At 53.0% G+C, this 115,343-nt stretch carries 97 protein-coding genes and 3 tRNA genes (2 of these 100 cut by a window edge); 32 read left to right on the forward strand and 68 right to left on the reverse strand.

The features are described 5' to 3' along the window. From E6072_RS02055 to E6072_RS02080, 6 genes are all read left to right on the forward strand, one after another. On the forward strand, positions 1-2,274 hold the 3' portion of the coding sequence (locus E6072_RS02055) for a DMSO/selenate family reductase complex A subunit (RefSeq protein WP_278605939.1). It extends 297 nt beyond the left edge of the window; 2,274 of the gene's 2,571 nt are visible here — the last part of the coding sequence; the start codon falls outside the window, past its left edge; it ends in the stop codon at positions 2,272-2,274. A gap of 36 nt (positions 2,275-2,310) precedes the next feature. Continuing rightward, positions 2,311-2,661 carry a hypothetical protein gene (locus E6072_RS02060; RefSeq protein ID WP_278605938.1) on the forward strand — a complete coding sequence of 117 codons (351 nt, stop codon included), beginning with the start codon at positions 2,311-2,313 and terminating at the stop codon, positions 2,659-2,661. Between the two features lie 179 nt (positions 2,662-2,840). Further along, on the forward strand, positions 2,841-3,527 hold the full coding sequence (locus tag E6072_RS02065; protein ID WP_278605937.1) for a DMSO/selenate family reductase complex B subunit: 687 nt from the start codon (positions 2,841-2,843) through the stop codon (positions 3,525-3,527). A 40-nt stretch (positions 3,528-3,567) separates the two neighbouring features. Beyond that, on the forward strand, positions 3,568-4,575 hold the full coding sequence (locus tag E6072_RS02070) for a DmsC/YnfH family molybdoenzyme membrane anchor subunit (protein ID WP_316693400.1): 1,008 nt from the start codon (positions 3,568-3,570) through the stop codon (positions 4,573-4,575). 10 nt (positions 4,576-4,585) lie between these two features. Further along, positions 4,586-5,329, forward strand: a complete 744-nt coding sequence (locus tag E6072_RS02075; RefSeq protein ID WP_316693401.1) for a molecular chaperone TorD family protein — start codon at positions 4,586-4,588, stop codon at positions 5,327-5,329. Positions 5,330-5,430: 101 nt separating this feature from the next. Further along, entirely contained in the window at positions 5,431-6,297 is an 867-nt protein-coding gene (locus E6072_RS02080) for a hypothetical protein (RefSeq protein WP_316693402.1), read from the forward strand. Between the two features lie 50 nt (positions 6,298-6,347). Here the strand turns inward: E6072_RS02080 and E6072_RS02085 are convergent. The 3 genes from E6072_RS02085 to E6072_RS02095 all read right to left on the reverse strand — a co-directional run bounded on the left by E6072_RS02085 (position 6,348) and on the right by E6072_RS02095 (position 6,610). After that, a tRNA-Val gene (locus E6072_RS02085) sits at positions 6,348-6,424 on the reverse strand. Position 6,425: 1 nt separating this feature from the next. Then, positions 6,426-6,496, reverse strand: a tRNA-Cys gene (locus E6072_RS02090). Positions 6,497-6,537: 41 nt separating this feature from the next. Beyond that, a tRNA-Gly gene (locus E6072_RS02095) sits at positions 6,538-6,610 on the reverse strand. A gap of 222 nt (positions 6,611-6,832) precedes the next feature. Between E6072_RS02095 and E6072_RS02100 the strand changes: the two genes are divergently transcribed. Together E6072_RS02100 and E6072_RS02105 are read left to right on the forward strand one after the other, a co-directional pair. Continuing rightward, on the forward strand, positions 6,833-7,747 hold the full coding sequence (locus tag E6072_RS02100; RefSeq protein WP_316693403.1) for an SPFH domain-containing protein: 915 nt from the start codon (positions 6,833-6,835) through the stop codon (positions 7,745-7,747). A gap of 67 nt (positions 7,748-7,814) precedes the next feature. After that, positions 7,815-10,145: a BCCT family transporter gene (locus E6072_RS02105; protein ID WP_316693405.1), complete on the forward strand. Its 2,331-nt coding sequence runs from the start codon at positions 7,815-7,817 to the stop codon at positions 10,143-10,145. Positions 10,146-10,281: 136 nt separating this feature from the next. Here E6072_RS02105 and E6072_RS02110 read toward each other — a convergent pair whose 3' ends face one another. Then, positions 10,282-11,172: a hypothetical protein gene (locus tag E6072_RS02110; RefSeq protein WP_316693406.1), complete on the reverse strand. Its 891-nt coding sequence runs from the start codon at positions 11,170-11,172 to the stop codon at positions 10,282-10,284. Between the two features lie 135 nt (positions 11,173-11,307). Between E6072_RS02110 and E6072_RS02115 the strand changes: the two genes are divergently transcribed. Next, on the forward strand, positions 11,308-12,012 hold the full coding sequence (locus tag E6072_RS02115) for a DUF4191 domain-containing protein (protein WP_316693407.1): 705 nt from the start codon (positions 11,308-11,310) through the stop codon (positions 12,010-12,012). 74 nt (positions 12,013-12,086) lie between these two features. Here the strand turns inward: E6072_RS02115 and E6072_RS02120 are convergent, their stop codons facing one another. The 5 genes from E6072_RS02120 to glgA form a co-directional block, all read right to left on the reverse strand. Then, entirely contained in the window at positions 12,087-12,788 is a 702-nt protein-coding gene (locus E6072_RS02120) for a histidine phosphatase family protein (RefSeq protein ID WP_316693408.1), read from the reverse strand. Positions 12,789-12,817: 29 nt separating this feature from the next. Beyond that, the gene (locus tag E6072_RS02125) at positions 12,818-15,952 is read right to left on the reverse strand and encodes a bifunctional [glutamine synthetase] adenylyltransferase/[glutamine synthetase]-adenylyl-L-tyrosine phosphorylase (protein WP_316693409.1); all 3,135 of its coding nucleotides are present in this window, start codon (positions 15,950-15,952) and stop codon (positions 12,818-12,820) included. Between the two features lie 2 nt (positions 15,953-15,954). Further along, positions 15,955-17,292, reverse strand: coding sequence for a glutamine synthetase family protein (locus E6072_RS02130; RefSeq protein WP_316693410.1), 1,338 nt, complete (start codon positions 17,290-17,292; stop codon positions 15,955-15,957). Positions 17,293-17,362: 70 nt separating this feature from the next. Further along, on the reverse strand, positions 17,363-18,151 hold the full coding sequence (locus E6072_RS02135) for an ATP-binding cassette domain-containing protein (RefSeq protein ID WP_316693411.1): 789 nt from the start codon (positions 18,149-18,151) through the stop codon (positions 17,363-17,365). Positions 18,152-18,258: 107 nt separating this feature from the next. Then, positions 18,259-19,464, reverse strand: coding sequence for a glycogen synthase (gene glgA, locus E6072_RS02140; RefSeq protein WP_316693412.1), 1,206 nt, complete (start codon positions 19,462-19,464; stop codon positions 18,259-18,261). A 262-nt stretch (positions 19,465-19,726) separates the two neighbouring features. Between glgA and E6072_RS02145 the strand changes: the two genes are divergently transcribed. Next, on the forward strand, positions 19,727-20,962 hold the full coding sequence (locus E6072_RS02145) for a glucose-1-phosphate adenylyltransferase (RefSeq protein ID WP_288335604.1): 1,236 nt from the start codon (positions 19,727-19,729) through the stop codon (positions 20,960-20,962). A 124-nt stretch (positions 20,963-21,086) separates the two neighbouring features. On the opposite strand, the gene E6072_RS02150 is transcribed toward E6072_RS02145, so the two are convergent. After that, positions 21,087-21,575, reverse strand: a complete 489-nt coding sequence (locus E6072_RS02150) for a histidine phosphatase family protein (protein WP_316693413.1) — start codon at positions 21,573-21,575, stop codon at positions 21,087-21,089. A gap of 51 nt (positions 21,576-21,626) precedes the next feature. Here E6072_RS02150 and E6072_RS02155 point away from each other — a divergent pair, with 51 nt between their 5' ends. Then, complete coding sequence (locus E6072_RS02155; protein WP_316693414.1) at positions 21,627-21,854, forward strand: hypothetical protein; 228 nt, start codon at positions 21,627-21,629, stop codon at positions 21,852-21,854. Positions 21,855-21,907: 53 nt separating this feature from the next. Here the strand turns inward: E6072_RS02155 and E6072_RS02160 are convergent, their stop codons facing one another. Then, entirely contained in the window at positions 21,908-23,572 is a 1,665-nt protein-coding gene (locus E6072_RS02160; protein ID WP_316693415.1) for an ABC-F family ATP-binding cassette domain-containing protein, read from the reverse strand. A gap of 431 nt (positions 23,573-24,003) precedes the next feature. Here E6072_RS02160 and E6072_RS02165 point away from each other — a divergent pair, with 431 nt between their 5' ends. After that, a complete protein-coding gene (locus tag E6072_RS02165) occupies positions 24,004-24,957 on the forward strand; it encodes a sugar-binding transcriptional regulator (RefSeq protein ID WP_316693416.1) in 954 nt (317 codons plus the stop codon). Between the two features lie 205 nt (positions 24,958-25,162). Further along, a complete protein-coding gene (locus tag E6072_RS02170) occupies positions 25,163-25,954 on the forward strand; it encodes an HAD-IIA family hydrolase (protein WP_316693417.1) in 792 nt (263 codons plus the stop codon). A gap of 89 nt (positions 25,955-26,043) precedes the next feature. On the opposite strand, the gene argF is transcribed toward E6072_RS02170, so the two are convergent. The 23 genes from argF to dxs all read right to left on the reverse strand — a co-directional run bounded on the left by argF (position 26,044) and on the right by dxs (position 51,255). Beyond that, positions 26,044-27,048, reverse strand: coding sequence for an ornithine carbamoyltransferase (gene argF / locus E6072_RS02175; protein ID WP_316693418.1), 1,005 nt, complete (start codon positions 27,046-27,048; stop codon positions 26,044-26,046). A 51-nt stretch (positions 27,049-27,099) separates the two neighbouring features. Beyond that, positions 27,100-28,329 (reverse strand): arginine deiminase, encoded by a 1,230-nt coding sequence (locus E6072_RS02180; RefSeq protein ID WP_316693419.1) that lies wholly within the window; start codon positions 28,327-28,329, stop codon positions 27,100-27,102. Positions 28,330-28,372: 43 nt separating this feature from the next. Further along, a complete protein-coding gene (locus tag E6072_RS08845; protein ID WP_399335065.1) occupies positions 28,373-28,690 on the reverse strand; it encodes a metal-sulfur cluster assembly factor in 318 nt (105 codons plus the stop codon). Between the two features lie 235 nt (positions 28,691-28,925). Beyond that, positions 28,926-29,387, reverse strand: coding sequence for a Fe-S cluster assembly sulfur transfer protein SufU (gene sufU / locus E6072_RS02190; protein WP_316693421.1), 462 nt, complete (start codon positions 29,385-29,387; stop codon positions 28,926-28,928). Continuing rightward, entirely contained in the window at positions 29,387-30,655 is a 1,269-nt protein-coding gene (locus tag E6072_RS02195) for a SufS family cysteine desulfurase (RefSeq protein ID WP_316693422.1), read from the reverse strand. Before E6072_RS02195 ends, sufU begins: the two co-directional genes overlap by 1 nt. 49 nt (positions 30,656-30,704) lie before the next feature. Beyond that, positions 30,705-31,451: a Fe-S cluster assembly ATPase SufC gene (sufC, locus tag E6072_RS02200; RefSeq protein WP_024059091.1), complete on the reverse strand. Its 747-nt coding sequence runs from the start codon at positions 31,449-31,451 to the stop codon at positions 30,705-30,707. Continuing rightward, positions 31,452-31,796, reverse strand: coding sequence for a non-heme iron oxygenase ferredoxin subunit (locus E6072_RS02205; RefSeq protein ID WP_316693423.1), 345 nt, complete (start codon positions 31,794-31,796; stop codon positions 31,452-31,454). It lies immediately after the preceding gene. After that, positions 31,793-32,974 carry a Fe-S cluster assembly protein SufD gene (gene sufD / locus E6072_RS02210; RefSeq protein ID WP_316693424.1) on the reverse strand — a complete coding sequence of 394 codons (1,182 nt, stop codon included), beginning with the start codon at positions 32,972-32,974 and terminating at the stop codon, positions 31,793-31,795. Before sufD ends, E6072_RS02205 begins: the two co-directional genes overlap by 4 nt. Next, complete coding sequence (gene sufB / locus E6072_RS02215; protein WP_024059094.1) at positions 32,974-34,428, reverse strand: Fe-S cluster assembly protein SufB; 1,455 nt, start codon at positions 34,426-34,428, stop codon at positions 32,974-32,976. The genes sufD and sufB overlap by 1 nt, the downstream gene beginning before the upstream one ends. Positions 34,429-34,464: 36 nt before the next feature. Then, the gene (locus E6072_RS02220; protein ID WP_316693425.1) at positions 34,465-35,157 is read right to left on the reverse strand and encodes an HTH domain-containing protein; all 693 of its coding nucleotides are present in this window, start codon (positions 35,155-35,157) and stop codon (positions 34,465-34,467) included. 189 nt (positions 35,158-35,346) lie between these two features. Next, positions 35,347-36,015, reverse strand: a complete 669-nt coding sequence (locus E6072_RS02225; RefSeq protein WP_316693426.1) for an NUDIX hydrolase — start codon at positions 36,013-36,015, stop codon at positions 35,347-35,349. A gap of 32 nt (positions 36,016-36,047) precedes the next feature. After that, positions 36,048-37,712 (reverse strand): lipid II flippase MurJ, encoded by a 1,665-nt coding sequence (murJ, locus tag E6072_RS02230; protein WP_316693427.1) that lies wholly within the window; start codon positions 37,710-37,712, stop codon positions 36,048-36,050. Next, positions 37,709-38,623 carry a hypothetical protein gene (locus tag E6072_RS02235; RefSeq protein ID WP_316693428.1) on the reverse strand — a complete coding sequence of 305 codons (915 nt, stop codon included), beginning with the start codon at positions 38,621-38,623 and terminating at the stop codon, positions 37,709-37,711. The genes murJ and E6072_RS02235 overlap by 4 nt, the downstream gene beginning before the upstream one ends. After that, positions 38,623-39,549 (reverse strand): copper transporter, encoded by a 927-nt coding sequence (locus tag E6072_RS02240; RefSeq protein WP_316693429.1) that lies wholly within the window; start codon positions 39,547-39,549, stop codon positions 38,623-38,625. The genes E6072_RS02235 and E6072_RS02240 overlap by 1 nt, the downstream gene beginning before the upstream one ends. A gap of 16 nt (positions 39,550-39,565) precedes the next feature. Further along, positions 39,566-40,762: a putative cytokinetic ring protein SteA gene (gene steA, locus E6072_RS02245; protein ID WP_316693430.1), complete on the reverse strand. Its 1,197-nt coding sequence runs from the start codon at positions 40,760-40,762 to the stop codon at positions 39,566-39,568. A gap of 9 nt (positions 40,763-40,771) precedes the next feature. Further along, positions 40,772-42,454: a DNA repair protein RecN gene (recN, locus tag E6072_RS02250; RefSeq protein WP_316693431.1), complete on the reverse strand. Its 1,683-nt coding sequence runs from the start codon at positions 42,452-42,454 to the stop codon at positions 40,772-40,774. A gap of 3 nt (positions 42,455-42,457) precedes the next feature. Continuing rightward, entirely contained in the window at positions 42,458-43,291 is an 834-nt protein-coding gene (locus E6072_RS02255; protein WP_316693432.1) for an NAD kinase, read from the reverse strand. A 25-nt stretch (positions 43,292-43,316) separates the two neighbouring features. Beyond that, positions 43,317-44,150: a TlyA family RNA methyltransferase gene (locus tag E6072_RS02260; RefSeq protein ID WP_316693433.1), complete on the reverse strand. Its 834-nt coding sequence runs from the start codon at positions 44,148-44,150 to the stop codon at positions 43,317-43,319. A gap of 2 nt (positions 44,151-44,152) precedes the next feature. Then, a complete protein-coding gene (locus tag E6072_RS02265) occupies positions 44,153-44,356 on the reverse strand; it encodes a hypothetical protein (RefSeq protein WP_316693434.1) in 204 nt (67 codons plus the stop codon). Next, positions 44,340-46,934 (reverse strand): HAD-IIA family hydrolase, encoded by a 2,595-nt coding sequence (locus tag E6072_RS02270; protein ID WP_316693435.1) that lies wholly within the window; start codon positions 46,932-46,934, stop codon positions 44,340-44,342. The genes E6072_RS02265 and E6072_RS02270 overlap by 17 nt, the downstream gene beginning before the upstream one ends. A 235-nt stretch (positions 46,935-47,169) precedes the next feature. Next, positions 47,170-48,231 (reverse strand): glycerol-3-phosphate dehydrogenase, encoded by a 1,062-nt coding sequence (locus E6072_RS02275; protein ID WP_316693436.1) that lies wholly within the window; start codon positions 48,229-48,231, stop codon positions 47,170-47,172. Between the two features lie 42 nt (positions 48,232-48,273). Further along, positions 48,274-49,236 (reverse strand): sugar-binding domain-containing protein, encoded by a 963-nt coding sequence (locus E6072_RS02280; RefSeq protein ID WP_316693437.1) that lies wholly within the window; start codon positions 49,234-49,236, stop codon positions 48,274-48,276. Positions 49,237-49,383: 147 nt separating this feature from the next. Further along, complete coding sequence (gene dxs, locus E6072_RS02285) at positions 49,384-51,255, reverse strand: 1-deoxy-D-xylulose-5-phosphate synthase (RefSeq protein ID WP_316693438.1); 1,872 nt, start codon at positions 51,253-51,255, stop codon at positions 49,384-49,386. 96 nt (positions 51,256-51,351) lie between these two features. On the opposite strand from dxs, the gene E6072_RS02290 reads away from it, so the two are divergent. Beyond that, a complete protein-coding gene (locus E6072_RS02290) occupies positions 51,352-53,148 on the forward strand; it encodes a chloride channel protein (RefSeq protein ID WP_316693439.1) in 1,797 nt (598 codons plus the stop codon). 307 nt (positions 53,149-53,455) lie between these two features. Here E6072_RS02290 and acnA read toward each other — a convergent pair whose 3' ends face one another. From acnA to E6072_RS02335, 9 genes are all read right to left on the reverse strand, one after another. Then, positions 53,456-56,158, reverse strand: coding sequence for an aconitate hydratase AcnA (gene acnA / locus E6072_RS02295; RefSeq protein ID WP_316693440.1), 2,703 nt, complete (start codon positions 56,156-56,158; stop codon positions 53,456-53,458). Between the two features lie 291 nt (positions 56,159-56,449). Continuing rightward, positions 56,450-57,892, reverse strand: a complete 1,443-nt coding sequence (locus tag E6072_RS02300; RefSeq protein ID WP_316693441.1) for a hypothetical protein — start codon at positions 57,890-57,892, stop codon at positions 56,450-56,452. Positions 57,893-57,901: 9 nt separating this feature from the next. After that, positions 57,902-58,693 carry a metal ABC transporter permease gene (locus tag E6072_RS02305; protein ID WP_316693442.1) on the reverse strand — a complete coding sequence of 264 codons (792 nt, stop codon included), beginning with the start codon at positions 58,691-58,693 and terminating at the stop codon, positions 57,902-57,904. After that, positions 58,690-59,355, reverse strand: a complete 666-nt coding sequence (locus tag E6072_RS02310) for an ATP-binding cassette domain-containing protein (RefSeq protein WP_316693443.1) — start codon at positions 59,353-59,355, stop codon at positions 58,690-58,692. Before E6072_RS02310 ends, E6072_RS02305 begins: the two co-directional genes overlap by 4 nt. After that, positions 59,348-60,298 (reverse strand): metal ABC transporter substrate-binding protein, encoded by a 951-nt coding sequence (locus tag E6072_RS02315; RefSeq protein ID WP_316693444.1) that lies wholly within the window; start codon positions 60,296-60,298, stop codon positions 59,348-59,350. Before E6072_RS02315 ends, E6072_RS02310 begins: the two co-directional genes overlap by 8 nt. A 181-nt stretch (positions 60,299-60,479) precedes the next feature. Further along, positions 60,480-60,896, reverse strand: a complete 417-nt coding sequence (locus E6072_RS02320; RefSeq protein ID WP_316693445.1) for a DUF2871 domain-containing protein — start codon at positions 60,894-60,896, stop codon at positions 60,480-60,482. Between the two features lie 81 nt (positions 60,897-60,977). Further along, the gene (locus tag E6072_RS02325) at positions 60,978-61,523 is read right to left on the reverse strand and encodes a TetR/AcrR family transcriptional regulator (protein ID WP_316693446.1); all 546 of its coding nucleotides are present in this window, start codon (positions 61,521-61,523) and stop codon (positions 60,978-60,980) included. Between the two features lie 285 nt (positions 61,524-61,808). Continuing rightward, positions 61,809-63,293 carry a hypothetical protein gene (locus tag E6072_RS02330; protein ID WP_316693447.1) on the reverse strand — a complete coding sequence of 495 codons (1,485 nt, stop codon included), beginning with the start codon at positions 63,291-63,293 and terminating at the stop codon, positions 61,809-61,811. A gap of 17 nt (positions 63,294-63,310) precedes the next feature. Beyond that, positions 63,311-65,479 carry an APC family permease gene (locus E6072_RS02335; protein WP_316693448.1) on the reverse strand — a complete coding sequence of 723 codons (2,169 nt, stop codon included), beginning with the start codon at positions 65,477-65,479 and terminating at the stop codon, positions 63,311-63,313. 89 nt (positions 65,480-65,568) lie between these two features. Between E6072_RS02335 and E6072_RS02340 the strand changes: the two genes are divergently transcribed. Both E6072_RS02340 and E6072_RS02345 read left to right on the forward strand, forming a co-directional pair. Next, on the forward strand, positions 65,569-66,234 hold the full coding sequence (locus E6072_RS02340) for a TrkA family potassium uptake protein (protein ID WP_316086280.1): 666 nt from the start codon (positions 65,569-65,571) through the stop codon (positions 66,232-66,234). 1 nt (position 66,235) lies between these two features. After that, positions 66,236-66,937 carry a TrkA family potassium uptake protein gene (locus tag E6072_RS02345; protein WP_316693449.1) on the forward strand — a complete coding sequence of 234 codons (702 nt, stop codon included), beginning with the start codon at positions 66,236-66,238 and terminating at the stop codon, positions 66,935-66,937. On the opposite strand, the gene E6072_RS02350 is transcribed toward E6072_RS02345, so the two are convergent. Genes E6072_RS02350 through E6072_RS02365 form a run of 4 tightly spaced genes read right to left on the reverse strand, consistent with a single transcriptional unit; the run spans position 66,934 to position 69,048 of the window. Further along, positions 66,934-67,680: a DUF3159 domain-containing protein gene (locus E6072_RS02350; protein WP_316693450.1), complete on the reverse strand. Its 747-nt coding sequence runs from the start codon at positions 67,678-67,680 to the stop codon at positions 66,934-66,936. The genes E6072_RS02345 and E6072_RS02350 overlap by 4 nt on opposite strands. Continuing rightward, positions 67,670-68,005 (reverse strand): hypothetical protein, encoded by a 336-nt coding sequence (locus E6072_RS02355; RefSeq protein WP_316086284.1) that lies wholly within the window; start codon positions 68,003-68,005, stop codon positions 67,670-67,672. The genes E6072_RS02350 and E6072_RS02355 overlap by 11 nt, the downstream gene beginning before the upstream one ends. After that, positions 68,005-68,736, reverse strand: a complete 732-nt coding sequence (locus tag E6072_RS02360; RefSeq protein ID WP_316693451.1) for a DUF3710 domain-containing protein — start codon at positions 68,734-68,736, stop codon at positions 68,005-68,007. Before E6072_RS02360 ends, E6072_RS02355 begins: the two co-directional genes overlap by 1 nt. Before the next feature lie 9 nt (positions 68,737-68,745). Next, positions 68,746-69,048 carry a DUF4193 domain-containing protein gene (locus E6072_RS02365; protein ID WP_316693453.1) on the reverse strand — a complete coding sequence of 101 codons (303 nt, stop codon included), beginning with the start codon at positions 69,046-69,048 and terminating at the stop codon, positions 68,746-68,748. A 168-nt stretch (positions 69,049-69,216) separates the two neighbouring features. Here E6072_RS02365 and sepH point away from each other — a divergent pair, with 168 nt between their 5' ends. Beyond that, on the forward strand, positions 69,217-70,518 hold the full coding sequence (gene sepH / locus E6072_RS02370; protein ID WP_316693455.1) for a septation protein SepH: 1,302 nt from the start codon (positions 69,217-69,219) through the stop codon (positions 70,516-70,518). Between the two features lie 39 nt (positions 70,519-70,557). Here sepH and E6072_RS02375 read toward each other — a convergent pair whose 3' ends face one another. Next, positions 70,558-71,727: an alkaline phosphatase family protein gene (locus E6072_RS02375; RefSeq protein WP_316693456.1), complete on the reverse strand. Its 1,170-nt coding sequence runs from the start codon at positions 71,725-71,727 to the stop codon at positions 70,558-70,560. 280 nt (positions 71,728-72,007) lie between these two features. Here E6072_RS02375 and E6072_RS02380 point away from each other — a divergent pair, with 280 nt between their 5' ends. Beyond that, positions 72,008-74,377: a DNA topoisomerase IV subunit A gene (locus E6072_RS02380; protein ID WP_316693658.1), complete on the forward strand. Its 2,370-nt coding sequence runs from the start codon at positions 72,008-72,010 to the stop codon at positions 74,375-74,377. A 41-nt stretch (positions 74,378-74,418) separates the two neighbouring features. On the opposite strand, the gene E6072_RS02385 is transcribed toward E6072_RS02380, so the two are convergent. Genes E6072_RS02385 through E6072_RS02395 form a run of 3 tightly spaced genes read right to left on the reverse strand, consistent with a single transcriptional unit; the run spans position 74,419 to position 78,678 of the window. Further along, a complete protein-coding gene (locus E6072_RS02385; RefSeq protein WP_316693457.1) occupies positions 74,419-75,423 on the reverse strand; it encodes a GNAT family N-acetyltransferase in 1,005 nt (334 codons plus the stop codon). Beyond that, the gene (locus E6072_RS02390) at positions 75,423-76,511 is read right to left on the reverse strand and encodes a GNAT family N-acetyltransferase (RefSeq protein WP_316693458.1); all 1,089 of its coding nucleotides are present in this window, start codon (positions 76,509-76,511) and stop codon (positions 75,423-75,425) included. Before E6072_RS02390 ends, E6072_RS02385 begins: the two co-directional genes overlap by 1 nt. Before the next feature lie 40 nt (positions 76,512-76,551). Next, positions 76,552-78,678: a DNA topoisomerase IV subunit B gene (locus E6072_RS02395; protein ID WP_316693459.1), complete on the reverse strand. Its 2,127-nt coding sequence runs from the start codon at positions 78,676-78,678 to the stop codon at positions 76,552-76,554. A gap of 205 nt (positions 78,679-78,883) precedes the next feature. Between E6072_RS02395 and E6072_RS02400 the strand changes: the two genes are divergently transcribed. Then, complete coding sequence (locus E6072_RS02400) at positions 78,884-80,284, forward strand: hypothetical protein (RefSeq protein WP_316693460.1); 1,401 nt, start codon at positions 78,884-78,886, stop codon at positions 80,282-80,284. 138 nt (positions 80,285-80,422) lie between these two features. Next, a complete protein-coding gene (locus tag E6072_RS02405; RefSeq protein WP_316693462.1) occupies positions 80,423-81,220 on the forward strand; it encodes a hypothetical protein in 798 nt (265 codons plus the stop codon). 279 nt (positions 81,221-81,499) lie between these two features. Here E6072_RS02405 and E6072_RS02410 read toward each other — a convergent pair whose 3' ends face one another. Together E6072_RS02410 and E6072_RS02415 are read right to left on the reverse strand one after the other, a co-directional pair. Further along, on the reverse strand, positions 81,500-81,733 hold the full coding sequence (locus E6072_RS02410) for a hypothetical protein (protein WP_316693464.1): 234 nt from the start codon (positions 81,731-81,733) through the stop codon (positions 81,500-81,502). A gap of 126 nt (positions 81,734-81,859) precedes the next feature. Beyond that, the gene (locus E6072_RS02415) at positions 81,860-83,752 is read right to left on the reverse strand and encodes an RNA polymerase sigma factor (RefSeq protein WP_316693466.1); all 1,893 of its coding nucleotides are present in this window, start codon (positions 83,750-83,752) and stop codon (positions 81,860-81,862) included. Positions 83,753-83,890: 138 nt separating this feature from the next. Here E6072_RS02415 and E6072_RS02420 point away from each other — a divergent pair, with 138 nt between their 5' ends. Next, positions 83,891-84,961, forward strand: coding sequence for a polyprenyl synthetase family protein (locus E6072_RS02420; RefSeq protein WP_316693467.1), 1,071 nt, complete (start codon positions 83,891-83,893; stop codon positions 84,959-84,961). Positions 84,962-84,971: 10 nt separating this feature from the next. Here the strand turns inward: E6072_RS02420 and E6072_RS02425 are convergent, their stop codons facing one another. After that, entirely contained in the window at positions 84,972-85,313 is a 342-nt protein-coding gene (locus tag E6072_RS02425; RefSeq protein WP_316693469.1) for an Rv2175c family DNA-binding protein, read from the reverse strand. A gap of 84 nt (positions 85,314-85,397) precedes the next feature. Here E6072_RS02425 and pknB point away from each other — a divergent pair, with 84 nt between their 5' ends. Next, positions 85,398-87,509: a Stk1 family PASTA domain-containing Ser/Thr kinase gene (pknB, locus tag E6072_RS02430; protein WP_316693470.1), complete on the forward strand. Its 2,112-nt coding sequence runs from the start codon at positions 85,398-85,400 to the stop codon at positions 87,507-87,509. A 75-nt stretch (positions 87,510-87,584) separates the two neighbouring features. Here the strand turns inward: pknB and E6072_RS02435 are convergent, their stop codons facing one another. The 3 genes from E6072_RS02435 to E6072_RS02445 all read right to left on the reverse strand — a co-directional run bounded on the left by E6072_RS02435 (position 87,585) and on the right by E6072_RS02445 (position 91,523). Continuing rightward, a complete protein-coding gene (locus E6072_RS02435) occupies positions 87,585-88,982 on the reverse strand; it encodes a class II 3-deoxy-7-phosphoheptulonate synthase (RefSeq protein ID WP_316693472.1) in 1,398 nt (465 codons plus the stop codon). Positions 88,983-89,258: 276 nt separating this feature from the next. Continuing rightward, complete coding sequence (locus E6072_RS02440) at positions 89,259-90,470, reverse strand: pyrophosphate--fructose-6-phosphate 1-phosphotransferase (protein WP_316693474.1); 1,212 nt, start codon at positions 90,468-90,470, stop codon at positions 89,259-89,261. A gap of 225 nt (positions 90,471-90,695) precedes the next feature. Next, a complete protein-coding gene (locus E6072_RS02445) occupies positions 90,696-91,523 on the reverse strand; it encodes a lysophospholipid acyltransferase family protein (RefSeq protein ID WP_316693476.1) in 828 nt (275 codons plus the stop codon). A 53-nt stretch (positions 91,524-91,576) separates the two neighbouring features. Between E6072_RS02445 and E6072_RS02450 the strand changes: the two genes are divergently transcribed. Further along, positions 91,577-91,987: a hypothetical protein gene (locus E6072_RS02450; protein ID WP_316693478.1), complete on the forward strand. Its 411-nt coding sequence runs from the start codon at positions 91,577-91,579 to the stop codon at positions 91,985-91,987. Next, on the forward strand, positions 91,984-93,795 hold the full coding sequence (locus E6072_RS02455; RefSeq protein WP_316693480.1) for a DEDD exonuclease domain-containing protein: 1,812 nt from the start codon (positions 91,984-91,986) through the stop codon (positions 93,793-93,795). Before E6072_RS02450 ends, E6072_RS02455 begins: the two co-directional genes overlap by 4 nt. Positions 93,796-93,854: 59 nt before the next feature. On the opposite strand, the gene E6072_RS02460 is transcribed toward E6072_RS02455, so the two are convergent. Continuing rightward, on the reverse strand, positions 93,855-94,241 hold the full coding sequence (locus E6072_RS02460) for a response regulator (protein ID WP_316087134.1): 387 nt from the start codon (positions 94,239-94,241) through the stop codon (positions 93,855-93,857). A 261-nt stretch (positions 94,242-94,502) separates the two neighbouring features. On the opposite strand from E6072_RS02460, the gene E6072_RS02465 reads away from it, so the two are divergent. Next, positions 94,503-95,129, forward strand: coding sequence for a superoxide dismutase (locus E6072_RS02465; protein ID WP_316693484.1), 627 nt, complete (start codon positions 94,503-94,505; stop codon positions 95,127-95,129). 215 nt (positions 95,130-95,344) lie between these two features. Beyond that, a complete protein-coding gene (locus E6072_RS02470) occupies positions 95,345-95,602 on the forward strand; it encodes a hypothetical protein (protein ID WP_316693485.1) in 258 nt (85 codons plus the stop codon). 320 nt (positions 95,603-95,922) lie between these two features. On the opposite strand, the gene E6072_RS02475 is transcribed toward E6072_RS02470, so the two are convergent. The 5 genes from E6072_RS02475 to E6072_RS02495 form a co-directional block, all read right to left on the reverse strand. Beyond that, the gene (locus E6072_RS02475; protein ID WP_316693487.1) at positions 95,923-96,909 is read right to left on the reverse strand and encodes an FKBP-type peptidyl-prolyl cis-trans isomerase; all 987 of its coding nucleotides are present in this window, start codon (positions 96,907-96,909) and stop codon (positions 95,923-95,925) included. A gap of 18 nt (positions 96,910-96,927) precedes the next feature. Continuing rightward, on the reverse strand, positions 96,928-97,824 hold the full coding sequence (locus E6072_RS02480; protein ID WP_316693489.1) for an FKBP-type peptidyl-prolyl cis-trans isomerase: 897 nt from the start codon (positions 97,822-97,824) through the stop codon (positions 96,928-96,930). 19 nt (positions 97,825-97,843) lie between these two features. Further along, entirely contained in the window at positions 97,844-98,203 is a 360-nt protein-coding gene (gene erpA, locus E6072_RS02485; protein ID WP_307737624.1) for an iron-sulfur cluster insertion protein ErpA, read from the reverse strand. Between the two features lie 68 nt (positions 98,204-98,271). Then, positions 98,272-99,273, reverse strand: a complete 1,002-nt coding sequence (locus E6072_RS02490; RefSeq protein WP_316693491.1) for a hypothetical protein — start codon at positions 99,271-99,273, stop codon at positions 98,272-98,274. Further along, a complete protein-coding gene (locus E6072_RS02495; RefSeq protein WP_316693492.1) occupies positions 99,274-100,623 on the reverse strand; it encodes a M20/M25/M40 family metallo-hydrolase in 1,350 nt (449 codons plus the stop codon). 117 nt (positions 100,624-100,740) lie between these two features. Here E6072_RS02495 and E6072_RS02500 point away from each other — a divergent pair, with 117 nt between their 5' ends. After that, the gene (locus tag E6072_RS02500) at positions 100,741-101,370 is read left to right on the forward strand and encodes a DUF3043 domain-containing protein (RefSeq protein ID WP_316693493.1); all 630 of its coding nucleotides are present in this window, start codon (positions 100,741-100,743) and stop codon (positions 101,368-101,370) included. Here E6072_RS02500 and E6072_RS02505 read toward each other — a convergent pair. Both E6072_RS02505 and E6072_RS02510 read right to left on the reverse strand, forming a co-directional pair. Beyond that, a complete protein-coding gene (locus E6072_RS02505) occupies positions 101,367-102,443 on the reverse strand; it encodes a quinone-dependent dihydroorotate dehydrogenase (protein WP_316693495.1) in 1,077 nt (358 codons plus the stop codon). The two genes, E6072_RS02500 and E6072_RS02505, sit on opposite strands and share 4 nt — an antisense overlap. 89 nt (positions 102,444-102,532) lie before the next feature. After that, positions 102,533-103,165 (reverse strand): hypothetical protein, encoded by a 633-nt coding sequence (locus E6072_RS02510; RefSeq protein ID WP_316693496.1) that lies wholly within the window; start codon positions 103,163-103,165, stop codon positions 102,533-102,535. A gap of 148 nt (positions 103,166-103,313) precedes the next feature. Between E6072_RS02510 and E6072_RS02515 the strand changes: the two genes are divergently transcribed. Continuing rightward, complete coding sequence (locus tag E6072_RS02515) at positions 103,314-104,165, forward strand: RNA methyltransferase (RefSeq protein ID WP_316693499.1); 852 nt, start codon at positions 103,314-103,316, stop codon at positions 104,163-104,165. Between the two features lie 94 nt (positions 104,166-104,259). On the opposite strand, the gene E6072_RS02520 is transcribed toward E6072_RS02515, so the two are convergent. The 3 genes from E6072_RS02520 to E6072_RS02530 form a co-directional block, all read right to left on the reverse strand. Next, on the reverse strand, positions 104,260-104,481 hold the full coding sequence (locus E6072_RS02520) for a methionine/alanine import family NSS transporter small subunit (RefSeq protein WP_316693501.1): 222 nt from the start codon (positions 104,479-104,481) through the stop codon (positions 104,260-104,262). A gap of 2 nt (positions 104,482-104,483) precedes the next feature. Next, positions 104,484-106,055: a sodium-dependent transporter gene (locus E6072_RS02525; RefSeq protein WP_316693503.1), complete on the reverse strand. Its 1,572-nt coding sequence runs from the start codon at positions 106,053-106,055 to the stop codon at positions 104,484-104,486. Positions 106,056-106,250: 195 nt separating this feature from the next. Further along, on the reverse strand, positions 106,251-108,581 hold the full coding sequence (locus E6072_RS02530; RefSeq protein ID WP_316693659.1) for an Rne/Rng family ribonuclease: 2,331 nt from the start codon (positions 108,579-108,581) through the stop codon (positions 106,251-106,253). A gap of 513 nt (positions 108,582-109,094) precedes the next feature. On the opposite strand from E6072_RS02530, the gene E6072_RS02535 reads away from it, so the two are divergent. The 4 genes from E6072_RS02535 to cydC form a co-directional block, all read left to right on the forward strand. Continuing rightward, positions 109,095-110,630: a cytochrome ubiquinol oxidase subunit I gene (locus E6072_RS02535; RefSeq protein WP_316693504.1), complete on the forward strand. Its 1,536-nt coding sequence runs from the start codon at positions 109,095-109,097 to the stop codon at positions 110,628-110,630. A 21-nt stretch (positions 110,631-110,651) separates the two neighbouring features. Then, positions 110,652-111,788, forward strand: a complete 1,137-nt coding sequence (cydB, locus tag E6072_RS02540) for a cytochrome d ubiquinol oxidase subunit II (protein ID WP_316693505.1) — start codon at positions 110,652-110,654, stop codon at positions 111,786-111,788. Positions 111,789-112,256: 468 nt separating this feature from the next. Continuing rightward, complete coding sequence (gene cydD / locus E6072_RS02545; protein ID WP_316693506.1) at positions 112,257-114,038, forward strand: thiol reductant ABC exporter subunit CydD; 1,782 nt, start codon at positions 112,257-112,259, stop codon at positions 114,036-114,038. After that, positions 114,039-115,343 carry the 5' portion of a thiol reductant ABC exporter subunit CydC gene (cydC, locus tag E6072_RS02550; protein ID WP_316693507.1) on the forward strand. 507 nt of this gene lie beyond the right edge of the window, so 1,305 of the gene's 1,812 nt are visible here — the first part of the coding sequence; it begins with the start codon at positions 114,039-114,041; its stop codon lies off the right edge, out of view.

The following is a 115,343-nucleotide window of genomic DNA, read 5'->3' on the forward strand; positions in this document are numbered from 1 at the left end:
CAGGTACGCGCCTGCCCACGCGGACGCGCTATTAGGCAGCGGATTTACAATCCCGACCGGCTAAAGAAACCCATGAAGCGCAAGCCAGGCACTAAACGTGGCGAAGGGCAATGGGTGGAAATCTCCTGGGAACAAGCCCTCGACGAGATTGCCGAAAAGATGAAGACGCTGAAATCCAAATACGGCAATGAGTGCTTCTACATTCAATACGGAACCGGGGCTTTGGGCTCTACTATGGCTTGCTCCTGGCCGCCAGAAACCACTCCCATGGCGCGGATGCTCTCCCTATACGGGGGGTACTTAGATCACTACTCTGATTATTCCACGACTAACATCACCCAGGCGTATCCCTACTTCTACGGCGAATGGGTAGCCGGTAACAGCTTTGACGATGCCGCAAACTCCAAGCTGCAGGTAATGTTTGGCAACAACCCCTTAGAGACCCGGATGTCAGGAGGGGGACAAACTTTCGTAACTCAGGCTACTAAACGCAAATCGGGCGTTAAAACCATCGTGATCGATCCGCGATATTCAGAAACCTCAGTAGCTTTGGGTGACGAGTGGGTGGCGCTGCGCCCCGGTACCGATGCCGCCCTCATCGCGGGCATGATTTACGTAATGGTCGAAGAAAATCTCCACGATCAAGCCTTCTTAGATAAATACTGCGTAGGTTTTGATGAAGCTCATATGCCCGAGGGCGCCCCTAAGAATGCCTCCTACCTTTCGTACCTGCAGGGCAAAGGTAAAGATAAGACGGTTAAAACTCCAGAGTGGGCCGCTAAGATTACCGGCGTCCCCGCCTCTGATATTCGCCGTCTTGCCCGTGAAATCGCGACTGCCAAACCCTGCACTATTAACCAAGGCTGGGGACCGCAGCGTCACGCCAATGGGGAAGGTATCGCCCGCGCGATTTTCCTGCTGGCTTGCGTAACCGGCAATATCGGCATTAAAGGCGGAGGCACCGGCGGGCGTGAAGGCGGACCATCCCTCCCCATCACCCAGACTTTTATTACCGAAGTCGCCAATCCTTCAGAGAAAATTATCTCCGTTTTCAGCTGGTTAGACGCTATTGATCACGGCCCCAAGATGGACACTTTCAATGCCGGCGTAGGCGTCAAACCAGAACCGGGAGTTCGCGCCCTGAAAGTACCGGTAGATGAGGCCGGAAATCCGACCAATACCAAGTTAGAAGTTCCCATCAAGGCAGTATTTGCCTATGGCTCAAATTCAACCGTGAACCAAACCGGGGACAACAATAAATCAGTAGAGATCCTGCAGGATGACAAGAAATGCGAACTGATCGTAACCTGCGACATTATGCATACGGTCAGCGCTCGGTACTCAGACTATCTACTTCCAGGCACTTCTACCTCGGAAGAATCTGATTACCATCACGGTGAAAACGCTAGCCCGATGGCTTACGGGATTGTTTCCCAGCAAGCTATCAAGCCGCTTTACGAATGCAAATCTATTTTCGATATTTGCACCGAGCTAGCTGACCGTCTGGGAATTAAAGACAAGTTCACCGGGGGCAAGACCCGCGAACAATGGCTTAAAGAAATTGTCGAGACCGGTCGTGCGGAAGATCCTTCTCTGCCTACCTACGAAGAATGGAAGAAAGTCGGGATTGTCCGCCGTAACGCGGGACCGAGTATCCCCTTGGAAGATTTCCGTAAAGATCCGGCAGCGAATCCGCTCAGCACCCCCAGTGGCAAGATCGAAATTTATTCCCAACGCCTAGAAAACATGTCAAAGAAGTGGACCTTCGGAGACTTCCGTCCTCGTCTAGACGGAGACGAACTCTGCCCGATTCCTGCTCACCTATCCACCTGGGAAGGAGCCGAGGAAGCCGCCACGAATAAGAAGTATCCCCTGCAGGTCATTGGCCACCACTTCAAGGCTCGTACTCACTCCAGTTACGGAAACGTGGAATGGCTCAAGGAAGCCCATATCCAAACCGTGTGGATGAATCCGAAAGATGCCGAAGAGCGGGGAATCAAGAATGACGATTTGGTGTTCGTCTATAACGAACGCGGCACCCTGCGGCTGCCGGCCAAAGTCACGACCCGGATTGTTCCGGGAACCATTTCGGTCCCCCAAGGCGCCTGGTATGACCCCAAGCCGGCCTCGGAAGTTACTCCCCCTGCGGGAGCAAACCCGAAAAAACCGGTCGATGTAGCTGGTTCAGTTAACACCTTAACTTCCCTGCACCCGACGCCGATTGCGAAAGGCATGGGGGTTCACACCATTTTGGCACAGGTAGTAAAGGCATAACTACTGGGAATAGTTATAGGTAAGAGGTAAGAGATAATGTTCGGAATCAGCGGCAGCGAATTCTTGGTGCTGGCGGTGATCGCTGCCCTGGTTTTAGGGCCGAAGAACGTGGCGCAGGGGCTAACGGCACTGCGTAGAGTCCTAACCAGTTTCCGGGATTGGTCAGCGAAGTTGCGGCAAGAAACCTCTGGGGATTTTGCGGGGCTTACCCCCGAAGATCTAGAAAACTTAAAGGTTTTGCGCAATCTCAACCTTTCTAGCTATAGCCCTAAACAGATGATTCGCGAGACGATTCAAGAAGAAATTGAGGCGTGGGCACAGTCAGCTACCCAATCCGGGGAGGTGCTAAAAAATGCCGGCTCCCTAAATGCAGAATATATAAAATAAATATCTGAACGTTAAATAGAAAAATAGTTTTGTATTAACAGGAATAATAGTAATAGGTAGTTCCTAGAGGTTATTAAACCTGTTTATATAGCCCACAAAAAGTCACAATCACATAGCAATAAATGGCAGCAAACCGAGCTGCCTGACGTATTTACCACAGTCTTTGCAAGGAGGACGCGATGGCCGACGATGCGATTCCTACTCCCAGCAGGAACAACACTTTAACTGAGCCTTTAACCAAAAAAGGCGCCAAATATGGGTTTGTTTTTAATCAGAACCTTTGTAACGGTTGTAAGGCCTGCCAAATCGCTTGTAAAGATAAGCATGATTTGCCAGTAGGTATGACCTGGAGACGGGTAATTGAATATACCGGCGGTTCTTGGAAAGTAAATGAAACTGACGGTACTTTCCGTCACAATGTTTTTAGTTACTACACTTCGGTAGCGTGCAACCACTGCGAGAACCCAGTTTGTGTGCAGGTATGCCCGACTACCGCTATGACCCAGCGTGAAGATGGCACCGTCTATGTAGACCAATCTAAATGCGTAGGTTGTCGCTACTGTCAGTGGGCTTGTCCCTACGGCGCACCCCAATTGGATGCCCGCAGCGGACACATGTCTAAATGCGACTTGTGCTATGACTATCGCAGCCAGGGACAGAATCCGGCCTGTGTAGATGCTTGTCCTACTCGTGCTCTTGGTTGGGGGCCTATTGAGGAACTGCGCAAGGAATTCGGAGATGAGGCTGGAATCGCCCCGTTGCCGGATCCATCCATCACTCAGCCACACCTGGTAATCAAACCGCACCGTGATGCCCAAGACTGGGATAAAGGCAGCGGCATCATCCAAAGTCCTAAAGAGATTTAAAATCTGAACATCTTATTCACCCGCTAGGTTAAGGAGCATCATGCATATCGGCGAACTGCCCATGATTATCTTTACTACTGTCGCTCAAATGTCAGTAGGGGCATTTTGGATCCTGGGAATTATCCAGCTGATTGGTCGGCGGGCAGGCGTTAAACAGTCTGCAATCGACAGCCTGACCAACGCGGGGTTGTACGCAGCTGGACCGCTGCTAATTCTGGGATTCTTTGCCGCGTTTTTCCATCTGAACGATCCCTTCCATGCACCCTATACCCTGTTACACTTGGGATCATCTTGGCTCTCACGCGAACTAATCTCCGGAGTGCTCTATGCGCTGTTCGGACTGATCTTTGCACTCACTCAATGGTTCAACCGTTTTAGCCGTACCGTCAGAGACGTATTCGCTGCCTTAACCGCTATATCTGGTCTTTGCTTAATCATTTCCATGTGCGGGGTTTACTACTTTACCGGTACCGTTCCCGCCTGGAACACCTGGTTTGTTTGGGTCAGCTTCTTCTGTTCCGCTTTATTTACCGGCTCCTTAGCGGTGGCGATTGCCCTGCTAACCACTTGGCGAATGAAACAACGCGGAACCAGTGATAAGAATTCGGATGCGGCCAGCAAAGGCTTTAAAGCTGCTTTGCGGCGCGGCCTCTTCCCTGCCGGAAAACTTCCAGAAGGCTTGATCGAACTAACCAAGCGCGCTATGCGGCTTACCACTGGGATCGCCGCGGCGGCCGGCCTAATTATCTTGATGTCCTACGCGTTCTTTATGACTCAGTTGGGACTAGGCAGCCCCATCGAACGACAAGTTGCGCAAAATATGACCGCGCATGGGTATCTTTTGATCCGGTTATTGTTACTGGTGGTCACGGTCTTGCTGATAGCGCTGGTATTGCGCAGCTATATTTCTGATACAGCTTACCCCAAGCGTTCCCTGGTGATCACGCTGTGGGTAACCTTCCTCCTTGCCTTTGTGACTGAGTTGATAGGGCGAGGGCTACACTACGAAGGCTTGGTTCGCGCAGGCATCAATACCTTATTGGGATAGCATTAAATCTATGGATCCAAAGGTACTAGATTCTTACGCGGCTGCTTTTTGTATCCTGGGTGCCCTGCACCTAAATCCTCCCGATGAGGGCGTGGTCAAAGACTTTCTATCAATGACTGATCAGTGGCCACTCCCCCTGACCTCGAAGGGCACTCAGGCTCTAGCAGACCTGGGCAGCGAGCTAGCTTCTAACCCCAGTGAAGAGGATATTTATACGCTCTGGTCAGATCAGAATAATCTCTATGGAATCACCGGCAGCGCCCAGCTACCTCCGTTTGAATCGGTACATCGTTGTGATGATGGTTTAGTCTTTGACGACGAGACCGTGCAGGTTCGCCGTTATTATGGCGCCATGGGTTTCCAGGCTCCTCATCTAGGCCAAGAACCTGATGACCATATTGGGCTGGAGATGGACTTTGTAAGCAAATGTCTGTTAAAAGCTGCAGATTGTTTCGCAGGCGGAGATCAAGAACAAGGAAAACAGACAATGGGGGTGCTCTGTGGCTTTAGCGGTGAGCATTTGCTAACTTGGGCACCCGATTTCTGTATCGAGGGCGAAAAACTTGCAAAAACCCAGTGGCTCCGCACCATCCTGATTCTTACTGGACAGACACTTTCGCAATGGAAACAGGAGCTCCTTACTGCCGGGTATGAGCTAAGAATCGCCCCCAAGGTGCGTCCTCCCCAAAAAGAGGATTTTTCTGGCCCTGTTCCCGTACCCCTAACTCGTCGTCCGCAAGTTGAGGAAAGTTAGTTTTGCTTCCTCGTAGTTTTTCGGCCTTGCTCCGTTGGGTTAGCGCGCAAGACCCTATAAACACCCTAGTTATTAGGTGTGAGTCTCTCCCGGACGTCAAAGTGAGTAAGAAGGACGCCCTCCTTACCTGGCAGGGATGCTTAGGTGAAAGCTTCAATGCCGATTTGGCGGCGCAACTGCTAGCTAGTGAGATTCAGACCCTGCAGATTATAGGGTGCGCTCAGTGCGCTGGCAGCCTAGATAAAAAATTAGCAGCTGCCAGAGCGCGCCTCGGTGCCTTAATTGCTGTCTATCACCCGCCCCAAAAAGCTGCCCGCCATCCCCGGACAGTCAGTTTAGATTCAGTACCGCTGCCCCGCCGCCTCTTGCTGCCGGTCTCAAATGGCTCCCCTTTAGATCTCGGCGCCTCTCACGCAGTTCGTATCTTCCAGGCTTACCATCTGCTAGCTAGGGAAAAACGGATCGAAAACCGAGTAGCCACCGCAATCCCTTCCCCAGATGATCATGGCCGTTGCCTATCAACGGAATCTCCAGCGGACAACGACGCTTCCGAAAACTTTCTACCATTACTGGAACGGATAGATGCCATCCACGTCCTACGCTGCGACGCCTGTCGCTCACAAATTCGTTTGTGTCCCGATAATAAAGATTTTGACTTGTCGGCAGCCGGCGGTAATTGGCATCAACTTTGTCCAAATTGCCGTTTGGCAGTCCGCTACTGCCCACAGCATTCTGAATCCGAGATTGCCAGCCAGCGTTCCCTCGAGATTTTCACCGCTTTAAAAACCCGGGAAGCGACTCAGGAACTAAGTGAATGCAAACGCTGCCGCAACCCACATCCGTACAACGAGGGCGAGCTGTGCACGCTTTGCAGCTACGAGGAAAAAAATCCGTTTTCGGCGGCAATGCCAAAAGAGGTCTTAAAAACCCTGCCCCCACAGCTACAGGAAAAATTGCGAGGGGTCTAAGACTGAGGATCTGAAATAAAAAATAAAGCGTCCGCATGTGGGGACGAACCTGGTGGGCGATACTGGACTCGAACCAGCGACCTCTTCCGTGTCAAGGAAACGCGCTAACCAGCTGCGCCAATCGCCCGAGGTGGGTACGGGATTCGAACCCGTGTACACGGCTTTGCAGGCCGCTGCCTAACCACTCGACCAACCCACCATAATCAAAGAGCGCCGCGCTTGGCGACGCCCTCTAAATCGAGCGGATGACGAGACTCGAACTCGCGACCCTCACCTTGGCAAGGTGATGCTCTACCAACTGAGCTACATCCGCGTTGCGTATGAAAGTATATCTATAAAGACCTATGGATTACCAAACTGACTTTGCGTGGGTCTGCTCACAGCTGCTTTAAACTGGGATTATAGGCTTTGGAAACTTTCCGGCAATAAAAATCCTGGCTGGATAGCTTTTATTTTTTCAAAGCGCGCACCCGAAAAGGGGTTGATATTCTCTAAATGTCTATATAGCCAGGACTATTTCTAGGAGGAGTCACCCATGACCGAGATTTTAGGTGGCAGCATGCTGATCCCAATACTACTATTAGTACTGATCGGGTACCTGTTATACTCCGCGATTTTTATCGTAAAACAGCAGACCGAAGCGATTATCGAACGTTTTGGAAAGTATAGGCGTGTTTGTACCCCCGGTCTAAACATTAAGATTCCTATTATCGACCGGATTGCCAAAATTGTAGAACGCCGGATCCAGCAACTGGATCTGGTGGTAGAAACCAAAACTAAAGACAACGTGTTCGTAGCGATCCCGGTTTCGGTACAGTTCCAGGTACAAGATTCGGCGGCCTCGTTCTATTCCCTGTCTAACCCCGCCCAGCAGATAACTTCCTATGTATTCGACCGAGTACGTTCTTCCCTGTCCCAGTTGAACCTGGATGAAGCCTTCTCTTCAAAAGACACGATTGCCCAAGAGATTGAGATTTCTTTGGGCGAACAAATGGCACGCTACGGTTTTCGGATCGTCAACTCGCTGGTTACCGACATTAACCCCGATAAGCGAGTGAGAGATTCTATGAATTCCATTAATGCTGCTCAGCGCGAGCGGGAAGCTGCTATCCAACTAGCAGAAGCCGATAAGATTAAGCTAGTTAAACAGGCAGAAGCGGACGCTGAATCCAAACGTCTTCAGGGTGAAGGCATCGCTCTACAAAGGCGTGCTATTGTGCAAGGACTAGTAGAACAATACGAATCTTTGCGGGACGCCGGTATTGGTGACCAGGCACAACAGATTCTCTTGATGACCCAATACTTTGATACCCTGGCTGAGGTGGCAAAGTATTCAAACACCCAGACCCTGATGTTGCCGTCTAATCCCAGCGGGGTCACTAATACAATGGAGGAAATCCGCACATCTTTAGTGGCGGGCATAAAAGCAGCTGGCCAGGAAATAAAATAAGGCAGCTAGCCGCGCAATGCGGTGGCAATAGTGGCAGTTTAAGAATAGAAAACGAATATAACTGAGTATGACTAAGAATAATAAAGACAATCGCAAACAGTCCACAGAAAACCGACCGCACAGCTCTAGACATCCACGGGGAAAGCACCCCGGACGAGGGGAAGAACTACGTCAGCTTCTGGAGAAATATGATCGCCGGATTTCCCAGTTAGAACGATCCGATCGCGACCGTGTCCACCGGTTGGCATCGCGCAGCGAACACTTGCGCAACACGCTTTCCCATCATCCTGTCTCCAAGAAAGCAGCTACTGCTCCCCCAGCGGAACCCGAAAGCAAAGCTATGGCACATACCTCCAGCGATTTGCACCCCAGTGCCTGGAAACGTGGAACCCGGATCGCCAAGGAGCAGACCCAAAATCTGTTGCATAAGGTTCCCTATCCTCATGGCATGCATCCGGGATTAGTTCGCGGTATTGCAATTGATGAGCAGATCATCAAGTACCGGACTGACAAGGTGGTGTTCTTATGCACCGGCACCTTAGTTCTCGGGTTTATTCTGTGGGGACTTATCTCTACCGATTCTCTGCGCAGCGTATCCGAAGTGGTCTTGCAATGGGTGGTAGATAATACTGGCTGGTTATTCTCTATTTTGGCTGCCATTATTTTGCTGTTTATGATTTTCATAGGGCTTTCGCGCTATGGAAATATTCCTTTGGGTCGCGATAACGAAGAACCCGAATATTCCTATGGTTCTTGGATAGCCATGATGTTCAGCGCCGGCATGGGGATCGGGCTGCTGTTCTTCGGCCCCTATGAGCCGATGATCTATTTTACCAATCCTGCCCCCCATTCCAACGCTAAACCGGGAACCTATCAGGCACTCAATGACGCCATGTCACAAACGATGCTGCATTGGGGGCTCAATGCCTGGGCGATTTATGCCCTAGTAGGTTGCGCGATCGCTTACGGAACCTACCGACGCGGACGGGTACCTTTAATTTCTTCCATTTTTGAGCCCCTGCTCGGACACAAATTTGCCCAGGGTGGGATTGGAAAAATAATCGATATGTTGGCGATTACCACCACCCTCTTTGGTACCTGTGCCTCCTTGGGGATGGGAGCCTTGCAGATTGCCCGCGGCGCCGAGCTGGTTACCGGCATCGGGAAAATCGGTAATGCCGGCCTGTTCCTGATTATTTCGGTGCTAACCGCAGCCTTCATTGCTTCAGCGGTCTCGGGAATTTCGCGCGGAATCCGCTTGCTTTCCAATATCAACATGGGGCTAGCCTTGTGCCTCATGGCGTTCATCTTTTTTGCTGGCCCGACCGTGTTCATCTTGAACCTGGTGCCTTCCACTTTGATGAACTACCTATCCGATTTATTTGGTTTGCTATCTACCTCTCCTTCGTTCGGACCGGAGGCCGGGCAGTTCGTTTCTGCCTGGACAGTGTTCTACTGGGCGTGGTGGATTTCTTGGTCTCCTTTCGTAGGACTATTCATTGCCCGCATCTCGCGCGGCAGGACTTTACGTCAGTTTGTAACCGGAGTGTTACTTGCCCCCACCCTGGTGTGTTTGATTTCCTTCTGCATCTACGGCGGAACCACTATGTACATGCAGATTCAAGGTACAGATATGCCTTTAGAAGAAGGGGCAGAAGTGATGTTATTTGCCCTACTCGGAAATTTGCCACTCAGTAAAATAACTTCAGTAATCGCGATGATCTGCTTGGCTATTTTCTTTATTACCTCAGCCGATTCTGCTTCGGTGGTAATGGGTTCACTTTCTCAGCAGGGCAAACCGGTTCCGGATCGTAAAATAACCGTTTTCTGGGGGCTTTGCCTGGCCGGTATCGCAGTAGTCGGCATGCTAGTTGGCGGCCAAGACGCCCTACAGGGAATGCAAAATTTGATTATCGTGACCTCCTTGCCGTTTGCGATTATTGTGGCCGCCATGATCATCGCTCTCTTGCGAGATCTATCGCGGGATCCTTTCACCATTAGACGCAACTTTGAACGTTCCGCGCTTTCTAAAGCAGTAGTAGGTGGCCTAAAGAGCTATGGAGATGACTTCAAGATCGTCGTGGTTCCCACTAAAGAAGGCGAGGGAGCGGGCGCAGAATTTGATTCCACTGCCCCCGAACTAACTGACTGGTATCGGCGCACCGATACCGAAGGTAATCCTATTGACTATGACTATTCCTCCCAAACTTATCTAGATAAGTTTGGCAACCCGGTCTATTGGGACGAAGAGGAAGAAACCTATAAAGATGCCGAGGGACATCCGGTTCCCTCAGACAGCGTGGAGGATACCTCAGTCGATCCAGAAAGCGGAACCGAGGAAACTAGCTCAGCACCGGCTGATTCTGCTACCGAGACTGCCAGAAATAGCAAAAAGTAGCCAGTTTGTTTCTTTTCTGGCGATGCACTGGCCAAAGCGGTGTACCGCTTTGGCCAGACGCCACCGTTACCCTGGAGATGACTAGGGCGCGGGTGGCGCGCTGCTAGCTGAAACAATGACTCAACGACCGGATTTATTAGCCGACCGCGAGCTGCCAAGAGCCGAGGGCGAGTAAGGCCACAGAAACTGGCGGTATCACGCGACGCAACCACAGTTTCCAGGCGGCGACAGGCTCGGTGAGAATCTCAATATCCCCCAAGTTAGTCTGCTCAGTTACCGCTGTCCCCCGGTTAGCCTTGGCTTTTAGTCTCTGCCACAGGGGTTTAACCAGATAGGTTTCATTGGCCGAGGCGGGCGCACTTTCGGGAGCCGGAGCGCAGCCAACCGCTCTGGCCGGCAAGCCTGTTATTTCTGACTCCATTTTTGGGGCAAATACCGAGGTGGGAGTGGCCAAGCGTTTTCCTGCCACCACAGGTTTCCCGGGTAAAGCAGGCCTGCCAGCTAGGGCAACTGCTGGGGGTTTACCTGCCGGCTTAAGCACAGGGCTTTTTACATTTGAGTCGGTTGCGGGGCTGCGCACTGCAGTCAGATCTAGGCTAGAGTTTACGGTTTTTTGTGCTGACCGAACGGATACAGCAAACTTCTCGACGCTATTATCACTGGCAATACCCGGTTTTCTAGGTACTGTCCCGATCCTAAGTCCCGTTGTTTTTACCAGCTTTCCGCCAGGCATTACCGCACCCGGTCCCCTACCGCTTTTTATTTTTGCGGATTGGCTATTTTTATTACCAGTTAGCAAATTCTGGGGATAATCGGGACGCAGGAGCCAGTTTTTTCCCTGGTCATCAGCTATCAAATGCGGACAGGGAAAAATAGTTCTCCCCTGCGGTACTATCAGTTTTAATAACGCAGCTTGCTCAGCGTCTACCGCCAGTGCTATCCAATTACTACCTGCGGCGTCCACGATATTTTTTTGCTTACCTCGCTGAGGACAAGCCGGATTGTTTAAGGCATGTTTAGTTTCCATGTCTCCACTAAAGTGCTTCCGTCCTCATTTGTCACTGCTTTATCCACGATCGCCAGTAACGCTTCTGCCAACTTTGCTTTGGGGATACCCGCGCAATATACGGTTTACACATTTTTTCGATAGGCTTAGATCATCATGGCTACACAAAATAACCCGCAAAAAAAGAAGCACTGGTGGAACAACTTCGCGGACGTTTACCGCGTAACCAAACGTACCTATTCGTGGATCGGTTGGGCAATGCTTGCCATCCTGTTAGCGGTTCCTTTGCTTGTGCTAATAATCTGTCTACTCACCTCGGTGAGCGTAGGACGCACCATCTTCTACATCATAATTGCAGCCTCGGTAGGAATGCTGCTGGCGACTACCCTGCTTACCCGTCTGGCTAATAACGCTATGTATAAGCAGCTAGAGGGAGTTAAAGGAAATGTGTACGCAATTTTGCGTTCTATTAAACGCGGTTGGATAGTCGAAGAAGAACCAGTAGCTTTTAACCGTAAACAAGACCTGGTATATCGCCTGGTAGGCCGGCCAGGGATTGTTCTTATCTCCGAAGGCCCCTCCTCACGGGCAGCCGAGCTCCTAAATGAGCAAGAACGCAAGTGTCACCGAGTGGCTCCTTCGGTACCTATCCATAAGATCCAGGCAGGACAAGGGAAAAATCAGGTTCCGATCTCCAAGCTCCTTAAAACCATTAATCGCTTAAAGAAGGAAATCAGCAAGGACGAGGTTCCGATTGTGGGACAACGGCTGCAATCTTTACAAAATAAAGCCTATCGTCTCCCCGGCGGAGTAGACCCCAACAAAGCAAAGATTAACCGCCGGATGCTGCGCGGAAAGTAAGCGAGATAACCGCTCCAGATAGTTGTTCCCACAGAATTCTAGTAAAGCTAGTTCGGTAGGTTATCAGTTGCTACCTAAGCTTTTTTAGGAGTGCCAAGTACTTTATCGAGGAGGGCTTTCGAGGGGCGTAGTTCAGTTACGCTTTCGTCGACTTCCCAATCTGCTACCGGACGCGAAGACCAGATCTGAGCAGAAAAGTTCCCGGGCTCGCCCTCGAAAACCGTTAGCGAAGCATTGGAAACTGGTTTCGTCGCTGCCAGCGCAAAAGTAATCTCCGGGCTATTCATATACGACCAGTAGCGGATAATCGCGCCATGAGCCACAATCACCGCGCAGCCATCGGGGTCTATTTCCTCGGCGGCCTGGGCAACCACGCGGTTAAAGCGCGCCAAGGTTTCCGCTCCGGACTCCCCGCCTTCCATCCTCACCTGGGTATCGCCCTGCATCCAGGATCCGATAGTGCGCACATATTGCTCTACCGAGTCCAGGTCACTGGCCATTTCTAGCTTTCCCGCTTGTACTTCATTGGCGTCCCCGTTTTGTATCCGGGTAAGGGAGAATCGTTCTTCCAAAGGCCGGGCGGTTTGGTGGGTACGAATCAGATTCGAGGTCACGATAAGTTGGGGGGCAGGCAGACCGAGTTCTTCCCAAGTCTTTACCGCCGCTTGTGCCTGCCGCTCCCCCTCGGCATTAAGAGGCGAACCCGGCTCGGCGGTATCCAGGGCTCCAGTAAGATTTGCGCTAGTTTGCCCATGTCGCATCAAAACCAGTTTCATCTGTTCCTCTTTCTTCCTATTCCTGCTTTTTAAGAATTGTAAAATACCCTCTCCGTGACCGCACGAGCGCGGCGAGCCTGCCGTAAATAGTCTTCTCGCAAATCATTTTCTTTGCCGGGAGCATATCCCAGCAGTCGCGCCAGGGCATAGCTAGGAGCGGCAGCCGTAGGTAGGTAATCCAATTTATTGCCACTCATTCGATTCGTAACCAAGACATTTCCGCACCGGATTCGGCAGGCTAACTTCCAGGCCTGCGTCAAAACCTTTAGATCGGCATCCGATAGCATTCGTTGTTCACCGGCTACCTTTAAGGCTTCCAAAGTTGACGTTACCCGCAGCTGTGGGCAAGAATCTGCTCCCTGTAACTGCAATAACTGGGCAACCCACTCCACGTCACTTAGTCCTCCCGGCCCCAGTTTTACATGCAAAGAAGCGTCCTGTCCGCCAGGAATCCGCTCATTTTCCATACGGGCTTTAAGTAGACGTATTTGCCGGATGCCCCCTTCACCAATGGGACGTTCATAGCGAATCGGATCAATAGCATTGACGAACTGTTCCCTTAAATCTGGATCACCACAAAAAGCACGCGCGCGCAGGAGCGCCTGTATTTCCCAAGGCTCAGCCCAACGTTCATAATAGTCACTCAGAGCCGTTAAGGAACGAGAAAGCACTCCATCCTCGCCCTCGGGGCGCAGCCCGTAATCTATTCTCAAAATGGGCGCAGTAGCTGGCCGGTTCATTTCTTCTTGCAGCCGCGTAGCGAATAGAACCGCAATCCGGGAAGCTTCCGGGGCGGATAGTTTAGCGTGGGACCGCAAAGTAGCACCAGTCGGAGTATTTTCTGTCCACGGTGCCGGTATTGTGGCTACTGCCCCGGGCTCGCTCCAACGCGGATCAATTAACGGAGAATGCACCACTATCAGATCAGCATCGGAAGCATAGGCTGATTCGCGTCCTCCTCCGCGCCCCATCGCCACTAGCGCAATTCGGGGAATAGTCTTCTCTTTAGCCGACAATTCGCGCAGGATTACTTGGCTGGCGGCAGCAATGGTGGCATCGTTGATATCGGTGATGGCCGCCTGGGTAGAAATGGGATCTAAATGGTTAACCACATCTCGTAAGGCACAACGTAGTAATTCCCGCCCCCGGGTTTGGCGAATCAAATCGATCGCTGCCGAGCTGTCCTGGTGACGCCGCGATAGTGCCTTCATTTCGGCATAAAGTTGAGCGTAACTGCGGGTAGCGAGCTTTTCATCATCGTCTAGCCACTGTACCGCTTCCGGTACATGTTCAAGACGCTGGGCGATATAAGGGCTGAGCGACAAAATGGTACACAAGCGGTGGGCAACCCGGGATGAGTCCCGCAACAGTCCCATATACCAATGGGATTTCCCGATTGCTTCCGAGAGGCGACGAAAACGCAGCAAACCAGCATCTGGGGAAGGCCCCTCAGCCAGCCAGCCGAGCAGCACCGGCAGAATATGGCTCTGGATTTGGCTGCGCCGAGAAACCCCGGCGGTCAGAGCAGTAATATGTCCTAAGGCTCCGCGAGTGTCCCGGTATCCGGCCAACCGGAGGCGATCGGCTGCTGCCTGGGGGTTGAGGGCGGCCTCGGCTTTGGATAGCCCCGCGGTTGCCGGCAGCAAGGGGCGGTAGAAAATATCTTGTTGCAGGGCGCGGATTAGTGGTTTCAACTTTTCCCAATAGCTGGTGAGCTCTCCGCTCTTCCCAAAACTCTCTTGATGCAAAGATCTGCCGACCCGGCGCTCGTCTTCGCGGTTTTGCGGGAATAAATGGGTACGCGACATCCGCTGCATTTGCATCCGGTGTTCGACAACCCGCAAGAACCGGTAGGCGTCTGCCAGCTGACGGGCAGGATCTCGGCCGATATACCCGCCCTGGGCGAGCGCGTCGAGCGCTTGCAGCGTGGGACGCACTCGCAAGCTTTCATCGGTACGTCCATGCACCATTTGTAGCAGTTGTACCGAGAACTCGATATCGCGCAGCCCGCCGGGTCCCAGTTTAAGTTCTCGACCCGCTGTAGGGCTAGGGATAGATTCTTCTACTCGAATCCGCATTGCTCGCGTGTCACTAAAGAAGCCTTCCCGCTCGACTGCTGTCCACACTAGCGGCCATACTGCCTGCATATAGGCATCCGCTACCCGAGGAGACCCGGCTGCGGGACGCGCCTTTAACAGCGCCTGAAACTCCCAAGTTTTCGCCCATTTTTGATAGTACTTGGCGTGAGCAGCAACAGTGCGACAAGTGGCTCCATCTTGACCCTCTGGGCGCAGAGCTAAGTCTATAGGCCACAGCGGCATCTCGATTCCCGGTCCACAACAGACAGCCGAAATCCCGATCGCTAAGCGGGAAGCCACTTCCAGAGCCTCGTCCTCGCTGAGTCTGCTATTTTCGGCGGGCTCGGCCACGTAGATCAGGTCGATGTCACTATGATAGTTAAGCTCTCCAGCTCCCGTTTTACCCAGGGCAATCACCGCGAAATCTACCTCGCCTGCGGGATCATATTTTCCGCGTGCCAGGGCGAGGGCGCCTTCTAAAGTAGCATCTGTTAGGGCACTGAGTTTTCCGGCTACTACGGAAAAGAAAGCTAAAGGATCGGGATGCGAGGCGTCCTCCGCAATTATTTGCAATAGCTGGGCGCGGTAAGCGCGGCGCAGATCATTGAGATTGCCTTCCTGAGCTATCCAGGTATCACTGCGGATTTCCTGGGCACTAACAGCCTGTAAAATTTCTAGGCGAACCTGGGCGCGATAGCGCTCAATGAAATCTAGCTCTTGACTGACTTGATAGCGTTTTCCATCCCAATACGCCTCTGACTGGGAGACTTCTAGCTGCGACAGGAGCTGCGGATGGCTATTCAGGTAATCGCCGGCAAAACGAGAAACCCCGCAAATAGCTATCACCAGGGCGCGCTGACGAGGGTTCTCAGCCAGGTATTCTCCCGTCCCCTCTATTGCTTCTAACAGATTGATTAAGCACACTAGCACTTGGTCTGGGTGGGCAGACGCTGACAGTTCCCGCCAAAAGTCTTCATTTTGTACTAGCGGGGCAAAGACCGGGCTACTTACCCAGCTTTCGGCGCGAGCAACTTCCGTAACCCCGCTAGAGCGCAGGCGCGAAGCGAGACTAACTTTCCTAGCCATAGCTATACTCGCAAGAACTTTGCTAGCTCTCCCCGGGTTATCTGCGCCGAGTATTCACGCCATTCCCGTTCTTTATTGCGCAGCACATAGGCAAAAACTTCCTCCCCCAATACCTTGGCCATGAACTCTGATTGGCGCAGTTCTGAAACGGCTTCTTCTAAAGTTAGCGGTAGGGCAGGGATTCCTTGGGCGCGGCGTTCCTTATCAGATAGGCGCCAGACATCGTCCTCGGTTTCTAGAGGCAGTTTCATTTCTTTTTCAATCCCATCTAGCCCCGCAGCCAGCAGCGAAGCATAGGCCAAATAGGGATTCGCGGCCGGATCTGTTCCGCGATATTCGATGCGGGCATCGCCGGCTTTTTCTGGTTTATACAGCGGCACCCGCACCAGCGCCGAGCGGTTATTGTGTCCCCAACAAATATAGGAGGGCGCCTCCGAGCCTCCCCAAAGGCGTTTGTAGGAGTTAACATGCTGGTTTACCACCGCCGAGTATTCACGTGCGTGAGAGAGCAGCCCGGCGGTAAAAGCCTGTCCGGTGGCAGAGAGCTGATAAATATCGCTGGCGCCATCGTAAAAAGCGTTATGCTCGCCCTCGAAAAGGGACATATGGGTGTGCATTCCACTGCCGGCCTGCCCCGCCATGGGCTTTGGCATAAAGGTGGCCACCATCCGGTCTTGCATCGCGATCTCTTCAATCAGTATCCGGAATGTCATGATGTTATCGGATCCGGTTAGAGCGTCGGAGGCTCGCAGATCGATTTCGTTTTGACCCGGCCCGTTTTCGTGATGCGAGAACTCTACGGAAATTCCCATTTCTTCCAGCATTGCCACTGCTCGGCGGCGAAAAGAGTTGTCTCCCCCGTTAGGCACATGATCAAAATAGGAAGCATTGTCGATAGGACGCAGCGGCTCATCCAAGGAAGTTGGCGGCTCTAGCAGATAGAACTCAATCTCGGGGTGAATATTGAAAGTAAAACCAAGATCGGCGGCGCGCTCTAATTGCCGCTCGAGTACGCGGCGAGGATCGGATCGGGCAGGCTGCAGATCCGGGGTATATACATCGCAAAACATCCGCCCGACTTCGGCGTCCTCGCCTCGCCACGGCAAGATTTGAAAAGTAGAGGCATCGGGACGCAGCAACATGTCAGATTCGTAGACGCGAGTGAAGCCTTCTATGGCGGAACCATCGAATCCGATCCCCTCGTTAAAGGCGTCCTCAAGTTCTGCGGGGTCAATCGCCACTGATTTTAGGGAGCCGGATACATCTGTAAACCACAGGCGGATGAATTTTACTCCCAGTTCCGCAATCTTTTGTAGTACATCCTCTTGCGCTGAGTCCACGATATTCCTTACTGTTTACCGATATTTGGGGTGTAAAGTTACTTATTCCAACTGGGATGGTTGCCGGATACTACCGGGCGTGTGCCCACCAACGCCCGTCTCCGCTGCGCCCACATTTGAGCGGCAAGCTGAACGCCTCTGAGAGGTTTTCGCTGGTCAGAACCTGGTCGATATCGCCGCTAGCCATGATTTTGCCTTCCTTCATCAAAGCTGCGCGATTGAAGGATGCCGGTATTTCTTCTAAATGGTGGGTGACCATCACGATCTGTGGTGACTTTGGATCCGAACTGAGCTCATCGAGAGCGGAAAGTAAAAGTTCGCGAGCCTGCAGATCCACCCCCGCTACCGGTTCATCCAAAAGCAGGATCTCCGGATCAGCCATTAGAGCCCGGGCAATCAAGACCCGTTGGCGTTCCCCATCGGAGATCGTAGCTAAACTGCGATCTTGTAGAGCTGCTACCCCGAATAATTCCATGAGGTTTTCGCGGCGTTGATAGTCGATATCTTCAAAATCTTGATCCCGTCCGCGCACCATAGTGCCATAAGCGGCCGAAAGGATTAGTGCCTTCACGGTTTGCGAGCGCGGGATTACCCGCAGCGCCGCAGTTGAACACAACCCTACCCGTTCATGTAATTCTTGTACCGGTACTGTCCCTAGACGTTCCCCTAGAACTTTGGCTTTCCCACTGGAGGGATAGCTACGCGCAGCCAGGATTGATACTAGAGTGGTCTTCCCCGCCCCATTAGGGCCGAGAATTACCCAGTTCTCTCCCAGCTTGGTTTTGAAGGAAACATCCTGAAGGATCGGGTTTCCTCCACGCATAAAACTGACGTGTTTTAATCGGAGCAGAGTATCCATATGTCCCATCTTAACCAGTGTGCTTGCCGATACGTGGCGGGGGCGAGCATCTTCCCCAAAGTGCTCGCCCCCGCCACAGCTATCAGACTTCTAGCTGCGTATTACTCCTACAAGAGGGAGCGGTATAGTTCCACAGTTTTATCGGCAACACTCTGCCAAGAAAATTTTTCTTCCACCCGTTTACGTCCAGCTTTACCCATTTTCTTGGCCAGATCGGGATCTTCAACCAGCTTAGTGATCCGCTCGGCCATATCCCGGTGGAATTTCTCGGGATTCGTGGGGGTACCGCTGCCGTCAGTTAACTGTTCGATCGGCACTAGATAACCGGTCTGGCCCTCGGCAATGCAATCCGGAATTCCACCGGTAGCGGTTCCCACTACCGGAAGTTCCATGGCGGCGGCCTCGAGGTTCACAATCCCCATCGGTTCATAAATCGAGGGGGTAACAAATACTTGCGCTGCCGACAAGATGTTGACCAGCTGGTCGTGCGGGAGCATCTGTTCAATCCAGATGATTCCGCTGCGCTCCGCTGATAATTCGTCGACTAACTTGCGTACTTCTTTTTCAATCTCCGGGGTGTCGGGTGCTCCGGCGCACAGTACTACCTGAGAATCTGCCGGAATTTGTTTGATCGCCTGCAAGAAGTGCGGCAGACCTTTTTGGCGGGTTATCCGGCCTACGAAAACCACTGTCGGCACATCCGGGTCGATGCCGTATTTAGATAGGGTTTGGGCAACCGCTTCCTGGTCGGTAGGTAGCGCCCAATCGCGTAGATCCAAACCATTATGGATAACGTGAACCTTATCCGGGTCTATCTGCGGGTAGGCACGTAAAATATCTTCCTTCATCCCGTGGGAGACCCCCACCACCGCATCGGCTGCTAAGTAGGCAGTTTCTTCGGCCCAGGATGACAGGTTATAACCGCCTCCTAATTGTTCCCGTTTCCAAGGACGGAGCGGCTCTAAAGAGTGAGCCGTCACCACATGTGGAACCTCGTACAGTTTCTTTGCCCAGTGACCAGCCATATTGGCATACCAGGTGTGGGAGTGCACCAAGTCGGCGTGGTCGCAGCGCTGCGCCATCTGTAAATCGATTCCCAAGGTACGCAGCGCGGCATTATCCCCATCCTGCTTGCGACAATAGTCATATCCCTGTACCCGGATTTTTCCGCCATCATCGGGACGTGCCCCATCAAAGCAATGTACCCCCACCTCAATTCTTTCTGCTAACACTTTCGCCAGCTCAGTAACGTGGACGCCAGCGCCACCGTAGACATGAGGGGGATATTCTCGGCTCAACAAATCGACACGCATTTTGGGGATCCTTTCCTAGGTGACCTTTAATTTTGCCGTTATCTACTAGATTAATGGAATCATGAAGGCGCGGGGCAGAAACGGGAAATCCTTCGCTCCTGCCCCCGCCAATAACGCTTACTCCAAGGAAAGGATCTGCGCTGCATTCTGGGGCAAGGCAAAAACTAATATTTTTTAAATTCTCCGTAAGCAGACTATTACCATTTAATTAATCAACCTCAAATCCCCGCGCAAGCCCTGCAGCTTGGCATAAGCTGACGTCATGGGAAAAAATAATGTGTTAGCAATGATTCTGGCTGGCGGCGAAGGCAAGCGCCTGATGCCCCTTACTTTAGATAGAGCGAAACCGGCGGTTCCCTTTGGTGGAACCTACCGCTTGATCGATTTCGCGCTTTCCAATGTGGTGAACTCCGGTTATCTCCGCTCGGTGGTACTCACCCAATACAAATCGCACTCGCTAGACCGCCACTTAGCTACCACCTGGCGGATGTCCGATTTACTGAGCAACTATGTAGCCCCAGTTCCCGCCCAGCAGCGGCGCGGAAAGCACTGGTATTTGGGCAGCGCAGATGCGGTCTACCAGTCGCTAAACATTGTGCGTGACGAGGATCCTGACTACGTCCTGATTATTGGGGCGGACAATATCTATCGGATGGACTTTTCACAAATGGTCGATAACCACATTAAATCCGGCCTGCCTTGTACGGTTGCCGGGATTCGGCAACCTGTTGAATTGTCCAGCGCTTTTGGGGTCATTGACCAAACCGACGGAACGATTAATCGCTTCATCGAAAAACCTGATACCTGTGAGGGTCTGCCTGATGATCCCACCAAGTTCTTAGCGTCGATGGGTAACTACGTTTTCACCACTAAAGACTTGGTGGCTGCTTTGGAAGAAGACGCTAAGAATGAAGACTCGAAGCATGATATGGGTGGGGATTTGGTTCCCTATTTTGTAAAGCATGGCGGGGTAAACTGCTATGACTTCATTGAGAACGAAGTTCCGGGCGCTACCGACCGTGACCGCGATTACTGGCGTGATGTGGGTACTATCGATGCCTTCTACGAAGCGCACCTGGATCTGCTCTCAGTATCCCCGGTATTCAACCTCTACAACTTTGACTGGCCAACCTACACAAAGCTAGACGCCTGGCTGCCCCCCGCGAAGAGTACTTTCAGTGACGAGAACCGCCGAGGCATGGCTCTGGATTCAATCGTGTCTCCCGGGGTTATTATTTCTGGGTCACGCGTGGAACGTTCCATGCTCTCTCCCCGAGTGCATTTGCATTCTTACTCTTCTGTGGACGGCTCAGTGTTAATGAATGGTGTAGATGTGGAACGCTCCGCCGTGATCCACAATGCGATCTTGGATAAGAATGTGCGGGTCGCGGAAGGGGTACAAATCGGTGTCGATCACGATAAAGACCGCGAACGCGGCTTTACAATTTCCGAGGGCGGCATCACGGTAGTCCCCAAGGGAACTATTGTGGATCATTAAGCTAAAACTCTCTAAATTGCCGGGGAGCACTTCTTGTGAAGTGCTCCCCGTGCTATCTCTAACAGCGTGTTAGGCAACAAAACAAAGGTAAGTCACAATGAAAATGTCTGGGTATCCCTCATGCCTAGGCGCGCAGCGGGGCGTGAAAAACTCCAGTCAGTTCCCCGTCACCTGGGACAAGATGAGTAAAATCGGCAACTCTAAAAGTAATAGCGGTAGCGGTGGACACTCCGTAAGGTACGCCGGCGTTTTCCGGTGCTAAAAGCTGGGCAGTCATGGAAATAATGGGCTCATGCCCTACTACCAAAATGGCTTTACCCCCTGCCGGTGCGTACTCGCTTACTAGCCGCAGCAGCCGCTCCGGAGAGCAATGATATAGCTCGTCCTCTGCCAGTAGCTGTGCGCTCGGGTAAGCCCGCCCAAGCTGCTGGGCCGTTTGGGTGGCGCGAGCCGCCGTAGAATGCAAAATCAGCTCGACCTCGACCCCCTCTTTAACCAGAAGCGCCCCTAATTCCCGCGCCTGCCGCACCCCGGCTGGGGTCAAAGGACGGCCGTGGTCGCCCCGGCCATAACCAGCCTGAGCATGCCGTACCAGCGTTAATTCGTAGCTCATAGCTCTATCCTAGCTAAGCCTCTAGAATGAAAACTAAGGACAAGGAGAGGTATGGCTTTAGCTAAGGGACCAGAAGACAATATCTGTTCAGCCCGCCGGTGTGAAAACCCGGCAACCAAAGCGGTATTGTGGCGCAACCCCAAGATTCCCCGCCCCGTACATAAAACCTGGCTGACTTGCGATGAACACGCCGATTTTTTGCGTCAATACCTGGCGTATCGTTCTTTTCCCACCAAGGTGGTTCCTTTTAGCGAGGTCGAGACGGCAACTTTGGATTAGTCCCCGAATTACCCGCTAGCCCCAGCAAGATTACGAGTAAGGCCGGCTGCTAGCTAAGTCAGTTCCACCAGATCCAGGTAATCATCACTCCATAAGTCCTCGTCCCCATCGGGCAGCAACAACACCCGCTGCGGATTTAGCGCCTCAACGGCCCCCGGATCGTGGGTTACCAGCACCACCGCGCCCTCGTATTGGTCGAGGGCGTGCAAGATTTCTTCCCGAGACGCCGGATCCAAGTTATTGGTAGGTTCATCTAGCAGCAGCACATTGGCGCCACTTACTACCAGGGTGGCTAAAGCGAGACGGGTTTTTTCTCCCCCCGACAGCACGCTAGCGGGCTTAAAAGCATCTTCCCCGGAAAATAGGAACTGTCCCAAAATGTTACGCACATGGGTTTCATCCAGGTCGGGCGCCGCCGCGGTCATATTTTCATAAACCGTGCGAGCCGGATCCAAGGTTTCGTGTTCTTGGGCGTAATAGCCCAGTTTGAGGCCGTGCCCGGGAACAACTTCCCCCGCGTCTGCCTCCTCGATCCCGTTTAGTAGTCGCAGCAGCGTGGTTTTACCGGCCCCGTTTTCCCCTAAAACCACGACTTTGCTGCCGCGGTCAATTGATAAATCTAGGCCGGAAAATACCTCTAGGCTGCCATAAGATTTCGCGAGGCCGCGCGCATTCAGCGGTACTTTGCCGCAAGCTAGCGGAGTAGGAAAACGCAGGCGAGCAACCTTTTCGGCCTTGGTTTCGCTCCCGGCCTCTTTTACTAGTTCTTCGGCTCGGCGCAGCATTTGTTGCGCCGCGACTGCCTTAGTGGCTTTAGCCCGCATTTTCTCGCCCTGTTCGCGCAATGCCTGTGCTTTCGCCAAGGCGTTTTGGCGCTCGCGGCGCCGCCGCGCCTCATCTTGGGCGCGTTGCTTCAGGTAGGCATCCCAACCCAGTTTGTATTGGTCGATCACTGCCCGGGAGGCATCCAGATACCAAACCTGGTTTACAGTGTCTTGTAGCAGCGCCGTGGAGTGGGTAACCATGACAAAGCCGCCGGCATAGGTGCGCAGAAAATCGCGAAGCCAAATGATGGAGTCATGATCTAAGTGGTTGGTGGGCTCATCTAAAAGCAGTACATCTGGTTGGGAAAACAGTACCCGCGCCAGTTCTACCCGGCGGCGCTGCCCTCCCGAAAGCGTGGCGAGTGGCTGAGTTAGTGCGTCTTGGTCAAGCCCTAAGTTATGAGCGATCTGCATAGCCTCGGAGCGGGCGGCATAACCTCCTAGGCTAGTAAATTCTTCGTCCAGGCGGGCGTATCTTTCTATCGCTTTTGCCTGGGTTTCCCCGCTGGTGGTAGACATTTTTTCTTGAGCGTTCTCGATTGCCCGCAAAGTGCGATCTAAATCCCGCACCGCCATTATCCGGGAAATCCCGTCCTTTTGTTTCACCCCGACTGCTGGGTCTTGTGACAGATACCCTACCGACCCGGAGGAAGTGATTTTGCCTTGAAAATCGATATTATCGATTAATTCTTGGGCTTCGTCCTCGCTAAGGGAGCCGCTAGAGCGATGTTTACCTAGAGCCACTAGCGCCGCAATTAAGCGCATCGTAGTGGTTTTACCAGCGCCATTGCGCCCGACTAGACCGATACGCATCCCTTTATCAATCCGCAAATTGGTGCGGGAGACCAAGAGCCGCTGCCCGATCCGCACTTCCATATCTTGCGCATTAATCACGGTGTGGATTCTACCCAGGTGCTGGCCGTAGTTAAAACCGATACGGCTATTGCCTACCCCGCTACTTTCCCGTATTTTCGAGGATAGAAGGAGGCCGGAGCGAGTACCAGCCCCGGCAGAGCATGCGAGATTCTCTCAGTGTTTCTTGGCTTTTGGCTGCGCTAGTAGCCAGCTATGCCCCAAAAATCCGGGAAAATCTTACTATTTCCATTTCCCTAGCTCCCTAACCCTCCGTGCTGTCTCCTAGCTGAATCCTCGCACTCTGCTAGCACGGAAAGTCCTGTTACTTTCATGCCTTACTTGCAGCATATTTCCATTACAGCCCCTTAAGTGCAGTAAACATACCGCGATCTCTGCGAAGCTACTTCCCTGAGCTAACTGGAAGATTTACAATAGTGCCGTAGCAAAGGTGCCGCAACAAGAGGAAAACCATGCCCGTAAATCTTAGCCGCAAAGATATTCAAGCGATTGATGCTGCCAAAGCCTATTATGGGGGTCTTCCCCAAAATGAAGTGGCGGCGCGGCTGGGAATCTCGCGCCCCACGGTTTCTAAGCTGCTGCGTTATGCTCGCGCCAAAGGGTACGTGAAAATCACGGTTAATGATCCTCGACTAGCGGATTCTTCAGCCGCAAATGCACTAAAATCCCGGTTCGGATTAGAGGAGGCGGTGGTGGTTTACCCCAGTGCTCCCTCAGATAGTGAAGTCCGCAAAGCACTAGGGGAAGCCGGCGCCCGGATAGTAGAAAAGGTGATTAAAGATGGAGACATGGTGGGGGTTTCCTGGTCGCGAACCGTTGAAGAAATCTCGAAAAACCTCACCACCCAACCGCGTAAGAATGTAGAGATCGTGCAACTGCGCGGAGGGGTAGGCGGGTTCGCGCGCGGACAAAGCGAAATCGAGGCAGTTAATCGTTTCGCCGAGGCTTTCAAGGCCAAGGCACACCTTTTAGGAGCACCCACCGTATTTCAAAGCGCCGAAGCCAAAGCGGCAATGATGAAAGAAAAACAGGTGGCAGCAGCGTTGAAACGAGGACGAGACTCACAGGTAGCCGTGTTTACCGTGGGAGATGCGGCCAAAAGTTCCTATCTATTGACCCTGCCTACCCTCTCACGCGATGTGAAACTATTTTTAGAGCAGAAAGCCGTGGGAGATATTTGTTCTCGTTTCATCGACACCCATGGCCGGGTATGTCTGCCGGAACTAAATGACCGCACGATGGCAGTCACTCTCGCGCAGCTGCGCAGGATTCCCGAAAAAATAATGGTTGCCGGCGGAGGCGCAAAAGTAGCGATCATCAGGGTCGCCCTGGAACATGGCTACGCTAATCGGCTAGTAATCGATGCGGCTACCGCTGCCCAAGTGCTAGATATGCGGGCAAACTAGCCGTTCATCCAAGAGTTAGCTGTCGCGCTCCTTTTATTTCCAAGACGCATACTACATAAAACTGCCCTTAGATTTGGAGCACTTTCACGCCTTGAATAGATCCAGTGGCTCGGCATTGCTTACTTGAGTCTTCGCGATGGTAAATAGGCGGATAACAGGACTTTAGAGATAAGCATTTGCGGTATGTCCCCGCTAGGATGGGGGTATGAGCGATATTAGTAAATTGCGTAAACCCAAAGCCTGGATGACCGATATGGATGGGGTGCTGGTGCACGAATCCTTGGCTCTACCAGGAGCGCACGAGTTTATTGAAACTCTAAAAGCAGACAGTATTCCGTTCTTGGTACTGACTAACAACTCTATCTATACCAACCGCGACCTATCGGCACGGTTGGCATCCTCGGGATTAGAAGTTCCTGAAGACCGCATCTGGACTTCGGCTAACGCTACTGCCGATTTCTTAAATAGCCAGTCCCCCAACTCTACGGCTTTCGTCATCGGAGAAGCGGGACTTACCACCGCAATCCACGAAGCCGGGTATGTAATGACCGAAAGCAATCCGGAATATGTAGTCCTAGGTGAAACCCGCTTCTACGATTTCGTGAATATTACCAAAGCGATTCGACTAATCGAAAAGGGAGCGAAGTTCATTTGCACCAACCCGGACACTACCGGTCCTTCCGAGGACGGAACCCTGCCCGCGGTAGGGTCAGTGGCGGCCATGATCACCAAGGCTACCGGACGCCAGCCCTATTTTGTGGGTAAGCCAAATCCGGTAATGTTCCGGGCGGGACTCAACAAGCTGGGCGCCCACTCCGAGGACGCGGCCATGGTCGGCGACCGCATGGACACTGATATTCACGCCGGGGTAGAAAGCGGTATGGATTCCTACCTAGTGTTATCAGGTTCAACTTCCCGCGAGGATATCCAGAAGTTCCCCTACCGCCCCAAGGCGGTGTTCAACGGGATTGGGGATCTACTACCTCTACTTGGATAGTCTGGCTAGTACACCTGTCTGACTGTTAAATCATTAGGGGAGGCGCCCGGCCAATGGCCGGGCGCCTCCCCTTTCAGTACCTGATTATTCTAGTCAGTTAGCGTCCCCAAAGTAGCTACCATCACGGCTTTAATGGTGTGCATCCGGTTTTCTGCTTGGTCAAACACTACTGAGCGTTCCCCACAGAACACCTCATCGGTAACTTCTAAGGCATCCAGACCAGTTTTTTGGTATATATCCTCCCCCACGGTGGTTGCGCGGTCATGGAAAGCGGGCAGGCAGTGCAAAAACTTTGCCTGCTCTCCGGCTTCCGCCATTAGCTGGGCATTCACCTGGTAGGGCAAGAGCAGCTTAATCCGCTCATCCCAGACTTCTTTCGGCTCCCCCATCGAAACCCATACATCGGTGTACAAGAAATCTGCGCCCCTAACCCCAGCAGCCGGATCATCAGTGTGGGTGATTTTCGCGCCGGTTAGAGCCGCAATTTCATGGGCTTTATCAATCCAGCATTGTTCATTCCACAGTTGCTTTGGCCCGATAATTCGCACATCCATGCCCATCATTGCCCCGGAAATCAGCAGCGAATTCGACATATTATTGCGAGCATCACCCAGATAAGCAAAGGAAATATCATGCAAGTCGCGTCCGGAATGCTCCATCATAGTTAGCTGGTCACAAAGCATTTGCGTGGGATGCCATTCATCGGTAAGACCATTCCAAACCGGCACCCCCGATAGGCGCGCTAAAGTTTCTACGTCCTCTTGACGCCGTCCTCGAAACTCAATCCCGTCATAGAAGCGCCCCAATACTTGCGCCGTGTCCGCCATAGATTCTTTATGCCCAATCTGGGAGGCCACCGGGTCGAGAAAGGTTACGTGTGCGCCCTGATCGTAGGCAGCTACTTCAAAAGAGCAGCGCGTACGGGTAGAAGTTTTTTCAAAAATTAGGGCAATGTTTTTACCTTTCAAATAAGGCTGTTCACTTCCCGCCCGTTTGGCTGCTTTTAGCTGCGCCGCCAAATCCAGCAGATACCGCCATTCCTCGGCGGTGAAATCGAGTTCTTTTAGAAAATGGCGACCAGATAGTAATGCCACAGTTTAAACCTTTCTATTAATTTCTTTCCCCTGTCTAGCTGGGGTTTAACGCTAGTTATCGATGGCTTGGCGTTCGAGCGGACAGGTCATACAGCGCGGTCCTCCGCGCCCGCGCCCCAGCTCTGCACTGGGAACTTCTAAAACTTTTACCCCTTGGGAGTGCAAGTAGTCGATGGTTTGCCAGTTGCGGTCATAGGAGGTCACCACGTTTTCACGAAGTGCTAGCAAGTTACAGGCGTCATTCCATTGCCCGCGTTCTGCGCCACTATCAGATTGCGGGGTTTGCAGAATATTAACCGCACTCACTCCTGCCGCCTGAGCAAGAATCTCATGCATTTCGGCTTCCGGATGCATCTGCCAACAGATTTGACCGTCTACGCCCCGACGAGCAGTAACGCTCGCCAACATCCCCAGCTTCTTGTATTTATAGAAAGTATCCCGGTTAACCATCGTCAGCACCGTATCTAAATGCATTTGGGCTCGCTCCATCGGCATCAACAACCCGGTGACCATATTTATTGATGAGGACGAGTCCCGGAGCAGGCGGGAAGCAAGACGCTCGAAACCTGCTGGGCTGGTACGTTCCGAAATCCCCACCAGTACCGAGTTTTCCGAGAGTATTTCTACATCCCCACCCTCGGTAGAGGCGGGGCTGTCGGCTACCCCCGCGCCGAACTGGGTAAGATTATCGCTAAAATCTGGATGGAACCGGTAGATAGCCTGCAAGTTTAAGGTTTCACGGCGACGGGCAGTCTTTTTCATGGCCGAAAGCATAACTCCCCTGCCAATCCAGGCGGAAGTATCCCGCGTGAACAGGTGATTAGGGAGCGGCGCTAAGATAAAATCTTCCGTTCCTACTCGCGCCAAAACAGTGGAGGCTACCGATCCTAGTTGAGACTCGATTTCTGCGCGGGTAAGCCCGCTAATCATAATTTGCGCCAGCTTCCGGCTTTCCTGCTCCGCCAGATACTCTCTGAGCGACCCGCTAAGCGCTACCCCGAAATGACGATCATCAATAGTCTGTTCCAATAGCCATTTTCGACCCGGTACTAACTCTAAAGTCTCAGCTAAGAGATCTTGCAGATACACAACTTGCGCGCCTTGGGAAGAAAGGGCAGCGCTAAAGGTATCGTGATCTTCACGAGCCTTCTCTAGCCACAAAATATCGTCAAAGAGTAGTTCCTCGCGATTTGAAGGAGTCAGGCGGTCAATTTCGCTCCCAGGACGGTGTACCAGTACTTTTTCTAGTTTCCCGACCTCAGACCAGACTCCACGCATCATGGATTTCCCCTTGCTAGATTATCTGCAAGCCTATGTTATCCCATTAGACGTTAAAGCCGAGAGCGCGTAACTGTTCGCGTCCTTCTTCCGTAATCCGATCCGGCCCCCACGGCGGCATCCACACCCAATTGATTTGTACTCTGCTGGCCATTGAGCCCAGAACCCATTGGGTTTGTTCTTCCAACATATCGGTAAGCGGACAGGCAGCAGAAGTCAGTGTCATCTCGACGATTACTGCCCCATCAGCTTGAATATCTACCCCGTAAACCAATCCCAAATCTACGATATTAATCCCGAGTTCAGGGTCGATTACATCTTTTAAGGCCTCTAGTACGTCCTCTTGCGTAGGCAGAGCACCCACAGGAGGAAGCGCGGCAGATTCTTCGGCAGATGACGGATTTTCACTTGGATTAGCAGGAGCGGATTCTGCAGACTGGTTGGCGGGGCTATCTGCTTTAGAATTACCCGTCTCTAGCTCCTGATTCTCGGCGTGATGGTGTGCTTTAGAGGGCTGAAAAGGGCCGGCATTTTCATTACCAGCAGCCACTTCCTGAAAGCGCTGGGGCACTTCCGAGGTATTTTCCCAAGGACGTTCTTCACTCATTTTCCTGCCTCGCTTGCGTTTTGGCGATTGATTCTCTCAGCGCCATCCACCCTAAGAGGGCGCATTTAACTCGGTTGGGGAACTTGGAGGTTCCTTGCAGGCTCGCGGCATCTTCGAGGGGATCTAACACTTCATCGGGAACTTCGCGGCCGCGAGAATGCATCATGTGGTCAAAATCTTTCCACAGTTGTTCAATTTCCGCCAACGTTTTCCCCGCTACCAGGTCATTCATCATTGATAGCGATGCCTGGGAAATGGAACAGCCCTGCCCCTGCCAGGCAAGACCGGCCAGAGTATCCCCCTCTAAAGTAACTGCTAAAGTAACCTCATCCCCGCAGGTAGGATTAACTTGATGGGAGGAGGTATCCGAAGTTTCTACCTGGCCACTGCCGTGTTTTTCCGCGGCATGATCCATAATCACCTGTTGATATAGCTGATCAAGAGCCGAAACCATTATTTCCCCCTTTTAAAGAAACTACGCACAACCTCTAGACCGGCGATTAGCCGGTCAATATCGCCGCGTGAAGATGTCAGTGACAGCGATGCCCGACAAGAGGAACGTAACCCATAGTGGGCGTGCAGCGGGAGGGCGCAGTGATGACCCACCCTAATCGCTACGTCCTCGGCATCTAATACCTGCCCCACGTCATGGGGATGGATGCCCGCGAAATTAAAGGCCGCGAGTCCTACCCGTTCGCGGTAATCAGCAGGCCCGAGTAGTCTTAGGTCTTTTACGGTCGCGAGCCCTTCTAGCAGATACTTAGTCAAAGCCAATTCGTGGCTACGAATCCGCTCCATCCCCACTTCCTGCAGGTAATCTAGTGCCACCGCCCAAGCGTGAATCTGGGCTACCGCTTGCGAGCCGGCCTCGAAACGCTCCGGGACAGGCTGGAAAGTGGATTTGTCCATGGCTACATCGGCGATCATGGAGCCACCTGCCAAGACCGGCGGCAATTGCTCTAACAATTCTCGGCGACCGTACAGGGCGCCAATACCGGTGGGGCCTGCCATTTTATGCCCCGAAAAGCAAGCGAAATCTGCGTCCAGAGCCTTAACATCTAGGGGCATATGGGCGCTGGACTGGCAGGTGTCTAACACTACCCAAGCTCCCACCGCGTGAGCCACCTGGATAATAGGCGCTATATCAGTAATCGCCCCCGACACATTAGAGGCATGAGTTACGGCCACTACCTTGGTGTTAGGAGTGATCGCGTCTAGGGTTTCCAGATCAATGCGCCCTTCGCGGTCTAGATCCAGATAAGCGAACTCGCATCCCGTGCGCTGGCTAAGTAACTGCCACGGCACCAAGTTAGCGTGATGCTCCGCCCGAGTAGTAACTACCCGATCCCCTTTCCCTATCAGAGGTGCGCCGTCCTCTATCCCGGGGTTAGACAAGCCATAGGCCACCAGATTTAGCGCTTCGGTCGCGTTCTTAGTCCACACGATTTCTTCCGGGAGGGCCCCAACAAAGCCAGCCAATTTCGCGCGTGCGTCCTCGAAATATTGGCTAGATTCATCGGCCAATAGGTGAGTACCCCGATGCACTGCACCATTAGAGTTTTCGTAAAAACTACTTTCGGCTTGCATCACCGAACGCGGTTTTTGAGAGGTGGCTGCCGCATCCAAATAGACAATCGGTTTTCCTCCCCGTCCGGTGCGGGAAAGAATCGGAAAATCGGCGCGCAAACGCGCCAGTTCCGTATCGGAAAATGGAGAATCCATCAGCTATGTCCTCTCAAAAACCAGCAACTTTCCTCAGCAGTAAGGCGGCTTACAGGTAAGAGTCGTACCCGCTGGTTTCCAGTTTGTCTGCCAGTTCACTACCTCCGGAATCCACGATTCGCCCATTGGCGAATACGTGCACGAAGTCTGGCTTAATGTAGTTCAAAATCCGCGAATAGTGAGTGATTACCAGCAGGCCGCAGCCGAGTTTTTCGTGGGCGTGATTAACTCCGGCAGACACGGTGCGCAAAGCGTCAATATCGAGGCCAGAGTCAGTTTCATCCAGAATGGCGAACTTCGGATGCAGAATCTGCATTTGCAGGATCTCTAGGCGTTTCTTTTCCCCACCAGAAAAACCAGCGTTGAGGTCGCGGTTAGCAAACTGCGGGTCTACCCGCAGGTCTTCCATGGCCTCTTTAAGTTCTTTTACCCAGGTACGCACGGGCGGAGCCTGTCCATCAACTGCAGTACGGGCGGTACGCAAGAAGTTAGACACCGTGACTCCGGGAACCTCCACCGGGTACTGCATTGCCAAGAATAAGCCAGCACGTGCCCGATCATCTGGGGATGATTCCAGGATATTAACCCCGTCTAGGAGCACTTCCCCGCCTTCGATATGGTAACCGGGGTGACCAGCAATCGAATATGCCAGAGTAGATTTACCCGAACCATTCGGCCCCATAATCGCGTGTTTCTCCCCCGAATTCACCGTTAGAGAGGCGCCCTTAAGAATATGTTTTATCCCTTCGGGAGTTTCTACCGAAACTTTCAGGTCTTTAACTTCTAGTTTCCCCATTTATTCATTTCCTTTACTGCGGCTGCAGGCGTCAACATAAACCGCCTGTCCTTTGATTTCAAGCTGATAACAGTTAACTGGCTCGGTGGCGGGCATGGTGGGCCGTCCGGTATTGAGATCGAATTGGGCACCGTGCCCCCAACATTCGATCGCACAGCCTTCTACGTCGCCCTCGTCTAATGCCACATCTCCGTGAGTGCAGAGGGCGTCAATCGCGTGCCAGCCGCCGTCCTCATCGCGGACTACCGCGATTGGAATTTTAGCCCCCCGCGCGTCGGTTACGTCGGCGCGTAGTGCCTGCGCGGGCTCCAGGGCGCTAAGGTCGCAAACTTTTTCGAGGCTCATAGCGGATCCGGCCCTTTTTCCAAGCGGGCATCAATCGCGTGGAGCAGACGTTCTTCAATCTCCTCAATCCCGATTTGGCGAATAACTTCCGCGAAGAACCCATGAACTACCATTTTGCGGGCAATATCTTCTGGAATACCCCTAGAGAGCAGGTAGAACAGTTGTTCCTCGTCAAAGCGTCCGGTAGCCGAAGCATGTCCGGCTCCCGCAATCTCCCCGTTTTCAATTTCTAGGTTAGGTACCGAATCTGCTTTGGCACCCTCATTTAATACCAGGTTGCGGTTTTGTTCATAGGAATCGGTGTTGAAAGCTTGCTTACCAATCAGCACATCCCCAATCCAGACTGCGTGCGCCTGCTGGCCTTGCAGCGCCCCTTTATAGTGCACATCGGAGCGGCAGTTTTCAGCGCTGTGGTTGACGAACAGACGGTGTTCTTGATGCTGATCAGTGTCGGTGAAGTAAACACCGTACAGTTCAACTTCCGCGCCTGGTTTATCCAGTTCAATGTCAGGACAAATCCGCACCAGGTCGCCACCCAAAGTAATCGCAATATGCTTTAGCTTGGCGTCTTTTTCAACGTTCATGCGGTGGTTACTGGCGTGAACTGCCGTTCTATCCCATTCTTGGATAGAAACAAATTCCAGTTGCGCCCCAGATTCCACATCGATTTCTACCCCCTGATTCAGCTGGGCATCCCCGGTGTGCTCCAGGATCACCAGAGCTTTCGCATCCGGTTTCACATCGATGCAGATATGCTGAGCTGCCGGCTGCCGGTTTTCCCCGATCACCTTAATACGTACCGGTTCGCTAAGCGACTCCGCGATTACTACGTTCACCAGTTCGCGGTGACTGTTCCACTCTACAACCGCGGCACGATCCCCGGGAGCCCCAACTTTTCCGTGAATATCACTGTCGGCAGCTATTTCCACATAGGAGGACGTACCCAGCTCTACCCGTTTAGTTTCGCTCACCACCTGCCCAGCAACTTCAACTCGGGGAGCCTCCCCCTCTAAAGTATCTGTGAGCAGCATTTTTATTCGCTCTAGCGGAGTGAATCGCCAATCTTCCTCGCGTCCGCCAGGCATGGGGATATCGGCGAGGTTAAACGAGGTGGGACGATCCGCCCGGGAAGGAGCCGCGACTACTTTATGGCCTGTCTGCTTTACCATCTCGGCCATTACCCCACCGATCCTTCCATTTGTAGTTCAATCAGGCGATTAAGCTCCAGGGCGTACTCCATGGGGAGTTCCCGCGCGATCGGCTCGATAAAGCCGCGCACAATCATCGCCATCGCTTCCGTTTCACTAAGCCCCCGACTCATTAAATAAAAGAGCTGGTCAGCGCTAACTTTAGAAACCGTAGCCTCGTGCCCCATCTCGACATCATCGGTTTGGATATCCACATAAGGATAGGTATCCGTACGGGAAATCTGATCGACCAGCAGCGCATCACACACTACCGAGGCTTTAGAGTGTTTAGCCTCCGGTGCGATCTGCACTAGGCCACGGTAGGAGGAACGACCTCCGTTACGCGAAATCGACTTCGAGACAATCGAAGAGGAAGTGTTAGGTGCCAGGTGCAGCATCTTGGCGCCGGTATCCTGGTTCTGTCCCTCTCCGGAGAAGGCTACGGACAGCGCCTCTCCCCGCGCGTTTTTACCGGTCAAGTAGACCGAGGGGTACTTCATATTAGTTTTTGACCCCATATTGCCATCAACCCATTCCATAGTGGCGCCCTCTTCGCAAATGGCGCGCTGGGTTACCAGGTTATAGACGTTGGTAGACCAGTTTTGAATGGTGGTGTAGCGTACCCGGGCATCCTTGAGGCAGAAAATCTCTACAATCGCAGAGTGCAACGAATCCGATTTATAAATCGGTGCAGTACAGCCTTCTACGTAGTGAACGTATGAGCCTTCGTCAGCAATGATCAAGGTGCGCTCGAACTGCCCCATGTTTTCGGTGTTGATCCGGAAATAGGCTTGCAGCGGAATCTCTACATGTACCCCTTTGGGTACGTAGATGAAAGATCCCCCCGACCATACGGCAGTGTTCAGGGCAGCGAACTTATTATCCCCGGCAGGCACGGCCTTGCCGAAGAACCGTTTAAAGAGGTCTTCGTGTTCGCGCAGGGCAGTGTCGGTATCTAAAAACACTACCCCTTGTTTTTCCAAGTCACCGCGGATCTGATTGTAGACCACTTCCGATTCATACTGGGCGGCTACCCCAGAGACCAAGCTCTCACGCTCGGCCTCCGGAATCCCCAGCCGATCATAGGTTTTCTTAATATCCTCGGGCAGGTCTTCCCAGGAATTAGCTACCTTGTCGGTAGAGCGCACAAAGTACTTAATCTGATCCATATCCAGATCCGATAGATCCGGCCCCCAGTTCGGCATCGGTTTGCGCTCAAAAACTTTCAGAGCCTTCAGGCGCCGCTTGAGCATCCATTCGGGCTCGTTCTTCTCGGCAGAGATAAAGCGCACCACGTCCTCATCGAGGCCACGCCGAGCGCTTTGCCCTGCTGCATCTGAGTCGTGCCATCCGTACTCATATTGAGTGCCAATTGAGTCAATAACCTGCTGGTCAGCAGCCTCTTTTTCCTCTTTTGTGGCAATCACCGGCGGTGATGATGTCATTTGTATTGTTATTCCTTCTTGTCGTTTCTTCCTGCCCTAGTCTGCCATGTTCACCGATTTACGGAGAATTTTGGGAGAAGGTAACACTATCGGCACCGAAGTGGTGCACACATGCTCTCCATCAGCCAAAGTCGCTAATCGTTGCACATGTACGTCTAATAGACGCGAAAAAGCTTGGGTTTCTGCTTCACAAAGTTGTGGAAATTCGCCGGCAACATCCTGTACCGGGCAATTACCTTGACAAAGCTGTACTGCAAAACCGCCATTGCCTACCTCGCGCACCGTAGCGGCATACCCATCGGCGGTTAAGGCATCGGCGAGGGCGCGCGCCCGAGCCCGCGGATCTGGCCCAGCCTCTTTAATCAAAGGAGCGTAACGCCTTTCAATATCGCGAGAATGAGCAGCGGCGAAGGTATCAATCCCGGCTGGCCCTGCCAGCTGTTCTATGAATCCTAAGGCTCTGCTGGCCAGTTTTGAGTAATCTTCACTCAGTCCTTCGCGTCCTTTTCCGGTCGCCACATAATGACGAGCCGGTCTGCCACGTCCGCGCTTAGCGTGTCCATAGGTCTCATAGACTGCGATCATCTGCTCGGATTCCAAAGCGGTAATATGACGACGCACCGCTGCAGTTGTCAGACTTAAAATCTTTGCCAGATGGGCTGCGGTGACGGGGCCTTTTTCAACAATTAAGTCTAAAACTGTTTGCCGGGTCGGTTCCGTTTCACTCACGCTTCCCTCCTTGCCAATAGACTTCAATAAGTCTAACGCATTTTAGAAACACGTGTCTTGCAAAAATAACCAGTGTTAGACAAGTGTGGCCGGGGCAACAGGCACCCTAGGTGCAAACCCGAGATATTAGGCTTCTAACCCGGGCAGATTAGCGGTTTTCGTTTGTTCGCGTTTAGCGGATTTTTCCACTTACCTTGGGATATTTAAGGGATCCGGGTTGAAGGGGGCGTTAGCTTCTCGTAATCCTGCCCATCCCTGCCGTAACGCAGCAATTACTGCCAAAATAGAAGCCATAGCAGATGGGTTATGCAGAGCGCCAGAAAATAAGGCATCCCGTGCCTCAGCCAAAGAGAACCAGGCAGTTTGCATGTCCCGTTCTTCCTCACAGGCTTCGAAACGCTCCCCCGTGGCCTCAGAAATCCCTTGCGCCACAAACACTCGCAGATGCTCACTACTTCCCCCCGGGGAAGTAAAGAAATCCACTAACACCTGCCAGTTTTCCGCCTCAAGATTGGCTTCTTCCCAAAGTTCCCGTTTAGCGGCGCTGACCCGATCCTCCCCGGCATGATCCAACAGGCCGGCAGGAACCTCCCAGAGGAAAGCGCGCACCGGATGCCGGTATTGACGGACTAATAAAATCTCCCAATCCGAAATCTTGCGCGAGGTAGGATCTGCCCCAGCCACCGGACGTACCGCCGCAATCGCCACTGCCCCGGGATGGGCAAGATAGTCCCTCTGAGCAGCAGACTCATCGGTATGCAGCTGCACCTTATCGGTTACAAAATCAAACACATTTCCCTGGTAGATCAGTTGATGATCTATTACTGGGTAGCTACAAGCCTCATCGCGTAGTTCCACGTTTATCACCTTGCTTACGGTCTAGATCCTAACTATTCCTTGCTCTGATTACCCGAGTTAGCTCCGTCCAAACAGTCCGAAGCCCCCTTTCCCTCAGCACGATCTCGCTTTCGTTTTCGTAGCTGCGGAATCAGCAGCGGACTCATGACTGCCGCACTAGCCAGCGCCGCAATCGCGGCGGCCACAAAAGTACCGACTATCCCCGGCCACAGCGCCATAAAAACCCCGGATACCCACCAGCCGGCAGCCCCCGCCAGCAGCGCCAGCAGGAAGGCTTTCAAAGTTGCTGTTCCAAGACCGCTCACTGCTTGTCTACCCGCTAACTGCCGCAAGCCGATTAGCAACCCTACAGCCCCCACAGTCATACCTACCGATTGGGCTAGCCCCATAGCTAGCAAGATTCCATTGGCTCGGTTAGATACCATTTCGGGTAGGACGGATCCCAAACCCCAGGAAAGTCCCGCAACTGTCAGCCAACCGGCAGAGGAAGCCACCACCGCTTGACGCGCTCCTCCGAGGGCATAAAGCACCCGAGAAACGTGATAGACCAGCCCATAGCCCACGATTCCTGGTGCCATCGCTACTAGTGCCCATAACATCCCCGGCACCGGATTGATGCGGGTGAAAATATCGGTCACTGGACGCGCCAAGGTAACCAGCAGCGCCGATCCAAAAAGCCCCACGATGGTGACTAAACGGGTAGAGGAAGCACATTCGGGATTGAAAGCGGCTTTTCCGCCCTGGTGTAAAAGCGAAGATAGTCGTGGAAACATCGCCGTAGCGATCGGCACCGCCAGCACCGCATAGGGCAGCATATAGACCGATTGGGAATATTGATAGATCGGCAACGATCCTTCCGCTCCATAGGTACGAGTCACTAGGATAATCACCAACACGGAAATCTGCTGGGCGATCAAAGAGCCCACTCCCGCGCCCGCTAGGTGCATCGCTTTTCGTCCTCGTCCCTGACCTAAATGCACAGTGGGACGCCAGCGAATCCCCAGGCGGTAGATAGGGATGAACAGGGGTAAGCTCATCGCTGCCACCCCGGCGGTAGTCCCCCACCCCAGGATCAAAATGGCGTTATGAGCCACTTGCTCCGGATCAGAAACCGAGGGAGTAAGGTAACCAAAAATCGCGTAAGTGCTGATTACCACCAGGGAGTTAAGCAGCGGACCTAAGGCGGGCAGTAAAAATTTTTCGTGCGCCTGCAAAATACCGGTGCCTACTACACACAATCCATAAAGCGGCACTTGCAGCGCAAACATTTGTAAGAATATGCTGATCAAGTGAGCTTGCAGCTGGGGGTCAACCCCCTGAGGACAAGGCATTACCTGCCCGATCCAAGGTGCCAACAAGAACACCGCCAGCCCTACCGGACTAAGTAGTAATAAAGCCCAGGTAATCAAGGCAGACGATACTCGCTGCACATCTTTATGCATCTGATCTGCAATCGGGCCAGCCAAGATGGGGATGGTGACTCCCGCAAGTGCTCCCCCTGCTACCACCTCGAACAAAACGGTAGGTAACTGGTTGGCGGTGGAGTAAGCGTTCGCGAAGGCACCGGTACCAACCCAGGCTGACTGGGTCAGCCAGCGACCAAAGCCAAAAACTCGCGACAGTAAAGTGAGAACGGAGATCATCCCCACCGCCGAAGCGAGAGCGGGCAACTTCTGCTTTACCCCGGGGATTTTCACCGCCGACGTCCTAGTTGGTCAATAGTACGCAAGCCCAGAGTTTTCGCAATCACCTGGGAAAATGAAATTTTTTCACTAGCGGCAGTGAGGGCTACTACCCCGAGGACGCCGATAATTCTCCCGCCGGTGCCAGTCTTTTGCGCCCAAGCCGAGCCCAGCAGCGCCCCCAGGGCATTTGCGCCGGTATCCCCGAGCATTTCTCGCTCTCCCAAGTCAGCCGGTAAAGCAAGCGCACTGGTGGCGATAGCCCCTCCCGCTAAGGCAGTCGCGGTATCTTTAGCTGGAATAAGTGGCAGGGCTGCCAAGGTGGCAACTTTCAAGCAGCGTCCCGGGCGCAGATCAAATAGGTTTGCTAAGTTAGCGCTACCCGCAATCAGAACCGTGTCCAGTATCCAGGTTCCTAGCCCGGTTCCTCGCGAACGCCCTATCCCGAGCGCCCCCAGGGCAGCGCCAGTGCCGATCCCCACTATTTTCAGGGCTCCGGTAGTAACTTTCCCCTGTGAAAGTGCCTGTAAATGACCATGAAATCCTTTTGGTACCGCCGGTTTTTCCTTTTTTGTTTCCGCGGTTTCGGCTAAAGAGACCGGAAGCGGCTCCGACTGCGTAGCCGAGCTGTCTACAGCCTTATCAGGCAGATCAGCGCGAGTGTCATCCCAATAGCCCAGAGCAGCCCCGGCAGCGACCGGGAGCATTGTTCCCACCCTTGCGGCGCGACCAGCTGCTAACGAAGCGCCAGTTGCCAAACAGGCAGCGGCAACTTTAATTCCTCCTGTAAGTGAGACCGTTTGCCCATGGAAATTCTGCCGTTCATAACGTCGGGAAACCTGGGGGGACAGGTGGTGAAGCAAGTATTTCCTGGCTAAGAAAAACCCCGCTCCGGCAGAAAGAGCTCCCCCGATTGCGCGTGCCACTACTGTCCCTCCGCTTTAGGTTGCGGAATTGGGGGAATAAGTTGGGTAGCGTAATGCTCAGTGCCGTATGCCTGGTTATTTCCGGCTTCATCCGCTAAAAGAGCAAAGGGAGTAGAAACGTTACTCATCACCGATCCGATGCTATCAACTGTGGTAACTTCAATTTTTTCGGCGCGAATCTGCGATAAATAGTCACCTTCGCTTTGGGCACTGCCTACTACCACCGTCCCTTTGGGAAGAGCGAGGTTAATACCTTTCACGAACTCTAAATCCGGTTTGAGCACCGGATCCTGCCCCTCTTTTTCCTTGCTTTGCGCAGTAGCGACCACTATCAATTGCGCCGGATCAGTAACTGCCGCAGCGGAAATCAAGGGGGTATCTCCCGCCGAAAGGCTAGTTACCAGGGTCTGTATTTCTTTGTCGGAACTGGTCAGCCCCATACCCAAAGCGGTTGCCAATACTTGTTGGCTAGAAACTTTCGCGTCGGCTTTATCTCCTAATTTGCTGGCTAAAGTTGACGCTAAAGTGTCGCGGTAGGATTGAGAATCTTCATTAAACCAAGAGTCCTTCAAAGCAACCGAGTCAGTGATAGCAGCGCCTGCCATCTTTAACTGCGCGTTTATTCCGTTCACGGCCTCATCACTTACCCCGGGCATTCTCACTACGGCTACTTTCTTGCCAGTCATAGTGCCCGGAGTTACCTTGCGACCCAAAACCCCGATATATTCACTGGAGTTATTTGCCTCTTTCACCAAATCTTCATTGGCCTGACGCAGCTCAGATTGCTGTTTAGATAGCGCTGTGACTTGCCCGGAAAGGGTATCGGAGATTTTCCCCTGCAAGGGTCCGGCCCCCAGTACCACCCCCATAGTGAGCGCGACCAGCACGGCCATCAATGATACTAAGTGATAGCGAAAATCAATCATTTTTCTCCTGCCTTGGTTAGCCCTTTAGTGAGGGAGCAACCCCGAATAGTTGACGGAAAAAGTCAATCAAATCATGTAAATAGATACCGGCAATCCCATAAAAAGTCTGCCCCACGGGGGTAACTGCTAGCGAAATTGCCACTGCTCCCACCCCGACTAGGGCGAGCAGTACCGTCTGCCAGGTAGATATTCGCGGCTGATAAAGCTGGGACACTCCTTTCGCGTCTACCAGTTTTGATCCCACTCGCAGGCGGGTGAGGAAAGTAGAAGCCATTCCGGAGCGTCCCTTATCCAAGAATTCCACCAAAGTCGCATGGGTGCCTAGCGCCACGATCATTTCCGCACCTTTATCGTCAGCCAGCAACATGGCGACATCCTCGGAAGTGCCGGTCGCAGGGAAGAGAACATGGGAGATGCCTTCTCTTTTCAACCGTTCTGTACCGGGAGCTTTACCATTCCGGTAGGCATGCACTACGATTTCCGCTCCACAACGCAACGCTTGGTCAGAGACAGAATCCATATCTCCAATAATCATATCGGGGGTGTATCCCTGTTCCAGGATGGCGTCGGCTCCCCCATCTACCCCCACTAACACCGGTTTATATTCGCGAATATAGGGTCGCAAGGAACGTAAATCTTCTTGATAATGGTAGCCACGCACCACAATCAAGGCATGTTTACCCGCGAACTTCGTTTTAACTTTGGGAACCCCAACCCCATCTAGGAGGAGATCGCGCTCGCGGCGCAAATACTCCATAGTATTAGCGGCGAAAGCTTCAATCTGGGTGGAGACTCCTTTGCGCGCCTCCTCTAAGTCAACTGCGATAGTTCCCGGAGTCTGCAATACACCCTGCGCTACTAGCTCTCCCTTTTGGTAGACGGCATTGCCTTCTACGGTGACCGTGCTACCTTCTTTCAGGTTCATGATCGCGCTGCCTAGATCATCGATCAAGGTAATACCGGCATCAACAATGATGGAAGGACCCATATTGGGGTAGCGTCCGGTAGTTGATTTGGCAGCATTAAGCACCGCACTAGGGGCGGCAGCCACCAGAGTTTCTGCTGCGATCCGGTCAATATCAGCATGATTAATAACTGCGATTTCACCGGCTTGGAGCCGCTGGGTCAGATGCTTAGTTTTCTTATCCACCCGCACCCGGCAGCTAGAGGCTGGTTCTGCTGCTTTCGTTTTGCTCCGTCTAAAAAGTCCCACGGGTCAACATTACCCCACGCTACAGGCGTTAATCAGTTCTCGAGCATGGTCAAGGGCAGATTTCGAGTCCGCTTTGCCGGCCAGCATCCGCGCAATCTCGCGTTCTCGCCTGTTACCTGCGACTTCTCTGACTTGGGCAGTATCGTTATTTTTCGACACTACCAGTTGTTTATCTGCCCAAGCCGCCACTTGGGGAAGATGCGTTACTACTATCACCTGCGCATGTTTTGCCAATCGCGCCAGGCGCTGGCCCACCGCGAGCGCAGTCGCCCCGCCGATTCCGGCATCAACTTCATCAAAAATAAAAGTCGGCGTCCCTTTAGCTAGAGACTTAGCAGCCAGGGTAACCTCCAAAGCCAACATGATCCGGGAGAGTTCACCCCCGGAAGCTCCTTGACCCAAAGGCCGAATTTCCGCGTTAGCACCCGCCCGCAAACCAAAAGTCACCTGGTCGAAGCCATGAGAGTTGGGATCAGCAAGCGATGTTAACTCGATATCGAATCCGGCATCCGGCATCTGTAAGCCAGCGAGCTCTCTCGCAACTTCCTTCTGCAAACTTTTTGCGAGGGCGAGGCGCGCGTGGGTTAATTTCTGTCCTAACTTTTCTAACTGTGAACTAGTCTTCGTCAGTTTCTCTTGGATAACCGCGCCCTGATTTTGCGGTCCGGAAAGTTGAATAATTCTGGCTCTGGCCGTATCTGCCCAGGTTAACCAGCTATCTAGGTCTTTTGCCCAGGGGCGATAGGCGTGACGTAACTGTGAAAGACGAGTTTGTGCCTGATCTAATTGCGCAGGATCCGCCTCTAGATTTGAAAGGTAGGCTCCGGCATCAGCCGAAATATCCAAGATTATTGAGGAGGCATCCCGCAGACCGCGTGCCAATTCGGAAAGTTCTTCATCGCTTTGGGCGCCCTTTTCCAATGCTTGGATGGCTGCGCTCACCAGGGAGGCTGCCCCGGCCGAGTCGGAACTATCTCCCCCGAGATAGTTATAGGCCGCTTGCGCCGCTTCTCTAAGATCTTCTACATTACCCAGTCGCTCAATCTTGTGGAGTAGCTGGTCTTCTTCTCCCGGCTCTGGTTGCAGTTTTTCCTGCAGTTCTACCCCTTCTTTTAGCCGTGAAACCTCTATCTCGCGTGCTTGACGTTGGTTTTCCCAATCTTCTAACTGGGTTTGCAAATGACGCCAAGATGTATAGGTAGCGCCAAATTCTGCCACCAATTCTTGATGCGAGGACCCCCCAAAAGAATCCAATAGAGCTAACTGCCGCGCCCCGCTGCGTAATCTAAGCTGCTCGGCTTGCCCGTGTATGGTAACCAGTTCGCTTCCGATCTGGGATAATACTCCACTGGGAATGGTGCGGCCACCACCGTGACAGCGCGAACGCCCGCGGGCAGGAACCGTGCGGGCTAGTATGATCTCTCCGTCCTCAACTAATCCGCCGGCCTCGGTAAGTAGCGCTGCTGCCTGCGAGGAACTATCGGTGACAAAAATCCCCTCTACCGCCAGTTCTTTTTCTCCATAACGTACCAAGGAAGAGTCAGCTTTTTTACCGAGCAGCAAACCAATAGAAGACAACACCATCGTTTTTCCTGCTCCGGTCTCCCCCGTAAGCGCGGTAAAACCGGGGGAAAAACTCAGTTCCGCTTGCGGGATTACCCCCAAATTTTTGATAGTAAGCTGGTCAATCATTTTTTATCCCAGCGAACGCCAGCCTTTAACCGGTAATTGGAATTTATGTACCAAACGCCCGGAGAAAGGAGTATCTAGAATCTGGGCTAGCATGACTGGCGCTTTGCCTTTAGTTGCCCGCATGGAGGATGCCGGAGGTACTTCATGGCAACGCAAGCCATCGAGCCACAGCTGCATGGGGGTACGTTGATCAGGCAGTACCGAGATTTCCATAGTGGATTCGGGGGATACTACCAGCGGACGAGTAAATAGGCCGTGTGCACCCAAGGGGGAAACCACTACTGCCTCTACATCTGGCCAGACAATGGGGCCACCAGCGGAAAAGCTATAAGCAGTAGAACCGGAGGGAGTAGCCACAATCAAACCATCGGCACCGTAGGTGGTAATGCCACGTTTATCAATCCCTAACCCCAGGTGGGAAGGGTGGGCACGATCAGTAGATAAAATCGCCGCCTCGTTAAGCGCCCAATCGTTTATTTCTCGGCCATCGGGCAAAGTGACGGTCACGTCTACCGTCATGCGTGATTGCACCGTATAGGAGCCGGCCACAATATGATCAATAACTTCGGAGATTCTATCGGGTTCTACCTCGGTTAGAAACCCAGTGTGCCCCAGGTTGATTCCGATTAGGGGAACTGCTTGGGCACGCGCGTAGCGAGCTGCTCCCAGCAAGGTGCCATCCCCACCCAGAGCAATTACAATCTCGACGGAGCCGGAATAGGTTTCATCTACCGGGGTTATCCCATGGCTACGCAGCTCTTGGGCAACATTATCAGCGGTTTTTTCCAGATCAGGGCGCGAAAGGTGCCGGATTACCATCACGTGCCGCTCACCCATATGCTTCTCCCCTTTTCGTGGTGTACTATTTCAGTTTTTCTTGCCCAGCAGGGCCACTTGTAATCGCGCAGCGCACCAGTTGCCGGATTTCTTCCTCACCGGGCATCAGCGCGCCCCGCCCTAGGTATACAAAGTACTCTACGTTTCCGGCCGGCCCGGGTAACGGCGAAGCCGCCACCTGTTTTAATCCTAACCCGTTTTCCTGAGCCGCCGCGATCACTGCCAGCACGGTGTGGAAATGATCTTCGGGATCGCGAACTACTCCTCCATCTCCCAAATCTTCGCGGCCGATTTCAAATTGCGGTTTTACCATCAACAGGTACTCAGCATCTGCAGTGGAAGCCCTAACCAGGGCAGGTATCACTAACTTAAGGGAGATAAAAGACAAATCTCCCACAATTAACTGGGCGGGTTCCCCAATCTTTTGCGGATCCAAGTAACGGATATTGGTACGATCATGAACTTCCACCCGCGGATCTTGTTGCAGACTCCAGCGCAGCTGGCCATATCCCACATCAACGGCGATTACGCTTTTCGCTCCCCGTCGCAATAACACATCGGTGAAACCGCCGGTAGAAGCCCCGGCATCCAGGCAGCGTTTACCTTTTATAACCGGGGCGTCCTCCCCCAAAATATCGAGGGCGCCCGCCAGTTTATAACCGCCGCGAGAAGCATATTCCTCATCCGGGCTGTCAGCTACCACCACCGCTTGAGCAGGATCAATCTGAGAAGCCGGTTTCGGCATAACCCGCCCATCAACACTGACCCTGCCAGCGGTAATCAGCCGAGCCGCGTGCGCACGAGAAGTCGCCAAATGACGGCGTACCAGTTCACGATCTAGCCGACGCAGCCTACCCATGATTATTTTCTTTCTATCTGGGCATTTAGAGAATCCAAAGCGGCAGATAATTTGGTTGCTGCCGTCTCCAGGTCGCTTAAAGTAACTTGCGGATAGATGCTGCCGGCTTCAGTCGGCCAACTGCCTAATAGTTGATCGATATCGGATTTTCGGGCTGCTAGTTCCAGGTCTTCTGGATCGTCGGAAAGGCTACTGCTGTTGCTCACTGTCAACCTCACCGGGAAGCAGCAGCTCAAGTTGCAGGTCTTCCCCGTCTACTCCCTCATCACCGTTAGCTGCCTCTGCTACCTCAGCTACTTCCTGCGCTTGCTTCGCTGCCAGTGCCGGTCCACTCGAGGTTACCTGCGCTTGTGGGGTCTTCTCCCCTGATTCTTCCGCTACCTCTTCTTGCACATCTGCTTCATCTTCCGAGGGCGCAGAATCCAGAATTTCTGTGTTCCCGTCTACGGAACTTGCGGATTCTTCCGCTACCGGAGGTTCATCCTCTTCCGATAAATCAGGATCCGGAGATTCCACCTCGCGTACTACCTCGATATCCGGTAGATGGACAAACACTCCCTGGTCACGCGCATCCCACACGGCGGCGACTAGTGCGCGATAATCTTCCAGACTGAGGACTGCCCCGTTATCTACCGGTTCATCTTCGCGCATCACCCGTCCATCTTCGGCCACCATAAAAGCGGCAGATTCCCCGCTAGTCCAAGCTCCAGTAGGTTGATGCACCGGGCCAGGATGCGCGCGGGTTAGATCCGTAAGATCCAACCCCAGATAGGAGGGGCGCCTATCGGGGTACGCCAATGCCACGGCTTTGGCATCAGAAACCCCGGTGAGCACATGGAAACTGAGCATATCGGCAGCAACTGCTCCTGCAATATCGGTATCGAGACGATCTCCCACCACTAGAGGTTTACTAGCGCCTGCATGGGATGCCGCTTTCCGATAAATCCCCGCGAAAGGTTTTCCTCCGGCGAACGGTTTTTGTCCCGTGGCATGTTCTACCGCTGCCACCAAGGAACCATTCCCCAAGGCAAACCCCTTTTCAGTGGGCAAAGTAGCATCCAGGTTAGTGGCCATAAACAGGGCGCCAGCATTGATCGCATAAGCAGCCTCTGAAAGCTCGACCCAGCCTACTTCAGCTCCATAACCCTGGATTACCGCCGCCGGTTGTTCGCTGGCCTTGCTAACTACCTCAAACCCGGCTTGTGCGACGGTATCACGCAGCGCTTGCGTCCCGACCACCAACACTTTGGAGGCGGGTTCAATTTTTTGGGTGAGGATTTCTACCGCATCCATCGCCGCCGTCATGATCTCTTCCGGAGCTGCGGCAATCTGATGCCCCTGGAGCTTTTCCGCCACCTGCTGCGGGTTACGGGAGGCATTATTGGTTACGAACTGGAACTTTATGCCGGTTTCCCGCGCCGCCGCTAAACCGGATGCCGCATTAGGAATATCGCGGGTACCGGCGTAGCAAACTCCATCGAGATCAATGAGGAGCACATCGGCAGTCTCCACTAAAGGTTTACGACTTCCGCGCAGATCAGAGGGCACATAAGGGTTGTCGGCTTCGAGCACTTCTTCCAGATCAACAATTGCTACCGTGTCGGGAACCTCTGGGGTTTGCTCGGCAACCTGGTCGGCTTCTTCCTGCCTGCCGAGTTCGCGCAACAGGTCGGCCTTGTAGGAAAGAATCCTTGCCAAAAGTACTGGTTCTTCCAGTTGTTGCTGTTCTAAGAACTGGTTTAACACCAGGAGGGCTGCATCAGATTCCCCTAAATCGTGGCGCGCTCCCGCTTGCACGATGACTAGTTCCACCAGGTCGGAAAGACCATAGGCGGAAGTGTCGGTTTCGGAAATAATTTCTAGAGCTTTCTCGGGTTTGCCCAGTCCGCGTTCACAGTCCGCTTCAATCGCCCGCAAACTGTCAGTCCCATCTAAGCGGCGCGCAGCGCGTACTTCCCGTAGCGCTTCGCTATATTTACCGCTGGCGTAAGCTGCCAGCGCACAGGCTTCCCGCACCGTCCCGATCCGACCTGCCCGGCTAACTGCCGCCTTGGCATGCAAGTAGGCTTCTTCGGCGTCTACATCTAGCAGCGAGCCCGCCATCACCAGATGACGCGCCACTTTTTCGGCATTGTCCGGATCTAGCGAAGATAAGGCTGCCCGAGATTCTCTATCCAGGTCAGAAGCTTTGACTGCCGCAGGAATCTGGGGTTCATTATCGTGGCGCCATTCTTTGGCGCGGTAACGGGAATCCCGAACCCCGAAGGAATGTTTTCCTGAGCGAGGCGCTTGCGCTTCCCGCTCCCGGTGTTCATCCCGTCGATTATCGCGGCGGTTATCGCGGTCAAAGCGCCTACCACCCCGGTTGAATCCCCGGCGTGAGCCTGCCTCATTTTTCTCCCCCCGGCGATAGGAGGAGCGCCCTGAACGCTCCCCGGCTCCGTGAGAGACCCCGCGGTCATCACGATAGTTGCGGCGTCCTCCCCTATTATCTTCCCGGTCTGTCCGGTAGGAGCCGCGACGATCATTACGATCATTGCGAGAATTACCCCCGCGCCGATCCTGCCACTTGCCACCCCGACGGTTGTCTTTGCGGTGTCCTCCCTCGCGGTATCCTCCCTCGGAGCTTCCGCGCCGGCGATAGCTGTCGCGATCGCCTTGCCGCTCGCCTGAAGAATCTGAGTAGTTGCGTTGATTACCGGAACCGTGCCCGCCGCCCGCTTGTGAACGTCGCTTACGCCATTGAGGTTCGCGTCCGCCACCATGCTGATTAAAATTGCTCAACTCTAGATCCTTATCTTTTACTACTGCTTAGTCGACTTCCTTCTATTCTAAGCGTAAAGAGCGCCCCGAAGCTGCTTCTAAAAGGTTGTCTATCCTCACTATTTCGCATGCTCGCCCTAGGCGCCAAGGACAGGTTCGCCTAGGGAGCCGGCTATGGTTTCCAATGAAATTCTGGCTGGTGAAGAACGCCCTAAAGCCTACTTCACCAGCCAGAAAACTTGTTTTGCACTTCCCCTTAGCGCTCTCCTCCAAAGAAGAGCGACCAGGGCATTTCTAGGGGCGCATCCTCAGCTACTACCGAGTACAGGTAGCGGCACAGAGGGAAGTCTTCCTCTTTGATTACTCCCCGCTCCGTCAGCGGTTTGAGCGCCGCCCCGATTACCTGAATCGCGGCGACTCCCTCTAGAGTTACCCCTTTCATGAGGGAATCGCGCACTTCAGAGAAAGGTACTCCCGAGCCTACATAACGGCCGGCTTTAACGTTGCGACCGCCCATAGAGGTTACGAACATATCGCCAACCCCGCCCAGGCCATCAGCGGTTACGGCCTCTCCCCCAAGTAGCTGCACAAATTGGCGGAGCTCCTTTTGTCCTTGCGCAAATACGGCAGCTCCATAGTTGAAGCGCACATATTTGGCATCGGTTTTACCTTCTTTATCTAGCAAGCCGTCGCCGAATCCGGCAGCAAACGCGTAAATGTTCTTAGTCGCTGCCCCGGTTTCGTGCCCGATGAAGTCGGTGGAAGTCCATACATGGTAATAATCACTGCGGAACATTTCAGCCAGTTTGGTTAATACTTCTTGATCTTCTCCGCAAAAGACTACGCAGGTGTCGTGATGAACCGCGAGTTCTCCGGCGATAGAAGGCCCAACGATGGCTGACCAGGAAACTTGCGAGGCGAGCTCCGGGCCTACCGCTTTCTTGAGTACCTCCGGCAAAATATGCATGGTGCCATCCTCGTCGGCGCGCATCCCTTTGGTAATACACAGTACATGTTGTCCCGGTTTCAGCAATCCGGCCAGTTGCTCGCCAGCCCATTCGATCCCGAAGCTATTAACCCCGCACATGACCACGTCTGCGTCTGCGAAAGCTTCTTCTGCATCCTCTAACTGATACGCCTTAACCCCATCGTTAACCTTTAGCCCCAAGTCAGGATGGATACCTTTGGTTTTTATAGAGTCGATAATATCCCGATCCAAATGGGTACCCACCAGGCGCACCTCATTACCGTTTTCACTGGCGGGGAAAGAAAGAGCGGTTGCCATGATTCCCGATCCCAGCATTACAATCTTTGCCATTTTGTTTTCTCCTCAGGGTGTTGCTAATCAGGTGTTCCTACATTATTTTTCAGTGGGTATTTCAGCCGATTTCAATAGCGACTGTGCCAGACCCGAATCCACTATTAAGGTGTCCACATATCCGCCTCTTAAGGTAGCCATGGTGGTGGCGGTTTTCCCACTACCGGAAGACACTGCCACTTTCATGCGTGCCTCCTTTAAGGCTTTCAGGCTAATACCAATTGTGCACTTATCTAGCTCTAGATCCGCGGGCAGACCTTCAGCATTTACAAATCGGCATAGCAGATCCCCTACTACTCCGCGGGAAATAAGTTTTTGTAGTCCCTGTTCAGAAACATAACCAGAACGCACCAACACTGAGTCTGCCTCTAGTTTTCCCGGTGAAAAACAGATCACATCAGCGTTTGCTGCCGCCTCCAGGGTTGCCTTGATAGAAAAGTCACTGCGCAGAGCAGACGCAATTCGGCTATCTCCTACCAGGGCTGGCGCTGGTAGCACTCGCCCAAACCCTCCGGCTTTTTCTGCGATGGTACGGATCGATTCGGATACAAAATTGTCTTGCGTGTAGCTTGGTCCGCCATTGGTTTGGATCACGGTAGTGCCCCGAGACCACTGATCCGGAAGCTCTCTGGCAACTCGGGCAATCGTCTTCCCCCAAGAAACAGACAGGGTTCGGGGCTGGGGACGCAGCGACTGCAAATGCCGGGCTGCAGCTCGCGCCACTGCGCGAAAGGTAGCGTTCTCTCCGGTTTCTTGCGGAACCACTATCACTCTATCCAGATCAAAATACTCTTTTAGGGCTTGCTCGATCTCATAGTGCTCGGCCTGCGGGGGCTCAATAGTTATCCGCACAATTCCGCGGTCACGGGCTTCTTGAATTAAACGGGAGGCTGTCCAGCGACTAAAGCCAAGCTTTTTACCAATCTCGGCGTGGGTGAGAGAATTCTCGTAGTACATGCGCGCTGCTTCCACCAGCAGATCTACTCGATATTCTTCGCCGCTCATGGTCTCCCTTTGCTTTTCTTTGCTTTTATCAGCCTAAGCCGTTCCCCTTGGTCAGAATTGCCAAAACCAACCTTTTGCAACAAAAGTGCACAACGGATACTACCTTGCTGTATCTTGGTGAAAAGCCATGCTCAACAGTGCCAAGACTTAGTCAAGCAGGTCTGCTAGTTCCTTTAGTATCGTCGAGGGCGTCATATGCGAGCTTTCCAACAAATTATCGCGCGAATCCGTGGGTAAGAACGCTCTAGGAATACCAAAAGATTTAATCGGGGTGAAACAATTATTTCCCGCACAAGTGGTACGCAGTAAAGCTCCTACCCCATTGGTTACTTCCCCGTCCTCTATAGTAACCACTAAATCAGCGGACTCCACCTGGGCTAACAACGCCGGAGAAGCTGGGATTACCCAACCGGGATCTACACACCTGACCGTATGCCCGCGCCCGGCAAGTTCTTTTGACAGGGAGATAGCCGGATCTGCCATGGCACCCACCGCCACCACCAAAATTTTCTTACCAGTACCACAAACCCGGAATAAAATATCCAGGCCATTTTCGTTTGCTTCCGCCTTGATATCGGCAGGCACACTCCCCTTGGGATAACGGACGATCGTAGGTCCGTTCTCAATCGAAACTGCCTGCCCCAATAGTTTGCGCAAGGTACTGGCATCCCGAGGCGCGGCTACCCTAATTCCGGGAATCATTGCGGCGATCGCCAGATCCCACATCCCGTTATGACTAGCCCCATCAGCTCCGGTAATACCCGCGCGATCCAAAACCACGGTAATACCTTGTTTATGCAGGGACGCATCCATTAACAGCTGATCGAAAGCCCGGTTTAAAAAGGTAGCGTAAAGAGCAATAACCGGGTGACACCCGGCAAAGGAAAGACCGGCTGCCATAGTCATCGCGTGCTGCTCCGCGATCCCCACGTCAAATACCCGCTGGGGGAACTGAGATCGCAACGGTTTTAAACCTACCGGCTCCATCATGGCCGCCGATATCCCTACAATCTTGGGATTACGTTTAGCTAGCTGCACAATTTCTTCCGCAAATACCGATGTCCACCCGAAGCGTTCCTTCTTTACCGGCAAGCCAGTTTCGGGATGAATCGGGCCGACAGTATGGAAATGATCCGCATCATTTTCTTCTGCCGGAGAATACCCGCGGCCTTTCTCCGTGATGACATGCACAATGATCGGTCCGGAAAACTCTTTCGCCCGGGCAAGCTGGAACTCGGTGGCCACAATGTCATGACCGTCAACCGGGCCGGTATATTTAATTCCCAGATCGGAAAACATTACTTGTTCGGGAGAAACCAGGTCGGCCATTCCGCGTTTAATTCCATGCAGCGCGTCATAGGTGATCTCACCGGGTTTACCGCGAGACTTCAGATGCTGTTTTCCCCAACGTAATGCCTTCTCATAGGCGGGAGAAGTACGCAATGCATCCAGATGATGAGCCAGACCCCCGATAGTGGGCTCATAGGAACGACCGTTGTCATTAACTACGATAATTAAGCGGAGATCGGGACGTTCAGAGATATTATTCAAAGCTTCCCAGGTCATTCCCCCAGTCATGGCACCATCACCGATTACTGCCACCGTATAGGAACGATCTCCTTTAAGAGCTTTAGCTTCCGCTACCCCTTGCGCCCAAGACAACGCGGTAGAGGCATGGGAATTTTCCACCACATCATGTACAGATTCCGCCCGCGAAGGATAACCCGACAGCCCTTGCGCCGTGCGCAGATGGGCAAAATTTTTGCGTCCCGTAAGGATTTTATGAACATAGGCTTGATGCCCGGTATCAAAAATAATGGTGTCAGTGGGGGAAGAAAACATGCGGTGGAGTGCAATCGTTAGTTCCACTACCCCCAGGTTAGGCCCCATATGCCCCCCGGTTTTCGCCACGTTCTCTACCAGGAATGACCGAATCTCCCCCGCCAGGTCTGCCAGCTCTAGGCTAGAAAGCTTCTGCAAATCTGCCGGGTTATTTATCCGATCGAGTATTTTTGCCACCCAGCCAGTTTAGCCACATTTTGTATTAATGAGGGCTTGGATGGATTAATCTACTAGTTACTTGCGCCAGCCCGCCCGGCGCGCCAAACTGAAACCATGGGTAAAAAACCTTCCGAACGTGCCAATTCTTTTGTGAGCTCCCGCGCGGGACTCACCGCTTTGGCGATCACCATCGGAGCGATAGTAGGGCTGGTAGCAGTAGGTTTTTATTACCTAATAGCAGGTTGGAGTTACCTGGTAACCGGTTACAGCGATTACCCGGCTCATGCGGGAGCTGCCCACGGATTCCTCGGTTTAGCACCGGCGTTTATTATTGCAGTTCCCGTACTGTCTGCCCTGCTATATGGACCGGTAGTGGAGTATTTCACTCCTGGCAGCCGCGGGCATGCCGTCCCGGAAGTGATGTTCGCTGTCCGCCGCAAAGGCGGAAGGATTCCCGGACGCACCGCCCTGGTTAAGTTATTTGCGGCTTCTTTGACTTTGGGAGGAGGGGGAAATGCGGGGCGGGAAGGGCCGATTGTAATGATTGGCGCGGCTATTTCTTCTTGGGTAGGTACCCGCCTGGGCCTTAGCAAACAACGCCTAATGTTCCTTTGTGCCTGTGGGGCCGCCGCGGGAATTGCCGCTACCTTTAATGCTCCCCTGGCTGGTGCTTGTTTCGCGCTCGAAGTAATACTCGGTACCCTCAGCGCCGAGGACTTTGTGTTCATTGTGTTTGCCTCCGTCTCGGCCTCCCTTATATCGCAGCAGTTTCTGCCTGATCAGGCCAATGTGCCCCTCAGCCAATCCTTGGACGTGTTTTCCCATAGCGATTACCTGCTAGTGGCGGTGGCGGCTTTGGTAGCCACCCTGGCGGGGATCGGGTTTTCGAAACTTCTCTACCTGGTTTGGGATGGGATCGACCTGGTTTATCAGTGGAAGGCTTGGTTTCGCCCGGTCGCTGGTTCATTGGTTCTGGGAATATTTCTTTACTTTTTTCCCTTACTCTACGGCACTGGGGAAAGCGTACAGCTGCGGGTACTCTCGGATGATTTTCCGGTTTGGATGATTCTAGCGTTACTTTTTGGGCGCGCCGTGAGTGCCTCTTTCACTATTTCTATGGGAGGAGTGGGCGGGGTGTTCGGTCCTACTCTTTTTGTAGGTGCCTGTGCCGGGATGGCGGTGGGACAGTTAGTCCAGCCTTGGTCGGCTTCTTCAACTGCCATTTATGGAGTAATCGGGATGGGGGCGGCTTTCGCGGCTGCCTCCCGTGCACCTCTAACCGCGGTGTTCATTATTATCGAGATGACCAGGCAGTATTCTCTAATTCTACCGATGATGCTGGCGGTAGGGATTGCCACCGGAATTTCCCTATTTATGACCCGCTCAACTATTTATACCCAAAAATTGCACCGCCGCGGTGACCGGCTGTCAGACCCGGTGTCGGATACTTTATTGGGACGCTCCACCGCATCGGATTTGATGCACGAGCCGCCTCAGCTTTTAAGTCAGGAGCTTACCCTCGCTCAGGCGGAAAGAGCCCTGGAAAATAGCGGAGAAACCTCTTTGGCGGTGGTAGATTCTCAGGGGGAATTCCAAGGCTCGGTGAGTGCCCTGCTGCTCGGGCACGAGATCGACAAACGCGGCGAGGATACGCCTTTGCGGGAAATCCCCTTAACTGCAGCTTTCTGCACCCCCACTGAACTCCCTAGTCAAATCCTCAAAGAGCTGGCAGAATCCTCCCTTTCGAACCTGCCGGTAGTGGGACGCTCTCAAGAAGTCTTGGGTTATATACGAGGACGCGACCTGATCGTCAAGCTTTACCGGCAGCAAACCAGCGCGCTTAACCAACGCGAGCTAGGCGACTCCCTAGGCAAGCGCATTCGCAAACGCTGGAAACATCGCCACCACTAATGCCACTCTGGGCGTGGTGAAAGATGCGAGAGACCCGCGACATCCGCTAGTCCCCAAATCGGGTATCGAGCTTCTGCAATTCTGCGTTGAAATTCATCTTTATCTAACCCGTATTACATGCGCTTATAGTTGCTCAAGCACTATTTCTACCCTCTACGAAAACGGTATACAGCAAAAATCCGGGGTGACAAAAGATGCGAGAGGGGGCTTGATTCGAGCGAAGCAAGAATCACCGGGGTCCCCCGAGCGCTTTTGTCACCCCGGATACGGTGACCTGTTACTAGATACCTAGTTTTGTAGCGATTAACTAGGCAACTAGGTTGCGCAGTACGTACTGCAGGATGCCACCGTGGCGATAGTACTGGGCTTCACCGGGAGTGTCGATTCGCACGGTGGCGTCAAACTCTACGACGGAGCCATCACTCTTAGTTGCGCTCACCTTCATAACCTGCGGAGTTACCCCTTCGTTAAGCTGGGTAATCCCGCTAATATCAAAGGTTTCAGTTCCGTCCAGGCCGAGGGAATCGGCACTTTCTCCCTCGGGGAATTGCAACGGCAAGATTCCCATACCAATCAGGTTGGAGCGGTGAATCCGTTCGAAAGACCGGGCGATCACGGCTTTAACCCCCAGCAGCAAGGTGCCTTTAGCTGCCCAGTCACGGGAGGATCCAGTACCGTATTCTTTGCCTCCGAGCACCACTAGCGGAACTCCAGCTTCCCGATAGGACACCGAAGCATCATAGACCGGTACTACCGGAGCCTCGGCTTTGGTGAAGTCCTTGGTGAAACCGCCCTCGACATTGTCCAGTAGCTGGTTGCGGATGCGGATATTCGCGAAAGTGCCACGCATCATCACTTCGTGGTTCCCGCGCCGCGAACCATAGGAGTTAAAGTTGCGCCGTTCCACTCCGTGGGAGCTGAGGTATTGACCAGCCGGAGTCTTGGCGGCAAATGCACCTGCGGGAGAAATATGGTCGGTAGTTACCGAATCTCCTAGTTTCAGCAGCACCTTAGCTCCGGAAATATCTTGTACCGGATTCGGGGTTTCCGGCATTCCTTCAAAGAAAGGCGCCCGGCGTACATAAGTGGAATCATCGTCCCAGGCAAAAGTGGGTGAATCGGCTACCTCCAGCGATTGCCAGCGGTGATCACCCTCAAAGACACTTCGGTAATCCTGCAGATACATATCGCGGTCAATAGCTTTTCCGATTACTTTTTCTACTTCTTCGGCAGCTGGCCAAATATCGCGCAGATAGACGGGATTCCCGCGGTTATCTGTACCCAGAGCCTCGGTTTCAAAATCAAAATCCATCGTCCCAGCTAGTGCGTAGGAAATTACTAGTGGCGGGGATGCTAGATAGTTCATTTTTACATCCGGGTTAATCCGCCCTTCAAAGTTGCGGTTACCAGACAGCACCGACACCACGGTCAGGTCTGCGTCCGCAACCGTATTGTGTACTTCCTCGGGCAGCGGGCCGGAGTTACCGATACAGGTGGTGCAGCCATAACCGACAACATCGAAGCCCAGCTGTGACAGATAGGGCATCAGACCAGCTTTTTCGTAGTAGTCGCGCACCACTTGGGAGCCAGGCGCCAGTGAGGTTTTCACCCACGGCTTGGGCTTTAGACCCTTTTCAGCGGCGTTCTTGGCGAGCAAACCAGCCGCCATCATCACCGAGGGGTTAGAAGTGTTAGTGCAGGAAGTGATGGAAGCAATCACCACGTTGCCATGATCCATTGCTACTTCTTCCCCACTACTCAGTTTCACCTGGGTGGGGCGGGTAGGACGCATCAAAACCGGATCAATGGTCTTATCGCCCGCCACATAGTCGGGCAGAATCTTCTTGAAGGAATCTTTGGCCATTGCCAGTTCAATGCGGTCTTGGGGACGCTTCGGACCGGCGATCGAGGGCACTACAGTGGACAGATCTAGTTCCAGATATTCGCTATAACGTGCCTCGCGTGAGGGATCATGCCACAGTCCTTGTCGCTTTGCGTATTCGCGCACCAGGGCGCAGGCGTCTTCGCTACGTCCGGTCAGGTGCAGATAATCAATAGTGACTTCATCAATGGGGAAGATAGCGGCAGTAGAACCGAACTCGGGAGACATATTGCCGATAGTGGCGCGGTTAGCTAGGGGAACTGCCCCTACGCCCTCGCCATAGAACTCTACGAACTTGCCGACTACCCCATGGTCACGCAGCATTTGAGTGATGGTGAGCACCACATCGGTGGCGGTAGCGCCAGGCGCGATTTCGCCGGTCAGTTTAAAGCCCACTACCCGCGGAATCAGCATTGACACTGGTTGGCCGAGCATGGCGGCCTCGGCCTCTATCCCGCCAACACCCCAGCCTAGGACGCCCAGACCATTAACCATAGTGGTGTGGGAGTCGGTACCTACCAAAGTATCGGGGTAAGCCAGCGCGCCGTCCTCGTCCTTATCGGCGAATACTACCCGCGCCAGGTATTCGATATTTACCTGGTGCACAATCCCGGTTCCCGGAGGTACTACCCGGAAGTTTTCAAACGCGCCCTGTCCCCAGCGCAGAAATTGGTAACGTTCCTGGTTGCGTTGATATTCGATGTCCATGTTTTTTTCCACGGCATCTTTAGAGCCGAATACATCGATTTGCACCGAATGGTCAATTACCATTTCTGCTGGTACTTGCGGGTTAATCAGGTCAGGATCTTTACCTAGTTTCACGACTGCATCCCGCATTGTTGCCAAATCGACAACGCAGGGAACGCCGGTGAAGTCTTGCATTAAGACCCGCGCCGGGCTGTACTGGATTTCCTGGCTGGGTGCCGCTTCGGGATCCCAGTTCGCGATCTGCGTGATTTGCTCTTTGGTGATATTTTCCCCATCCTCGTTACGCAGTAGGTTTTCTGCCAGGATTTTGAGGGAGTAGGGTAATTTTTCGGTGCCGGGCACCGCTTTTAGGTCATAGATTTTATAGCTCTTATCGCCGACTTCAAGCTGGGTCGCGGCGCCAAAGCTGTTCAAACTCATTGCAACCTCCCGCAGGTAATCAAAATATTTTCTCTTGACATCAAGATACTTTGCGGAGCGCGCGAATGCCAGTGTTAAGAACTTTTTTCCACTTACAGCAGGCAGAAAGCGGCATCCCGGAGAATTAAAACCCCTTATCACCTGAGCAGATGATTACGCGGGCTGAAGAAAGAGCGGCACCCTTCCTCAGCCCGCGGGTAAGATACCTTCTCTAAAATCCAGGGATTTTTAAAAGAATTTCCTTACCTAATTTTCTTTTACCTTACTTTCCGCCAAGCATTCCTAAAACTTCTAGGGAGTGACCTCCGCGGCGCTCCCCCAACCGTTTTCTCCTTTCGGCCGCGCTTCGGGGTGCACAACCAGATACTTCAAAGTGGCTACCACCTGCCGCGCGCTGTAACCGTGGAACATATTATCCTTGCCCCCGCGGGCGAACTGGATAATCGTATCTAAGGTCATGTAATGATAGTGATCGTAATGAGGAATCACAAAGCGCTGTTTTTCATGGTCATACCTGGTGGCATGGGTGACGTTTCCGTAAGTAATGTACTTTAAGGGCACAATCAGTTTCGCTTCTACCTCGTCATAGGTAAACTTTTCGTCTTCGTTAACCTCGGTAGTATCCTGTGGTTTCTCTTCCTCATATTCGGTGATTTTAATATCGGGATACAGTCCCGAAGGATCGGTATAGCTGATTCCTTCATGCCCATCAGCGAAATGTAGATGCCAGTGGTCTCCATGGCGTTGAATTTTTACGACCCGTTCAGAATCATCAATTTGATTTTGGCTCGAGTGTCCACCGGGTTTCGGCTGCTGCTCAGTTTCCGCTTGCGGCCTCCCCGGCTTGCTGGGTTTTTCGCCGTTATTCGGCTGGGAAGCATTTCCATTCCCGCCATGCGAACCGGAATACTGCCCTATCTTTATTTGTGGAAAGACTTTCGCGGGATTTTCGTAGGTTATGTACTCTTCCCCCGCCTTGGTATAGGCGTGATAGTGATCCGCGTGCTGCAAGATTTTCACGATTGGCAGCTTGGCGAGTTGCGACAAAGAAACCACTCGCACCAGCGGCAACCCTCCTCCAGGGAAGGGTTTCCCGCTCGGATGGGGTTTAACGTTGCTACCCGGCACTCCAGAAGGATTAGTTTTACCACCAGCGGGAACTACCTGGGGACGCCACGGCCGATAACTGGGAACGGTATTTTTTCCGCTCCCGTGGCTGCCAGTATAGGTTCCGATAGCTATCCCGGGATAAAGGCCGCTGGGGTTAGCGTAGGTTACAAACTCTTGGCCATCTGCGGTGTAAATATGGTAGTGGTCGCCATGTTTTAGGATTTTGACTACTCCCTGCGATGCCACCTGTCCCAATTGTCCCGCAGATAGTACTTTCGCGGTGCTGCGCAGCTGTCCCGCGCTCTTGGCTTTGGCCGGATCGGTGTAAGTGATGATTTCACGTCCGTCTTTGGTAAACACATGCCAGTGATCACCGTGTTTTATTACTTTGACGATTTCATCGCTTGCTACTTCCCCGTCCACTAACACTTGGGTGGTTTCGTCTAGTTTGAACTTGGGCGTTTGAAGATGAGGCGCTATTTTCCCGGCAGCGGAGGGAGTTTTCCCGGAGACCTCGAGGGCGTCCTCACCGTTATTAAAAGCGCCCCCAAATGCCAGCGCACTAGAAGTTACCAATAGAGCTGCAGCTACCCCTGCTCCTACTATTCGCTTAGTTTTAGCCATGTTTTCTCCTTACTTTTTTCTAAAGACTAAGGCCGTAAGCAGCCCAAATACTGATATGAGGACGATTACCGCGCCGGGGCGCAGGTTTTGATAAAACGAGAGCACTAGCCCCGCATATACACAGACCAAAGAGATGATCACTGACAGCAGCAAGGTGCCGCGATAGGTCCGCGCGAACTGCATAGCCCCGATCGCGGGGATTACCAGAATCGAGGAGACTATCAGGGATCCGATAGTTTTTGCCGCTACCGATACCGCTAGTGCCACCAACAGCGCGAACACAAAATTGAGGACGCGAATATTTATCCCTAATAACCGGGCTGCCGGAGGATCGAATATGGTTAAGAAGAGACGGCGATGCAGGACGCTGTAGACCACCGCCACGGCTACCCCCACTCCTAGCACCAGGTATAATTCCAGGTCACTTAGGGTAACGATAGAACCAAACAGATAAGTAGTGATGGCACTAGATCCACCGGAAAAACTGGTAAAAATGCCCGCAAGTCCAATCGAAGCTGCCAGCACCATAACCGTAGAAATCTCTTGGTAGGCTCGCAAACGTACTCGCACTGCCTCTACACACAGGGCAGCGATTATGCAGGCAATAACCGATCCCACTAAGGGGTTAAAACCAAATGCTAGTCCCGCGGCTACTCCCGCTAGCGAAGAATGTGAGAGCGTATCCCCCATCATCGATAGGCGTTTGAGTACAATCGGCAAGCCGATTAGCGGCAAGATTACCGCCAGCACTGTTCCTACTAGGAAGGCGCGTTGCATGAAGTCATAAGCAAAGAGGCTCATTGGCTGACCCCGATTGCTTCCAGTTCGACAGGAGTAAACCTTCCTGCAGATAGGCGCAAAGCGTCATCTAAGAAAGGAGCAACTTCTGCCAATTGATGGGTAACCATCAAAACCGTTTTTCCTTGGTCGCATTGTTCCCGCAGGAGATGGTAAAGATCAAGCGAAAACTTTTGATCAATACCGCCGGTAGGTTCATCCAAGAGAATCAGACGCGCCTGTTTTAGGAGCGCCAGTAAGACTCCTACTCGCTGCAGTTGCCCACCAGATAGCTCGCGCAGACGATGGGTGCGCACCCCGCCTAACCCCACGGTATCTAGCAGGGCGGTAGGCTCGCTTTTCCTTTTCAGTTGCGCTAGATAGACCCGAATCAGCTCCGCCACGGTGGTCGGAAAATTGCGGTAGCCGCTGACCGCATTTTGAGAAAGATAGGCGAGGTCACGATAGTGGCCGTCTACGCTACTTAAGTCTCCGAAAAGGCGGATTTGTCCTTGCGAGGGACGTAAATCTCCCAGCAGTAGTTTCATTAGGGTGGATTTTCCTGCCCCGTTATCACCACTTACCGCCACAAATTGTCCGGCGGTGAGGGATAAATCCACTGACTGCAGCACCGGGACATCCCCGTACGCAAAAGCGACTTTATTTATCTCCAGGATTTTATTCACCGAAGGATTCCCTCAAGTTAGTTAAGTTTTTCTCCATCAAACCCAGATACCCGAGCGCCTCTTCTTCCTTGGTTAGATGCTCCATGGTGTAGAGGGTGCCGGTTTTAGCTCCGGTAGTCCGCGCTAGGGTTTCTGCGACTTTCGGAGTGGCTTTCCCTTCGAAAAAGATCGTGCTGATCTGATGTTTCTTCACAAAATCAGCAATGGTGGCCAATTGGTTAGCCGAAGGTTCGTCCTCGGGTGAAATCCCGGTAACTGCTACCTGTTTGAGTCCGTAGTCATCTGCCAGATAGTTAAAAGCCGCATGGGAGGCAACAAAGTAGCGTTTTTCAGCGGGAACTTTAGCAATTTCCCGAGCAAATTTTTTGTCTAGCGCCTGGAATTTTTCTTGGGCTTTTCCCAGATTTTCGCGGTAATAGCTAGCATTTTTAGGATCTAGGGCGCTAACTTTTTCGCAAATGGCTTTTAGCTCTGCCTGCGCGTTTTTAACGCTGAGCCAAGTGTGGGGGTTAATTGCGGTGGTATCGGTGCGGGCTGCATCTTTATTTCTTAGTAGGGTTAGCCCTTGCGATAGATCGAGGAATTTTTCTTCACCCCCCAGGCTCTCGCGGAGGTCTCCAATAAAGCCTTCCATTCCGGCACCGTTGTAAACAATCAGATCGGCTTTTGAGAGTTCAGCGCGATCGCTGGTTTGCAGTTCGAAGTCGTGAGGCTCTTGCGTGCCTTTAATAACCGTTTTGACTTCCATCTTGTCGCCGACGATCCGGCTGGTCAGGTCGGCTACCGGGAAGAAAGTGGCATAGACCAGGGGTTTATCTTTTTCTCCAGTGTTTTCCGCGCCTGCTTCCGCCTGCGCGTGTGAGCTACAGCCTGCTACAGAAGATACCAATAGGGCGGCAATCAGCGAGGCCAGAAGAGTTTTGAAGCTATTTTTGTGCACCATTTTCCTAACCGTTTTAAGTATTGCTCAGCAAAATATTTATTTCGCTCAGAAAATTTAACAGTAATGAGAACGGTTATCAAATTGAGTTAAATTACTTCCCCTTTTGGCTTTGGGCATAGCAAAGCGGACCGCCGCTTCTTAAAGCGTCAGTCCGCTATTAGCAACTAGATTCTTGCCTCAACTACCGCTTTTCAGCTTTCCGAAAGGCCAGCAATAAGAGCACCAGACCGGTGGCTACTAAAAAGTGAGTGATTCCGGCAACCCCCGAAAGCACAGCGTCCGCTCCCGTTGAAACCTCAGCTCCCGATACTTGCAAGACTCCTCGCAGCATCAGGGTGAGGATAAAGAGCGGTAAACCTACGTTGTAGAGCTTCATAAAGACCCGGAAAGTTTTCTGTTTTTCAAGCTCCAGGGCCTGGGAAAACAAGAAAACTAGCAGGAAGACAAGCATCCCTAAGACAAAAAGATGGGTATGCACTTTGCCTAGAGCGGTAGCGCCAGTGAAGTCGTTGATTTTCGTAAACTCGCGGAAGAAAATTCCCCCTACCATCGCGACTAGCGCGTAAATTAACGCCAGATTTAGATATTTCTTCTTCATTTATAACCTCCGGTAGTTGTTTTGAACATTGTTCAAGATACTGAAAATAAAACTCTTCCGCTTTGCCGGAAGAGCCACCCCCTAGTAAAGGGTTCTTCTGATTAGTTCTAGCAATACTGCACAATCATCCTTTCTTTGCACTAGGAGGGCGACTAGGCTCATCAAAATAAATTCACAAAACGCTTCCGGGGTGAAGCTGACAGTAAAGACCTCCGCCTTTATATTCGGGTCTTTACTTAGGACACACAACATCCTCTCCCTAACCGAAGACAGATGGCGCTGCATAGCGTTGCTTGCTTTCTGCTGACCTTGGGCGGAAACAGCTAAGGAATGGATGCTGAAAAAATTGGGGTAACAGCGCATTCCTTGCTTAATATCCCGGAAGAACTTTTCAATGAAGACCAGAAAATCAGTCTCCTTATCCTCGCTCTCCCCCAAGCTGAAGATATCTTCCCAAACGCTCTCAATAATGGCAATCAGTAGATCATCCTTGGAAGAGAAATAGTAGTACACCGACCCCAACGCCAGGTCACATTCCTTGGCCACCGTACGCATACTTACCGCTGCTAGGCCCCGCTCAGATACCAGCTTTCTACACTTTGCCAGAATGTTTTCTCTGTTCGCCATGCCTTTACCCTCCCTTCATAGCATTTTTGAACATTGTTCAGTATCTAGCATACCCCAACGGATTCTTATAGAAAGCGCTAATGAATTTCTCTTTGGTCTAAATAATCTGCCTGCGTCCTCGTGCTTTAAAAGGTTTTACACTCATCCGTAAGATAAAAAGCCAAATCGCACTCAAAAATCGCAGAAACAGCTTAATCTTTCTAATGATAGAACCGTACCCCTGCTATATATACAAAGGTAAAAATCCACATACCTACTAAATCCTTGACAGCAAAGCAACACACTCTAAATCCTTGACAGCAAAGCAACACACTCAAAATGGTGGGTGTGGGGGAAGAGGTCGAAGGCCTGTAAGGATGCAATCTGGTAGCCGCGGGATACGGCGACTTTCAGGTCACGAGCTAGCGCTGCCGGGTCGCAGGCGACGTAGATAATCCGCTCTGGCTGCAGGCGTGTCAGCGCTGCCATCACTTTTTGTCCCGCACCGCTGCGCGGCGGATCCATTACCACTAGGGGCGGCGTCTTTATCTTGTCGCTATAGTCTGCGAGTGCCTTGACATCTACCCGCCCGGCATGAATCTGCAGGCGTCCAGGCACTCCAGAAAGATTCTTGCGTGCTATTTTCGCTGCCGGCTTCGACCCCTCCAAAGTGGTGAGCCGTCCTCCCCTGTCCAAAGCCTTAGCCAGAGGACGCGAAAACAGCCCGGCCCCTGAGTAAAGTTCCAGGATTTCATTCCAGCGCCGGTTTCCCGGTATCAGCAGACGCTCACTATTCTCGCTCGCCGCGGCGCTCTTGCTTTCCTGAGCGATGTCGGCACCCTCGCCGCTTACCACATTTCCTCTCCCCTCTCCTGGAGCAGAAAGCGCCTCACTACCTGGCTCGCAGTCACTACTAGCCGCCGCGATTACCTGTTCACACAAAACCCGTGCTGCTTCGCGGTGTGCTTGCCAAAACCCATCTGGAGCAACCTGATATTCCCCAAAGCCAGAAACTGTTAAACGGATACTTTTCTCTTTAAGTGCGCACCCGTCCTCGTCAAATAAAGTATGCCCATTCCACACTCGCAGCCCTAACGCACTCGCCCAAGCCCGCATGCGCCCGGAGGGCACAAACACCTTGCCCCATAAATCCGGGTTTCTAAATAACGACGAGTCGCTAATAACTGGGTCGGCTAGGGGGAAACCGGTAATCTCTTGTAGCTCTTCCCCGCGGAACTTTGTCATTGCCAGGCGCCTGGCAGCACTAACCTCGAAATCGGCGCGTAAACGATACCTCAGACCGTCTTCGCCGCAAGCATCATTCTCGCCGCTAGCGTTATCCACTCTCTCACCGCCCGCGGCTTCTGCTACTGAATCGGCATCCTGATTACCCGCGCCCACGCTGCCACCGCTCACGCCTTGGCAACTCAGTTCTCCCCCGCTTACCGCTAAAGCTTGCGCGTAAACTTCTTCTCCCCCAAGTCTGCGCAGACAATCCGCAAGCACCTCAGCCTTCCAGACGCGTTGGTACGGCAGTTTCACGTGACATAAATCTGCACCCCCAACCCCGCCAGGGCCGGCCGATGCCCAAATAGGTTCACGGCGGTGCGGGGAGCTTTCCAGTACCGCGCTTACCTCAGCAAAAATAACTTTGCCTTTCTTAGCGACCGGGACGGCTTTGACCTGCTCCCCCGGCAGTCCGAAACGTACCATATAGGTTTGACCGTCCCGGTGTGCCAGACAGTAACCGCCATGAACCGGACGCAATAGCTGCAAGGAAACTTCGTTCATAAGTTAATGCTCAATACTTAAAAATCAGCAGAAAAATCGGGCTGAACATTGCCCCGGACAGAAGATTTACGATCCGGGGACGACTGTTCTATCCCCCAGCCGCCGTGAACACCATTTATCCAGGGAAGATGATCATTCTCCCCCACAAACGCGCCCCGGGTAATATCTTGGGATCTCCCCCCAAACACCGGGGAAGACTGGCGATACTCTTCTGGAGGAAGTAGTGCGGCTACCCCGGCTCGCTGATCCGCCTGCTTGTGGGAATCAGACAAGCCCCAGGGCACCATCACCACTAGCACCCCTGGTAAATCTCGCAGCTGGTGACGGATACGATCCACAGAACGGTTATGTAAAAACTTTTGCCAAGGATATTTCCCCCGGTAGCAGGGAATATAGATAACCACCAGGTCGCGGGGAGAGCGGTTACGCAAAGAGCGCACGTGTTGCAGCAACGGCCCGGTAATATCGCGGAAAGGTGAAGCCAGAACCGTCAGTGGAACTTCTACCCCGCTTTGCCTCCAACTTTCTTTAAGACGGGCAAAATCGTCAGCTTCAATCTCTACGTGAACTAGAGATAACGAGGACGGGTGACAGGCACGAGCATAGGAGATAGCTCGCATAGTGGGTTTGTCTAGGTTAGAAACCAGCACCAGGCTTTGCACCCGGGAAGGCAAGGAGCGCGCAGTAGCAAAGTCATCCACCTCAGTTTCCCCGCTTAAGCGCTGATAGTAGTCCCCAATCTTCCACAAGAGAACAAACAAGATTGCCATCATGACTAAAGCCACCCAGGCACCGCGGGTAATCCGAGAAGCAGTCACTACCACCAGCACCGTGGCGGTACAAATGAAACCGATCGCGTTCACCATCCAACGACGCCGCAATATCTTCCGGTTCTTTTCAAAAGTCCGCAAACGCAGTTTCGAGTTCCAGTATCTGAGCATCCCCAGTTGTGAAAGAGTCAGAGATATGAAAACCCCAATAATGTACATCTGGATTAACTTGGGGGCTTGCCCCTGGGTAACCACGATCAAGATTGCTGCTACCAAAGCCGGAACACAAATAACTGGGGATAGGGAACTTCGATCTGCTCGCCGAAAAATTTGGGGCGGCAAAAACCCGTCACGCGATAGCACTTGGGTAAGTTGCGAAAACCAGTTAAAGGCACTGTGAGCAGCAAAGATCAAGATGATAGCGGTAAATATAATCACCAGAGAAGCCACTATTGGATAACCAGAAAAAATGGTAGTCGCCAATTGCGCGATCACCGGAGGTACTTCTCTAACCTTCACTGAGCCATCCGCGCTGAGCAACTGGGAGTCAAAAGCCGGAACTTTCACTCCCGTTACTTTCGCTAGGTGCAGCATGGAAAACATCATCGCCGCGCTAATCAGCGCAAAAACCGCCAGGGTTATCCGCGCGTTTTTAGGGCGCGGCTTCCTAAAAGCAGGCACCCCATTGCTGATTCCCTCAATTCCGGTCAAGGCTACACAGCCGCCCGAAAACGCCCTTAAAAACAGCAGCAATCCCCCCAGACCGGTAAGCCCTGCTTGGTAGGGCTCAGACGGTAAGATTTCCATCTGCGCTGTCTGCGCCAGCCCTAAGGTACCAAAGGCTTCCTTTAACAGCCCACAGATAGCTAAAAGCGCAATAGCTGCCATAAATAAATACGCGGGGATGGCAAATAGCTTTCCGGACTCGCGCATCCCCGAAAGATTCAATCCCGTCAAGATGACTATTATTCCCAGTGCCACCCAAACCGGGTGAACGCTAAGAGAGGGGAATAAAGACGAAAGATAACGCCCAGCCACCGTGGTAGAAACCGCGATAGTCAAAGAATAATCAACGAGTAGCGCACTTACCGTAACCAAAGCGGCAGGTTGTCCCAGGTTTTGCCGCGCCACCTCGTAGTCGCCCCCTCCGCGTGGGTAGGCCAATACTACTTGGCGGTAGGAAATAATCACCACCGCCATGACCGCGAAAACCGCTACCCCCACCCAGAGGGAAATACCAGAGGCTACGATTCCTCCTACCCCGAGTGTCAACAGGATCTGATCCGGGGCGTAGGAAACAGAAGACAGCGCATTCGAAGCAAAAACTGGGAGGGCGTAGCGTTTCGATAGTCCTTCCCGCATCAGCTGCGGTTTACGCAGGGCTGGGGTTTGCCAGCGTTCTTTGTCGTCTTTCACATCCCGATCATCCCACTATCTAGCCAAAACTAATAGTTTCTGCTGTTTTGAAAGCTGAAAATAGCCCAGAAAAGGTTTACGCTACTTGCATGCACTTCGTAGTTTTAGGCTCGGGACGAGTAGGCGCCAGAGTCGCACAGACCTTGGACGAACAGGGACATTCGGTTGCCATTATCGATTCCAACCCTGATGCTTTCCGAAAACTTCCCACTGATTTTTCCGGGCAAAAAGTGTCCGGGATTGGGTTCGACCGGGAAGTACTAGAGCGCGCCAATATTGAGGAAGCTTATGCTTTCGCCGCCATCTCTAACGGAGATAACACCAATATTTTGGCAGCCCGTATCGCGCGCGAAACTTTTGGGATTGACCGGGTAGTCGCCCGGATTTACGATATTCGCCGCGCAGAAATCTACCGCAAACTGGGGATCAACACGACCTCTCCGGTCTCGTGGACCGCTTCGGAAATGCTGCGCCTGATGCTGCCGGACGATACCCAGATGGCGTATTCGGATTCGGTTTATCAGGTGAAGATGCTCCGTATTTTCCCTTGTGAAGACTGGGTGGGGGTTTCTTTACAACAGGCTCAAAAACTTCTGGATATCAAAGTTGCCTATATTGGCCGCGATGGTGAACCCTATTTCAACCTTTCTTCCCTGGTGATTCAAGAGGGCGACGAACTGATATGTACAGTGCCTTCGGAGCGGGCAGCCCAGGTAGAGCGGGCTTTCAAACGACCCCCAGTGCAGGAGGACTAATATGCGGATAGTAATTGCCGGGGCCGGATCGGTAGGACGCTCTATTGCCCGCGAACTGGTAGCTAATGGCTATGAAGTTACCTTGATCGATAATCATCCTTCCCGCATGGAAGTATCCTCGATTCCGCAGGCAGACTGGGTGTTAGGGGACGCTTGCTCCCTAGATACACTTTCTAAAGCAGAGATCAGCGAGGCCGACGTAGTAGTTTGCGCTACCGGGAACGACAAAGTGAATCTGGTGGTCTGCCTATTGGCAAAAACCGAGTTCGGGGTACCTAAGACAGTGGCGCGGGTCAATAATCCCAAAAACGAGTGGCTCTTCGATGATGCTTGGGGAGTAGACGTGGCCGTTTCTACCCCGCGCGTTATGACTGCCCTGGTGGAAGAAGTAGTCTCCGTGGGAATCCCGGTACATCTGTTCCGCTTCCACACTTCTGACACCAACATGTATTCGCTAACCGTTCCCGAAGATTCTGAGTTAACCGGGCAGCCCCTGTCCGCCCTCGATCTGCCTCCCTCGGTAGTATTGGCAGCGGTTTTACGTGATTCGCGCCCTCTTGCTCCCCGCCCGGATACTTTGCTGCAAGGACTCGATGAGCTTTTGATGCTATTTAGTTCCAAAGCAGAAGAGGATTTAGAGCAAATAACTGCCCTGTTTGCACCCCCGCCTGAAGAAGTAGCGGATCCGGCGCAAGAAGACTAGCGGTCACTGCCGCGTAGCCGGGAGGTCTCAGCTCGCATTAGAGCCCAGTTGAAATAACCTACCAGGGCAAATGCGGGCAACCCTAAGATGAGTCGCGCTGCCCCCAGGGGAACCAGCAGATTTGCGTAGTACAGGGGTAGTTCCACCGCTAATCGCAAGGTGAAAAGCCCTATCCATAGCCAAGTGCAAAGCCGGGAAAGCTTATAAAACTTGCGGAATTGCGGACGGAGCCAGGTATCCAATTTGCCGATAGCCCCAGCTACCAGCCAGCCGATCGCAGGTCGCCGCGCCAGGATAGTAGCCAGCAGGACCAGTGAGTAAACCCCATTTATCCAAAAACCGAAGGCAAAAAAATTCTCCACCTGACCGCTACGCCAGGCCCAAAATACACTGATTAGAGTACCGGCAAGGCCGGCTAGCACCTGGCGCAAACTTTGATGGCGAAGGATACGGATCGCCCCAAAAACAACGGTCACTGTCAGCGCCAAGATAACTGGCAGCCGCAGAGAATGTGTAAAAGGATAGATCGCCACTACCAAAATGGTGGGTAAGGTAGCTTCTAAGGCACCCAAAGGCCCGCCGATTGCCTCCCGCATCGAAAACTGCTGCGATCCTAACTGGGATCCCAAACCACCTAGCTGTCCCGAAAGTGCGGGTTGTCCCCGCATATCAGCATCTACTGAAAAACGGGGTGATTCTGGCTGCTCACCGCGGTCATCATTTGACTCGAAACTACTGCTCATTAGCGCGAACCGGCTCAATCTGAAAAGTAGGGTTGATAACACAAAGTCCGCTGGAGCGAGCAATAACCATCCCTTGCACCGCTAAACGAATCCCAGCTTTGATACCGGGAACACTTTTCCGCCCTAACCACACCACATCTATTGACCCGGTACCATCAAAAAGGGTCGCAGTAAATGAACCAGCTCCGGAGGGAGCCGGAAAAGTAACCGAACGCAATACCCCAAAAAGGGAGGCTTTTTGTCGCTCAGCTACCTCACAAACTTGGGCTGCTACCCAAGGTTGTGAACCTTCCGCAACTGCAGGTGTTGTTTCTTCGGAACCCACTACTCGCCCACGCCCAACTGCTCAAGTAGTTCTTCGGGTAACTCGATCGGTAGTGCTTCTCCCGGTACGTGGGCTTCTTTCCCGCGAACTACCTCCATGCCGCCTAGGACTTCCAGCAGGCCTTCACGAGCGGATTCTTCCTCGGCAGCCTGTCCCCTGACGATGACTCGCAGCAGCCAGCGATCACCTTCAATCCCCCACAAGAGTAGGGGCATTGCTCCTTCTATCGCCGATTTACCTTCCGGGATGGGGCGTGCCAGCACCGCTTCCCCGAAAGGTCCGGGGAGCGGAAAAACCTGGTATTCTTCAGCTTTAAGTTGGTCAGCGAGCTCCTGGCGAATCTCATCCCACAGCCCCCCGGAACGTTGCATCGCAAAGGCAGCAAGCTGCATCTGTGCGGTTCCCGACACTATCTCCAGAGCCAAGATATTGCCATTTGCATCTTGAACTGGAAGAACTTGTAATCCCGAGATCATGGGGATCCGCAATACCCCCATATCTAAGAACTCGCTACCCTCCGGCGACTCGCCCTCATTGTAAGGGCCTTGCCGCTTAGAGGTTTGGCCGTTAGCGGAAACCTCGTCACCACTTGGCGGCAGGGCGCAATGGCCCCCGGCAGGCTCTGCCGCCTTAGCGGCCTCCTCTGGCTTATCGGAGGCAGTCGGGTCTGGGGCTACCGGCGAAGATCCGTCTTTTTCGAAACGTTTACGTCGAGAAGGAAAAAATCTCATAACGCCAGTTTATTCAGCGCAGTCCAGGCAAACCGGTTGGCCGTCAACTGCCCCGGCCAGGCGGGAACGGTGCTGAACTAGGAAGCATACCGAGCAGGTAAACTCGTCATCTTGCGCCGGAATCACCTGCACCGAAAATTCTTCGCCAGATAGATCGGCGCCAGGCAGCTCAAAATCTTCTGCAGCTGCGTTTTCGTCCTCATCGACTTCAGAGGAACCGCTGGCCTCCGCGCGGCGAGCCTTCAGTTCTTCTAAGGAGTCCTGCTCGACTTCCTCTTCATTTTTACGGGGGGCGTCATAATCTGTTGCCACGGTTCGTCCCTTCTTAAGATGGTGCTTGAGTCTACAGTTAAGTAAACAATAGACGCGGGGATATTAACACTTCAAGCCCTAAAATGCTAGATACGACAGACACACCGCGCCGAATAGGCAAAAAACTCCCCTGAACGTGGCAATCTCGAAACAAGGGAACGGAGGAATATGAAAGACCTAGAGCTGTTGGGATTGCACCCAGATGGTAATCAGCTGATTCTCAACGATGAGGAAGGCACCCGCTACGCCTTGGCCATCACTCAAGAGCTTCGCGACACGCTACGTCCGGAGCGCCCCAACCTGGAGGCGGTGCCACAAAGCCCCAAGAAAACAGTTCCCCCACGTAAAATCCAAGCCCTGATTCGCGCCGGCAGTACCGCTAATGAGATCGCGGATAAGTTTGAGCTTCCACTGGCGAAAGTGCAACGTTACGCTACGCCGATTTTGGCTGAGCGCCGCCACATTGCAAATCAGGCGCAATCTTGCCAGATAGGAGGGGAATCAGATTCTCCTCAGCTAGGAGAGCTAGTTGTAGATCGTCTCGCGGCACGGGGGGTTTCTGCAGCTTCCCTGCGTTGGGATGCAGTTCGCGGCGGTAAAGGACCGTGGGAAATCATTTTGACTTTTACCCAAGATGCCCGCGATTTGACTGCCCGTTGGCATATGGAGCCTGGCTCTTCCACAGTAAGCGCCCTTGACCAGGAAGCGACCTGGTTAACCGAGGCTCCCCAACCGGCTTCAAAAGTATCGAGTTTCGAAGAATTTTTCCCCGTATCTTCCCCGGAGACTACTAGCCCGCAAAAACCGGATACCGGTACTGAGGCACTCTTAGAAGCACTGGCAGCGGCGCGCGGAAAACGCGATAGTTCCCCGGATTTGCAACTTCCCGAAGAAACCGACTTAGACGAGATTTCCGATCTAGAGGACGAACCTAACGACACTCAGGCAAGCACTCCGGCGGAGATAGTTTCCCTTTCCGGCAAGCGTCAAGGATCACCTGCTGCGCAAGAAAACCCCGTTGCGTCCTCTTCCGCGCAGCCGCAAAGTGATTTCAGTCCCGCAGTAAAGAAGGAACTGGGGGGAGAATCAACGATCCCCCAGTCGGAGCCCGCCGCGCAATTCCCGCAAGATAAACGCCGCTTAGATCAGGTGTGGGATAGCAGCGAACCTACTTTTGTAGGCAATCTTTCCGAAGCTGAAGCTCTTAACCTGGATTTAACCAGACGCGCCCCCGCAGGCTCGGCAGGAAATCAATCTGGGGAGCCTTCTCGCCCCGCACCTCCTCCTCCCAGCGTTGATCCCGACCAGGAAGCTCTCGTCCTGCCGGGGATGGAAAATGTGGAGGAAAACGATAATACCATCCTTGCTTCCGGGGAAAATACCTCCAAAACTAAAGGTAAACATCGGCGTTCCCACCGTAAATCTATACCCAGCTGGGACGATATCGTCTTTGGTACTAAGCCGCGTTAATTATTCGAATACTCACTACTAGGCTGCGGGTCTTAGCGTTTAAACCAAGATTAGGGGGATTTCCATTTCTGCCGGGGTTAGTGAGCCGTGGACTCCCACCATTTGCAGAACTCCCCGGCTATGGAAACGGGAATCTACAAACTGATAGTTTTCCTTCGCAAAAATGGTGAAGTCCCCGATACGATCCGGTTCGCTGATATCGCCGTAAATCTGGCGGTAATCAGCTACTATCTGACCGCGTCCGGCAAGTAGTTTTTGCCACTGTACGAGCACCAGCGCATCAGGGGCATTCCGGGTGCGATTACCGGCAGGATCCTCGCCTAGATACTTTTCTTTAAGGTGAACGTGGAGGGCGCGTGGCTCCCCCGAAATTGCTGCCACCTGGGAGGATAACTCTGAATCTGCTAGATCAACCGTGGAAGCGTCAGTAACATTTACCATGCCATGATCTGCGGTTATCGCCATGAGTACGTCAGGGGGTAACTGCGCGCGAAGTTCGGATAATGCCCGGTCAATTGCCTCCAGCTCTTGTAACCAGCGGGGATGAGACCATCCGAGATTGTGTCCCCAATGATCAAGCTGTGACCAGTAAACATACACGTAGTCCGCCCCCTGTTTAAAAGCTGTAGCGGCCTGGGCGAAACGCTCAGAAAGCTTCGTGGATACTTTTAAGTTCGCGTCGCGCAAAGTGATGTCACTAAGCTTAGATCCCACAAAGTCAGGTGGGACTAGTGCTAGGGACTCCCGGCCGCTATTTCGGGCATAAGTAAAATGGGTCGGCTGGTCACACCAGGATTGAGCTGGTCGCCTGTAGCCTTCAAAAGTGATTAAGTTCAGCACCCGCCTAGCAACGGGATCCCAGCACTGATACCCGAGCATCCCGGTTTGCGCAGGTGAAAGCCCAGTATGCAGGCTAGTCAGAGCAGCTACCGTTGTGGACGGAACGCAGGTTTGCAGGGTTTGCCCCAGCGCGCCGGGTGTCTGCGTAAGATACCGGCGCATAAAGGGTATATGTCCGCGCCGCGACAAGAGCAGCTGCTGCCCCATACCATCAATGACGACTAGGCATAACCTGCGCCTATTTTCCCCGATTAGTGGCCGCAGCGTACCCGAAAAATCGGTTTCTTCCCGCCAGTTAAGCGCCCCGAACAGCGTGGGTAAAATATCCCATATCCGCATTCCAGTAGTGGTTTTCTCACGGTGTGCCATACCTCTTATCTTCTCATATCCGCGAGCCGAATCTGACTAGTGCCTCGTTTTTTGCTTTGATATTAAGGTGAGCGAAAAGTCGAATGAACCCCGTCAGCCTGATCTGTTTTCTGCAGCCATGCCTGCACCGGACACCCTCGACCAGCCAGACCCAAAAGAAAAACCGGTAAGCTCGCCCTCGAAAACTGTGACTGCCCGTCCGCAGCGAAAAAAAGCGGCTACTGCCTCCTCCCCGGAAACTGTAGAGGAAAAAATTACTCATATTGACGTTTCCGAGGAGATGCGCACTTCTTTCCTGGAGTACGCCTATTCGGTGATTTATGCGCGCGCCCTGCCCGATGCCCGGGATGGTTTAAAGCCGGTGCAGCGGCGCATCGTCTATATGATGAGCGAAATGGGGCTGTGGCCTAATAAGGGGCATGTGAAAAGCTCGCGCGTGGTGGGTGAAGTTATGGGTAAGCTCCACCCTCACGGTGACAGTGCTATTTATGACGCGATTGTGCGCCTGGCACAAGACTTTAACCTGCGAATGCCGCTGGTGGATGGGCATGGAAACTTCGGTTCGCTCGATGACGGCCCGGCGGCGGCGCGCTATACGGAAGTGCGGATGGCTCCCACCGCTCAAGATATGGTGGGCAATCTCGATGAGGACGTCGTAGATTTTGTGCCCAACTACGATAACCAGTTCCTGCAGCCAGCAGTGCTGCCCGCAGCATTCCCGAATTTGTTAGTTAATGGGGCTAACGGGATTGCCGTGGGTATGGCCACCTATATTGCCCCCCACAACCTGGGGGAAACCGTGGCCGGCGCGATACATCTGCTAGAAAACCCTCAGGCCACTACCGAAGATTTAATGCGTTTTATTCCCGGACCTGACTTGCCGGGAGGCGGAATCATTGTGGGGCTGGACGGTATTCGCCAAGCCTATGAGACGGGTCGGGGGATTTTCCGCACTCGCGCCAAGACCGCGATTGAGCGGGTTAGCGCCCGGAAGATGGGGATTGTGGTCACTGAGCTTCCCTATATGGTGGGCCCGGAAAAAGTGATTGAAAAAATCAAGGATGGGGTGCAAAAAGGCCGGTTAAAGGGAATTTCCGCGGTCACTAACTTAACTGACCGCGAACATGATCTGCGCCTAGTTATCGAGGTGAAATCCGGGTTTAACCCGGAGGCAGTGCGCGCTTCCCTGTTCAAACATACTCCCATGGAAGATTCTTTCGGGATTAACGCGGTGGCTTTGGTCAATGGCCAGCCACGCACTCTGGGACTAAAAGAAATGCTGCAGGTGTTCCTAGATCACCGCATGGAGATCGTGATGCGTCGCAGCCAGTATCGCCTGCGTAAACGGCAAGAACGGCTACATTTGGTACGCGGCTTGCTAATCGCAGTCCTAGATATTGATGATGTTATTCAGATTATTCGCGCCTCCGAGGACTCCGCCCAGGCAAAATCCCGCCTGATGGAGGCTTTTGACTTAGATGAGGTGCAAGCTGAACATATCTTGTCCCTGCAGCTGCGCAGGTTAACGAAGTTTTCTCGTCTGGAATTAGAGGCAGAGCGTGACCGCTTAACCGCAGAAATCGCGGAGCTGGAAGCTCTGATTGCCTCGCGAGAAAAACGTCAAGAGCTGGTGGCCAGCGAGCTGCGGGAAGTCGCCCAAAAACGCTCTGATCCGCGGCGGACAGTGCTGTTGGAAGAAGAGGGCGCTGCCCAGTTAACTGCCGATCAAGACACCCCCTTGGAAATCCCGGATGAGCCGGCAACCGTGGTCTTGGGGGCAGGCGGACTGGTGGCGCGCTTCCCCGGGCATGAAGCTTTATCCGCTGAGGAGGGGCGCGAACCTTGGGATACCATTATTTCCACTGCCCTTACCACCGCCCGCGGCCAGGTGGGAGCGGTTACCTCCCACGGCACTTTATATAAACTAGCTGCCCTGGAAGTACCCGCTTTGGTGCGTTCGGCAGCGGCGCCCTCCCTGCGCGGTACGCCTCCGATTTCACGGCTGCTGCCCCTCGAGGACGGCGAGGAAGTAGTGGGGCTAGTTCCCCTGGATGAAGACGGCCCTACCTGGTGGGCTGCCACCTGTGGCGGAGTGATTAAACGGATCCGTCCCCAGGTGCTGACTACTCAAGATTCTTATTCGATAATCACGCTGGAATCCGGCGATCAGGTAGTAGCCGCCGGCAGTGGCAGTGATGATGGCGCTTTTGTACTGATTTCTTCGGCAGCACAACTGCTGCGTACCCCCGCGGATAAAGTGCGTCCCCAGGGACGCTCGGGTCAAGGTATTTCCGGGATGAAACTTTCCGAGGGTGACCAAGTAATCGCCGCCGCTTTGGTTAGCGCCGACGGCTTAGAGTCTTCGCTGGTAGTAACAGTAGCGGGGATTGCTACTTCCGGGTCGGGAAGCGGACAAACCAGTGCCAAAGTCACTCCCTTGCTGCAGTATCCGCAGAAGGGACGCGCCGGGCAGGGGGTGCGTTGCCAACGTTTCCTAAAGGGTGAAAGCCGCTTGGCATTGGCGGCGATTACTGCCACTCCCCCGCGCGCCCTCGCAAAAGATGGATCCCCCGTTCCGGTGCCAGAAGTAACTGATAAACGAGACGCTTCTGGTAGCGGGTTAAAACGCCAAATCTACTACCTGGGGTAAGGCTGAGGCGCCTTTTTCTAGCACCGGGGGATTCTTACAAGCTAACTGCTGGAGTTAGCGTCCTCTTTCGAGGCCGGAGTCTCGATCGCGTATTGGGTGGAAGTGCCAATAACTTTAAATCCTGCCTCTAAAAACAGATGCCGAGTGGCGGGGTCGGCGGTCTCCGGCAGTAGCGCACCGACGGTGGCGAATCCTTGTTTTTTAAACGCCGTAAGCACCGCCGCGATTAGCGATTTTAGAATCGCCTCGTTTTCCCACCCCGGAAGGAGTCCTAACAAATCGATATAGCCTTGTCGATTCCCTACCGCGGTCCAATCTTGCCGATAGATAGAAGACAGCACGAAGCCAGCGATCTCGGAACGATCAGTGGTTTTATCTAGCGCCACGAAAGAGCAATCCGGGGTAAAGGCTCCCCGCCGAGTTGTCCAATCCTCTGAAGTGTATCCCGCCCCGGCTTTCCGCTCTTCCAAGATCCGGTTGACAGCTTGCCGCAACAGGTCATCAAGTTCTTTATCCCAGGTGACAATCTGGAACGGGTGGGACAGACTCGGTACTTCAATCGAACCAGACAGATCCCGAGACACATCCACGAAGGAATCGGTTTGCGTATAACCGGCATCTACCAGTAATTGTGACAGTTCCGGGGCTATATCTTCCACATAAAAGAGGGCGCGTCCGGGACGGGAATGGTCTAGTAAGACTCGAGCCTGATCGCGTTGCCAGGATATGGAAGCACGCCCAAGTCCTTGACCGCGGTAGCGCGGATCTACCCCGCCCTCACAAACCACTTCGTTTAACAGTAACCGGGGACGCACCTGCGCATAGGCAACCAGGTTATTTTCTGAGCCGAAAGCGCCGATCGTGCGCCAGCTGGAGGGAGCCGCAAAAAAATCTTCCACTTCAGAAATCGCGGTTCGAAAGGGCGGATTGTCGAACTCTTCAATCCGGTGGATCAGACTTCCCACTTCTGCCACGTTATCGGGGCCGAGTTTGCGCCAGGAAAAGATTTCGCTACCTGCCGGCAATGACCATGCGGGTATTTCCATTACAGCTCCACCGTATAGATCATGCGGGCTCCGGCCAGCTGAAAATCACAAGCGGTACATACCCGGGACAGATCACCAAGTTTCGGATAGTTATCCTCCGCAAAAACTTGTTTATAGCCCGAATCCGCGCAAGCTAAGAGTACTTGGGAAAGCACCTGTTTGAGTACCGCAAAATCGGCGCCGTGACTATCGGCATTTCGCCGGTCATCACCAAAAATGTCAACTGCTACTGCCGGAATGATTTGTTCAGATACTCCCTCAGATTCTAGGCTGCTGCTTTGGCACAGATTGCGGTAAACCACCAGACAATAGGCAAGAACCCGCCCGGAATTCATCGAGATAGCTACAAAAGAAAGATCGGGAGCCAGGTTCGCTATTACCCGCCCCCACCAGCGGGAAGCATCTCCTTTAGCCGCATATAGCCGGGCAGAATTTGCTACATGTAGGGCTTTTACTTCTTCCCATTGATCAGGCGAGAGGCGACGGGCAGAAACTATCCGCACGTCTTTAATAGGGAACTTACCGGGCAGCTCAGTGAGAGTGAGCGGATCTAAACGATGAGAAAAGACTTTAATCGTACGCTGCGCCGAGAACCCGGCCGCGGCATAAAGCATCCGGCGGTCTCCAGCGCGTTCATCAACCACGTTCCGGATTTGGGCGGGACGTTCATAGTCTTCTCCATAGTAACCCAGCATCAGTTCCCGAGCCCGCACGTCTTGCCAGGCCAGTAAGGCTCTGCCGATTCCGCGTCCTCTCCAATGCTCAGCAGTGACCGCGAATAGGTCGGCGCGGGCATAGGTTTTTTCATCTGGCTGCAGGGTAACTGAACCGAAAGCCGCCAAGTTACCGCGGGAATCTAGACCGATCAGACAGTCTTGCAGTTCCGGGTGACTCAGTGCCTGGGTTAGGCGGGTGATCTCGCCCTCGGAAGTAGGGCGCGCCGGATGGGAATGCTGTTCGGTTAAGTGAATCAGTTCCCGGATTCTCCAAGAGTCAGTTTCACGCGAGGGTCGCCAATACAACCCCAGGTGCACCGGGGGTACCGGGGCAGCTGGCAGGCTGCCTAACCTTTCGCGCAAAGTTGACATGTTTTTATCTTATCGGGGGTCAAGCGGCAAACCGAAACTATTACGCATCAATCTGTTCTGCCGCTAGCTCATCGGCACCGGCCACGATAAACTCCCGCCGCGGCGCGACTGTCGATCCCATAAGCAGCTCAAAAATATTCTCAGCTTGCTGCAGCGCGGCTTCATCGGCAAAAGTAATTTGGCGGAGCATACGTTTGCCGCGCTGCATCGTGGTTTCTGCCAACTGCGAAGCATCCATCTCTCCCAGACCTTTATAGCGCTGGATGGGTTCTTTATATTTGCGTCCACTCTTGGCGAGGTCGCGCAGCCGCTGATGCAGCTCATCCTCGGAATAGGTATAAATAATTTCTTTCTTTTTCCGTCCCTGAGCTGGGATTTCGATCCGATGCAGCGGGGGGACTGCCGCATAGACTCTCCCAGCGGCAATCAGGGGGCGCATATAGCGGAAGAATAGGGTAAGCAAGAGGGTGCGAATATGCGCGCCATCCACATCGGCATCGGTCATCATAATGACTTTGCCGTATCTGGCCGAGTCCAGGTCGAAGCTGCGCCCGGAACCTGCCCCGATTACCTGGATAATCGCTGCGCATTCGGCATTGGAAAGCATATCGGAGGTAGATGCTTTTTGGGTGTTGAGGATTTTTCCGCGAATCGGCAGCAATGCCTGGAAATCTGCGGAGCGTGCCTGCTTGGCGGTACCTAGTGCCGAGTCGCCCTCCACGATAAATAGTTCGCAATCTTCCACTTTATTGGAGCGACAATCCGCGAGTTTGGCCGGTAGTGAGGAGGTTTCCAGGGCGTTCTTGCGTCGGGAAATCTCTTTTTGATGCCGCGCGCTCACTCGCGCCCGCATCTCCCCCACGACCTTTTCCATTAGGGCAAATACTTGCTGTTTGTCGTCGCGTTTAGAGGAAGCAAACTTCTTTTCTAGCCACTGGGTGACTGCGCTGGAGACCGCTTGACGTACCTGGGGAGTACCTAAAACTTCCTTGGTTTGCCCTTCGAACTGGGGTTCGGGCAGCCGCACGGTGACTACTGCGGTCAGCCCCGCCATTATGTCCTCTTTTTCGATTCGGATCTTGGCTTCTTTTTGGGTGAGTTTCAGGCGCTTCGATTTCTTGTTTTTATCAATCTGGCTGCGCAGCACCCGCACTAGGGCGTTTTCAAATCCCATAATGTGGGTGCCGCCCATCGGGGTGGCCACAATGTTTACGAAAGAACGTTCTACGGTGTCGTAACCGTTGCCCCAACGCAGGGCAATATCAATATCGCAGGTACGTTCGACTTCTACTGGGCGTAAATGTCCGCTTTTTTGGTCTAACTGTTGCACAGTTTCGCTGTAGGTGCGCTGGTCGCGGATACACCAGGTATCTACGATTGCCTGATCGGGAGCGAGGAAGTCCACGAAATCCTCGGTTCCGCCCTCGGCTTTGAAAGACTCTTCTAGAGGCTCTTCGGGGCGTTCATCACGGCAAATAATAGTTAGTCCCGGTACTAGGAAAGCGGTTTGACGCGCGCGTTCTAACAGGTGTTCCCAAGAGAATCCAGTAGAGGCGGTTTTGGGGAAGATCTGAAAATCTGCCCAAAAACGCACCCGGGTTCCGGTCTTTTTCTTGGGGGCTTTCCCTATTACTTTCAGTTTGGATTCTTTGGTGAAAGGCTTAAACGGCGAGGTAGGCGTGCGGGATTGGGTGTCGTCGAACTCTCCGGGTTCCCCGCGCAGAAAAGACATTTGATAGGTTTTCCCGCCCCTATCTACCTGCACATCTAGGCGGGCAGAAAGAGCGTTTACTACCGAGGCACCCACCCCGTGCAGGCCGCCCGCTGCCCCGTAGGAGCCGGTGCCGAACTTTCCGCCCGCATGCAGTTTGGTATAGACCACCTCCACCCCAGATAGTCCCACCCCGGGGACTTCATCTACGGGGATACCGCGACCGTTATCTGCCACTGAAACCGAATGATCATCGCCGATAGTGACCTCGATCCGGTCACAGTAGCCTTCCAGGGCTTCATCTACCGAGTTGTCGATAATTTCCCAGAGGCAATGCATTAGCCCGCGGTGATCGGTGGATCCGATATACATACCGGGACGCTTGCGAACTGCGTCTAGTCCTTCTAGTACCGACAGATGCCGGGCGGTGTAATCCGCTTTCGTATTAGTAGCCACCCCCCTAGTTTAAGGGCTGCCACTTTTAGGGTGGCGAGCGGCTTTCCGAGGGCGAGTGATTGTGAGGGACTTCCCGCCGGGTTGCGGGGGCTAACGGGCGCAGCATCCCGCAGCTATCTCGTAACCCCTATTTTGAATAGGAGTAGCGAATATAATCGGGGTAAACATTACCGAGGCCAGCCGCTGGACTAATAAAGGAATCCCCATGAAACGTGCAATACTTACCCGAAGACTTCCACACCTTTTACTTGGCGGCGTGCTGGCTGCACTGCTGGTCGCTTCCTCCGTGGTTTTACCCGCTGCCCCCGCACACGCAGCGGATCATTACCTGGAAGATGAGTCCGTTTCCGAGGATCTCAGCTTTAAAACAGTTAGTTACTATGGTGAAAAAGACGATCTCGTAGAGAAGTATGAAACCGAGGATTCTGAAGAACTATGCGAGAAACTAAAAACAGATGATAAAAAATATTCCAAAGAAGATGCCTATTTCTTCAGAAACGAGCTAGGCATTACCCATAGACAGTTGGATAACTGCATATTTGTTGACTCACTAGTTTTTCTCGAATATAGCGGACAATACGATGAAGATTTACTAAAAAAGATTAGTTCCAAAGTTGCTAATAAGATAAATGATAACGGTGAACTTATCTGGGTAATTACTAAGCCGGCAGAGGGATGGGACTTCGATTTAGGAAGCACTCGCGTGCGGAATGATATTGGAATCATGCGATACAGGTTCCCAGGCAAGATTAAAAGCCTCCATCCCAATGCTGGGAAAGTTTCAGGTAATACCTGGACTTTGGATGATCCCCCATCGGAAGAAGAAGAAGATCAAATTGGAGATAATAAGGGAAACATCATAATTACCGCCGAACGTCATAGTTCCAATTTGGGGCTGATTTTGGGGATTACTATCCCGGCGGCGCTAATTATTGTGGCAGCGATCGTGCTGCTGGTAGTCAGAAACAATCGCAAGAAGAAGCAGCAAAATCTCCCTCCGTACCCGGCAGGATCTGGCACCTATCCGCCACCTCCCTTTACGCTCGGCAACTCCCCATACCCAACCCAGCCACAGGTACCGGGATATCCGGCAGCTCCGGGGGCTCCCGGCATGCCGGGAGCAGCGCCCTATTCCCCGAACGTCCCTCCGCCAGGACAGCCGGGAGCCACCTTGCCGGGAGGATATTACCCATATCCATACCCTTACCCGCCGGCCAATCCTCAAGGCTCGCCAGCTGGGTACCCCCTGCCGAACCAGGCCTACGGAATGCCTACGCCGGGATTCCAGCCTCCTGCAGCTGACCCACATCCGGGAGAACCGGCAAAACCGGATGACCCGAATCAACCGGCCGACCCCCGTAGCGGAAAACATCTAGCGAACTCACCGCAGTCTGGACGCTCCGGGCAACCGGCAAAATCCCCCGAGCCTCCCCAATCGGAAGAGACGGGAGGAGCAGAGAATTCGAACAAATCGGACCAAGAAGTCCCCTACAACAATCCCAGGCATGCCGCTAATCCGAAACCCGCAGATGAGAGGCAACAAAGATTTGAGAAAGAGAACGAGAAGGAACTGGGCTCTGGTATTGAAGAAGACCCTGAAAAATAAGACATCACTTTCACCGGAGCTTCAACACACAAAGTTGCGAGAGGGCAACTATTATCAGGGGTAGTTAACTATAATCAGTTTCTGGAGCCTTGTTGCGCTCCCCTCCCCCTGAAAAATAGACAAAGGAATACCGCCCCCATGAAACGTGCAAATCATGCCAAACGATTTCCGCAACTCATTGCTAGCTGTCTGTTGGCCGGGTTGATAACGGCGACTTCCCTACTTGTGCCAACTACCCCCGCGCAGGCGGCAGATCGATACTTCTTAGATATTTCAATTACTGAAGATCTCACTCAGTACACATCTCAATGGATAGGTGAAAAACCAACTTTTTCCAAGAAATATAAAACTCAGAATTCTAATACGATATGCCAGAAATATACATCAGAAACAAATATAGCGTTTAAAAAATACGCGAAAAATAATATAGAACAATTTGGCCTAGTCGACAGGAAAGTGCGTAAATGCCAGCTTGTAGGCTCTCATTTTTTTATCGATTCCAGCGCAAAATCGAGTGAGGACCTACTTAAAAAAGCTACTTCTCCGCATGCTCTAAAACTAACTGATAAACACGAATTGGTGCACAGACAGATGGTTACGCCTACGAAGCTCGATCTAGTTTTCAGGGAGGTAGGAAAGAGAGACGATATTGGATACATGCGGGTAACTTTGCCCGGAAAAATAAAAAGTGTAACTCCTAATATCGGAAAGATTTCCGGCAATACCTGGACGTTAGAAGAACCTCCAATAGCTGACGAGATACCCATGTTAGAAAAGAGTGGAGAAATTGTAACTATTACCGCTGAACGCTATGACTCAAAGTTAGGACTGATTCTAAAAATTACCATCCCTGCTGCGGTGGTTATTGCCGCAGCTTGTGTAGTGCTGCTAGGCAGAAGAAACCGGAAGGGAAAACAGTTAAACCCATCTAGATAAAGGGAGAAAAACACTGCCCTTTCCCCGGGGTCATCTGTCGCACTGTTAAGCGGGTACCCAACGACAAATCAAGACCCGGACGCGCCACCCCACGATTCCCCTCAACCACGACCGCCTCTGCTAGCGGATGAATGGGAGCGCCGGAAAAATCTGCATAACCGAGTCCGATAAAAACACTTTAATAAGTCGGTGCCACCCGGGCAGGAAAAATAATCGGGAAAATTTAAACTCAGGGATTAGCGCAGTCTAGAAGCTACCAGCCAGTAGGGCAACCCGCCCCTAGCGGGCGCGTGATAGCGAGGTAAGCGGGGCGTTTTCGGCTTCCTCTAAATGCAGCTGCTCAGTGTTATCTACGATTTCGGCACCGCTTTCCCGCAGCGCCGGCACTAGAGCATGGGCGTGATGGGCGCAGAAAAATAGATTGCCGGCCTCTAGGCGGGCAAGAACCCACGCCTGCGCTCCGCAGGTATCGCAACGATCAGTCGCGTCAAAAACATAGGTTTGCTCACTCATGCCTTCATTGTCTATTGCGCCCCCCAGGAAGTCACGCCCACCGCTCTTCCTTTCGCGTCTGGCAAAACTAAACCGCCGTCCTTGCTAAGCCAAGGACGGCGGAAAGTTCAAAGTGTGGCAGCGACCCTAATCCAGGTAGTCGCGTAGTACCTGGCTGCGAGAGGGGTGCCGCAACTTCGACATAGTTTTGGATTCAATCTGGCGGATACGTTCGCGGGTCACCCCGTAAACTTTGCCGATCTCATCCAAAGTCTTGGCCTGTCCGTCGCCGAGACCGAAACGCATCGAGACCACCCCAGCTTCGCGCTCAGACAGCGTGTCGAGGACGTGACGCAACTGTTCTTGTAGCAAGGTGAAGCTGACCGCATCGGCAGGTACTACTGCCTCCGAGTCTTCAATCAGATCCCCAAATTCGCTGTCACCGTCCTCACCTAAAGGCGTATGCAAAGAAATCGGTTCCCGCCCGTACTTTTGGACTTCCACCACTTTTTCAGGCGTCATATCCAGTTCTTTAGCGAGCTCCTCGGGAGTAGGTTCGCGCCCCAAATCCTGCAACATTTGCCGTTGAACCCGCGCCAGCTTGTTGATTACCTCGACCATGTGGACGGGAATCCGGATGGTGCGCGCCTGATCAGCCATCGCACGGGTAATCGCTTGGCGAATCCACCAGGTGGCGTAGGTAGAGAACTTATATCCCTTGGTGTAGTCGAACTTTTCAACTGCCCGGATCAGCCCCAGGTTACCTTCCTGGATCAAATCCAAAAACAACATTCCCCTGCCGGTGTAGCGCTTCGCCAGTGACACTACTAGCCGCAAGTTGGCTTCTAACAGGTGATTCTTGGCATGCTGACCATCAATCGCCAAAGAATGCAAGTCCCGGCGCATCTTAGAAGTCAGATTTTCCGATTCGGTTTCTAACTGATGCTGGGCATACAGCCCCGCCTCGATCCGCCGCGCCAAATCTACCTCTTCGGCAGCGTTTAGCAGCGCGACCTTACCGATCTGTTTTAAGTAGTCCTTAACCGGATCTGCAGTCGCACCCGCGACCGTGACTCGTTGCGCCGGTTCATCGGTTTCATCAGAATCAGAAACGGTGAAGGAATTGCCTTTCTTTTGCCCCTTGGCTTTGGCTTTTGCCTGGGCAATTGCCTTATTTAAGCCTTCGATGGCGTTGGCCGGAGTATCTTCCTCTTCGTCCTCGTCATCGTCCTCTTCGGGTTCGCGATCCTCACCGTGCTTTTCGTCATCTTCATCGTCCTCGTCATCATCTAGATCCGATTCGAGGTCGATTTCTTCTTCATCGTTTAAATCTTCGTCACCCGGCTCCACCGCGTCTTCGTCAACTTCGTCAACTTCGTCAACTTCGTCAACTTCGGCGGGATTTTCTAGCAGCTCTTGCTCTTCTGCTAGCGCTTCGACTTCAACTTTTTTACCGCGCGTAGTGGTTTTCTTCGGGGCGGTCTTCTTGGCCGCGCTGGTTTTACTGGCCGCAGCGCTTTTCTTAGTGGTAGTTTTCTTAGCCGCGGTTTTCTTGGCTGCAGCCGCCTGTTTGGTAGCGCTGGTTTTGCTAGCGGCAGTAGTTTTCTTAGTAGTTTTCTTCGCGGCACTAGTTTTAGCGCCAGCGGTCTTCTTGGTGGCCGGCTTTGCCGCTGCCGTCTTTTTAGCTGCGGTCGTTTTACTGGCGCTACTAGTCTTAGTGGTAGCCGCTTTCTTAGGGGCAGCAGTCTTGCTGGCAGCATTCTTCTTCGCCGTCGCGCTAGTTTTCCTGGTGGTAGCCTTCTTAGCCGACGTCTTGGCGGAGGTAGTCTTTTTTGCCGCTGCCGTCTTCTTGGCGCCGCTAGCTTTACTGGTAGCCGTCTTCTTAGCGGCAGCAGTCTTGCTGGCTACCGCGGTCTTCTTCGTGGTAGCAGTTTTCTTGGCAGTACTTTTAGCGGTCTTCTTAGTAGCAGATTTCCCGGCGGTAGTAGCCTTCGAGGGAGTTTTCGCGCTAGATTCAGATTGAGCAGGTTGAGGAGTCACAGCGACCTTTCCTGATTTCTAAACGATTTCATAGAGAATGCTCAATAATTATAATTCAATACCACACTTTCTAGCACAAATCTAGAGGATTTTTCGCGGCTAGAGGAGAGAACTAATAAGGAAAGAGAGTAACCAGCGATGCCCAGCGCCCCAGAGTTTTCCACTCAAATCGATGAACTATTGCCACAGGCATGGCAAGCCGGGGTATCCCGCTGGCAAGAACTAACGGGAATAGCAGAGTTATTTGAAGTAGGACTGGCAGCTCTGAAGGGAGGAAAACGTACCCGGGCGCGCCTGGCCTACACTGGCTGGAAAGCCATAACTGCCAGCAATGATACCCCGCCAAAGCCCGTACTCGACCTCGGGGTAGCCCTAGAGATTTACCAAGCCAGCGCCCTCGTCCATGACGACATTATTGACAATTCTCCCTTGCGCCGCGGTAAAGATGCAGCCCATATCAGTTTCACGAAAGAACATCAGAACAAAAATCGTCAAGGCAACTCGGAGGAATACGGCACCCATGCAGCAATTTTACTAGGAGATCTGCTGCTTTCAGTGGCCGACCAGTGTGCTTTCGAGGTCGCTGCCACCTGCAAAGATCCGGACGCATTCTTCACTAATTGGACCGAAATGACCCGCGAGGTCGCCGCCGGACAGTATCTGGACCTACGTTTAGAAACCGACGAGCTTGACCCCGCCCATGCGCGCGAGCAGATTTTAACGGTTATTCGCCACAAGTCCGGACGCTACTCGGTGGCACACCCGCTCACTCTCGGAGCCCGCCTGGCCGGAGCTAGCCCCGAGCAGCTAAAAACCCTTTTCACAATCGGGGAATATTGGGGAATCGCTTTTCAACTTTGCGACGATGAACTCGGGGTTTTTGGCGACCCCAGCCAAACCGGTAAACCTGCAGGTGGAGATCTAACCGAGGGGAAAAAGACCGTCCTGTGGTCTCTAGCGGAACAGCTCCTGGGTGAGGACGCACGCGCGAACTTGCATCAGGTTTTCGGTAACCGCGCCGCCTCTAAAGAACAAATTTTGGCAGTTACTGACGCCCTCCATAGCCAAGGGGTCAGAGACCAGCACCGCCAGCTAATCACCGAATATGCCGCTAAAGGTGACGCCCTGGTAGCTAGGGGCAAGCTTAATAATGCGGGTCGCGAGGCTCTGCTTGCTCTGGGATGCGCCCTAGTGGAACGGGAATCCTAATACTGCGAACCTAAATCGCCTGCATAGCAGCTACCGAGTTAACTTTGCTGTGGCTTCCGGCTCGCAAGAGGTCAATAGGACGCTGCCCATCCAATAGGGGTTGGGCAGCCAGTACCCACTCGGTTGCCTCTTGAACAGTAAAACCGCCATCTAGCAAGGTGAGCATCGTCCCTGGCAGACGCTCCACGAGAGTCCAGCCTTCGGGAGTCTCCAGGAGTGATTCCGCTACTACCTGTAGTTTTCCTTGCTCATCCGGGAGGGCTAACAAACGGTGCTCATTGAGGAGCCGGTGCGCACGAGTAACTTTTACCCCCAGGCGTTCGGCAGCTTGGGCAAAACTAATCATTTCCATAGTCTTAGCCTATCCGAGAGGGCAAGCCGGCTCCTATCCGCGCCGCCTCCCGGCAATACCGCTGCCTCCCGCTAGGATTGCCTTATGAGAAACGATCCGGAAGCCAGCAGCCGCGCTAGCGAGACCCCACAGGATCCGCCTATCTCGCGTGCAGAAGGCGAAGCTACTAGCCAGATTCCGGAAATAAGCCACAGCGCTACTGACGAAGACCATATGCTGAAACGCCTGATCGATGGGCGCTATCGGATAGTGAAGATTATTGATACCGGCGGGATGGCCAGCGTTTACCGGGCTCATGATGAACGTTTAGGGCGCGATGTAGCGTTAAAAATGATGCACCCACACTTGGCGAATACTGCCTCCCTGGTGGAACGGTTTGAAGCGGAAGCTCGGTCGGCGGCTCGCCTCATGCATCCGGCGATTGTGCAGATTTTTGATCAGGGAACTTGGCGGCGCCGCCCCTACCTGGTGATGGAGTTTATTAATGGCTCCAACCTGCGTCAGCTACTAAATAAAGAGGGTGCCTTACCGCTAGGGCGCGCCCTAGAAATCACGGAACAGGTGCTACAGGCTCTGCAAGCAGCCCATGAAATGCAGATTATTCATCGGGATATTAAACCGGAAAATATTCTGCTGACTCCTTCCGGACAGGTAAAAGTGGCAGATTTTGGACTCGCCCACGCGGTTAACCAAGCCACCGGCACCACTACCGGATCGGTGATGGGAACGGTTACCTATCTAGCGCCGGAACTTATCTCCGAAACCACTTCAGATGCCCGCTGTGATGTGTATTCCGTGGGAATCATGACCTATGAACTGATCAGTGGGCTGCCACCTTTCCAAGGGGATACTGCGATTCGGACTGCCTGGCAACATGTGAGCGAGGACGTGCCGCCGCTTTCAGCGAAGGTATCTTGGATTCCTAGCGAAGTTGATGATCTAATAGCGGCGCTGACCGCGCGCAACGCTAAGGATCGACCGGTTGACGCTGGAGCTGCCCTGCAGCTGGTTAAGGCAGTTATAGATTGTCTTAGCCCTGAGCTGCGAGGGCGCCGCGCCGAGCGCCCCGCGAGCGACACCTCAGAACAAGAAACTGAACGTACCTTGCTAGGCAAAGGGGGCACTGCCCGGCTACCTGTCTTGCCGGTGGCCTCTCCGCAGGTGCCTGCGGCTCCGATTCGTCCTCTTCACCTAGACTCCCCCGCTAAGACTTCTTCCGCACCGGCTCCCGCCGACCCGGAAAAATCGCTAGCCGTGGTCAAAAACGCACCAGCTCCCGCAACCTCGAAATCTCCTACGGGGCGAGGTAAGAAGAAACGTTGGATAGCGGCAGTTATCACCGGGATTTTAGTGATCGCGGCGACCTTAGCTGGCTGGTATTTCACTTTGGGACCGGGAGGGCGCGTAGGCGTACCTAACGTGACCGGCAAAACCGCGGCGCAAGCGCGGGAGATGCTGTTAAACGCCCAGTTTAAAGTGAACACCCAGCGGGAATACTCCGACACTGTCGCTGCCGGTAAGGCCACGCGTACTAACCCTAAAGCCGGTCAAAAAGCCAAGAAGAATTCCCAGGTAAATCTGTATATTTCTCGCGGTATTGAATATGTGAAGGTGCCGGATCTTGCGGGTAAGGAGGGCGAAAAAGCGGGGATACTCCTCAAAGAGGCAAAGCTAAAGATTGCCGAAAGTAGCGAAGAATATTCCGATGAGGTAGAGAAAGGGAAAATCATCGCTACCGCCCCGGAAGCAGGCACCAGCCTCCGCCACCATAGTGGGGTGAAGGTAATCGTTTCAAAAGGTAAAGAACCGATAACTCTGCCGGATTTCGCGGGCAAGAGTGAAGAAGAAGTCGCGAAAACCTTAAATGACCTCAAATTGAGGATTGATAAAACTACCGAGTTTTCGGATTCGGTTCCGCGCGGGCAAATCATCGGGCAAGAACCGGCAGCGGGAACTACTTTATACCATGACGACCAGGTAAAAGTCCGGGTTTCCCAAGGGCCAGAAATGATTGAGGTACCTAACGTGACTGCGCTGTCTATGGGACAAGCAAAAAAGAAATTAACCGATCTCGGGTTCCAGGTACAGGTGCAAAAACAGCTGCTGGGGATTGCTCCCAACCGGGTTTATTCTCAATCCCCCGGTGGGGGCACCAAACTAAAACGCGGTTCCACAGTCACTTTGACCTACGTTTAAGCCGGTTTTTCCCGAGGACGAATTTACTGCGCTAAAAGATCCTGGGGGCGGTCTGCGAGGGCGAACCAGGCGCTCTTATACCGTGTATCCCCAGGGCTCCAGAGGGGCGCGCAGGGGATTACCTAAAGTGTCGTGCCGCTTTTGCAACATTTCTGCCACTTGGAATGCCAGCTCCAGGGATTGCTGGTGATTAAGCCGCGGGTCTACCAAGGTTTCGTAGCGATTCTTCAAAGAATCCTCGGTCAGGTGTTCACTGCCCCCAATCACTTCCGTAACATCATCTCCGGTTAGTTCCACATGGATTCCACCCGGGATCGTCCCCGCTTCCTGATGCGCGGTAAAGAACTTAGCTACTTCTTGCAAGATCTGTTCAAAACTACGAGTTTTATAACCAGAAGAGGAGCTAATTGTGTTGCCATGCATGGGATCACACATCCAGGTGACGGGCCTGCCGTCACGTAATTGCGCCTCCAAAAGTGCGGGTAACGCCGACTCTAATTCGTGTGAACCCATGCGTGTAATAAAGGAAAGGCGTCCTGGCTCGGCTTCGGGATTGAGCTTATCTTGCAAGCGCGCTAAATCATCTCCACTGGCGTTGGGACCGATTTTTACCCCGATCGGATTGGCGACTTGCGACAGCTGCTCCACATGAGCCCCATCTATCTGCCGGGTACGCTCCCCGATCCATAGGAAGTGTGCTGAAGTGTCATACAGCTCGCCCGTACGCGAGTCTACCCGCGTCATTGCTTGTTCATATTCTAAGAGCAAAGATTCGTGGGCACTATAAAAATCTACGGTACGCAGTTCATCGGCGCTGACGCCTGCGGCATCCATAAAGGAAATCGCCCGGTCAATATCAGAAGCTAGCGCGTCAAAACGTTTATACGCCGGGTTAGAGATAAAACCCCGGTTCCATTCATGAACTCGATGCAGGTCAGCATAACCACCCTGGGTAAACGCCCTAATCAAGTTCAAAGTAGTTCCCGAACGGGTATAGGTATCTAACAGGCGTGCCGGGTCTGGGCGGCGAGCCTCCGGGGTGAACTCGAAGGAGTTAACCGCATCCCCGCGGTAGGACGGTAGGGTAACTCCGTCGCGGGTTTCGGTGTCGCTAGAGCGAGGTTTGGCGTATTGACCAGCCATTCTCCCCACTTTTACAATCGGCAAAGACGCTCCGTAGGTAAGCACAATCGCCATTTGCAAAATAGTTTGGATTTTCAGCCGAACCCGATTCGCGGTTGACTCGGCGAAAGTTTCCGCACAGTCCCCACCGGTGAGCACGAAAGCTTTTCCCTGGCTGGCTTGTCCTAACAGTTCTTTCAGGGCATCCACTTCGCCTGCAAACACCAAAGGAGGACGAGTACGCAGGTCAGCCAACTTTTCTTGCAGCTGCTCCTGGTCTGGATAGTTGGGCTGCTGTTTTGCCGGGCAACCTCGCCATGAATTCAGAGCTCTAGTTGTTTTCTCGTCCACGAAATCCACCCTAGTAAGTTTTAGATTTTAAGACGAATAAGTCCGTAAAACGAACTTATTCCCCCAGGGAAGTATCTTCCCTACTTTCTGTTGTTTCCCGCCCGTTATGGCAGTCAGTGCTCAGCAAATAATGGCTATCCACCAGCTAGATCTGCCACCAAATACTTCTTTGGCTCTCGCTGCTGGCCGCAGCGAGAGCCAAAGAATTCAGAGCACCAGGAGTATCAGCGCTTATTCACTCAACAGATAGAGCAAGCTAAAAGCACTAACTAAACCTTAGGCAGGATGTACTTCCTGCCCGATTTCCTTCATCATTTCCTGGAACCAGGGAGTAGTAATATCAAAGGCTTTACCGCCTTTGATCCGCGAGAAGGCAATCGAGCTCAAAACATCACCGTTTTCTTCATCATGCCCGATCAAGCCCGGCTTACCCTCTAGAGCACACTGCACCGCATAATCGGTCATCGACTTGATCAGTCGGAGGTCTTCTACGCCCGCCGCAGAAGCACGCGAGAAGTAACCTGATTTTTGCACCATAACCTTTTCTGCTCCGATCCGCTCGGCAAATTGGCGAGCGAACCACTGACCGGGGTTAATCTTGTCTAGCTGCACGTGCCCGAAGGGATCACGCGGAACCGTCTCTCCCGCCTGTTCCATCTGCTCCACGATTTCGCTAACCCCAGCGCCCTCAGACAGGAAAATATTAACGTTCCCGACCTCATCCATTACTTTGCGCAGGCGAGCAGCCTCGCCCTCAATATCGATATGCGCCTCAGGCACAAAAATGGCGTGAATATCGCGCGATTCGCGAGTAAGCCCCATCGAGGGCAGCCATTCTTTCTTGTCAAGCAGCTTGCGGTAAGAACGGGCAGTGGCAGCCGTCAAATAACCACAGTTACGTCCCATTACTTCGTGAATAATCAGTTCACGCGGGTTGGACTGGCATTCGGCAATCACATGTTCAGCGTAAAGCGCACCGTTATCAGCCGCGGTCCAAGCACCCAGGGACTGGCGCACCGGGATAACATCGTTATCAATAGTCTTGGGCAGCCCCACCACGGTTAATTCGTAGCCGTGTTCATGCAGGTAATGCGCCAAATCCGCTGCGGTGGTGTTAGTGTCATCCCCACCGATAGTGTGCAGCACATTTACCCCGTCCTCTACCAGGCGGTTGGCTGCAACCTCTAGCGGGTTAGCGCCCTCTTTAACTAGGCCGCGTTTGACCAGATCCCTAGTGTTAGTGAGCTTTACCCGGGAGTTACCAATCGGGGATCCCCCATATTGATGCAATAGACCAGCATTTTTACGTGCTTCTTCGTCTACCACAATGAAGTTTTTAGACAGCAGCCCGTGATAGCCATACTTGTAGGCAATAATTTCAATTTCCGGGGCCAGCTCAGTATAACGTTCGATCAACCCACCAACCGCTGATGAGAGACAGGGCGCGAATCCGCCCGCAGTTAGCAGTGCCACACGTTTAATCGTCATATTTCCTCCAAAAGAGTTGTTTGGCCATTATCGGCTCCGTCAGCTAATAGTCTAGTCGATAAGGCGCACCCGGCTCTAGGACGAAAAGAGCTTCGCGCATTTGAGCAAGAAGAGAGGGGGAGCGCGCCAGATTGGGCGGCACCCGTAAACCGCTAGTAGTTCTCCAACTGGAGACGAAGCTAACTATGCTTAGTTAAAACTGCTTCTTTTGAGCGGCGAAACTGTTTATTGATCCGCGGCTGGGGCAGAATCGGCTTTATCCTCATCCTTACTAGCGTCATCTTCCGGAGGCTCTGGCACCTCAGTTTGTGGAGCCTGCCGCCCCCCAGGAGCCTGCACTTTCGGCTCGGCTGCCGCAGCGTCCTCGTCATCCTTCTTAGAAGCGAGTGCCTTTTTCACGTCAGCAGCATACAGATCCACGTATTCTTGCCCCGACAGGCTCATCAAGGAATACATAATCTCGTCAGTGATTGCCCGCAACACGTAACGGTCATCTTCCATACCCTGATAGCGAGAGAAGTCCAGAGGATCACCGATAACTACCCCGATACGGTGTAAACGCGGAATCCGGGTACCGATCGGCTGAGCAATATTGGTTCCAATCATGGCCACGGGAATTACCGGTGCACCCGAACGTAGCGATAGCCGCGCCACCCCGGTTTTACCGCGATAAAGACGACCATCGGGGCTGCGGGTCCCCTCCGGATAGATCCCAAACAGTTCCCCGGATTGCAAACGCGCCAATCCCTTTTGCAGGGCGGCCTGGGACTTCTTTCCCCCGGAACGATCAATCGGTATCGTGCCTACCTGGGTCATAAACCACTTAACGAAAGCACCTTTTAGGCCTTTACCGGTGAAATAGTCGGCTTTCCCCACGAAAACTACTTCCCGGTCAATCATTAACGGCAAGAAGAAAGAATCAATCACCGCTAGATGGTTTGAGGCCAGAATCGCCGGCCCGGTACCGGGAATCTTCTCGGCTCCTTTGATCCAGGGTCGGTAAAGAACCTTTAGAATCGGCCCCAAGAATATTTTCAACATCCGGTAAAACACGTAAGCTTCCTTCCCGCCCGGGCTAGCTGACCAATCTTAAAAGACCGGCTAGAATGTCGACTATGAAACTCCCCAAGAAGTGGGGGGCGCATCGCCGCCGCAACCCAAGCCAACGTCGCGTAGATGATGAATTTTTGGATATTACATCTAGGCTAAATGATACCGGTATTTTTGCCCCTGGGCCGCGAGATTACGAATTGGCACAGCCAAATGATCAGTTTCACCCCCCGAAGCTGCCTGCTAGCCCCCACCTGCGCGGCGGGGTTCGCCTATTAGTGATCACCGTCACAGTATTGATAGCCTGGGTAGCCACCTATATCGCGGGAGTTGACCTACCAGGATGGCTCCACGCCCTCGGATTCTTAGATTTAGCCTTCTTTTGCGGCCTGCTAATATATCTGCTTCCCCGAGGACGCAGCGCTTTAACCAACAAATGGGATGACGATGATGGGGCGAGGGTGTGAACCCCCAGCTCCTCGATCCTCCCTCCCAGGCGCTACGCAGACACCTCAGCACCTTGGTTCCCGCAAGCGGAGAAATTGCCCCGCAAGGAGAGTTTTCCCAATTAGGAGCCCCTTTATCGGATTGCTGTTTTCTTGTGGTTGACCTAGAAACCACCGGCATGGGGGCGGGAGCTGAAATCACCGAAATAGCTGCGGCGCGTTACTATCAGCGCCAGCTGTGCGGAACTTTTCGTTCGCTAGTGCAAACCCGCCGTCCGATTCCTCCAAAAATCGTAGCGCTGACCGGGATCACCAACTCCATGGTGCTTAGCGCAGACCCGCTAGAAGAGGTTTTTTCGCGTTTCCTGGCATTTTGGAGGGCGGATCACCCCAACTGTCCCCCAGTAAACGCCCTAGTAGCTCATAACGCGAGTTTTGATACCGGGTTCTTACGCCGCGCTGCTGAGCAGTTAGACAATCCCCTACCAGAAGCCCTCACCGTCGACACCTTGGCTATTGCCCGTCTGCTCCTGCCACGTCCCTTCGTCGCCAATCACCGCCTAGCTACCCTCGCCAGCTATTTTGGAGCCGATAAACCCACCCACCGTGCCCTAGATGATGTGCTCGCCACAGTGACCGTACTGCAAGGGCTACTAGATCTGGGACAGGGAGCGGGGCTAACCCACACCCAAGATTTTCGCGTATTACAAAAAGTTCCCCGGCAGATTAGGGCAAAACGGGTGCTGGGAGCCGACCTGCCAGAGCGCCCGGGAGTCTATATTTTTGAGGACGCCGACGGAAAACCACTCTACGTAGGTTCGGCTTCCAACCTGCGAACCCGAGTAGGCAGTTACACCACTTTAAGTGAAAAACGCCGGCAGATGCGGGAGATGCTAGCTGCCGCCCGCCGAATTCAGCATACTTGTTTTCCCCACGTCCTCTTGGCGCGCCTAAAAGAGCTAGAGCTGATCGCCCATTACAACCCACCTTTCAACCGTGCCAGCACCCATCCGGATAAATACTGGTTACTGGAACTAACCAACGATGAGTTTGCGCGCCTGAAGCTTTCAAAACGGGTAGGGCGAAAAAATAGCTCCCGAACTATCGGGCCTTTTCCGACTCGAAAAAGTGCGGAAACAGTCAGCCGGGTACTGGCTCAGCAATGGAATCTGCGCACCTGTACCCAAGAGATTTCGGCGGGTAATCCCGGAACTTCCTGCTACTTGGAACAATTGGGAACGTGTCGCGCTCCCTGCCAGGTACAAAACCAAGAAAGCTATCGTGAACACTGCCAACAGATTGCCGCCAATAGACGTGATGCTGAGCAAAAAGCGGTAACTACCTTGCTAGAAAAGGTTCAGGATCTGGCTGAGCGTCAAGAATACGAGCAAGCCGTCGTGATTCGCCAGCAGCTTTCCGCCCTCTTGCGGGCTGGAGCCGAACGAGAACTACTATTCCCGATACTGGCGGCGGAAAAGATTATTTTTGCCTTGCCGGCGCCCCATCGCGGCTGGGTTTACCTCGCCCTCGCCTACGGAAAAATAGTAGGAACCGCGTTTACCTGTGCTAATGCTCCAAAAATTGCGATAGAGAAAACTGTCGCGACTTTGGCGGAAGCTTTCCCGGTTACTGCCCCGCGCTTCCTCGCCCAAGGGATTCTATGGGAACAGCTGCATATTTTGGCGCAGCAGCTTTACCAGCCCGGAACCCGGATTGTACAAATATCAGATTCCTCGGAACTGGTATGCCCAGTGTCGGGAATGCTAGCCCGCAGCCAGCTGCGACAAAAACTAGCGCAAGCCCAAAAACCGTTTTCTTTCCGGCGCTAAGGCTGTCGCGGAAAACTAGTTACTAGTTACTATTAGCTGCCCAGACGTTCCCTATTTGCTTAACGCAGCGCCGCAGCGACAGCTTCTTGCAGCTTAAGTGGGGTCAGGGGGCGCTCGACTGATTTGGCGCCTGCCCAACCGACCAGCCATTCATCTTGCTGGCGAGCTGTCAAAACCAGGATAGGCGGAAGATCGTTTTCCTCCTCATGCAGGGTTTTCGCGACCGAAATACCAGAAATCTTGGTAGCTTCCCCGTCAAGGATTAGCAGATCATAGCGATTGTTATGCACTTTATCTCGGGTAATAGTAGCGGTAGCGGTCTCATCCCAAGTTATTTTGGGTAGATCCGCGGCCGGCTTGATTCCCACGGAATTGATTACTTGCCGCCGCACCTCACGGTCATCGCTATATAACAAAATCTGCAGATTCTTTTCCGCTTCCGCCATTTTCTTCTTCCTTAAGTAAACGCTTGCAAGTACTTTTGGCTCTCATTGTAACCGACTATGGCGCTCTTTGGATCCCAGAGTAGGACTAGGGAAATATTCGGGTAACCTCACTAGGATTGCGGCCATCAAAGACGTTGTTAAGCTTCCAGCTTATTTCCTTCGGCTGCATTTATAGGACTTAGCACCTAGACTAGGGGGGAGACAGCACTCAGCCCGAGGGAGGCTGGGCGGACTCGCAAACTACAAAGGAGATCCATTTATATGGAGAAGTACACGCTTCCAGAACTGCCCTACGACTACGCTGCATTAGAGCCGCATATTTCTGGCAAGATCATGGAGCTACACCATGACAAGCACCACAACACCTATGTAAACGGAGCAAATGCCGCCCTAGAAAAACTTGCGGCTGCCCGTGAAGCCGGCGATCTTGCAGCAGTCAACCAGTTCTCAAAAGATTTAGCTTTCAACCTGGGTGGGCACACCAACCACTCGGTTTTCTGGACCAATATGGGACCTGACTGCGGTGGGGAACCCGAAGGAGAACTTGCTGCCGCCATCACCGAAAACTTCGGTTCCTTTGAGGCGTTCAAGAAGCATTTCTCGGCAGCCGCCACCGGTCTACAAGGCTCCGGCTGGGCAGTTTTGGCTTGGGATTCTATTTCTTCTCGCCTTATCATTTTCCAGCTCTTCGATCAGCAAGGAAACGTACCTGTCGGGGTAACTCCGCTGCTAATGCTAGATATGTGGGAACACGCTTTCTACCTGGACTACCAGAACGTGAAAGCCGACTATGTTAAAGCTTGGTGGAACGTAGTTAACTGGGAGAATGTTACTGCTCGTTTCGAAAACGCTGAAAAGAACTTTAAATCCCTAATCAACCTGGCCTAACAGCTAACGCGGGGGAGCGATTTCCCCTCCTGCCCAAAAATTCGGGGAGCGCACAGGCGCTTCCCGAATTTTTATGCCCACCGCACCTACTCGGGAAAACCACTCCCCCACGTAACTATAAGTTCCGGGTAAAAACCGGGAACTACTTACCCGTAAGATAAAGCTAGTTTTTTGATACCAAAGAACCCTGCATCGTCATATGAAAGGTCAATGAAATGTTGTATGAAACCCTAAGCGTAATCGCCAATATAGCGGGCGCCATTTTCGGGGGAGTTCAATTAGCTCGTTTCATTAAGATCGCAACCGGTAAAGCGGGGAAAAACCAGGATCCCGTTTTAGCTTTTTCTACCGGCCTCCTGGCTTTCGCAATCCCATTTTTCACCCCAATAGCCCACAATCTAGGGGCATCTGCATCTTTTTTCATCGCTCTTGCAGCGGTGAGCACTCTAATATCCGCTCGCTGCCTAAAATAACCGGCACCCAACTCTAGAACCCAACTAGGATCCCGGAAAGCGCGGGGAAAAAATTCGTCCGGGGTTGCTCGAGGGATAGATTTTATCCGAGTGGGCGCGGTGGGCATAAGAATTTGGAAAACGTCGCTACGTTTTCCAAATTCTTGGGCGGGAGAGACACCCGCTCCCCCACGTATTTGTACCTTCCCGGATAAGTGTAAAGCGGGGGGAAAAGTTTTATCCGAGTCGGCTAGGCGGGCGCAAATCTAAAAAGGCAACGCCTTTTTAGATTTTGGGCAGGAGGAAAAGCTTTTCCCCGCGCTTTAAAGATCAAGGAACTGTCACCCGAGGCGGGTACTGGTTTGCTTGGCACCAATGTCATAAATAGCGATGCGCGCCGGATGCGCTTTTGCCCCTTGGCGCTCGCCCTCGGCAGGTTCTAACATCACCATGCGCGAGCCGACCGGAACCCCCAGGAACTGTGGGGTAGTCTGCACAGTAGAGGGAGTAGAAACCATTTTGCCGCTAGGCCACGAACTGGACACCTTTGACCATTTACCTTGCTCGAAGGTGGCGGCAGTCAAATGCACCCCGGGGAAATCATCTGGTTCCAGATTCGGCCCTTTGCCTTGATACAGCATTATTACCTGTTTCGTTTTCGGGGCAGGCAATGCAGGATCGATAGCTACTTGCGGCTGGGTACCAGGAGATCCGCTAATCTTTAACCCTTTAGGTAATTTGTCAAAAGATTTATCTATTTTCTTGGCCTGTTTCAGCGCCGAAACATTACTTAAATCCATGGCACTAATCAGGTCGATCACGAACACCATAGTGGAATTGGCGGGAATGCGTTTCGCGGCTTCGCCTTGGAATCCCAGTTGCGGGGGAACTGTGATCTGTATCCGGGAACCAAGCTTCTTACCGATTAAAGCCTGTTTCCAACCAGGGATAACTTCACTCATCGCGTATCCTTGGGCGGAGTCACCGACTCGGAAGGTACTCATCACGGTCTTGCCGTCCCACAGGTTACCTAAAGTATCCATGAGTACTTGGTCTTTAGCGGTCACGCTCCGCCCTTCGCCCTCGTATAGTACCCGTACCTGTAAACTGGTTGGTGGTTTCCCCGAACCGGCCTCCATCTGGGGAGCTTGCCCTAACTCCCCCGTTACTGCCGGGAACTTCTCTTTTACCTGGGGAGCCGAGGCGTCGGAAGCGGTAGATGAGCATCCAGAAAGTAGGGATATCCCTAAGACAGCGACCAACGCCAGGACTATTATCCGAGCTGACCGCATCCGCATCGGTATGGAGGAAACGCTACTATCGTGCATGACCCGCCTATCCAGTTTTTAGAGGGTACCCACGATATCCATTACGAATGCTACCGCCTGCCCGTTTTGCATCGAACTTAAAGCCAGACGGGAGCCGACGTTTTTACCAGCTAATTCCTTGTCCAGACCTAACTCTGCCAGAGTTTTTTCGCCCTGCAGCGGCATTGGGGTTTTACTATCCCAGGTGGATACAGTCTTTCCTTGCTGGTCTAGCCAACTTTGATGCACAATTACCACGTCATCGGCTTTTAGTGGGGCTCCGGTTCCGGTAGCAAGCACGCTCACGGCGCGGTCTTTGGCAAGCTGATCAGCGTTAACTTTCAACGCTGGTTTCTGGCCCAATTTCCCGTTAACTTCTAGGCCGGGGAGAGTCTTTCCGGTCGCTTTGGCCTGTGCCAGCTGCTCCTCGCCTTTCTTCATCTGAGAGGCAGAGAAACATTTCAGAGTATCCACCACGAATACTAGGGTAGATCCAGCGGGAATATCACCAGTTGCCTGATCCCCGTAACCCAATTCGGGAGGAATCACCAGTAGGGTACGCGATCCCGGTTTGGCATTTTTAAGTCCCTGTCCCCAGCCGGGAACTACTTGTTTTAACGAGAAAACAGCAGGATTACCCCGGTCGAAACTGGAATCAAATTTCTTCCCGTCCCACAACTGGCCGTGATAGTTAACTTTCAGCACTGCGTCTGCGCCGCAAGCCTCACCCTCACCAGCTTTAACGGTGCCAACTTTCAAATCTTTCGGCGCAGTCCCCTCTCCCGCACTAACCTTGGGGGCTTTACCGTATTCGCCCTCAACTTTTACTCCGAAATCAGAGAAGGAACCATCGCTACTACAGGCGGTCAGACCCGCACCTAATAAGGCACCTAACAGGGCGATAGCAGCGACAGAAGAAGAAAGTCTACGTTTCACAGCATGATCCTAACTGTTTTTAGTGGAACGATTGGCCGCAGGCGCAAGAACCTACCGCGTTCGGATTATCAATCGTGAAGCCTTGGCGTTCAATCGTGTCGGAAAAATCAATCGAGGCTCCCTCCAGGTAGGGATTGGACATTTTATCTACCACTACCTCTACCCCGGGGGCGAACTCGACCACAGCGTCGCCGTCTAGGAGACGTTCATCGAAATAAAGCTGATAGATCAGTCCCGAGCATCCTCCCGGCTGCACCGCTATCCGCAGCCGCAAGTCATCGCGACCTTCCTGGTCTAGCAGTGATTTCACTTTTTCAGTGGCGGCATCGGTCAAAGTTACTTTGTGGGTAGCTGTCTGTTCTGCCTGTTGTTCACTCATATCTGTTCCTCAAAATTTCCTAGATGAACTAAGTTAGTCCTTAGCCTAGTCCAAGGTAGCCCTAGTGGCTATTGCGACCAGGTACGCGCTAAGCGAAGTCCGGCCTCCTCCATACCGGCAATATCGGTAGGGAATTGGTAGACACCATCTATTCCCCGCTCCGCAATCTCACCTCTACTCAGATTATTTTCACTGGTAACTACCACTATCGGCACCCCGAAGCGGTTGGTGAGATCGCATAAATGTTCTAACGGAGAGCCGGGAAGGTTCCAGGGGGATAGCTCTTCAGTATTCGCCACTAGCAAATCTGTGGTTTCTAATACTTGCGGCAGACTGGTTTGTTCATCCAGGAAGTCTGCCGCAAAGTCCAGACGGGCTCCCAACCTACCTAATAGTTCCCCCACTCCCCAAGCGCACCCTCCTGCGGGCAGAGTCCCTATTTGGGTACCCGGGGCAGATTTAGTGCCCGATAAATCAGTGATTCCAAGGTAACGACGGCGGCCGAATTTTTCGGCTGCTTTAAGCACTCCCTCCCAGTTTTCTTTAGTTTGTTGCGCAATCTTCGGGCTAATTTTGGCGATCTGAGCTAGCACCCCGGAAGCTGATAGTAACGGTTTCTGACTGCCGGTGACTACCAGCGCCCCCGCCAGGTCACGCCCTAAAGATTTCCAAATCTGTGGACCCATTTGCCCCGCGCCGTAAGCGGCCGCCACTCCCGCTAAGAATTGCCCAGGAAACTCCGGTAAAACCTCTAGATTCCCGGTAGGCAGCGCCCCCAGCGGCAAATACTCACTTTGCAGGGTTGGCATCGGCTGGACAGCCGGCAGATAGAGGCCAATACCTGCTTTAAGTAGCTCCGGTAAACGGTTTCCTGCCTTAACCGGATCGTTCTTACCGGAGAATAAATCTTCTAGCGGATAGCTAGCGGCCACTTCCGGATATGCCCACGAATAGGGGACAACTTGCAGCTGGTCGCGGCTTTTATGTTTTAACCAGCCTGTCTTAAAGGCTTGCCCCCCTTCGTGGGCTCTGCTCTGCCGAGTGCTGGCTGCTGCCAGAAGTATCTGCACTTAAATCTTTCCACCTAAACGAGCCAGGAACAGTGCTTCGGCTGTAATAGCATTTTTCAGGTCGCCTAAATCCTGGGATTCATTTTCTGAATGCGCGTTAGTGGCGGGGTCTTCCACTCCGGTGATTAAGATATCGGCCTGCGGGAAAACTTGTGCCAGGTCAGCGGTCATCGGGATCGCTCCCCCGCACCCAATATCTACCGCGTCCTTATCCCAAGCGGCAGATAGAGCCCATTTCATATCTTTTTCGGCCACCGATGATTGGGCTTGGTAAGACGGACCGCATTCAAGAATCTCGGTTTCTACTTCCGCTCCAAAGGGGGCATTTTCTTTCAAAAATCTGCTTAATGCTTGGGCACATTCGGCGCTATCGGTTCCCGGAGCAGTGCGCAAGGACAGGCGCAAACAGGTTTCCGGCACCAGGGCATTCGCGCTTTCGGCGCGAGAACGCTGATCCCAACCAATAACGCAAAGTGCCGGTTGGTTCCAAAGACGTGCGGCCACATCCCCCTTTCCAGCCAGCTTATAGCTATCTACTACCCCGGCATCCGCTTTAAAAAGATCTTCCGGATAATGAACATCAGCACTGGTAGAGCCCCCTAAGCCGGGAACTGCCAAACTGCCATCTGGATTAAAACATTTCGCGAGCAACAAACTGGCAACCGTGACTGCATCGAGTACCGGCCCTCCGAAAGCTCCCGAATGCAGGGCAGTATCCATTACTTTAACTTTCACATCCATACTGGCTACTCCGCGCAATGTTGCAGTCAACGCAGGTTCCCCTACCCGCCAGTTATCGGAGTCGCAAACAATGATGGCGTCAGCGGCTAAATCTTCTCGATATTTTTCGATAAAGTTGCGGAACGAGGGCGAGCCGATCTCTTCTTCGCCCTCAATAAAGCAAGTTACGTTAACCGGGCAGTTATCCGCCAAAGCTAGGAGCGTGCCGTAGTGCACCATGACTCCCGCCCCATCATCTGAGGTACCGCGCCCATACAGGCGACCATTCTTTTCGGTAGCCACAAAGGGTTCGGTATTCCAGCGCTCGACCGGGCCGGCAGGTTGTACATCATGGTGAGCATAAAGCAAGACTGTTTTAGCTTGCGGATCTACTATCTTGCGGGCAATAACTGCCGGCATTCCTTCCTCGCCAGTGGGAGTGGGTGCAGTTTTTACTTCCGTTTTCATCCCCAGGTTTGAAAATAACTGCGCCAGGTGCGCGGCAGATTTTTCTACCTCCGCGCGGGAAGCAGAAGAAACTGAAGGAATCGCTACCAGTTTGGTTAGCTCGCTTTTAACATCATCAAAAATGCGGTTAGTAGCCGCTTTATATTCCGAAATATCACTCATGTTTGCCAGGTTACCCCGATATGCCCTCAAGAGGGAAAGGGTAACTAGAACCGACAAACTACAGCCGCAAGGTAGGACAGATTTCCCCTGCCCGTCCTCCCCCGATAACCTGGACAGGTGAAACTTTTTGGACGTAACAATGATGAAGAGATCGAGGCTCCGCTCGAAAAGGGAGAAGGCAAAGGTCGCCCTACCCCAAAACGCAAAGAAGCGGAGGCAAAAAATCGCCGCCCCCTGATAGTAGACAAGAAAGAAGCCCGCAAGCGGCGCCGCGAGCAACGCGATAAGCTCTACAAGAAACAGCAAGCCGCCTTGGACGGCAAGGGAGATGAACGTTACCTTCCCTATAATGATCAAGGCCCGGTGCGCCGCTATATTCGGGATTTTGTAGATTCCCGCTTCGCTATCGGCGAGCTATTCATGCCGATAGTACTAGCCTTCCTAATCCTTTCGATCGCGTTTTCTCGTAACCAACAGTTGAACGCGATTTTGCTCTTTTCGATGTGGGCCTTGCTGCTATTGGCGATTATCGAAGCCGTGGTCACCACCATGATTATTAACCGGGCGCTCCTTGGAGTTACCGAGGGCGATAAACGGGTGAAGAAAGGAAACGGGCGTTATATTCTGATGCGCTTGGCAAGTCCGCGCAGAATGCGCCGGCCGCGCCCTTCTGGCCCGCGCGGGCCGCGTCCCGATATTAGTGAATACGCTGGCGATATTCGTGCCTATATGCGCTCTCGCGTCTAACGGGGTTTCCGCAACGGCAGAGCTGGCAGCTCGCTAGAAAGCTGTTTATTAAGCTTTCCCGCAAAACCGGGCCCCTGATAGATCATGGCGGTAAACGCCTCTAGTAAGTCAGCTCCCGCGTCCAGGAACTGACGAGCACTAGTCTCGTCCTCAATTCCACCGCACCCAATAATCAAGTAGTCATCACCTAGTTCCTGGCGCAGCAAGCGCACCACTTCCAGGGCACGTTCTTTTAAGGGGGATCCTGAGAGCCCGCCCTCGCCAAAATCGTGGTTAATAGTGGTATTCGTGGCGATCACGCCCGCCAGTCCCACTTCTTTAACGATTTGCGCGAGTTCTTTTAACTGATCATCTCCTAAATCGGGAGCCAGCTTTACCAGCACCGGAACTTCTCTAGCAGCGCTTTGCCTTCCCGCAGCAATTACTGCTTGCCCGATCTGCCGCAGCTGCTCGCTGGCCTGCAGGCTACGAAGTCCCGGCGTATTAGGAGAAGAAACATTGATTACTAGATAGTCCGCATATTTTGCCAGTAGCCGCGCACTGGTGCGGTAATCTTCGGCTGCATCAGCCAGATCGGTAGTCTTATTCTTCCCTAGATTTACCCCCAGAATTAGAGATCTGCCTGCCGCGCTACTTCTGAGCTTCTGCAGGCGATAAGCCATCTCCTGGGCGCCCTGATTATTGAAACCCATCCGGTTCCGCACTGCCCGCAGCGGTAATATCCTCCACAGGCGCGGCTTATCGTTTCCGGGTTGAGGACGCGGAGTTACCGTCCCTACCTCAACGAAGGCGAATCCGAATGCTCCGAACTGCAGCGGAGCTAAGGCATCTTTGTCCATTCCCGCTGCCAGACCCAAATATCCAGGAACGGGTCTGGCTAGGGATTTCAATCCCCGCTCATCGCCTACCCAACCGCCTTTCAAGGTTCCTACTGATCCGGAGAAAAATATCCTGATCAACCCGGTTAGACCGGGAAGCCGAGAGATGAGATACAGGGCTTTCATCGTGGCGTTATGACATTTTTCGGCATCGAAGCGCGAAATCAGGTGTTTGTACAAGAATCGATATAGCACGCCTTCAATTGTACTGAAAAGCCGACGCCGGTACTTACCAGCAGTCAGGCTAGTTGCTTGCAGCCTTTCAGTGCTTGACGATTTTTCGGCTAGTCCCACCATAGGCACCAACCGGGATGAGCCCACCGCGGATCGGCGCTATAGAGTTCATCGGGGGCACCAGCCTTCTCTAGAGCTAGTTTTTTCTGGTAGGTTTGCCAGATTTTTCGCTTCTGCTGGCAAGCCGGCTCGCTCGCTCCTTCGGCTGCAGATTCAACTACAAACATGGTGTCGACACTAACGCGTTCGTCCCAGCGAGAAGAGCCGATCACATATCCCGAAAGATAAACCCGGCCCGGATTAGCAATGCAGGCATTCAAAAAAGCTAGCAAAGTAGGGGCATCGTTTTGCCTATCGGCTAACGCGACTCGAGGAAGTGCTGATCGCAGCTTACTTGCGCCCTCGGCATCTAAACCGTGGAAACGCTGGTAGTCTCCGATTCCCTGCCCGGTAGCTAAATAGTTTTTTAGGATTTCTGGAATCTTGGTCTCAGCTAACCAACCGAGTGGGCCGTAGAGGCCGGACGGCCCATCGGGATCTTCATCCACCATGTCTAGGAGAATCTTGTCTCCGTCCTCTCCTAAGAATTCCGGGGTAGACAGGGCGAAAAAATCGGATCCTTGCAAGTGTTCCCCCAGAACCATTTTTTCGGATTTGGGGGTAGGTGACGAGGTGGTGGTCATGGTTACTCCTTGCTAGTTGGTTGCTGACAACCACTTTGGCGCGAACCTTAGTACGGATGTAAATACGAGATAACCAGACCAGGAAAACTTATCGTGCTGACAAAATGTGGAAATCTTTCTGACGGATTCAAGGCTCTAAACTAGTAGCGTGTTGATTCCGCTTGCAGATTTATCAGATCCTCGGATACGTGATTTTACCCAGTTGAAAGATGTGAACCTGCGCAAGAGTTTAGAAGCCAAACACGGCCTGTATTTAGCAGAAAGCTTCTCAGTGATTTCCCGGGCGCTTGCTGCCGGACATCGGCCTCGCTCTGTACTAACCAGTGAGCATTGGTTGGCTCGCTTGCAGAAGACCTTGGGCGATCGCGCTAGCGACATCCCTATTTTTGTGGCTGAAGATAAGCAGATAGTCCGCCTTACTGGCTTCAGTATGCATCGCGGTGCTATTGCCGCGATGGAGCGTCCAGCTCTACCGCAGCTGGGAACGGTATTGGAGCGGGCGCGAGCAGTGTTGATCTTGGAAGATCTGGTAGACCATACTAATGTCGGTGCCGCGATTCGCTCGGCCGCCGCAATGGGGTTTGATGCCATACTAACCAGTCCTCATTGCGCTGACCCGCTCTATAGGCGAGCAGTGAGGGTTTCCATGGGAACCGTGTTTTCGCTACCTTGGACCCGGATTGATCAATGGACCGATACTTCTGCCCTGAAACAACGCGGATTTACTATAGCGGGACTAGTGTTATCTGACCAGGCAATTTCCCTACCCGATTTTTGCGCTTCCTTGCAAGGCGAGGTCGCGCAAGGACTGAAACCGAAAGTAGCGTTAGTACTAGGCACGGAGGGGCCGGGCATGAGCGCGCCGGCGCTGAACCAGTGTGACCAGCTAGTGAAAATTCCGCTTAGTCATGGAGTAGATTCTTTGAATGTGGCCGCCGCGGGGGCAGTTGCTTGTTACGCAGTCAGCCAGGCATTAGCGGTAAAAACTGGATGCGCTTAAGCTCCCAGCAGCGCTTAAGAAACACAAAGGGCGTAGGTGAGATAGCCTCACCTACGCCCAATAGGGAAATAAAACCCAAGTGAAATAGTGTTTACTACCCGTCGCTGGTTTTACCGGCCTCCGCGGTCTCTTTCACTTCCTTTTCTACAAAGTCAGCTTCGGTAAGACCCGGATGGGGGTGAAAGTTAGTTTCCGAGTAGTTTTCTCCTTTTTGAAAAGGCGGATCCATCCGGCGTAGTGCCACCACGGATCCCACTAGGCCACCCCAGATAACCAAGATGGCGACCAGCATCATCAGTATTGCTTCCCCGGTCATAGCTAGTCTTCCTCCTTGTTCCAATCCACATTTTCTAAATCAAACGAAGGCGATATCTCGGCGCTCTTATGCCACTTCAAACGGGGCATTATCAGTGAGAACACCAAGAGAATCCCCAACATTCCCCAACCGAAAGTATTAGTCCACCAGCGCGGATAATCACCATAACCGTGGGAAATCAGATCTATCAGATTAGGTACCAGCATAAAGACCAATAGCACCGGGATTACGAACCCGATGAGTCCCTCCCACCATTTACCGGCTTTCACCGCGGAGGTAACGTTCAGGTGAATCCGCAGGGTTCTAAGCGAAGGAGTAATTACCGTGACGATCACGCAGAGCGAGAGCGCCGCCCCCACCACTCCGATGGTGTTGATGTAGTTATCAACCGTATCCAAGGCGGCGAGCCCGGTGGTAGTTCCAAAGAAGAACACCGAAACCACCGCCAGGACAACCCCAAGAATTAACGAGGCTCGTTTTGAGGTCCACCCAATCTTGTCTTGAAAAGCCCCAGCTACCACCTGTACTAGGGACACCATTGAGGTAATCCCGGCCAGCACTAGCGAGGCAAAGAAAAGCGCCCCAAAAATCCCGCCTCCAGGCATTTCGTTGATGATTTGCGGGAAAGTAATAAAGGACAGCGACACACCGGAAATATTTTCCAGTTTGTCTACTGAAGTTCCCTGTAGATGCGCCATATACCCCAAGGTGGCAAACACTCCAATCCCGGCCAGTACCTCAAAAGAGGAGTTAGCGAAACCGGCAACAAGACCGGTGCCGGTAAGGTTGGAGCGTTTCTTCAGGTAAGAGGCGTAGGTCATCATGATCCCGAAGCCTACTGACAGGGAGTAGAAAATTTGGGCAACTGCGGCAATCCACACTTTCCCATTCCACAGAGCGCTCCAATCGGGAGTAAAGAATTTATTCAAACCGTCGGTTGCCCCCGGTAAGGTTAGAGCCTTGATGACCATGGCTATAAACAGCACCACCAGCAGCGGAATACAGATTTTGGTTATCCATTCGATACCTCGGGAAACCCCAAGAGCTATCAGAATAATGGTGACTACCCAGACCAAAATCAAAGGCAAGGCAATGCCCCATACGGGGGTGATCGAAATAGAAGTAGTGTCTTGAGCCTGCAAAAACTTGTCTGAAAAGAATCCTGCCGGATCATTTCCCCAAGCGCGAGTAAAGGAAAACACGGTATAGCGCAGCGCCCAGGCAATAATTGCCGCATAGTAGACGACGATGAAGAAACATACACCGACCTGCCACCATCCTACTGCCTCGGTGCGCCGGTTAACCCTGGCTAGTGCCAGTGGCGGGGAACCGCGAAACTTGTGTCCGATGGCGTAATCCAGCATTAACATCGGCAGCCCGATAGCCACTAGGGCAATCAGATAGGGAACTATGAACGCACCGCCGCCATTTTGATAGGCAACACCGGGGAAACGCCAAATATTTCCCAACCCGATCGCAGAACCAATCGCCGCAATCAGGAATCCGTATTGTGTCCCCCATGACTGTCGGCTGGTCTTATTAGACGCAGTAGGCTGCGAAACCTTTTCAGACATCTCAACTCCTTATAGATGGGACAAAACAATTGTTAAATCGCAATTGCTTAGAGCCAAAGTAATCCCATCCGCCATCTTTCGGACGAAAACATTCACATCGTGAGACTATCTTTAGGTGCGATGCAACGATAAAATTATTTTTCTCCCGCTAACCGCGCAGGTCAACGGGAGAAAAACCGGAATATTATGCGATATTTAGGCAGTTACTGCGGCGTGACGCCTAGGGGGCTGCTCGCCTTGCCTCTCATCAGAACCTGTTTTCTTTTCCCAGGTGGGATCACTCGCCCCTAACTGTTCCAAACTCACGCTCTTGGCAGCACCCGCACTGGGAATCGTCATCACTGCCCCCTCGGAAGCAGGGGTAACCGTGCCGGAAGTGGCTGCTGCTCGAGCTTGCCCATTTCCGCCCGGCTTGTCCTGCTTGTTTACCTTTTTCGCGGTAGCTGTCCTTGCGGGAGCTTTGGCTGCCGGATCCTCACCTGCGGCCACGTCCTTTTTATCGCGCTCTTTAGGCACTTTCACCGCGTCCTGCTGGTTTGAAGGTTCTTTAGCTTCGCTTTCGCCTAGATTCTGAGAGTCGCCCTTGTTAGCTGGGGAAGCTGACTGTTCTTCCTTCTCCGAGAGCTCTATACCTGGTTGCTCCTGATGAGCCTTACTAGCAGCCGCCGCTACTTTAGCCATAGAGGCGCGGTTCTTCGAATCTGTCTTTGACCGTTTCTCGTCCTTGCGCTCGCGTTTCTGCCCTTGAGCACGCAGATTTTCATCGCTATTTGCCCCGTTTTCTACCGGGTGACTGTGCACAATAAACCCGCGGCCCTCACAATGCTCACAAGGAGTCGAAAAGGCTTCCACCAGTCCTTCTCCTACCCGTTTGCGGGTCATTTGCACCAACCCCAGGGAGGTAACTTCAGTAACCTGGTGACGAGTGCGATCTCGCCCCAGACATTCCACTAGGCGGCGCAGCACCAGATCCCGGTTAGATTCCAGCACCATATCCACAAAGTCGATAACTACGATTCCCCCAATATCGCGCAGTCGCAGCTGCCGCACGATTTCCTCAGCAGATTCTAAGTTATTGCGGGTAACGGTCTCCTCTAAAGTCCCCCCAGAACCAGTGTATTTACCGGTGTTAACGTCAATAACCGTCATTGCTTCAGTACGGTCAATAATCAGGTACCCCCCCGAAGGCAGCCAGACTTTACGATCCATACCCTTCGCGAGTTGCTCATCAACGCGGTGAGCCACGAAAATATCATCCGCGCCCACCCATTGCTCAACTCGATCCCGCAGATCAGGCGCGAACTCTTTCACATAGGAATCAACCTGCCCAAAGGTTTCCTTGCCCTGCACAATCAGTTTTTGGAAATCTTCATTGAAAACGTCGCGCACTACTCGCAAAGCTAGTTCAGGTTCCCCGTGCAGCAGGTAAGGAGCCGATTTTGAGGACGCCGCGTTCTTTTCGATTTTCTCCCACTGTTTTTGCAGACGCTGCACGTCTTGGCGGAGTTGCTCTTCAGTAGCCCCCTCAGCGGCCGTGCGGATAATTACCCCGAAATCTTTGGGGACAATCACCTTCAACAGCTTTTTTAAGCGGCGGCGTTCACCCTCGGGGAGTTTGCGGGAAATACCGGTCATCGATCCGCCCGGCACCAAAACCAAAAAACGACCCGGCAAGGTCACCTGGGAAGTAAGTCGCGCCCCCTTGTGCCCGATCGGATCCTTAGTTACCTGCACGGTAATCGAATCACCGGATTTCAAAGCCTCCTCGATCCGCCGGGGTCGGCCCTTCATTCCCGCAACGTCCCAATTGACTTCCCCGGCATAGAGCACCGCATTACGCCCGCGCCCTAAATCAACGAAGGCCGCCTCCATAGAGGGCAACACGTTTTGCACCTTGCCCCGGTAAACCGAGCCCACCATAGTGGTTTGAGTATGCCGGGAAACATAGTGTTCCACCAGCACGTTATCTTCAAGCACGGCTATTTGATTTAGTCCATCCTTCGAGCGGATCAGCATAGTGCGATCAACTGCTTCTCGCCGCGCCAAATACTCCGACTCGGTAATAACTTTGGGACGCCGCCCTTCTTTGCGTCCCTCCCGGCGCCGCTGTTTCTTGGCCTCTAAACGAGTGGAACCTTTAACCTGTTCGATCTGGTCACTAGCATCTGCTGTCCCGCGGCTACGACGCCGCCGGCGACGACGGCTGCTACCGTTATCTTCCTCGTCTGCGCCGCTGTGGGTGGTATTAGAGCTAGCCTTCTCCTCCCCCGCCTGCTTCGACTCGACCGGATCGGTGCGATTATCTTTGCCTTTATCGGCGGACGGGGTTTCACTTTCGGGATTGTCGCTCTTACGAGACTTTTTCGTCCCGCGCGCCTTTTTGTCAGCCTTTGAGTTGTTAGACTGAGCGTTTTTCTCCTCTTGGCTATCGGTCTTTTTCTTGCTGCGTCGTTTCGACTTAGCATCCTTTTCTATATCCGCTTCTTCTGAGACACTCGGCTCAAAAGTGGGAGCAGCCGCGAACATGGGAGCCCCAAAAGCCGGAGCCGCGGCAAGCTGAGCGGGAGCTGGCGGAGCGGACTCAATCTTCTTGGGGGCCGAAAAAGTAGGCCCGGAAAAAAGAGCAGCTCCACTATTTTGAAAAGATTCTGTTTCGTTATTATTGGGGTTTTTCACCACTGGTCTCACCTGGACGCGCTCGCATCAACGAATCCTCTTTATTACGCCGTCCTCTAGGACGGAAGCCCTTGTTTACGCGAGGATATTTACCCCACGCCAGAGAGTTTTCCTAGGAAAATAGTCCCTCTGGGGTGACTCCCATCGTGATGCGACGACAGAAATCAACCAAGATCATTATTCCATATTTCTTAATTCTGTCGTAAAACTGAGCCAATTCTTAGGGAATCCTGGGAAATGCTTAGCGACCGCCTGAAAAACAAGCTAATCTAAGTGACAACGTTGTCACTATGGACTTTGGTATCAGCAAGCTCCTATCGGGCAACGACTTCTAAACCGACTAGAAACGGAAAGGCGAGCAGAATGACTATTGCTTCAACAGCATTAGATGCCACTATGTTGGCGCGATGGCAGTTCGGTATTACTACCGTCTACCATTTCATCCTGGTTCCGTTCACCATCGGCATGTCCCTCCTAGTTGCCATTATGCAAACAAAATGGCACAAAACCGGTGAGGAATATTGGCTGAAGGCGACACGGTTCTTTGGGAAACTGTTCCTAATTAACTTTGCACTCGGTGTAGCTACCGGTATCGTGCAAGAATTCCAGTTCGGCATGAACTGGTCTGAGTACTCCCGCTTCGTGGGTGACATCTTCGGTGCGCCACTAGCGTGTGAGGCTCTTATCTCTTTCTTTATGGAGTCCACCTTCCTGGGATTGTGGATCTTCGGTTGGGGTCGACTATCAAAGAAAGCCCACCTCACCTGTGCCTGGCTAGTGTTCGTAGGGGTAAACACTTCTGCTCTGTGGATTATCGGGGCAAACTCCTGGATGCAGCACCCGGTAGGCGCAACCTTCGATCCGGAAACCGGTCGTGCACAGCTGGACGGCCTATCCGGATTCTTCCAGGTACTGCTTAACCCGGTACTATGGGCGGCCTACACTCACGTTCTGACTACCTCCTGGTTGCTGGTCGGTACCTTCGTTGCCGGCATTGCTATCTGGTGGATGGTTCGCTCGGCCAATGCCGGCGCTGAAACCGAGGCTCGTGATATTTGGCGTCCGATTGCTCGCTTCGGCATGGTCGTCATGATCGTTGGCGGGTTGTTAACTGCAGTCACCGGACACATTCAAGGCCAGCTCGTTGCCAAGGATCAGCCTGCAAAGATGGCTGCCGCCGAAGCGCTATGTGAGACTCCGAATGCCGGTGAGGGCGCGCCCTTTACCATTGCTGCTTTTGGGCCACTGGACGCCACTTGTAAGGACATCACCAAGATTGGTGAAGTTCCCGGAGTCTACTCCTTCATGGCTACCAATAGCTTTACCGGCAAGGTAGAGGGCCTGGACACCCTGAACCAGAAGTACGGATCCATGTTCTCCGAGATCCTCAGCCAGCGCGGATACGATATGCAGTCGCAGCCGGTTGACTTCAGTCCGAACATTATCTTCAGCTTCTGGAGCTTCCGTTTGATGATGCTATTCGGCATCTTCTCGGCGATCCTGGCAATCTGGGGTCTAATCGCCACCAAGGGCGGTAAGATTTCCAAGTCCACCGGATTGGGCAAGTTTGCTATCTGGTGTTTGCCGATGCCCTATCTAGCCACCACCTTCGGCTGGCTATTTACCGAATGGGGTCGTCAGCCCTTTATCGTGCATCCAGTCGATATGGAAATCGATGGATCCTCGGTATTTATGCTTACCGAACATGGGCTCTCGTTCGCAGTTCCCGCCTGGCAAGTACTGGTTACCCTGCTGGGCTTCACGCTTATCTACCTGGCACTAGGCATCGTCTGGTTCCTGTTGATTAAGCGTTACGTTAAGGAAGGTGTCCACGTCACTGCCAATGAAAAAGCAGTACATGGCGAGGACGCCGGTAAGAACCTCAGCTTCGCTTACTAAGTCAGATAGGAGATCAAAGAGATGACTATTCTTCAAGTTATTTGGTTCATCCTGATCGCCGTCCTGTGGACTGGCTATCTGGTATTGGAAGGGTTCGGTGTAGGCGCCGGTATGGTAATGCCGATGGTGGCCAAGACCGACCGGGAACGCACTCAGGTACAAAAGACCTTCGGCCCCGTTTGGGACGGTAACGAGGTTTGGTTGTTGACCGCCGGAGGCGCGACTTTCGCGGCCTTCCCGGAATGGTACGCCACCATGTTCTCTGGCATGTACCTAGCGCTGTTCCTGATTCTGTTCTGCTTAATCATCCGCATCTGCGCGATTGAGTGGCGCACCAAAGTATCCTCGGCTGCCTGGCGTGGCCGCTGGGATAGCTGGCAGTCTATCGTAGCCTGGCTAGTTCCGATTCTGTTCGGGGTGGCATTTGCCAACCTGGTACAGGGTATGAACATCGCGATTACCCAGTACAACACCCCCGGTGAAGCCATGGCAGGAGCTACTGACCTCAGCAAGCACGTACACAATTTCACTTCCCAGGGCGCTCCCCTAGGTAGCGTATTCCTCTCGCTGCTCACCCCCTACACCATTGCGGGTGGGGTAATGCTAGCGTTAGTCTTCGCCACTCAGGGCTTGGCTTTCTTGGCATTGCGCACTACCGGTGAAGTTCAGAATCGCGCTAAGAACTTGCTCGGAAAGTTTGCGATTGCAGACACCGTGCTAGTTGCAGTCGCCGCTTTGTGGGGACAGTTCCTATACGCCTCCCAGGTAATGGCTTGGATTCCGCTAATCATCGCGGCCTTGGCATTTGTCGCCACCGTTCTAATGGCGCTTCGTGGCTCCGAATGGGGTACTTTGCTCGCCCACTCCGTCGGGATCGCTGGAGCGGTAGCGTGGATCTTTACCGCGATGGCGCCCAATGCGATGAAGTCTTCCATTAAGCCGGAGTTCTCGCTGACTATTTGGGACGCTTCCTCCTCACAGTCAACTTTGGCGATCATGCTCGTGATTGCACTGGTAGTGGTACCTATCGTTTTGGGTTACACCTACTGGAGCTACACGCGGATGCCGCTGAAAGTGACCCTTGAGGATCTCGATGAAAACCCGGGCTTACCTTGGGACAAGATTCGTCAGGGTGCTTCTTTCCTCGCGGAAAGCTAGGCAAAACATCGGCACCTATCAGGTAACTCCCAACTAGGTGCCAGTAATAAAAACTAAATAAATAGTGTTGGCCTTGGCTGAATAGCCAAGGCCAACACTATTTTTATCTTCCGGGACTATTGCTCCCATAGAAGGTCTGGGGCAGAAAAAGTACTCGGGGGACCCCAGTGAGCCTTGCTTGCGCTCGGCTCAAGCCCCCTCTCGCATCTTTTTCTACCCCAGACCGCTTACCCTGGGTGCGGGGGCTAGGTTTTATCCGAGTGGGTGCGGTGGGCATAAGAATTCAGAAAACGTCGCTACGTTTTCTGAATTCTTGGGCGGGAGGAAAAACCTAGTCCCCGCGCCTTCGTGTTGAGTACTTTTTCTGCCCCAGTTCCAACCACGCACTATCGGCCTAGGGTTGCGCGTTTAGAGTTTTCAGGTTCGTGTGGGAAAATAGTCCCGATATTTGCACGGAGGACACTTGCTTTGAAACCACTTGATCCGAAACTGCTGAAATATGCCCGGTCGGCGCGTCTAGCTATCGCCATCACCGCAGTCACCGGCATTATCCAAGCAGGACTAGTTATCGCCCAATGCTTCCTGATTTCTGCATTAATTTCTCCGGTAATATCTTTACGCCAGTCCTGGGATCAGGTTGCTCACTTTGCTGTTTGGCTAGCGATTGTTTCCCTGGCACGGGTAGCACTCACCTATTTTCGCTCCAATCATCAACATAGAGCTGCTAAAAAAGCGATTCGCGAACTGCGATCCCAAGTACTTGCCCACTGCCTGAAACTGGGGCCGCGTTGGCTGGCACGTAAAGGTACCGACACGGTAACGCTAGCTACCCGCGGCCTAGAAAAACTGGGGCCATATTTTGTCGACTATATTCCGCAATTGATTTTGGCGGTTACGGTCACTCCCCTGGTTTTAGTGGTCATGGCGGTCATGGATTTTTGGTCAGCACTGGTGGCAATGATTACTATCCCTTTGATACCGGTGTTTATGGTGATTATCGGGCTGATGACGCAGACTGCTTCTGATCGCCGCCTGGCTACTATGCAACATTTAGGGCGGCAGCTCCTAGATCTGATTGCCGGCCTTGCCACTTTGAAGAGCCTGGGCAGGCACCGCGGGCCGGAAAAACAAATTTCTTCGATTGGGAAAACCTATACCCAAACTACGATGGCAACTCTACGCATCGCGTTCTTGTCAGGAGCAGTGCTGGAGTTTATTTCTATCCTGTCAGTAGCAATTGTGGCAGTTACCGTAGGTCTGCGGATGGTGGCTGGCGGTCTCGACCTCTACACTGGGCTGATTGCGATTATGCTGGCTCCCGAGGTGTACGCGCCGGTGCGGGAAGTCGGCAAATTCTTCCATGCCTCCGCCGATGGGCTCTCGGCTTCACAATCGGCTTTTGAAATTTTGGAAACTCCCCCGGCTACTGGGGGCGAGCAGCCGGCTCCTAACTTAAAAGAAACCACTATTACTATCAACGATCTGGGGATGCGGGCGCGGGGCGCTTGGGCACCCAATGCCGTGAACCTGGTAATTAAACCGGCTACGATCACCGCTTTAGTAGGTAAATCGGGGGAAGGCAAAACCACTACCGTAATGGCGCTATTAAAACAGCTCTCTAGCGACCGCGGAACCATTACCCTCACCGATGCTTCCGGTAAGACCGTTAATTTAGACGAGGTTTCCCCAGACTCCTGGTGGGAGCAAACTTCCTGGCTCCCCCAGATGCCGCTGCTATTACCAGGAACTCTTGCTCAAAATATTGCGGAGAGCCCCGCTCATCTGGCGGAGCTTTTCCCCGAGGGGACTCCCGGGGAGCAAGTGCGTAAAGCAGCACGTCTAGCCGGTTTTGAGGAGGTAGTATCCAAGCTACCGGAAGGCTGGAACACATTTTTACGGGCAGGCGGGGAAGGCCTTTCGGTAGGACAGCGTCAGCGCCTTGCTCTAGTGCGGGCGCTGCTCTCTACCAAGCAGCTAATCGCTCTGGATGAGCCTTCTGCCCACCTTGATGCCCATTTGGTAGCGCAAGTAGCACAAGTGGTTCAGCAGTTGAAAGATGCGGGGAAAACCGTAGTTTTAATTGCCCACCGTAAAGAGTTAGCACAGATAGCTGATCAGGTAGTGCGAATTTCTTCTGTTCCTTTCACTCCCGAAGAAACAGAAAAGTATAGAGATACTCAGCCGCAGGCAGCGCGTGCCAGTGAGGCGGAGATTCCTGAATTCTTAGGATCGACCCGGGGGTTGGAATAAATGAAGACTTGGTTTATTACTACCGAAGAACGCCAGGCTCTCAAACGGGCAATAAAACTACTGGAACTCAAACCGGGAACTTTGTTCCTCGCCTGTTTTTTGGGTGCAGCGGGACTGGGTGCCTCGATCGCCCTGGGCGCTACCGCCGCCTGGTTGATTGCGCGTGCCTCGCAGATGCCTCCCGTCCTCTACCTAGAGGTAGCAGTAGTATCGGTGCGTTTCTTTGGGATTTCTAAAGCAGTTTTCCGCTATTTAGAGCGTCTGGCCTCCCACCAGTTGGGGGTCTCGGGGATGACGACTTTGCGCACTAATCTATATAAGACTCTGTCACACTCTGACACTGCCCGGATCGCGAGTTTGCGGCGCGGAGATATTCTTGACCGGATGGGAACCGATGTTGATAATATCGGCGATTTCGTGGTCAAAAGCCTACTGCCTGCAATGGTAGCCACTATCGTGGGGATAATTACGGTAGTGGGGATTTCTCTAGTGGATTGGCGTGCCGGTCTGTTTCTGGCGTTAGGGCTGATGCTTTCGGGAGTGGTCGGACCGTTATTTACTATTCGTGCTACTCGGATTGCCCAGCGCCGGGAAACCGAAAGCCGCTCCAATATCTCCGAAGTGGCAATGACTATTGTTGATGGTGCCGCTCAAATCACGGTTGATGGGCAAACCGAGCAGGTACTTTCGGGATTATCCGAGCTTGAAGATCAGCTTTATGACGCTAAAGACGCTTCCGCAAAGCCAGCAGCTTGGGCGGCAGCTATAGATGTGTTTGGGATGCTCATGGCAGTGATCATGGCCGCCTATTTCGGGATTTTTGCGGTCAATCAGCAAGCGATTCCCGAAGTAATGTTGGCGGTGCTGGCGCTTACTCCCCTTTCTGCTTTCGAGGGAACCGCCCAGTTAGGACCGGCCGCTCAGCAGCTAGTTATCTCTGCAACTTCGGCGGTGAGAATCATGAATATGCTGCCGGCGGAAGCAGAAATAAAGGCAGAACAAGAGGAAGAAGAAAACGCTAATACCACCCACGATCCCAGTGCAGCCAACATTTTAGAGGCTAAGAATCTTGCTATCGGCTGGCCTGGCGGCCCGGTGGTGGCTACTGATATCAATCTCCGTTTGACTCCCGGGGATCACTTGGCAATTGTCGGCCAGTCGGGCATTGGGAAAACTACTTTGCTTTATACCCTGGCTGGCCTGCTAAAACCAGTTTCTGGCAGCGTAAAAATTGATGGGGTTGATGTTTTCTCGCTGCCACGTCTGCAAGCTGCCGCAAGTTTCGTGATCACTCCGGAAGATGCC

Origin of the sequence: Varibaculum cambriense, assembly GCF_032557235.1 — a bacterium.
Taxonomy (GTDB): Bacteria; Actinomycetota; Actinomycetes; order Actinomycetales; family Actinomycetaceae; genus Varibaculum; species Varibaculum cambriense_C.

Coding starts and splice junctions, on each gene's coding strand:
- E6072_RS02060 (WP_278605938.1), top strand. CDS start 2,311: ATGTTCGGAATCAGCGGCAGCGAATTCTTGGTGCTGGCGGTGATCGCT.
- E6072_RS02065 (WP_278605937.1), top strand. CDS start 2,841: ATGGCCGACGATGCGATTCCTACTCCCAGCAGGAACAACACTTTAACT.
- E6072_RS02070 (WP_316693400.1), top strand. CDS start 3,568: ATGCATATCGGCGAACTGCCCATGATTATCTTTACTACTGTCGCTCAA.
- E6072_RS02075 (WP_316693401.1), top strand. CDS start 4,586: ATGGATCCAAAGGTACTAGATTCTTACGCGGCTGCTTTTTGTATCCTG.
- E6072_RS02100 (WP_316693403.1), top strand. CDS start 6,833: ATGACCGAGATTTTAGGTGGCAGCATGCTGATCCCAATACTACTATTA.
- E6072_RS02105 (WP_316693405.1), top strand. CDS start 7,815: ATGACTAAGAATAATAAAGACAATCGCAAACAGTCCACAGAAAACCGA.
- E6072_RS02110 (WP_316693406.1), bottom strand. CDS start 11,172: ATGGAAACTAAACATGCCTTAAACAATCCGGCTTGTCCTCAGCGAGGT.
- E6072_RS02115 (WP_316693407.1), top strand. CDS start 11,308: ATGGCTACACAAAATAACCCGCAAAAAAAGAAGCACTGGTGGAACAAC.
- E6072_RS02120 (WP_316693408.1), bottom strand. CDS start 12,788: ATGAAACTGGTTTTGATGCGACATGGGCAAACTAGCGCAAATCTTACT.
- E6072_RS02125 (WP_316693409.1), bottom strand. CDS start 15,952: ATGGCTAGGAAAGTTAGTCTCGCTTCGCGCCTGCGCTCTAGCGGGGTT.
- E6072_RS02135 (WP_316693411.1), bottom strand. CDS start 18,151: ATGGATACTCTGCTCCGATTAAAACACGTCAGTTTTATGCGTGGAGGA.
- glgA (WP_316693412.1), bottom strand. CDS start 19,464: ATGCGTGTCGATTTGTTGAGCCGAGAATATCCCCCTCATGTCTACGGT.
- E6072_RS02145 (WP_288335604.1), top strand. CDS start 19,727: ATGGGAAAAAATAATGTGTTAGCAATGATTCTGGCTGGCGGCGAAGGC.
- E6072_RS02150 (WP_316693413.1), bottom strand. CDS start 21,575: ATGAGCTACGAATTAACGCTGGTACGGCATGCTCAGGCTGGTTATGGC.
- E6072_RS02155 (WP_316693414.1), top strand. CDS start 21,627: ATGGCTTTAGCTAAGGGACCAGAAGACAATATCTGTTCAGCCCGCCGG.
- E6072_RS02165 (WP_316693416.1), top strand. CDS start 24,004: ATGCCCGTAAATCTTAGCCGCAAAGATATTCAAGCGATTGATGCTGCC.
- E6072_RS02170 (WP_316693417.1), top strand. CDS start 25,163: ATGAGCGATATTAGTAAATTGCGTAAACCCAAAGCCTGGATGACCGAT.
- E6072_RS02180 (WP_316693419.1), bottom strand. CDS start 28,329: ATGATGCGTGGAGTCTGGTCTGAGGTCGGGAAACTAGAAAAAGTACTG.
- sufU (WP_316693421.1), bottom strand. CDS start 29,387: ATGGTTTCGGCTCTTGATCAGCTATATCAACAGGTGATTATGGATCAT.
- E6072_RS02195 (WP_316693422.1), bottom strand. CDS start 30,655: ATGGATTCTCCATTTTCCGATACGGAACTGGCGCGTTTGCGCGCCGAT.
- sufC (WP_024059091.1), bottom strand. CDS start 31,451: ATGGGGAAACTAGAAGTTAAAGACCTGAAAGTTTCGGTAGAAACTCCC.
- E6072_RS02205 (WP_316693423.1), bottom strand. CDS start 31,796: ATGAGCCTCGAAAAAGTTTGCGACCTTAGCGCCCTGGAGCCCGCGCAG.
- sufD (WP_316693424.1), bottom strand. CDS start 32,974: ATGGCCGAGATGGTAAAGCAGACAGGCCATAAAGTAGTCGCGGCTCCT.
- sufB (WP_024059094.1), bottom strand. CDS start 34,428: ATGACATCATCACCGCCGGTGATTGCCACAAAAGAGGAAAAAGAGGCT.
- E6072_RS02240 (WP_316693429.1), bottom strand. CDS start 39,549: ATGATTGATTTTCGCTATCACTTAGTATCATTGATGGCCGTGCTGGTC.
- recN (WP_316693431.1), bottom strand. CDS start 42,454: ATGATTGACCAGCTTACTATCAAAAATTTGGGGGTAATCCCGCAAGCG.
- E6072_RS02255 (WP_316693432.1), bottom strand. CDS start 43,291: ATGGGTGAGCGGCACGTGATGGTAATCCGGCACCTTTCGCGCCCTGAT.
- E6072_RS02260 (WP_316693433.1), bottom strand. CDS start 44,150: ATGGGTAGGCTGCGTCGGCTAGATCGTGAACTGGTACGCCGTCATTTG.
- E6072_RS02275 (WP_316693436.1), bottom strand. CDS start 48,231: ATGGCAAAGATTGTAATGCTGGGATCGGGAATCATGGCAACCGCTCTT.
- E6072_RS02280 (WP_316693437.1), bottom strand. CDS start 49,236: ATGAGCGGCGAAGAATATCGAGTAGATCTGCTGGTGGAAGCAGCGCGC.
- E6072_RS02290 (WP_316693439.1), top strand. CDS start 51,352: ATGGGTAAAAAACCTTCCGAACGTGCCAATTCTTTTGTGAGCTCCCGC.
- acnA (WP_316693440.1), bottom strand. CDS start 56,158: ATGAGTTTGAACAGCTTTGGCGCCGCGACCCAGCTTGAAGTCGGCGAT.
- E6072_RS02300 (WP_316693441.1), bottom strand. CDS start 57,892: ATGGCTAAAACTAAGCGAATAGTAGGAGCAGGGGTAGCTGCAGCTCTA.
- E6072_RS02305 (WP_316693442.1), bottom strand. CDS start 58,693: ATGAGCCTCTTTGCTTATGACTTCATGCAACGCGCCTTCCTAGTAGGA.
- E6072_RS02315 (WP_316693444.1), bottom strand. CDS start 60,298: ATGGTGCACAAAAATAGCTTCAAAACTCTTCTGGCCTCGCTGATTGCC.
- E6072_RS02320 (WP_316693445.1), bottom strand. CDS start 60,896: ATGAAGAAGAAATATCTAAATCTGGCGTTAATTTACGCGCTAGTCGCG.
- E6072_RS02325 (WP_316693446.1), bottom strand. CDS start 61,523: ATGGCGAACAGAGAAAACATTCTGGCAAAGTGTAGAAAGCTGGTATCT.
- E6072_RS02330 (WP_316693447.1), bottom strand. CDS start 63,293: ATGAACGAAGTTTCCTTGCAGCTATTGCGTCCGGTTCATGGCGGTTAC.
- E6072_RS02340 (WP_316086280.1), top strand. CDS start 65,569: ATGCACTTCGTAGTTTTAGGCTCGGGACGAGTAGGCGCCAGAGTCGCA.
- E6072_RS02345 (WP_316693449.1), top strand. CDS start 66,236: ATGCGGATAGTAATTGCCGGGGCCGGATCGGTAGGACGCTCTATTGCC.
- E6072_RS02350 (WP_316693450.1), bottom strand. CDS start 67,680: ATGAGCAGTAGTTTCGAGTCAAATGATGACCGCGGTGAGCAGCCAGAA.
- E6072_RS02360 (WP_316693451.1), bottom strand. CDS start 68,736: ATGAGATTTTTTCCTTCTCGACGTAAACGTTTCGAAAAAGACGGATCT.
- sepH (WP_316693455.1), top strand. CDS start 69,217: ATGAAAGACCTAGAGCTGTTGGGATTGCACCCAGATGGTAATCAGCTG.
- E6072_RS02375 (WP_316693456.1), bottom strand. CDS start 71,727: ATGGCACACCGTGAGAAAACCACTACTGGAATGCGGATATGGGATATT.
- E6072_RS02380 (WP_316693658.1), top strand. CDS start 72,008: ATGCGCACTTCTTTCCTGGAGTACGCCTATTCGGTGATTTATGCGCGC.
- E6072_RS02385 (WP_316693457.1), bottom strand. CDS start 75,423: ATGGAAATACCCGCATGGTCATTGCCGGCAGGTAGCGAAATCTTTTCC.
- E6072_RS02390 (WP_316693458.1), bottom strand. CDS start 76,511: ATGTCAACTTTGCGCGAAAGGTTAGGCAGCCTGCCAGCTGCCCCGGTA.
- E6072_RS02400 (WP_316693460.1), top strand. CDS start 78,884: ATGAAACGTGCAATACTTACCCGAAGACTTCCACACCTTTTACTTGGC.
- E6072_RS02405 (WP_316693462.1), top strand. CDS start 80,423: ATGAAACGTGCAAATCATGCCAAACGATTTCCGCAACTCATTGCTAGC.
- E6072_RS02410 (WP_316693464.1), bottom strand. CDS start 81,733: ATGAGTGAGCAAACCTATGTTTTTGACGCGACTGATCGTTGCGATACC.
- E6072_RS02420 (WP_316693467.1), top strand. CDS start 83,891: ATGCCCAGCGCCCCAGAGTTTTCCACTCAAATCGATGAACTATTGCCA.
- E6072_RS02425 (WP_316693469.1), bottom strand. CDS start 85,313: ATGGAAATGATTAGTTTTGCCCAAGCTGCCGAACGCCTGGGGGTAAAA.
- pknB (WP_316693470.1), top strand. CDS start 85,398: ATGAGAAACGATCCGGAAGCCAGCAGCCGCGCTAGCGAGACCCCACAG.
- E6072_RS02440 (WP_316693474.1), bottom strand. CDS start 90,470: ATGACGATTAAACGTGTGGCACTGCTAACTGCGGGCGGATTCGCGCCC.
- E6072_RS02450 (WP_316693478.1), top strand. CDS start 91,577: ATGTCGACTATGAAACTCCCCAAGAAGTGGGGGGCGCATCGCCGCCGC.
- E6072_RS02460 (WP_316087134.1), bottom strand. CDS start 94,241: ATGGCGGAAGCGGAAAAGAATCTGCAGATTTTGTTATATAGCGATGAC.
- E6072_RS02465 (WP_316693484.1), top strand. CDS start 94,503: ATGGAGAAGTACACGCTTCCAGAACTGCCCTACGACTACGCTGCATTA.
- E6072_RS02470 (WP_316693485.1), top strand. CDS start 95,345: ATGTTGTATGAAACCCTAAGCGTAATCGCCAATATAGCGGGCGCCATT.
- E6072_RS02475 (WP_316693487.1), bottom strand. CDS start 96,909: ATGCACGATAGTAGCGTTTCCTCCATACCGATGCGGATGCGGTCAGCT.
- erpA (WP_307737624.1), bottom strand. CDS start 98,203: ATGAGTGAACAACAGGCAGAACAGACAGCTACCCACAAAGTAACTTTG.
- E6072_RS02495 (WP_316693492.1), bottom strand. CDS start 100,623: ATGAGTGATATTTCGGAATATAAAGCGGCTACTAACCGCATTTTTGAT.
- E6072_RS02510 (WP_316693496.1), bottom strand. CDS start 103,165: ATGACCACCACCTCGTCACCTACCCCCAAATCCGAAAAAATGGTTCTG.
- E6072_RS02520 (WP_316693501.1), bottom strand. CDS start 104,481: ATGACCGGGGAAGCAATACTGATGATGCTGGTCGCCATCTTGGTTATC.
- E6072_RS02525 (WP_316693503.1), bottom strand. CDS start 106,055: ATGTCTGAAAAGGTTTCGCAGCCTACTGCGTCTAATAAGACCAGCCGA.
- E6072_RS02530 (WP_316693659.1), bottom strand. CDS start 108,581: ATGTTCGCGGCTGCTCCCACTTTTGAGCCGAGTGTCTCAGAAGAAGCG.
- E6072_RS02535 (WP_316693504.1), top strand. CDS start 109,095: ATGACTATTGCTTCAACAGCATTAGATGCCACTATGTTGGCGCGATGG.
- cydB (WP_316693505.1), top strand. CDS start 110,652: ATGACTATTCTTCAAGTTATTTGGTTCATCCTGATCGCCGTCCTGTGG.